The sequence below is a fragment of the Kribbella sp. NBC_01505 genome (assembly GCF_045040285.1).
GTDB lineage: Bacteria > Actinomycetota > Actinomycetes > Propionibacteriales > Kribbellaceae > Kribbella.
This window is the reverse complement of record NZ_CP109425.1, coordinates 8,195,996-8,310,412: the sequence shown is the minus strand read 5'-3', so window position 1 is coordinate 8,310,412 and position 114,417 is coordinate 8,195,996. Positions and strand designations below refer to the sequence as shown.

At 67.5% G+C, this 114,417-nt stretch carries 108 protein-coding genes, 1 tRNA gene and 1 pseudogene (2 of these 110 only partly in view); 53 read left to right on the top strand and 57 right to left on the bottom strand.

The genetic code is table 11. The features are described from left to right. Window positions 1–222, top strand: partial view of an HAD family hydrolase gene (locus OG474_RS39055; RefSeq protein WP_405058685.1) — the end only. 438 nt of this gene lie to the left of the window's left edge; the window shows 222 of its 660 coding nt (coding positions 439–660); the start codon falls outside the window, past its left edge; its stop codon occupies window positions 220–222. Here OG474_RS39055 and OG474_RS39050 read toward each other — a convergent pair. The 3 genes from OG474_RS39050 to OG474_RS39040 form a co-directional block, all read right to left on the bottom strand. Then, window positions 212–766, bottom strand: coding sequence for an isochorismatase family protein (locus OG474_RS39050; protein ID WP_405058684.1), 555 nt, complete (start codon window positions 764–766; stop codon window positions 212–214). The genes OG474_RS39055 and OG474_RS39050 overlap by 11 nt on opposite strands. Before the next feature lie 67 nt (window positions 767–833). Next, the gene (locus OG474_RS39045) at window positions 834–1,124 is read right to left on the bottom strand and encodes a DUF1905 domain-containing protein (RefSeq protein ID WP_405058683.1); all 291 of its coding nucleotides are present in this window, start codon (window positions 1,122–1,124) and stop codon (window positions 834–836) included. After that, on the bottom strand, window positions 1,117–2,067 hold the full coding sequence (locus tag OG474_RS39040) for a helix-turn-helix transcriptional regulator (protein ID WP_405058682.1): 951 nt from the start codon (window positions 2,065–2,067) through the stop codon (window positions 1,117–1,119). Before OG474_RS39040 ends, OG474_RS39045 begins: the two co-directional genes overlap by 8 nt. 122 nt (window positions 2,068–2,189) lie before the next feature. Between OG474_RS39040 and OG474_RS39035 the strand changes: the two genes are divergently transcribed. The 3 genes from OG474_RS39035 (at window position 2,190) to OG474_RS39025 (ending at window position 4,740) form a co-directional block, all read left to right on the top strand. Beyond that, a complete protein-coding gene (locus tag OG474_RS39035) occupies window positions 2,190–3,056 on the top strand; it encodes a toxin-antitoxin system, toxin component (protein WP_405058681.1) in 867 nt (288 codons plus the stop codon). A 62-nt stretch (window positions 3,057–3,118) separates the two neighbouring features. Then, window positions 3,119–3,958: a hypothetical protein gene (locus OG474_RS39030; RefSeq protein ID WP_405058680.1), complete on the top strand. Its 840-nt coding sequence runs from the start codon at window positions 3,119–3,121 to the stop codon at window positions 3,956–3,958. Continuing rightward, the gene (locus OG474_RS39025; protein ID WP_405058679.1) at window positions 3,955–4,740 is read left to right on the top strand and encodes an SDR family oxidoreductase; all 786 of its coding nucleotides are present in this window, start codon (window positions 3,955–3,957) and stop codon (window positions 4,738–4,740) included. The genes OG474_RS39030 and OG474_RS39025 overlap by 4 nt, the downstream gene beginning before the upstream one ends. Here the strand turns inward: OG474_RS39025 and OG474_RS39020 are convergent. Both OG474_RS39020 and OG474_RS39015 read right to left on the bottom strand, forming a co-directional pair. After that, window positions 4,721–5,149 (bottom strand): OsmC family protein, encoded by a 429-nt coding sequence (locus OG474_RS39020; protein ID WP_405058678.1) that lies wholly within the window; start codon window positions 5,147–5,149, stop codon window positions 4,721–4,723. The genes OG474_RS39025 and OG474_RS39020 overlap by 20 nt on opposite strands. Before the next feature lie 30 nt (window positions 5,150–5,179). Beyond that, entirely contained in the window at window positions 5,180–5,830 is a 651-nt protein-coding gene (locus OG474_RS39015; RefSeq protein WP_405058677.1) for an SDR family oxidoreductase, read from the bottom strand. A 105-nt stretch (window positions 5,831–5,935) separates the two neighbouring features. Here OG474_RS39015 and OG474_RS39010 point away from each other — a divergent pair, with 105 nt between their 5' ends. Next, window positions 5,936–6,709: an alpha/beta fold hydrolase gene (locus OG474_RS39010; protein WP_405058676.1), complete on the top strand. Its 774-nt coding sequence runs from the start codon at window positions 5,936–5,938 to the stop codon at window positions 6,707–6,709. 581 nt (window positions 6,710–7,290) lie between these two features. Here the strand turns inward: OG474_RS39010 and OG474_RS39005 are convergent. Beyond that, window positions 7,291–9,165 carry a propionyl-CoA synthetase gene (locus OG474_RS39005; protein ID WP_405058675.1) on the bottom strand — a complete coding sequence of 625 codons (1,875 nt, stop codon included), beginning with the start codon at window positions 9,163–9,165 and terminating at the stop codon, window positions 7,291–7,293. A 25-nt stretch (window positions 9,166–9,190) separates the two neighbouring features. Here OG474_RS39005 and OG474_RS39000 point away from each other — a divergent pair, with 25 nt between their 5' ends. Then, window positions 9,191–10,111, top strand: a complete 921-nt coding sequence (locus OG474_RS39000; RefSeq protein ID WP_405058674.1) for a threonine/serine dehydratase — start codon at window positions 9,191–9,193, stop codon at window positions 10,109–10,111. Here the strand turns inward: OG474_RS39000 and OG474_RS38995 are convergent. Further along, entirely contained in the window at window positions 10,104–10,718 is a 615-nt protein-coding gene (locus OG474_RS38995; RefSeq protein ID WP_405058673.1) for a rhomboid family intramembrane serine protease, read from the bottom strand. The two genes, OG474_RS39000 and OG474_RS38995, sit on opposite strands and share 8 nt — an antisense overlap. A gap of 114 nt (window positions 10,719–10,832) precedes the next feature. On the opposite strand from OG474_RS38995, the gene OG474_RS38990 reads away from it, so the two are divergent. Further along, complete coding sequence (locus OG474_RS38990; RefSeq protein WP_405058672.1) at window positions 10,833–12,032, top strand: Cmx/CmrA family chloramphenicol efflux MFS transporter; 1,200 nt, start codon at window positions 10,833–10,835, stop codon at window positions 12,030–12,032. Here the strand turns inward: OG474_RS38990 and OG474_RS38985 are convergent. Then, the gene (locus OG474_RS38985) at window positions 11,974–13,392 is read right to left on the bottom strand and encodes an APC family permease (RefSeq protein WP_405058671.1); all 1,419 of its coding nucleotides are present in this window, start codon (window positions 13,390–13,392) and stop codon (window positions 11,974–11,976) included. The genes OG474_RS38990 and OG474_RS38985 overlap by 59 nt on opposite strands. Before the next feature lie 118 nt (window positions 13,393–13,510). Here OG474_RS38985 and OG474_RS38980 point away from each other — a divergent pair, with 118 nt between their 5' ends. Beyond that, window positions 13,511–14,440: a DUF389 domain-containing protein gene (locus OG474_RS38980; protein ID WP_405064659.1), complete on the top strand. Its 930-nt coding sequence runs from the start codon at window positions 13,511–13,513 to the stop codon at window positions 14,438–14,440. Here OG474_RS38980 and OG474_RS38975 read toward each other — a convergent pair whose 3' ends face one another. Then, complete coding sequence (locus OG474_RS38975) at window positions 14,441–15,061, bottom strand: HNH endonuclease family protein (RefSeq protein WP_405058670.1); 621 nt, start codon at window positions 15,059–15,061, stop codon at window positions 14,441–14,443. A 144-nt stretch (window positions 15,062–15,205) separates the two neighbouring features. Between OG474_RS38975 and OG474_RS38970 the strand changes: the two genes are divergently transcribed. Further along, entirely contained in the window at window positions 15,206–15,904 is a 699-nt protein-coding gene (locus OG474_RS38970; RefSeq protein ID WP_405058669.1) for a tyrosine-protein phosphatase, read from the top strand. 854 nt (window positions 15,905–16,758) lie between these two features. Here OG474_RS38970 and OG474_RS38965 read toward each other — a convergent pair. From OG474_RS38965 to OG474_RS38935, 7 genes are all read right to left on the bottom strand, one after another. Continuing rightward, on the bottom strand, window positions 16,759–17,337 hold the full coding sequence (locus OG474_RS38965) for a hypothetical protein (RefSeq protein ID WP_405058668.1): 579 nt from the start codon (window positions 17,335–17,337) through the stop codon (window positions 16,759–16,761). 38 nt (window positions 17,338–17,375) lie between these two features. Further along, a complete protein-coding gene (locus OG474_RS38960; protein WP_405058667.1) occupies window positions 17,376–17,885 on the bottom strand; it encodes a hypothetical protein in 510 nt (169 codons plus the stop codon). A 62-nt stretch (window positions 17,886–17,947) separates the two neighbouring features. After that, complete coding sequence (locus OG474_RS38955) at window positions 17,948–18,547, bottom strand: hypothetical protein (protein WP_405058666.1); 600 nt, start codon at window positions 18,545–18,547, stop codon at window positions 17,948–17,950. Then, on the bottom strand, window positions 18,544–20,769 hold the full coding sequence (locus tag OG474_RS38950) for a hypothetical protein (protein ID WP_405058665.1): 2,226 nt from the start codon (window positions 20,767–20,769) through the stop codon (window positions 18,544–18,546). The genes OG474_RS38955 and OG474_RS38950 overlap by 4 nt, the downstream gene beginning before the upstream one ends. Beyond that, window positions 20,766–21,122: a hypothetical protein gene (locus OG474_RS38945; protein ID WP_405058664.1), complete on the bottom strand. Its 357-nt coding sequence runs from the start codon at window positions 21,120–21,122 to the stop codon at window positions 20,766–20,768. The genes OG474_RS38950 and OG474_RS38945 overlap by 4 nt, the downstream gene beginning before the upstream one ends. 12 nt (window positions 21,123–21,134) lie before the next feature. Next, window positions 21,135–21,896, bottom strand: a complete 762-nt coding sequence (locus OG474_RS38940) for a YaaA family protein (RefSeq protein ID WP_405058663.1) — start codon at window positions 21,894–21,896, stop codon at window positions 21,135–21,137. Continuing rightward, on the bottom strand, window positions 21,893–22,837 hold the full coding sequence (locus tag OG474_RS38935) for an aldo/keto reductase (RefSeq protein ID WP_405058662.1): 945 nt from the start codon (window positions 22,835–22,837) through the stop codon (window positions 21,893–21,895). The genes OG474_RS38940 and OG474_RS38935 overlap by 4 nt, the downstream gene beginning before the upstream one ends. Window positions 22,838–22,871: 34 nt before the next feature. Between OG474_RS38935 and pepN the strand changes: the two genes are divergently transcribed. The 5 genes from pepN to OG474_RS38910 all read left to right on the top strand — a co-directional run bounded on the left by pepN (window position 22,872) and on the right by OG474_RS38910 (window position 34,019). After that, window positions 22,872–25,328, top strand: a complete 2,457-nt coding sequence (gene pepN, locus OG474_RS38930) for an aminopeptidase N (protein WP_405058661.1) — start codon at window positions 22,872–22,874, stop codon at window positions 25,326–25,328. Between the two features lie 224 nt (window positions 25,329–25,552). Next, the gene (sepH, locus tag OG474_RS38925; protein WP_405058660.1) at window positions 25,553–27,052 is read left to right on the top strand and encodes a septation protein SepH; all 1,500 of its coding nucleotides are present in this window, start codon (window positions 25,553–25,555) and stop codon (window positions 27,050–27,052) included. A 253-nt stretch (window positions 27,053–27,305) separates the two neighbouring features. Next, a complete protein-coding gene (locus OG474_RS38920; protein ID WP_405058659.1) occupies window positions 27,306–27,719 on the top strand; it encodes a hypothetical protein in 414 nt (137 codons plus the stop codon). Window positions 27,720–29,050: 1,331 nt separating this feature from the next. Then, window positions 29,051–32,887: a discoidin domain-containing protein gene (locus OG474_RS38915; RefSeq protein ID WP_405058658.1), complete on the top strand. Its 3,837-nt coding sequence runs from the start codon at window positions 29,051–29,053 to the stop codon at window positions 32,885–32,887. Window positions 32,888–32,930: 43 nt separating this feature from the next. Next, window positions 32,931–34,019, top strand: coding sequence for a Gfo/Idh/MocA family protein (locus tag OG474_RS38910; protein ID WP_405058657.1), 1,089 nt, complete (start codon window positions 32,931–32,933; stop codon window positions 34,017–34,019). Here the strand turns inward: OG474_RS38910 and OG474_RS38905 are convergent. From OG474_RS38905 to OG474_RS38875, 7 genes are read right to left on the bottom strand one after another with little or no spacing between them, the layout of a single operon-like run. Further along, window positions 34,016–34,573 carry a GNAT family N-acetyltransferase gene (locus OG474_RS38905; RefSeq protein ID WP_405058656.1) on the bottom strand — a complete coding sequence of 186 codons (558 nt, stop codon included), beginning with the start codon at window positions 34,571–34,573 and terminating at the stop codon, window positions 34,016–34,018. The genes OG474_RS38910 and OG474_RS38905 overlap by 4 nt on opposite strands. Beyond that, entirely contained in the window at window positions 34,570–35,853 is a 1,284-nt protein-coding gene (locus OG474_RS38900; protein WP_405058655.1) for an ROK family transcriptional regulator, read from the bottom strand. The genes OG474_RS38905 and OG474_RS38900 overlap by 4 nt, the downstream gene beginning before the upstream one ends. A gap of 33 nt (window positions 35,854–35,886) precedes the next feature. Next, window positions 35,887–37,140: an enolase C-terminal domain-like protein gene (locus tag OG474_RS38895; protein ID WP_405058654.1), complete on the bottom strand. Its 1,254-nt coding sequence runs from the start codon at window positions 37,138–37,140 to the stop codon at window positions 35,887–35,889. After that, window positions 37,141–38,013: an NAD-dependent epimerase/dehydratase family protein gene (locus OG474_RS38890; protein ID WP_405058653.1), complete on the bottom strand. Its 873-nt coding sequence runs from the start codon at window positions 38,011–38,013 to the stop codon at window positions 37,141–37,143. It abuts the gene before it with no gap. Beyond that, window positions 38,010–38,891, bottom strand: coding sequence for a carbohydrate ABC transporter permease (locus OG474_RS38885; protein WP_405058652.1), 882 nt, complete (start codon window positions 38,889–38,891; stop codon window positions 38,010–38,012). The genes OG474_RS38890 and OG474_RS38885 overlap by 4 nt, the downstream gene beginning before the upstream one ends. Next, window positions 38,888–39,763 (bottom strand): carbohydrate ABC transporter permease, encoded by an 876-nt coding sequence (locus OG474_RS38880; protein WP_405058651.1) that lies wholly within the window; start codon window positions 39,761–39,763, stop codon window positions 38,888–38,890. Before OG474_RS38880 ends, OG474_RS38885 begins: the two co-directional genes overlap by 4 nt. Window positions 39,764–39,812: 49 nt before the next feature. Then, window positions 39,813–41,189, bottom strand: a complete 1,377-nt coding sequence (locus OG474_RS38875; protein ID WP_405058650.1) for an ABC transporter substrate-binding protein — start codon at window positions 41,187–41,189, stop codon at window positions 39,813–39,815. Between the two features lie 196 nt (window positions 41,190–41,385). Between OG474_RS38875 and OG474_RS38870 the strand changes: the two genes are divergently transcribed. Together OG474_RS38870 and OG474_RS38865 are read left to right on the top strand one after the other, a co-directional pair. Then, window positions 41,386–41,751: a VOC family protein gene (locus OG474_RS38870; protein ID WP_405058649.1), complete on the top strand. Its 366-nt coding sequence runs from the start codon at window positions 41,386–41,388 to the stop codon at window positions 41,749–41,751. A 38-nt stretch (window positions 41,752–41,789) separates the two neighbouring features. Then, window positions 41,790–42,257: a GNAT family N-acetyltransferase gene (locus tag OG474_RS38865; protein WP_405058648.1), complete on the top strand. Its 468-nt coding sequence runs from the start codon at window positions 41,790–41,792 to the stop codon at window positions 42,255–42,257. On the opposite strand, the gene OG474_RS38860 is transcribed toward OG474_RS38865, so the two are convergent. From OG474_RS38860 to OG474_RS38850, 3 genes are all read right to left on the bottom strand, one after another. After that, window positions 42,254–43,312, bottom strand: coding sequence for a DUF4185 domain-containing protein (locus OG474_RS38860; RefSeq protein WP_405058647.1), 1,059 nt, complete (start codon window positions 43,310–43,312; stop codon window positions 42,254–42,256). The two genes, OG474_RS38865 and OG474_RS38860, sit on opposite strands and share 4 nt — an antisense overlap. Before the next feature lie 862 nt (window positions 43,313–44,174). After that, entirely contained in the window at window positions 44,175–44,990 is an 816-nt protein-coding gene (locus OG474_RS38855; RefSeq protein WP_405058646.1) for a sulfurtransferase, read from the bottom strand. After that, window positions 44,987–45,640, bottom strand: a complete 654-nt coding sequence (locus OG474_RS38850; protein ID WP_405058645.1) for a thymidine kinase — start codon at window positions 45,638–45,640, stop codon at window positions 44,987–44,989. The genes OG474_RS38855 and OG474_RS38850 overlap by 4 nt, the downstream gene beginning before the upstream one ends. Before the next feature lie 196 nt (window positions 45,641–45,836). On the opposite strand from OG474_RS38850, the gene OG474_RS38845 reads away from it, so the two are divergent. Continuing rightward, on the top strand, window positions 45,837–47,474 hold the full coding sequence (locus OG474_RS38845; protein WP_405058644.1) for a S8 family peptidase: 1,638 nt from the start codon (window positions 45,837–45,839) through the stop codon (window positions 47,472–47,474). Here the strand turns inward: OG474_RS38845 and OG474_RS38840 are convergent. The 6 genes from OG474_RS38840 to OG474_RS38815 form a co-directional block, all read right to left on the bottom strand. Next, window positions 47,471–48,595: an alkaline phosphatase family protein gene (locus OG474_RS38840; protein WP_405058643.1), complete on the bottom strand. Its 1,125-nt coding sequence runs from the start codon at window positions 48,593–48,595 to the stop codon at window positions 47,471–47,473. The genes OG474_RS38845 and OG474_RS38840 overlap by 4 nt on opposite strands. 4 nt (window positions 48,596–48,599) lie before the next feature. Further along, window positions 48,600–49,211, bottom strand: a complete 612-nt coding sequence (locus tag OG474_RS38835) for a DUF5998 family protein (RefSeq protein WP_405058642.1) — start codon at window positions 49,209–49,211, stop codon at window positions 48,600–48,602. 80 nt (window positions 49,212–49,291) lie between these two features. Further along, window positions 49,292–50,929 (bottom strand): FtsX-like permease family protein, encoded by a 1,638-nt coding sequence (locus OG474_RS38830; protein ID WP_405058641.1) that lies wholly within the window; start codon window positions 50,927–50,929, stop codon window positions 49,292–49,294. 5 nt (window positions 50,930–50,934) lie between these two features. Further along, window positions 50,935–51,642 (bottom strand): ABC transporter ATP-binding protein, encoded by a 708-nt coding sequence (locus OG474_RS38825; RefSeq protein ID WP_405058640.1) that lies wholly within the window; start codon window positions 51,640–51,642, stop codon window positions 50,935–50,937. Between the two features lie 120 nt (window positions 51,643–51,762). Continuing rightward, window positions 51,763–52,794, bottom strand: a complete 1,032-nt coding sequence (locus OG474_RS38820) for a S66 peptidase family protein (protein ID WP_405058639.1) — start codon at window positions 52,792–52,794, stop codon at window positions 51,763–51,765. A gap of 38 nt (window positions 52,795–52,832) precedes the next feature. Then, the gene (locus OG474_RS38815) at window positions 52,833–53,882 is read right to left on the bottom strand and encodes a P1 family peptidase (protein WP_405058638.1); all 1,050 of its coding nucleotides are present in this window, start codon (window positions 53,880–53,882) and stop codon (window positions 52,833–52,835) included. A gap of 51 nt (window positions 53,883–53,933) precedes the next feature. On the opposite strand from OG474_RS38815, the gene OG474_RS38810 reads away from it, so the two are divergent. Both OG474_RS38810 and OG474_RS38805 read left to right on the top strand, forming a co-directional pair. After that, on the top strand, window positions 53,934–54,440 hold the full coding sequence (locus OG474_RS38810) for a DUF2087 domain-containing protein (RefSeq protein WP_405058637.1): 507 nt from the start codon (window positions 53,934–53,936) through the stop codon (window positions 54,438–54,440). Window positions 54,441–54,498: 58 nt separating this feature from the next. Continuing rightward, a complete protein-coding gene (locus tag OG474_RS38805) occupies window positions 54,499–54,996 on the top strand; it encodes a hypothetical protein (RefSeq protein WP_405058636.1) in 498 nt (165 codons plus the stop codon). Between the two features lie 12 nt (window positions 54,997–55,008). Here OG474_RS38805 and OG474_RS38800 read toward each other — a convergent pair whose 3' ends face one another. Genes OG474_RS38800 through OG474_RS38790 form a run of 3 tightly spaced genes read right to left on the bottom strand, consistent with a single transcriptional unit; the run spans window position 55,009 to window position 56,773 of the window. Continuing rightward, window positions 55,009–55,971 carry a phosphotransferase family protein gene (locus tag OG474_RS38800; protein ID WP_405058635.1) on the bottom strand — a complete coding sequence of 321 codons (963 nt, stop codon included), beginning with the start codon at window positions 55,969–55,971 and terminating at the stop codon, window positions 55,009–55,011. 27 nt (window positions 55,972–55,998) lie between these two features. Beyond that, window positions 55,999–56,403 (bottom strand): arsenate reductase ArsC, encoded by a 405-nt coding sequence (locus OG474_RS38795; RefSeq protein ID WP_405058634.1) that lies wholly within the window; start codon window positions 56,401–56,403, stop codon window positions 55,999–56,001. 19 nt (window positions 56,404–56,422) lie between these two features. After that, window positions 56,423–56,773 carry an ArsR/SmtB family transcription factor gene (locus OG474_RS38790; RefSeq protein WP_405058633.1) on the bottom strand — a complete coding sequence of 117 codons (351 nt, stop codon included), beginning with the start codon at window positions 56,771–56,773 and terminating at the stop codon, window positions 56,423–56,425. A gap of 80 nt (window positions 56,774–56,853) precedes the next feature. Between OG474_RS38790 and OG474_RS38785 the strand changes: the two genes are divergently transcribed. Further along, window positions 56,854–58,143 carry an FAD-dependent oxidoreductase gene (locus OG474_RS38785; protein WP_405058632.1) on the top strand — a complete coding sequence of 430 codons (1,290 nt, stop codon included), beginning with the start codon at window positions 56,854–56,856 and terminating at the stop codon, window positions 58,141–58,143. A gap of 16 nt (window positions 58,144–58,159) precedes the next feature. Here the strand turns inward: OG474_RS38785 and OG474_RS38780 are convergent, their stop codons facing one another. The 3 genes from OG474_RS38780 to OG474_RS38770 form a co-directional block, all read right to left on the bottom strand. Beyond that, window positions 58,160–59,017, bottom strand: coding sequence for an aminoglycoside phosphotransferase family protein (locus OG474_RS38780; RefSeq protein ID WP_405058631.1), 858 nt, complete (start codon window positions 59,015–59,017; stop codon window positions 58,160–58,162). After that, entirely contained in the window at window positions 59,004–59,558 is a 555-nt protein-coding gene (locus OG474_RS38775; RefSeq protein ID WP_405058630.1) for a hypothetical protein, read from the bottom strand. Before OG474_RS38775 ends, OG474_RS38780 begins: the two co-directional genes overlap by 14 nt. A 201-nt stretch (window positions 59,559–59,759) precedes the next feature. Then, window positions 59,760–60,323, bottom strand: a complete 564-nt coding sequence (locus OG474_RS38770) for a TetR/AcrR family transcriptional regulator (RefSeq protein WP_405058629.1) — start codon at window positions 60,321–60,323, stop codon at window positions 59,760–59,762. Window positions 60,324–60,414: 91 nt separating this feature from the next. On the opposite strand from OG474_RS38770, the gene OG474_RS38765 reads away from it, so the two are divergent. Both OG474_RS38765 and OG474_RS38760 read left to right on the top strand, forming a co-directional pair. Then, window positions 60,415–62,601, top strand: a complete 2,187-nt coding sequence (locus tag OG474_RS38765; RefSeq protein WP_405058628.1) for an MFS transporter — start codon at window positions 60,415–60,417, stop codon at window positions 62,599–62,601. A gap of 295 nt (window positions 62,602–62,896) precedes the next feature. After that, on the top strand, window positions 62,897–63,520 hold the full coding sequence (locus OG474_RS38760) for a phosphotransferase family protein (RefSeq protein ID WP_405058627.1): 624 nt from the start codon (window positions 62,897–62,899) through the stop codon (window positions 63,518–63,520). An 81-nt stretch (window positions 63,521–63,601) separates the two neighbouring features. On the opposite strand, the gene OG474_RS38755 is transcribed toward OG474_RS38760, so the two are convergent. The 3 genes from OG474_RS38755 to OG474_RS38745 all read right to left on the bottom strand — a co-directional run bounded on the left by OG474_RS38755 (window position 63,602) and on the right by OG474_RS38745 (window position 65,043). Then, window positions 63,602–64,066: a hypothetical protein gene (locus OG474_RS38755; protein ID WP_405058626.1), complete on the bottom strand. Its 465-nt coding sequence runs from the start codon at window positions 64,064–64,066 to the stop codon at window positions 63,602–63,604. 128 nt (window positions 64,067–64,194) lie between these two features. Next, window positions 64,195–64,611, bottom strand: coding sequence for a hypothetical protein (locus tag OG474_RS38750; protein ID WP_405058625.1), 417 nt, complete (start codon window positions 64,609–64,611; stop codon window positions 64,195–64,197). Between the two features lie 3 nt (window positions 64,612–64,614). Continuing rightward, window positions 64,615–65,043, bottom strand: a complete 429-nt coding sequence (locus OG474_RS38745; protein WP_405058624.1) for a hypothetical protein — start codon at window positions 65,041–65,043, stop codon at window positions 64,615–64,617. 353 nt (window positions 65,044–65,396) lie between these two features. On the opposite strand from OG474_RS38745, the pseudogene OG474_RS38740 reads away from it, so the two are divergent. After that, window positions 65,397–65,591: pseudogene (locus OG474_RS38740) on the top strand (hypothetical protein); the annotation flags it as partial. 31 nt (window positions 65,592–65,622) lie between these two features. Here OG474_RS38740 and OG474_RS38735 read toward each other — a convergent pair. After that, window positions 65,623–65,871, bottom strand: a complete 249-nt coding sequence (locus OG474_RS38735) for a hypothetical protein (RefSeq protein ID WP_405058623.1) — start codon at window positions 65,869–65,871, stop codon at window positions 65,623–65,625. Next, complete coding sequence (locus OG474_RS38730) at window positions 65,861–66,034, bottom strand: hypothetical protein (RefSeq protein WP_405058622.1); 174 nt, start codon at window positions 66,032–66,034, stop codon at window positions 65,861–65,863. Before OG474_RS38730 ends, OG474_RS38735 begins: the two co-directional genes overlap by 11 nt. 40 nt (window positions 66,035–66,074) lie before the next feature. Between OG474_RS38730 and OG474_RS38725 the strand changes: the two genes are divergently transcribed. After that, on the top strand, window positions 66,075–66,209 hold the full coding sequence (locus OG474_RS38725; protein WP_405058621.1) for a hypothetical protein: 135 nt from the start codon (window positions 66,075–66,077) through the stop codon (window positions 66,207–66,209). 296 nt (window positions 66,210–66,505) lie between these two features. Here the strand turns inward: OG474_RS38725 and OG474_RS38720 are convergent, their stop codons facing one another. Both OG474_RS38720 and OG474_RS38715 read right to left on the bottom strand, forming a co-directional pair. Beyond that, a complete protein-coding gene (locus OG474_RS38720; RefSeq protein ID WP_405058620.1) occupies window positions 66,506–67,432 on the bottom strand; it encodes an inositol monophosphatase family protein in 927 nt (308 codons plus the stop codon). A gap of 21 nt (window positions 67,433–67,453) precedes the next feature. Beyond that, complete coding sequence (locus OG474_RS38715; RefSeq protein WP_405058619.1) at window positions 67,454–68,596, bottom strand: hypothetical protein; 1,143 nt, start codon at window positions 68,594–68,596, stop codon at window positions 67,454–67,456. Window positions 68,597–68,782: 186 nt separating this feature from the next. Between OG474_RS38715 and OG474_RS38710 the strand changes: the two genes are divergently transcribed. From OG474_RS38710 to OG474_RS38680, 7 genes are all read left to right on the top strand, one after another. After that, the gene (locus tag OG474_RS38710; protein WP_405058618.1) at window positions 68,783–68,977 is read left to right on the top strand and encodes a hypothetical protein; all 195 of its coding nucleotides are present in this window, start codon (window positions 68,783–68,785) and stop codon (window positions 68,975–68,977) included. Window positions 68,978–69,029: 52 nt separating this feature from the next. After that, window positions 69,030–69,374: a hypothetical protein gene (locus OG474_RS38705; protein WP_405058617.1), complete on the top strand. Its 345-nt coding sequence runs from the start codon at window positions 69,030–69,032 to the stop codon at window positions 69,372–69,374. A 259-nt stretch (window positions 69,375–69,633) separates the two neighbouring features. Beyond that, entirely contained in the window at window positions 69,634–69,792 is a 159-nt protein-coding gene (locus OG474_RS38700) for a hypothetical protein (RefSeq protein WP_405058616.1), read from the top strand. Window positions 69,793–69,960: 168 nt separating this feature from the next. Further along, window positions 69,961–70,221 (top strand): hypothetical protein, encoded by a 261-nt coding sequence (locus tag OG474_RS38695; protein WP_405058615.1) that lies wholly within the window; start codon window positions 69,961–69,963, stop codon window positions 70,219–70,221. Between the two features lie 208 nt (window positions 70,222–70,429). Next, entirely contained in the window at window positions 70,430–71,101 is a 672-nt protein-coding gene (locus OG474_RS38690) for a DddA-like double-stranded DNA deaminase toxin (RefSeq protein WP_405058614.1), read from the top strand. After that, window positions 71,098–71,577 (top strand): Imm1 family immunity protein, encoded by a 480-nt coding sequence (locus OG474_RS38685; RefSeq protein WP_405058613.1) that lies wholly within the window; start codon window positions 71,098–71,100, stop codon window positions 71,575–71,577. Before OG474_RS38690 ends, OG474_RS38685 begins: the two co-directional genes overlap by 4 nt. A gap of 39 nt (window positions 71,578–71,616) precedes the next feature. Then, entirely contained in the window at window positions 71,617–72,339 is a 723-nt protein-coding gene (locus tag OG474_RS38680; RefSeq protein WP_405058612.1) for an ETEC_3214 domain-containing protein, read from the top strand. Between the two features lie 64 nt (window positions 72,340–72,403). Here the strand turns inward: OG474_RS38680 and OG474_RS38675 are convergent, their stop codons facing one another. The 3 genes from OG474_RS38675 to OG474_RS38665 form a co-directional block, all read right to left on the bottom strand. Continuing rightward, window positions 72,404–74,221 (bottom strand): hypothetical protein, encoded by a 1,818-nt coding sequence (locus tag OG474_RS38675; RefSeq protein ID WP_405058611.1) that lies wholly within the window; start codon window positions 74,219–74,221, stop codon window positions 72,404–72,406. A 273-nt stretch (window positions 74,222–74,494) separates the two neighbouring features. Then, window positions 74,495–75,061, bottom strand: a complete 567-nt coding sequence (locus tag OG474_RS38670; RefSeq protein ID WP_405058610.1) for a hypothetical protein — start codon at window positions 75,059–75,061, stop codon at window positions 74,495–74,497. Window positions 75,062–75,163: 102 nt separating this feature from the next. After that, window positions 75,164–75,979, bottom strand: a complete 816-nt coding sequence (locus tag OG474_RS38665) for a hypothetical protein (RefSeq protein ID WP_405058609.1) — start codon at window positions 75,977–75,979, stop codon at window positions 75,164–75,166. 234 nt (window positions 75,980–76,213) lie between these two features. Here OG474_RS38665 and OG474_RS38660 point away from each other — a divergent pair. Beyond that, window positions 76,214–76,304, top strand: a tRNA-Arg gene (locus tag OG474_RS38660). A 318-nt stretch (window positions 76,305–76,622) separates the two neighbouring features. Here the strand turns inward: OG474_RS38660 and OG474_RS38655 are convergent. Beyond that, complete coding sequence (locus tag OG474_RS38655) at window positions 76,623–79,349, bottom strand: GNAT family N-acetyltransferase (RefSeq protein WP_405058608.1); 2,727 nt, start codon at window positions 79,347–79,349, stop codon at window positions 76,623–76,625. Window positions 79,350–79,390: 41 nt separating this feature from the next. On the opposite strand from OG474_RS38655, the gene OG474_RS38650 reads away from it, so the two are divergent. After that, window positions 79,391–80,431, top strand: a complete 1,041-nt coding sequence (locus tag OG474_RS38650) for an SLC13 family permease (protein ID WP_405058607.1) — start codon at window positions 79,391–79,393, stop codon at window positions 80,429–80,431. Here the strand turns inward: OG474_RS38650 and OG474_RS38645 are convergent. Continuing rightward, complete coding sequence (locus tag OG474_RS38645; protein WP_405058606.1) at window positions 80,428–80,835, bottom strand: MmpS family transport accessory protein; 408 nt, start codon at window positions 80,833–80,835, stop codon at window positions 80,428–80,430. The two genes, OG474_RS38650 and OG474_RS38645, sit on opposite strands and share 4 nt — an antisense overlap. A 72-nt stretch (window positions 80,836–80,907) precedes the next feature. Between OG474_RS38645 and OG474_RS38640 the strand changes: the two genes are divergently transcribed. Then, entirely contained in the window at window positions 80,908–82,629 is a 1,722-nt protein-coding gene (locus tag OG474_RS38640; protein WP_405058605.1) for an AMP-binding protein, read from the top strand. 40 nt (window positions 82,630–82,669) lie between these two features. Here the strand turns inward: OG474_RS38640 and OG474_RS38635 are convergent, their stop codons facing one another. Then, the gene (locus tag OG474_RS38635) at window positions 82,670–85,921 is read right to left on the bottom strand and encodes a S8 family serine peptidase (RefSeq protein ID WP_405058604.1); all 3,252 of its coding nucleotides are present in this window, start codon (window positions 85,919–85,921) and stop codon (window positions 82,670–82,672) included. 124 nt (window positions 85,922–86,045) lie between these two features. On the opposite strand from OG474_RS38635, the gene OG474_RS38630 reads away from it, so the two are divergent. Both OG474_RS38630 and OG474_RS38625 read left to right on the top strand, forming a co-directional pair. Next, window positions 86,046–86,813 carry an ABC transporter permease gene (locus OG474_RS38630; protein WP_405058603.1) on the top strand — a complete coding sequence of 256 codons (768 nt, stop codon included), beginning with the start codon at window positions 86,046–86,048 and terminating at the stop codon, window positions 86,811–86,813. Continuing rightward, window positions 86,810–87,055 carry a DUF2630 family protein gene (locus OG474_RS38625; RefSeq protein ID WP_405058602.1) on the top strand — a complete coding sequence of 82 codons (246 nt, stop codon included), beginning with the start codon at window positions 86,810–86,812 and terminating at the stop codon, window positions 87,053–87,055. Before OG474_RS38630 ends, OG474_RS38625 begins: the two co-directional genes overlap by 4 nt. Before the next feature lie 1,292 nt (window positions 87,056–88,347). Here the strand turns inward: OG474_RS38625 and OG474_RS38620 are convergent. The 4 genes from OG474_RS38620 to OG474_RS38605 are packed head-to-tail and all read right to left on the bottom strand — an operon-like array spanning window position 88,348 to window position 91,134. Next, window positions 88,348–88,770 carry a TIGR03667 family PPOX class F420-dependent oxidoreductase gene (locus tag OG474_RS38620; RefSeq protein ID WP_405058601.1) on the bottom strand — a complete coding sequence of 141 codons (423 nt, stop codon included), beginning with the start codon at window positions 88,768–88,770 and terminating at the stop codon, window positions 88,348–88,350. Window positions 88,771–88,788: 18 nt separating this feature from the next. Next, window positions 88,789–89,190, bottom strand: coding sequence for a CoA-binding protein (locus OG474_RS38615; RefSeq protein WP_405058600.1), 402 nt, complete (start codon window positions 89,188–89,190; stop codon window positions 88,789–88,791). A gap of 46 nt (window positions 89,191–89,236) precedes the next feature. After that, complete coding sequence (locus OG474_RS38610; RefSeq protein WP_405058599.1) at window positions 89,237–89,890, bottom strand: response regulator; 654 nt, start codon at window positions 89,888–89,890, stop codon at window positions 89,237–89,239. Next, window positions 89,872–91,134 (bottom strand): sensor histidine kinase, encoded by a 1,263-nt coding sequence (locus tag OG474_RS38605; protein WP_405058598.1) that lies wholly within the window; start codon window positions 91,132–91,134, stop codon window positions 89,872–89,874. The genes OG474_RS38610 and OG474_RS38605 overlap by 19 nt, the downstream gene beginning before the upstream one ends. A 121-nt stretch (window positions 91,135–91,255) precedes the next feature. On the opposite strand from OG474_RS38605, the gene OG474_RS38600 reads away from it, so the two are divergent. From OG474_RS38600 to OG474_RS38555, 10 genes are all read left to right on the top strand, one after another. Beyond that, on the top strand, window positions 91,256–92,023 hold the full coding sequence (locus OG474_RS38600; RefSeq protein WP_405058597.1) for an ABC transporter ATP-binding protein: 768 nt from the start codon (window positions 91,256–91,258) through the stop codon (window positions 92,021–92,023). Continuing rightward, window positions 92,023–93,990 (top strand): FtsX-like permease family protein, encoded by a 1,968-nt coding sequence (locus OG474_RS38595; protein ID WP_405058596.1) that lies wholly within the window; start codon window positions 92,023–92,025, stop codon window positions 93,988–93,990. The genes OG474_RS38600 and OG474_RS38595 overlap by 1 nt, the downstream gene beginning before the upstream one ends. Before the next feature lie 34 nt (window positions 93,991–94,024). Continuing rightward, complete coding sequence (locus tag OG474_RS38590; RefSeq protein WP_405058595.1) at window positions 94,025–96,475, top strand: DNA topoisomerase (ATP-hydrolyzing) subunit A; 2,451 nt, start codon at window positions 94,025–94,027, stop codon at window positions 96,473–96,475. 5 nt (window positions 96,476–96,480) lie between these two features. Beyond that, the gene (locus OG474_RS38585; protein ID WP_405058594.1) at window positions 96,481–97,185 is read left to right on the top strand and encodes an LppX_LprAFG lipoprotein; all 705 of its coding nucleotides are present in this window, start codon (window positions 96,481–96,483) and stop codon (window positions 97,183–97,185) included. 10 nt (window positions 97,186–97,195) lie between these two features. After that, the gene (locus tag OG474_RS38580) at window positions 97,196–98,866 is read left to right on the top strand and encodes an MFS transporter (RefSeq protein ID WP_405058593.1); all 1,671 of its coding nucleotides are present in this window, start codon (window positions 97,196–97,198) and stop codon (window positions 98,864–98,866) included. A 56-nt stretch (window positions 98,867–98,922) separates the two neighbouring features. Next, window positions 98,923–99,870, top strand: a complete 948-nt coding sequence (locus OG474_RS38575) for a sucrase ferredoxin (RefSeq protein WP_405058592.1) — start codon at window positions 98,923–98,925, stop codon at window positions 99,868–99,870. Beyond that, window positions 99,867–100,367, top strand: a complete 501-nt coding sequence (locus OG474_RS38570) for a beta-class carbonic anhydrase (RefSeq protein ID WP_405058591.1) — start codon at window positions 99,867–99,869, stop codon at window positions 100,365–100,367. Before OG474_RS38575 ends, OG474_RS38570 begins: the two co-directional genes overlap by 4 nt. 79 nt (window positions 100,368–100,446) lie before the next feature. Then, window positions 100,447–101,046 carry a TetR/AcrR family transcriptional regulator gene (locus OG474_RS38565; protein WP_405058590.1) on the top strand — a complete coding sequence of 200 codons (600 nt, stop codon included), beginning with the start codon at window positions 100,447–100,449 and terminating at the stop codon, window positions 101,044–101,046. Continuing rightward, on the top strand, window positions 101,046–101,684 hold the full coding sequence (locus tag OG474_RS38560; RefSeq protein ID WP_405058589.1) for a VC0807 family protein: 639 nt from the start codon (window positions 101,046–101,048) through the stop codon (window positions 101,682–101,684). Before OG474_RS38565 ends, OG474_RS38560 begins: the two co-directional genes overlap by 1 nt. Next, on the top strand, window positions 101,681–102,994 hold the full coding sequence (locus OG474_RS38555) for an FAD-dependent monooxygenase (RefSeq protein WP_405058588.1): 1,314 nt from the start codon (window positions 101,681–101,683) through the stop codon (window positions 102,992–102,994). Before OG474_RS38560 ends, OG474_RS38555 begins: the two co-directional genes overlap by 4 nt. Before the next feature lie 549 nt (window positions 102,995–103,543). Here the strand turns inward: OG474_RS38555 and OG474_RS38550 are convergent. Continuing rightward, window positions 103,544–104,308: a carbonic anhydrase gene (locus tag OG474_RS38550; RefSeq protein WP_405058587.1), complete on the bottom strand. Its 765-nt coding sequence runs from the start codon at window positions 104,306–104,308 to the stop codon at window positions 103,544–103,546. 132 nt (window positions 104,309–104,440) lie between these two features. Here OG474_RS38550 and OG474_RS38545 point away from each other — a divergent pair, with 132 nt between their 5' ends. Further along, a complete protein-coding gene (locus tag OG474_RS38545) occupies window positions 104,441–105,733 on the top strand; it encodes a hypothetical protein (RefSeq protein ID WP_405058586.1) in 1,293 nt (430 codons plus the stop codon). 12 nt (window positions 105,734–105,745) lie between these two features. Here the strand turns inward: OG474_RS38545 and OG474_RS38540 are convergent, their stop codons facing one another. After that, window positions 105,746–106,363, bottom strand: coding sequence for an HAD family hydrolase (locus OG474_RS38540; protein WP_405058585.1), 618 nt, complete (start codon window positions 106,361–106,363; stop codon window positions 105,746–105,748). 388 nt (window positions 106,364–106,751) lie between these two features. On the opposite strand from OG474_RS38540, the gene OG474_RS38535 reads away from it, so the two are divergent. The 6 genes in view from OG474_RS38535 to OG474_RS38510 are tightly spaced (at most 22 nt apart) and all read left to right on the top strand, a layout consistent with a single transcriptional unit that may run on beyond the window. Beyond that, complete coding sequence (locus OG474_RS38535; RefSeq protein WP_405058584.1) at window positions 106,752–108,848, top strand: HAMP domain-containing protein; 2,097 nt, start codon at window positions 106,752–106,754, stop codon at window positions 108,846–108,848. 1 nt (window position 108,849) lies between these two features. After that, complete coding sequence (gene pgsB, locus OG474_RS38530) at window positions 108,850–110,043, top strand: poly-gamma-glutamate synthase PgsB (protein WP_405058583.1); 1,194 nt, start codon at window positions 108,850–108,852, stop codon at window positions 110,041–110,043. Beyond that, a complete protein-coding gene (locus OG474_RS38525; RefSeq protein WP_405058582.1) occupies window positions 110,040–110,522 on the top strand; it encodes a poly-gamma-glutamate biosynthesis protein PgsC/CapC in 483 nt (160 codons plus the stop codon). Before pgsB ends, OG474_RS38525 begins: the two co-directional genes overlap by 4 nt. Window positions 110,523–110,533: 11 nt before the next feature. Next, window positions 110,534–111,418 (top strand): hypothetical protein, encoded by an 885-nt coding sequence (locus OG474_RS38520; RefSeq protein ID WP_405058581.1) that lies wholly within the window; start codon window positions 110,534–110,536, stop codon window positions 111,416–111,418. Then, the gene (locus OG474_RS38515; RefSeq protein WP_405058580.1) at window positions 111,415–112,245 is read left to right on the top strand and encodes a hypothetical protein; all 831 of its coding nucleotides are present in this window, start codon (window positions 111,415–111,417) and stop codon (window positions 112,243–112,245) included. Before OG474_RS38520 ends, OG474_RS38515 begins: the two co-directional genes overlap by 4 nt. A 22-nt stretch (window positions 112,246–112,267) precedes the next feature. Continuing rightward, window positions 112,268–114,417, top strand: the 5' portion of a protein-coding gene (locus OG474_RS38510; protein WP_405058579.1) for a CapA family protein. 175 nt of this gene lie beyond the right edge of the window; only the first 2,150 of its 2,325 coding nucleotides appear in the window; its start codon is at window positions 112,268–112,270; its stop codon lies off the right edge, out of view.

The window sequence follows — 114,417 nt, the reverse complement described above, 5'->3', positions numbered from 1 at the left end:
GAACAGCTACCCGCGGGCAAGCCCGACCCCCGCGCCTTCCGTGAGGCCCTGGCCCTGACCGGGGTGGAATCCGATCAGGCACTCATGGTCGGCGACTCGCTCACCAACGACATCCACGGTGCGCTCGCCGTCGGCATGGGAGCCGTGCTGCTGGCCAGAGACGGCCAGCACGCAGACGTCGGCGTACGACGGATTGCCAGCCTGGACGAACTCAGCTGGTGAAGGTCAGCTCGGCCGCGGGTTGGACCGCCGCCGTCCGGCCCGGAGCCCGGTGATAATGCCAGTACAGGTTGGTGTGAGCGATCACCTTGTCCGGCGTCGGAGCGCCCCACTCGGACAGATCCTCAGTCGTGTGGCCGTCGGCGACGAGGGTGACGTCGTAGCCACGCGTGATCGCGCCGTGCAGCGTGCCGCGGACGCACTCGTCGGTCTGCGCGCCGGTGATGAAGACCCGGCCGATGCCACCGTCGGCAAGCACGGCCTCGAGCTCGGTGTCGTCGAAGGAGTCCGGGTAGGTCTTCCGGACGATCCGGTCGGAGGGGTCGCGTTCGAGCTCGGCGACGATCTGCCACTCCTCGCTGTCGATCACGAGGTTGTCGTTGGAGTGCTGGACGAAGATCACCGGAACCGCCGCCGCGCGGGCGGCACCGATCGCCGTGTTGATGTTCGCGATGATCTGGTCGCGCTCGTGAGCACCGGAGACGACGCCGTTCTGGACGTCGATCACCAGCAGAGCCGTGTTGGGCCGGTCAGGCAGCGTAGTCACGTGAGTCCTCCTTCGGGAACAACCGTGCTGCGAACCTAGCGGGCGCCTCAGACAGTTTCTGTGAGGCTCACGTGCGGAGGCGGAGCCGGACGGTGGGAGTGTCGCCGTCGTCGAGGTCCTCGGTGCGGCGGACGGCGGCCTTGATCGGGACGATGTAGTTGCCGTCCTTGGGGAAGAGCGAGGTCTCCCAGGCGCTGGTGCCGATCTCGGCGTGCACGGGGATCATGCCCCAGCCGTAGCTGACGAAGGCCGACTCGGCCTCGAGGTAGGCGCACTCCTCGTCCGGGACGGTGATGAAGTACCACGGCGCGGGGCCGCGCCAGAACCAGATCTCGCCGGTGAACTCCAGCTCACGCACCGTTGCTCGCCTCCAACAGCTTCCGCCCCAGCTCCCGGGCCGCGTCCTGCATCTCCGGGGAGCCGAGGATCCGGTACGGCGCCTGCAGCTCGGCCAGCTTGCCGATGTACCAGAGTGGTTCGCTGGTGCTGGCCACCAGCCGGGTCTGATCCTCGGACAGCACCTCCAGCCGGCCCATGCTGCTCGAGATACACCGCCGGACCTGGTCGACCGGCGCGTCGATGATGATCTCGACCGGATACTTCCAGCCCATCGCGAGATGCTCCTCGACCACCGCGAGCGGATCGAGATCGGCGGGTGCGCAGAACTCGGCACCCGTCTCCTCGACACCTTTCACCCGGTCGGCCCGGAGCACCCGCTGCGCTTCCTTGGCGTGCGACCAGCACAGCAGATACCACCGCCCGCGCCGTACGACGACCGCCCAGGGGTCGACCTCCATCGCCCGGACCCGGTCCGGGGCGAGGCCGTAGTCGATGACGATCCGGCGGCGCTCGGTGCTGGCCGACACCAGGGCGGCGGTGATCGCCGGCTCCGGAGTGCGGATCCCGGGATCGGCCGCGCGGGCGCTGACCTTGCGGACGGCGTCGGTGGAGCGGGCGATCGGCTCGGGGAGAACACGGATGATCTTGCCGAGCGCGCTCTCCACCGGGTCGTCGGCGCCACGGGGTCCCTCGAGCACGGCCATCACCAGGCCGAGCGCCTCGGTGGTGCTGAACATCAGCGGGGGCAGCCGGAGACCGCGGCCGACGCGGTAGCCGCCGTACGGGCCGCGGACGGACTCGATCGGGATCTCCGCCTCGCGCAGGATCGCGACGTACCGGCGGGCGGCGCGCTCGGAGACGCCGAGCTTGTCACCCAGCTGCTCGGCGGTGATACCGGGCCGGTTCTGGATCAGCTCGAGCACCGTCAGCGTCCGCGCGGTGGGGCTCACGTCGTGTGCCATCAGCATCCTGTTCCGGAAGGAGGTCGTCCGGTACAAAAGGCTAACCGAGAGCGGTCGTTGACTCCGAAGGTGAGTAAGGTTCGGGAGTTCGTCTTTCAGGCTTCTAGTCCCAGGAAGTTCCCGTGACCACAACACCACCGCAGCCGCCCCAGAACCCGTACGGCGGCCAGCCCGGCAACTACGGTCCCCCGCCGGAGCAGTTCCCGCAGTACACCCAGCCGCAGCAGCCGCAGTACGGGCAGCCTCAGGACCAGGGTCAGTACGGACAGCCACAGGCGCCGTACGGACAGCAACAGCCGGGTCCTTACGAGCAGCAGTACGCCCAGCCGGGTGGACAGGTCCCGCAGCAGGGGCAGTTCCCGCAGCAGGCGCAGTACCAGCCGGGCACCTGCCGGTTCTGTGGTGGCTACCCGGCGGTCGACGCGACCGTGCGCGGCCACCAGGGCATGGTCATCGTGATGCGCTGGCTGAAGCTGACCGGCCCGTTCTGCAAGACCTGCGGTACGGCGTCCGTCCGCGACATGACCGCGAAGACCATGGTGCAGGGCTGGTGGGGTATCGGCTCGGCCATCGTCACACCGTTCGTCATGCTGTCGAACATCGGTCCGGCCCAGAAGTTCAAGCAGCTGCCGGAGCCGCAGCCCGGTCAGCGCCAGCCGATGGATCCGGGCAAGCCTCTGTTCAAGCGTCCGCAGGTCTTCGTGCTGCTCGTCCCGATCGCGATCATCGCGGCGATCGTGATCGGCAACATCACCACCACGTCGACCAACGAGGCCGCTGTCGGCCAGTGTGTGGTCAACGGTGGCTCCGACTCCAACCCCGACGTGGATGTCGTCGACTGCAGCAGCTCCAAGGCGCAGTACCGGATCGTCGGCAAGCTGGACAACACCACCGACGACAGCCGGTGTGAGCAGTTCCCCGGGTACGAGGCGTCGTACACGGTGCAGGAGCGTTACACCCGCTACACGCTCTGTCTCGGCGCGAAGTGACCTGACGGGGCCCGGCCGAAAATGCCGGGCCCCGCAGGCCGTCGCTGTGGCAGGGTGACCGCGTGACTCTGACCGTCCTCGGAATCGACGTCCCGCCGGCATTGCTCGACAAGTGGGTCGATTGGCTCGCTCCTGACGAGCAGCCCTTCTTCCTCACCCCGCAACAGGCTGCCGACTGGGGTTTCGAGGACAACGGCCGCGAACCGAACCCCGAGGACCGCGACACCTTCCACACGTACGCCGTCGACTCGACCGCGACCGTGATCGTCTGGCTGACCGAGGCGCAGTTCGCCGCGCTCGACAAGCCGCTCCGCGCTCAGCTCGTCCGGGCGCAGGTCCGTCACGACCGCGGCTCGGTGCCGACGGTTCGCAAGTGGCAGGGGTTGCTCGGCCCTGAGCTCAGAGCGCAGGCCGACGGACATCGGTTCGTCTGGTGGAAATCTCTGCTCGTGGAGCACGCGGCCGAGATTCTGCCGGTGATCGTCAGCGAGGACCTCGGCGCGAGCCGGCACGCTGAGGTGACTCATTGGCCCGCAGCACTCCCCCGGGTCCAGGAGCTGGCCGGCACCTTCCCTGACGGCAGCGGCCCGAACTGCTTCGGCACCGTGATGGCAGCCTGCGGCGTCGAAGGCGCGGACACCGTCTGGATGATGTGTGAGCCCTTCGAGGAGTGGCTCGCCGAACACACCGTTCCAGGCGGCCGCGACGACGAGCCCGGCACCGTGTTCGTCTGGCGGAACGAACGCGTGCAGCACGCCGCGATCACCATCGGCAATGGCTTGATGCTCCACAAGCCCGGGCAGTCGTGGAAGCTCCCGCGCAAGATCCGGACGGTCGCGGAGGTACGGCGGGCCTCGCGGACCGCAGGCTGGCGGCTGTCCCGCCATAGGGTGACCGGATGAGGCTGATGATCACCGGCGCGGCCGGGCTGCTCGGGAGCGAGCTCGTCCGCCTGGCCGACCACGACGTCGTACCGACCTATCACTCGGCGCCGGTCGACGGTGGGGTGCGCCTCGATGTCCGTGGTCGCGCCGAGGTCGACGCGGTGATCCAGCGGGTGCGCCCGGATGCGATCATCCACACCGCGTTCAAGCAGAGCGACTGGGTCACCACGGCCGATGGTCCGGCCAACCTCGCGATCGCCGCGCGCGATACCCGGTTCGTGTTCGTGTCGACCGACGCGCTGTTCGATGGCGGGCCAACGCCGTACGACGAGGATGCGCCGCCGAGCCCGATCACGCCGTACGGCGCGGCGAAGGCGGCTGCGGAGACTGCGGTGCGGGCGTTTCATCCGAACGCGGTGATCGCCCGGACCTCGCTGATCGTCGGGAGCGCGGGGATCTCGGAGTCAGAGCAACTGACGCATGACCTGGCCGGTGGCGCGCCGGGAGCATTGTTCACGGAGAACATTCGTTGTCCCGTCGATGTCACCGATCTGGCGCTGGCGCTGCTCGAACTGACCACCTCGGATCACCGCGGTGTCGCACACGTCGGCGGGCCCGAAGCCGTGAGCAGGCTGGAGCTCGGGCAGCTCATCGCGATCCGGGACGGGCTCGATCCGGAGTCCCTGCCGTCGAGCCCGGGACCGGTCTCGCACATCCGGCTCGACAGCACGCGGACGCAGCTGATGCTGAAGACCAGGCTGCGTCCGGTGCGGGAATTCCTCAGACCGCCTCGGTCGTGACCGGCGTACCGAGCTCGACGGTGCGGCTGACCGTGCAGAGCCGGTCGTGCGACATCTTCACCGCGCGCGGCAGCGCCTCGCGGGCCTTGTCGCCGTCCTCGCCCTCGGGGAACCGGATCGTGAACTCGACCGCGAGGTTCTCCATCCGGTTGCCCTCCTCGGCGTCGCGGACCTTGTCACCACGCACCACCGCGCGGAACTCGGTCGGCTCGGCCCGCCGGCTGACCACGATGTCGACGTCGATCGCCGAACACGTCCCGATCGCGGCCAGCAGCAGCTCGACCGGCGTGAAGTCGGTGTCGTCGGTGCCACCCGAGCCGACGGTGATGCTGCCGCCGCGCGCGTTGGTCACCCGGTAGCTGCTGTTCGCCAGGCGTTCGAAATCGACCTGACGCAGAGAGTCGCCCATAACCGTCACAATCTGTTGCCCGCGGCAACGTCAGAGGTTCGCGAGTGCCTTCTTGACCGGCGTGTCCCCGGAGATCAGCTCCAGGATGCGGCCGATCGAAGCCGTCGTGGTGCACAGCCCGGCGAGCACCAGCGCGACGTCGTCCCGGCTGATGCTGCCGTTGCCGGTCTTGTCGGCGATCAGGATCTCACCGGTCCCGGCGTCGTTGGTCAGGTGCCCGGGCCGCAGGATCGTCCAGTCCAGGTCGCGGCTGCGCAGGTCGTCCTCGGCCGCCTTCTTCGCGCGCAGGTAGATCGTGAACGACTCGTCGTCGGTCAGCGTCTCGGCCCGGTCCGCGCCCATCGAGCTGACCTGGATGTGCCGCCGTACGCCGGCTTGCACGGAGGCGTCCGCGAACAACGCCGCCGCACCCCGGTCCACGGTGTCCTTGCGATCGTTCCCGCTGCCTGCTCCGGCGCCGGCCGCGAAGATCGCCACATCCGCCTGCGCCAGCACCTCGGCGACCGCGTCGGCGTCGGCCTGCTCCAGATCCAGTACGGCGACCTGGCCGCCCGCCGCGGCGACATCCGTCTCGTGATCGGGGTTGCGTACCAGCCCGACCACCTCGTGCCCGTCATCGCTCAGCAGCTTGGTCAGCCGGAGAGCGATCTGCCCGTGTCCACCCGCAATCACGACTCGCATGCACCCAGGCTACGCCCCACGTCGGAGGTTGTTTGAGCGATTGCGCCGCAAGCGCCAAAGAACCTCCGATGTGGGGCGTGCGCTCGCATCGGGCAGACTGGGTGGGTGCCGTATGCAACAGCACTTGATGGTGTCCGGATCGGATACCAGGTCAGTGGCGAAGGGCAACCGCTGCTCCTGCTCGCCGGTCAATCCAACAATCACACCTGGTGGGACCCGGTCCGCGCCGACTTCGAGGCGGCGTACCGGACGATCACGCTCGACTGGCGCGGTACCGGGATCAGCGACAAACCGGACGAGGTCTACAGCACGCCCGGCTTCGCCGACGACGTCGTCGCGGTCCTCGACGCGCTGGGCCTCGCCTCGGCGCACATCTACGGCACCTCGATGGGCGGGCGTGTCGCGCAGTGGGTCGCGATCAACCACCCGGACCGCGTCGACAAACTGGTGCTCGGCTGTACGTCGCCCGGCCCGGCGCACGGGTATGAGCGCAGCCAGGAGCTCCGCCGGGCCCTCGCCGACCCCGTTCGTGGTGGCCGGGTGCTGGTCGACCTCATGTACACGCCGCAGTGGCGCGCCACGAACCCCGGTCCGTACCCGGTCCTCGGTGACCGCGACATGCCGCCGTACGCGAAGGGCCGGCATTTGGTCGCGAGCAACAAGCACGAGGCCTGGGACCGGCTGCCCGACATCACCGCCCGCACGCTGATCCTGCACGGCTCCGAGGACGTCTTCAGCCCGGTCGCCAATGCCAAGATCCTCGCCGACCGCATCCCCGACTCCCGCGCCGAGATCATCCAAGGCGCCCGCCACGCCTACTTCCACGAGTTCCAGGCAGTCGCGAGCCCGCTCGTCCTGTCCTTCCTCACCCACCCATAGCCCTCCTCCGCACGAACAACTGCAGGTCCGGAGGGGCCCACCGGTCGCGCCGCATCCCCACAGGCTGGCCGGAGCCGACCACCACATGTCCTTCGTGTCGAGTGACACGCGCGCAGCTCCGGCGATCTGCCCCGGTGGGCGTCGACTTGTGCAGCACGAAGGACTGCAAGTGGTGCGGATTCGGGCGAGCAGGGGCTTGGGCCAGCGGTGGGACGGGCCGGGCGGGGCCGAGTACGTGCAGTCGTTCGTGCCGAGCCGCGCGCGTTCGCGCCGGTGCGGGGTTGCGGCGGCCTGCCTCGGTGGGGCGGCCCCGCCGCGCTGCACGAAGGACTGCAGGTAGGGGCGGATCGGGCGGATGAGGCTTCGGTCAGCGGTGGGGCGGGCCGGGCGGGGCCGAGTACGTGCAGTCGTTCGTGCCGAGCCGCGCGCGTTCGCGCCGGTGCGGGGTTGCGGCGGCCTGCCTCGGTGGAGCGGCCCCGCCGCGCTGCACGAAGGACTGCAGGTGGTGCGGATTCGGGCGAGCAGGGGCTTGGGCCAGCGGTGGGACGGGGTGTGTATGTGCAGTCGTTCGTGCGCGGGGGCTAGGGCTGGCGTCGGAGGATGGGGCGGAGGGCTTCTAGGACGGCGGGGTCCTCGATCGTCGAGGGGACGGGTTCGGTGCGGCCGTCGGCGATGCCTCGCATGGTTTTGCGGAGGATCTTGCCGGAACGGGTCTTGGGGAGGCCTTCGACGACGGAGACGTCGCGGAAGGCGGCGACCGGGCCGATCTCGCGGCGGACGGCGGCGACCAGTTCGGCCTGCAGTACGTCAGGGTCGATGTCGGCTCCCGCTTTGAGGACAACGAGACCGCGTGGCAGTTGGCCTTTCAGGGCGTCGTGGACGCCGATGACCGCGCACTCGGCGACGGCGGGGTGGGCGGCGAGGACGGCTTCCATGGCGCCGGTGGAGAGGCGGTGGCCGGCGACGTTGATGACGTCGTCGGTGCGGCCCATCACGAAGACGTAGCCGTCCGCGTCGACGTAGCCGGAGTCGCCGGTCAGGTAGTAGCCGTCGTACCGGCTGAGGTAATTGTCGACATAACGCTGATCATCACCCCAGAGCGTCGGCAGTGCGCCGGGTGGCAGCGGGAGCTTGATGGCGATCGCGCCTTCGTCCCCCGCGGGAACGCGCTCGCCGGCGGCGTCGAGGATCTGGATGTCCCAGCCGGGAACCGAAACGGTCGCCGACCCCGGTTTGGTCGGCAGCGGCTCCAGACCGCGCAGGTTCGCGGCGATCGGCCAGCCGGTCTCGGTCTGCCACCAGTGGTCGACGACCGGTACGCCGAGATGCTCGTGCGCCCAGTGGTAGGTCTCGGGGTCGAGGCGTTCACCAGCGAGGAAGAGTGTTCGCAGGCTGCTCAGGTCGTGGCCGGCGGTCAGCTTCGCCTCGGGGTCGACCTTCTTGATCGCCCGGATCGCGGTCGGAGCGGTGAAGAGAGCGCTCACTCCGTGCTCGGCGATGACCCGCCAGAACGCGCCTGCGTCCGGCGTACCGACCGGCTTTCCTTCGTAGAGGACGGTGGTCGCGCCGACCAGGAGCGGCGCGTAGACGATGTACGAGTGGCCGACCACCCAGCCGACATCGGACGCGGTCCACCACACGTCGCCCGGGCCGATGTCGTAGATCGCGCGCATCGACCACGCCAGCGCGACCGCGTGCCCACCGTTGTCGCGGACGACGCCCTTCGGCTTCCCGGTCGTGCCTGACGTGTAGAGGATGTAGAGCGGATCGGTCGCCGCGACCGGGACCGGCGCCGCGGGCTCAGCAGTGAGCGTGGCCCAGTCGAGATCGCGCTCTCCAAGCTCAGCCTGTACGGCGGGACGCTGCAGCACGATCGTGTGTTCGGGCTGATGCGTGCTGAGTGTCAGGGCCTCGTCGATGATCGGCTTGTACTCGACCACCCGGGCAGGCTCGATCCCGCAGGAGGCGGACACGATCACCCGCGGGGTCGCGTCGTCGATCCGGGCGGCGAGCTCCTTGGGGGCAAAGCCGCCGAACACCACCGAATGGATCGCCCCCAGCCGTGCGCACGCCAGCATCGCAATGACCGCCTCGGGGATCATCGGCATGTAGACGATCACCCGATCGCCCTTGCCAACGCCCAGCCCGGCGAGCGCCCCGGCGAAGCGGGCCACCTCGTCACGCAACTCGGCGTACGTGAAGGACCGCGAACTGCTGGTCACCGGCGAGTCGTGGATCAGCGCGACCCGGTCGCCGTGGCCGGCCTCGATGTGCCGGTCCAGACAGTTGTACGACGTGTTGAGCTCCGCGCCGGGGAACCAGCGATAGAGCGGTGCCGCCGAGTCGTCGAGCGCACGGGTCGGTGGCGTCGTCCACGAGATCGCCCTGGCGGCCTCCAGCCAGAACCCTTCCGGGTCGTCCAGGCTCTGCCGGTAACTGTCCTCATACGCACCCATGCCAGCATCGTGGCAGGGTTGACGCATGACGGTAAATGTCGAAGACGTGCGGGCCGCGGCAGAACGAATCTCCGGACGGGTACGGCGGACCCCGGTGATCGAGGTCTCCCCCGGGCTCACATTCAAGCTCGAACTGCTGCAACACACCGGCTCGTTCAAACCGCGCGGGGCGTTCAACCGCCTGCTGCTCGCGAAGGAGACCGGCGAACTGACCGGTCAGGGTGTCGTCGCGGCCTCCGGCGGTAACGCGGGCCTGGCTGCGGCCTACGCTGCTCGCGAGCTCGGCGTACCGGCGCGGATCTTCGTCCCGGTCAACGCACCGGCACCGAAGGTCGCGAAACTGCGGACGCTCGGGGCAGACGTCGTACAGGTCGGGAACGAGTACGCCGAAGCCTTCGCCGCGGCCGTGATCGCGCGCGACGAGACCGACGCGCTGCTCGTCCATGCGTTCGACCAGCCGGAGATCGTGGCCGGCCAGGGCACGATCGGGCTCGAGCTGCTCGAGCAGGTCGGCGCCTTCGACACCGTGCTGGTCGCAGTCGGCGGTGGCGGGCTTGTCGCGGGGATCGCCACCGCCATCGGCAACCAGGCCAAGGTCATCGGCGTCGAGCCGATCCAGGCCCCGGACCTGCACCGCGCGCTGGAGGCCGGTCAGCCGGTCGACGGTCCGGTCGGCGGGGTCGCGGCCGACTCACTCGGCTCGCGCCGGCTCGGCGACATCGCGTTCGCCGTCGCTCAGAAGGAGGGCATCGGCTCGCTCCTGGTCGAGGAGGAAGCGATCATCGGCGCGCGCCACAAGCTCTGGCACGACTACCACCTCGCCGTCGAACACGGTGCCGCCACCGCCTACGCGGCCTTGGACTCGGGCGTCTACCAGCCTGCCGAGGGCGAGCACGTCGTCGTACTGGTCTGCGGAGCCAACACCGACCCCGCGAGCCTCAGGTAGAGCGGGGTTGTTTGGGCTTGTCGTCGGCCAGGAGCCAGGCCGCGATGATGCCGGCGATGGCGCCGAAGAGGTGACCCTGCCAGGAGATGCCGTCTTGGGGCAGCAGGCCGCCTAGCAGGGCGCTGCCCCAGACGACGATGACGAGGATGCCGACCAGGACCTGGGTGAGGCGGCGGTTGAAGATGCCGCGGGCGACCAGGTAGGCGGCGTAGCCGAACACGACGCCGCTGGCGCCGATGGTGATCGTGTTCGGCGGGGAGATGAGCCAGGTGCCGAAGCCGCCGATCACTGCGACGACCGCGGTGACCGAGGCCAGCCGGGCGGCGCCGCCGAGCGCGATCAGCGCGCCGAGGGTGACCAGGGGCAGCGTGTTCGAGATCAGGTGACCGAAGCCGAGGTGCAGGAACGGCGACGTGACGATGCCGACCAGGCCCTCCGGGTCACGGGCGATGATCCCGTACTGGTCGAGGCGGCCGTTGAGGGCCGTGTCGACGATCTCGCTGAGCCACATCAGCCCGATCAGCGCGGCGAGCAGCTTCAGCCCACTCCCGATCCGGGACGTGTCCACCGCCCGTCCGGTCCGCTTAGCCGGTGTCTGGAAACTCATGCCACAACAATGCCGTACTGGACCAAGTCTCAGGACGCGGCGAGCGCGGCGACAGCGCTGCGTGATCTCTGGGATACTCAAGGTTGCTGTCGAGTGGGGCTTGGGGGCTACACGATGCCGATCGCTGTCTACGTGCTCGGGCTGAGCATCTTCGCGCAAGGAACGTCCGAGCTGATGCTCGCCGGACTGCTCCCTGAGATGTCCGAGGACCTCGGCGTGTCGATCCCGGCCGCCGGTCTGCTGATCTCGGCCTTCGCCCTCGGCATGCTCCTCGGAGCCCCGATCCTCGCCGTACTGACCCTGAAGTGGTCCAGGCGGACGGCGCTGCTGCTGTTCCTCGGCATCTTCACCCTGACCCACATCGCGGGCGCGCTGACTCCGAACTACACGGTCCTGCTCGCGACCCGCGTCGTCGGCGCTTTCGTGTACGCCGGGTTCTGGTCGGTCGCCGCTGTCACAGTCGTGGCGCTCGTCCCGACCAATCGCCGGGCGCGCGCGATGAGCATCGTCACCGGCGGTCTCACGATCGCCACGATCGTCGGGCTGCCGATCGGGACCGTGCTCGGTCAGCACCTCGGCTGGCGGGCCGCGTTCTGGACGGTCGCCGGGTTGTGCGTGCTCGCGATGATCGGCGTCGTACGGACCATTCCAGGGGGCAAGCCGGATCCGGCGGCCGCACCGCGGCTGCGCGAGGAGCTGAGGGCTCTCCGGAGCCCCCGGCTGTGGCTCGCGTTCGCGACGACCGCGCTCGTGACGGCGTCGATCCTGGTCGTGTTCAGCTACCTCGCGCCGCTGCTCATCCAGACCACTGGGCTGCCCGCCGGCGCGGTGCCGGGGGTGCTGGCCCTCTACGGGCTGGGGTCGTTCATCGGGATCGCGATCGGCGGCCGGACCGCGGACGCGCTGCCGTTCCACACCCTGTTCACCGGGATCAGCGGCCTGATCGTGCTGTCGGCCGTGCTCGCGCTGACCGCGGGCAGCCCGATCGTGACGGTCGCGGCGATCTTCCTGCTCGGCGGCTTCGGCTTCGCCGTCAACCCGGCGCTGAACGCGCGGGTCTTCAGCCTGGCCGGCAACGCGCCGACCCTGGCGACCGCGACGAACTTCTCGTCGTTCAACATCGGCATCACGCTCGGGCCGTGGCTCGGTGGGATCGCGATCACCGCGGGAGCGGGGTACAGCTCCCTCGGCTGGATCGCGGTCGGCACCGGGCTCACGGCCCTCGCGACGGTCGTGGTGGCCGCCTACCTGCCGGTCAGTTCACCGGACCACTCGGGTCGAGGTGCGACGGATCGAAGTCTGCCTTCCGCTTGAACACGTACTTGTTCAGGACCCAGGTCAGCGCCCACAGCGCGACACCGACGACCATCAGGTAGCCCGCGATCTTGTAGTCCTTCGTCGCCCGGCCGGACAGCGGGCTGGCCAGGTAGACACACAGGACGGCACCGATCACCGGCAACGCGGTCGGCGCGTGGAAGTGCTTGTGCTCGACCTTGTCCCGGCGCAGCACCAGTACGGCGACGTTCACGATCGCGAACACGCACAGCAGCAGGAACGCCGTCGTACCGCCGAGTGCCGTCAGGTCGGCGTACCCGATCAGGACGAAGGCCAGCGCGGTGGTGAAGAAGATCGCGATGTACGGCGTCCGGCGCTTGTGCAGGACGCGGCCGAGCGGACCCGGCAGCACCTTCTCGTGCGACATGCCGTAGAGCAGGCGGCTGGCCATCAGCATGTTGATCAGCGCCGAGTTGGCGACCGCGAACATGGTGATCCAGGCGAAGATCTCGAGCGGGAAGCCAGGCGCACCGGCCTTGATCACCTCGAGCAGCGGCGCGTCGCCCTCGCTCAGCTTGTCCGGCGGCACCAGCGCGATCGCGGAGATGGCGACGGCCACGTAGATGACACCGGTGATACTCAGGCCGAGCAGCATCATCTTCGGGAAGATCTTGACCGGGTCCTTGGTCTCCTCGGCCATGTTCACCGAGTCCTCGAAACCGACCATCGCGAAGAACGCCAGCGCGGTCGCCGCGGTGACCGCGCTGAACGGCGACTCGCCGTCCGGCACGTTGAACTGGGTCAGCCGCGAGGTGTCACCCTCGCCGCCGATCAGCGCCCAGGCGCCGACCCCGATCACGATCAGCAGACCGGTCAGCTCGATGATCGTCAGCACGACGTTCGCCTTCACGCTCTCACCGACACCGCGCAGGTTCACGATCGCGATCAGCGCCATGAACGCGAGCGCGGTGATCATCAGCACCGAGCCGTGACCCTTGTCGATCCCGACCGCGGTGAAGAAGTTCGCCGCGAACGCCTTCGAGGCGCTGGAGGCCGAGGTGAGCCCGGAACACATCACCGCGAAGGTGAGCAGGAAGGTCAGGAAATGGATGCCGAACGCCTTGTGCGTGTAGACCGCGGCGCCACCGGCCTTCGGGTACTTCGTGACGAGCTCGAGGTAGGCGGTCGCGGTCAGCAACGCGACCACGAACGCGCACAGGAACGGCAGCCAGACCGCGCCCCCGACCTGCCCGGCCACCTTCCCGGTCAGCGCGTACACGCCGGTCCCGAGAATGTCGCCGACCACGAACAGCAGCAACAGACCCGGGCCCATCACCCGTTTCAGCTCGGGCCGGTCACCGGTCGCCGGCGCGACGGTGGCGCCTGAGGTGTCGCTCATTGTGCCTCCCTGGATTCGGTGCGTCAGTGGACCATATCCAAGGGTGCAATCGCCACGGCCCACGCTGCGGTGTGTGGCCGGAAGGTGACCGGCTCCGACTGCGAGCATGTGGCCTGTGATGCACCTTCGTCTCATCGTCCCACCGGATCGCAGCGGCCGCGTCCGGGACACACTCGTCGACGATCCCCGCGTGACCAGCGTGGTGTGCCTGCCGGGAGCAGCACAGCGGCCGGCCGGTGACGTCATCGAGTGCGATGTCACCAGGGAGGCGACCTCGGACATCCTCGACTACCTGAAGGATCAGGGACTGTACGACGACGGCTCGGTAGCGGTCGCCGTTGTCGAGTCGGCGCCGTCGCGGAACGCCCGCGCCACCGAGAAGGCGGCACCTGGCGCACCAGATGACGCGGTGATCTGGGACGCGGTGGTCGACCAGGCCTACAACGAGACAAGCGGCTCGTGGAGCTACTACACGTTCCTCACGCTCGCCACGATGATCGCCGCGGTCGCAGTGGTCACCGACTCGTCCATTCTCGTGGTGGGCGCGATGGTCGTCGGACCCGAGTTCGGTGTGGTCGCAGCTCTCGCGGTCGGGCTGGCTCTGCGCAACCGCGGTCTGACCTGGCGATCGATCCTGCTCCTCGTCCGCGGTTTCGCACTCGCGATCGTGCTGACCGCTCTCGCCGCCCTGGTCGCCCGGGCCGTGGGCTGGGTCGACACCGAGTCGATCACCGCGGCGCGCCCTCTGACGGGATTCATCTGGCGACCGGACAAGTGGTCGGCGGTGGTCGCCGTACTGGCTGGATGTGCCGGAGTCCTCTCCCAGACCGCCGGGCGCTCGAACGCCCTGGTCGGCGTCTTCATCTCAGTCACCACCGTGCCCGCCGCCGGCGACCTCGCCCTGTCGCTCGCGCTCTGGGCTCCCGGCCACATCGGCGGCGCGGCCGCGCAGCTAGGCATAAACCTGGCCGGCATGACAGTCGCCGGCGTGCTCACGCTCCTCGTCCAACGACTGGTCTGGCGTACGTCGGAACAAGTCAAGCGCTGATCAGCAGGTTGCGAGCATGGTTTGGAGGGCGGTCTTCTCGGCGGCCTGCAGCGACAAGCCGTAGGTGTGCTTCACCCAGATCCACTCGCGCGCGTAAACGCAGTGCACCGCCGAGTTGGTCGGCTTCCATTCCGACGGGTCCGAGTCGCCCTTGGACCGGTTGCTGGAGGCGGTGACTGCGATCAGCTGCGCGATGCTCAAATTGTTCGCGAACTCCTCGCGCTTCGCGGTCGTCCATCCACTCGCGCCGGACTTCCACGCCTCCGCGAGCGGCACGATGTGGTCGATGTCGATCGCCGAATCATCAGTCACCCACGTCGCGTCGTACGAGCTGTACCAGCGCCCGGCAGTCGGCTCGCACTGACTGTCCACAGTCACGCCGGTCCCATCCCGCTTGAGGACCTGGTCCCGGGTGTCGCACGTGCCCGACACCGTGTGCCAATGCGGGAACTTGTCCCGCGAATACCCACTCGTCGATCCCTCGGCCTTCACCGTCAGGGCGTTCAGGTAGGTGGTCGACGTACTAGCTGCAGGTGGCGTCGGCGGAGCTGCCAGCGCCGGGCTCGAAGTGAGCACCCACACCGCGGTCGCCGAGATCATGAGGGCGGTCAAACGTCGCATCAGTCAGGCCTTCCGAAGGGCGGATCCCCCCTGACGTGCTGCCCTCAAGCCTTCCCCGACCGCCTCACCCCGGAAACCACTCAGTGGTGAAAGGCCGATGAACGCTCGGCCGAACCTGCATTACTCGTACGGCGTCACACGGCCATGAGAGATCTCCAGTGGGACGGCAGCATCAACGCCCGGGACCTAGGCGGCCTCGGAAGCATGCGAACGGGCGCGATCGTGCGGATGGAGGCGCCGACGCGCCTCAGTGCGGACGGCTGGGCTGCCGCCTGGGCGTACGGGATCCGCACGATCGTCGACCTGCGCCACGTGAACGAAGGCCCTCCGGATCAGGTGCCGCGGCCGGCGGGAATGACCGTCGTACAGGTACCACAGGACCCGGCGACCGACACCCCGTTCTACAAGCACTGGTCGCAGCTGGACAGCTTGGCTTCGCCGCTCTACTTCCCCGCACTGCTGGCGGAGTACCCGGAGGTCGTCGTCGCCGCGGCTCGGGCGATCGCGAACGCCGCTCCGGGCGGAGTGGTGATCCACTGCGCCAGCGGCAAGGACCGCACCGGTCTCCTTTCACTGGCGCTCCTCACCTTGGCGGGCGCCGACGCGCAGGAGATCATCGCGGACTACCTCCTCACCTACGAGCGCATGAAGCCCCGGTTCGACGAGCTGGGCGTTCGTGATCAGCTCACCGCGGTGACCGAGATCGTCGCCGCCCACGGCACCACCGTGCAAGCATCGCTCGCCTCAACCATCGACTTGTTGGCAATGCCCGCCTTCCTCCTCAACAACGGCCTGTGCGAGAAGGAGCTCCACGCTCTCCGCGCCCGCCTGCTGACTGCCTAGTCCCCCTCCACAACCTGACTTCGGTCAGCCTCGCCGGACTGGATGCACCGCATGGCGCTGGCCTGCGACGATGCCTGTCCGAACGGGCTATTTCAGGCACTAAGGAGATCGGATACCGCTGTTGTGCCGGCAGATGTAGGTTCGGTCCCGGGGAGACGGCGAGCAGGGTGTCCTCACGCCCGAACGCCCGGAGGGCGTGTCTGGTGTGGGGAGGGTAGTGAACCGGAATCGGTTGGTTGCGCTCCCCAAAACGGTTTAGGGAGCGTCCGGGTCGGCCCCGATCGCTGTCCCTAAACCGGTTCGGGGAGCCCTGCCCCTCTGAACCGGGCGGTTTTGCTCCCCAGTACCCGCGACCGCGCCCAGCGGAGACCCCCGTCCTACGCCCGGCCCCCTCTACCTATCGTCCGGTCAGACTGGCGGCGATGGTCGGCGTTCTTTTCGGACGTTGTGATCAATCTGCGCGGGCACAACGCATGCTGGGCGGGGGTGGGGTGGACCTGGGCCACCGTCTAAACCGGACTCGAGCCGTCCGGGCAGGCCACGCTGAGCGTGAACCGGGCGCGCCGCACGGAGTTGGTGGGTGATGGCGGTCCGCCTGCCACCGCGTCGGATCACCCATCGGCACGGTGGCTTCACTCGATGCGCCACCAACAGGAAGCCCCGCCTCGACTGTGGGGAGATTGCCGCCGGTAAACGATGTACAACAGCACGCTGGCCACACTCGACCGTCACATCTCACACTCACCGAGCGTGTACGCCCGAGCCAACAGGTCGGTTCTTGTGGCCCATTGGCCGCGCGACACACCGAACCAGCGCCATCGGTACAGCCACGATTGCCACCCCGCGAGCCAGCATCATTTGGTAGGCGTCGCCGTTGGCCGCGGCAGTTTGCCCACCTTTGGCAGATTGAGCGTAGCCACGACCTGCCGGGTCAGCGCGACCACATCGTCGACCGCGTTGCGACCCTTCAACGACTTGTCGATCATCACGCCGTAGGTCCAGTCACCAACGATCAGATTCGAGACCGCGTCGCCAGTCGCAAACGTCTTACCCGAGGCCGCGTAGCCCATACCTTCGGTGTCTGGAAAGACATATTCCGACCGCCCCGATGCAAGTGTGCTCGGGACTATCGCATCGTCGACCGGACTGACGCCAAGTGGCTCAACGACGACAGTGACGTCGCCAACTCCGCTGGCCTTAACAGTAGAGATCCGACATTGAGCTTCTTGCAGGGACGGCTCGCCGGGGTCCTGGCCGGATCCCGGCGAGCCCACCTTCGATCCGGCTCCCCGCAAATCCGTAGTACCCAGGACGATCGCAAGACTGTCCTTCGACACGAAGCCGCACAGCAACTCGCCTGACGCAGCAACTGTCGGCAGCGGCCGCAGGTCCGCATCCTTGGAAGAGTCGGAACACCCGGCCATGCTGAACATCAAAGGCAGGACCAGTAACACAAGCCCTCTGACCGGGATCACCTGCTCGGCGTCACGGTCGGCCGCGGCAACTTGCCCAGCTTCGGCAGATTCAGCGTGGCCACCAGTTGCCGCGTGATGGCGACCGCGTCATCGACCGCATTTCGACCGCTGGCCACCTTCTGGATAGCCACCGTGTAGTGCCAATCTCCACGAAGCAGATGTGAAACGCCGGCACCGCTGTAGACGACCTGGTCGGACGTGGCGAAACCTTGCCCGCCCGACGCAGGAAAGACATACCGAGCGTCGCGAGCAGCAAGAATCCTTGGAACGATTGCGTCGGCCCTCGCCGCAGACCCGATCGGCTGAACCGCGACAACGAGTGCTCGGTCGCCCTTGACAGCATCTGAGTACACGTCGCAGATGGCCTGCGCCAGACTCGATCCATCCGGATTGCCCCCCACATCGACCTTCGATCCCGTCGCAGTGAAGTCGGTGGTGCCCAGCGCGATCGAAACGCTCTCCTGCGACACGAACCCACACACCGGCCGGCCCCGATCCTCAGGCACAGACGGACCAGAACGGCCCGTCAACACCGCGAGACCGACAGCCACTCTCCAACTCAGCTCACTCACCTACTCGGCGACGCCGTCGGTCGCGGCAAAACGCCGGTCTTTGGTAGATCTAGTTGAGCCACAACCTGCCGCGTGATGGCCGCGACATCCGAAACCGAGTCCCGCCCTGGCGTGTGATTCTTCACGTACACGCGGTACCGCCAATCGCCCCGAATGAGGTGTGCGACGCCGGCGATCTCGTTCGAGACGTCTTCCTCCGCGTAGCCCTGCCCGTCAGAAGGCGAAAAGACGAAGGACGGCTTCCGACGTGCGAGCTCGGTCACCACAGCCTGGTCCTGAACCGGAAAAATTCCCAACCGCTGTACGTCCACCCGCAATGCGTAGGTAGTCCGATCGTCATTAATTGTGCAGTCAGCCAGATTCAGTCGGGACCCATCCGGATTCCGAGTACCACTCAACTCCGGCATGCTGCCGACCGCCTCGAATTCAGTTGTCCCCAACGCCTCAGCGACACTGTCAGCCGAAACGAAGCCGCACAAGACTTTGCTGGCAGGAGCGGACGGCAGCGGTGTCGAGTCTTCTTTGTCACCGCATCCGGCCAGCAACGTCAAGGCCAAGGACACCGTCACCAGCCACCCGGACGACCTCGTCGTCATTGTGCACCTCCATGGGCACTGAGCAGTGTCAGCACAGTGCCGTACGGATCGACAACGCTGTTCTGCACCCAGTCACTGGGACCCATTCCACTGCGGGTATACCAGTCGTGAAAGCCGGCGCTCGCGAAGTCGAACGCGGGTGGACTGACCGGTTTACCGTCCGGGCCCAGCACAAAAGCGTTCGAAGGAGGCGGCAGTCGCCTGCCTGGCCTCGGCCCGTTGGCCAGGTCGTAGTATTTCTGATCGAAGTACCCAGCCCGCAGCATGTTGCTCACCGCGAGTTCTTTCAGATTCTCCAGGATCGCCGACTTCTCGGATTCGTAGTCGGCAGTCGGCTGATTGCTCGGCGCGTTGGCTATTGCGGCGAGACTCGCATCCGTCACCTGGTCGAGGATCAGGCCGGTCCACTTTCCGGTCGGCATCGGAATGAACGGCAGCTTCAGCGCCAGACCAATGGCGTTCGAAACGTTCTGAGCGCGCACCTTGTCAAAGTCTTCGTCGCTCTTCTTGCCCTTGATGCCATTCATGATGAGGAAGCCCATCGTGGAGCTCAACTGAGTCGCCACGCCAAAGACTGCCGGCGACTTGCCCACCCCGTTGATCATGTCCACAGGCACGTGAGGATCACCCTTCAGATCCTTCGCGAACGCATAGCTGTACATCAACTGTCCGGCTGCTCCAACGCCGGCCGCGACGACCTTGAGGTGGTTCGGGTCTTCAGCCAAGATGCCGATGATATGCCCCAGCGCAGCGGGACTGACCGCAGCGCCGAACGGGCCTCCCGGCGGGAAGCCTGTCGGCGCCTCGGCCAGCCAGCCTGCACTTTGCTTGTCCTTGACACCATTCCCAAGGCCCGCGACCCGGATCAGGTCCGGACTGTAGCTTGCGAGCATGCGAGCCAGGCTGTCCCGCATGGCTGTACCGGGCTTCCATCCTTGGTGATCGTTGTAGCCCTTATAAGACCCAACAACTTTGCCTTGACCGATGTGATCGCCGATGAGGGCGAACGTCTGGCTGGCTATGGTGGCTGAGGTTCGGCCTTCGGGGGTGCGGTCTCGCCAGGTGGTGGTGGCGGATTGGAGGGCGTTGCCGAGGGCGTCGCCGGCGTCGCCGGGCCAGGTACCGGGGAGGTCGGGGTATTTGTCGGGGAAGTCCGGCCAGGCGCGGTCTTGGATGAGGTATTTGAGGCGGGAGTTGACGGCGACCTTCTGGCCGTTGACCTCGATGTCCGTGGTGGCGGCGTGGGGGTTGGAGACGTCGAAGAAGTTTTGGGCTGCCTCGGGGTTGCGGGACAGGGACTCCAAGACGTTGGCCATCACGTCCGGCATGATTCGGCCGTCAGGTTGGTAGGCGCCGGCGAAGACGCGGTTCGGCTCCCAGAAGCTGCGCGGTGCCCAGACGGGGTTGTCCTTGTGGGCGTATTCGTAGTCGTAGACCTTGCTGCTGACCGTGTCCAGGAATCTGGTGGAGAAGCGGCCGTAGCGGAGGAGCATCGAGAGGGACTGGCCCTGCCCGTACATGACTTCGGAGGGAGTCGAGCTTTGGCTCTTGCCTTCGGTGATCGCGTCGGCGTATTTCTCTGCGAAACCGGCTGGCAGGCCTACGCCCTCGACGTCTCGGGTCGCGGTGGCGAGCGTGGTACCCAGAGCTGAGACGAGGGTGGTGTATTGCCTCGTCCAGGCTGCCAGTTCCGGGGACTTCTTGCCGTGCTCGGTGAGGATGCTTTCGCGCTCGCGGGAAGCGAATCGGAGCGCCCAGGAGAGTTGCTTCAGGTCCGTGGTGCCGGCGAAGCCGAGAGCGAAGTACGGGTCGCTCTGGTTCTTGGCGAGTACGGCGACCAGTTCGGGGCTCAGATGGCCTGGATCCGCGTTGATCTTTGTGGCGATGTCCTTGCCGAGGGCGCGAGCCTGGTCCGGCGTGAGGGTGGAGAGCAGAGACTCGTCAATCCGGACGCTCCCCCTGTTTCCCTGATAGTGGCGGCCGAGGTTGATGGATTGGTTCTCGATCTGTTGCGCCAGGGAGAGGCGACGGCGTAGGCCTGGAAGTTGTTGCGTGGCCCAGTCGGCCGTCTGGGTGATGACGGCGGCTTCTTGGGCGGAGGCGAGGATTCCGCTGCTGGTGCTTTTGATGCGGCGGCCTGTGGCTTCCAGCGCTCCGGCGGCGTCTGTCATGCGTCGGATGAGGTCGGCCATGGCGACCAGGTCGATGGTTGCGAGGGTCACTGGATGCGTCCTCGCTGCCGCCAGTGCAGTTGCCAGGCCGTTGGCTCGACCTTGTCGGGTTCGGCGCGGTGGATGGCTTCGACCTCGGTGAGGCAGGCTTGGGCCGCGTTCTTGACGGATTTGTCGCGGCCTTGCAGGTCGGTGCCGAAGGCGGCTGAGGTGCCGCCGGTCCAGGCGCCGGAGGCGAAGGCTGCCTTGGCTGCATTCAAGGCTATGGTCGCGCCGTGGACGTCCTGGCGCACTTTGGGCAAGGCCTCGCTGACCGCGTGTTTGTACGGATTCGGAATGTCCCCAGTCATCGTCTCCCCCAGATTCGACTTACCGGAGGAGATCGTAGCCTGCAGCCGATCCACTACTGGGTGTGGTCAGTCGCGCTCGACCACGGTGAGGGTCCAGCCGGAGGCGGCGGGCTGTAGCTCGGCGTTCCAGCGGTCGGTTACTAGTTTGTGGAGGGCTTTGGGGGTGCCGGGGTCTTTGCCTGACTCGAGGAGGTGGCGGGCTACTAGGCCGCGGGTGTGTTTGGCCATGTGGGAGACGACGGTTCGTATGCCGTTGCGCTCGCGGACGACGTTGACCGAGACCCACTTGGTGGCTCGGTGGGCGGTTGGGCGCCAGGCGGCTACGTAGGTGGAGGAGCGGCAGTCGACGATTACGCCGTCGGCCTCGGCTAGGGCTGCGGCCAGGGGCTCGCGCCAGACGCCGGCTAGCGGGCCGTGGCCGGGGAGCGTCGTACCCATGGAGAGCCGGTACGGCGGTACGCGGTCGGCTGGGCGTAGTGCGCCCCAGGCGGCGGAGACGACCAGGAGGCGGTTCGCTGCACGGCGTTTGGTGCCGGCGGAGAACGTGGAGTAGCCGAGAGCGTCGTACAGGACACCGGAGTAGAGCTCGGAGACCGGTACGGCGGGTTCGGTGCGCCAGCGTGTGTTGCGATCGACCTCGGCTTGCAGGGAAGCGCCGACCCCGAGCACGCCGTACGCGTCTTCCGAGGCGGACACCTTGGCCAGCGTCTCCAGGACCTGCTCGCGAACGGGGTTGAGCTCGGGGAACGACAGGGAGCCGAAGTCGACGGCGCGACCGCGGGACCGGCCAGTCTTGCCCTCGGACGGGGGCAGCAGGATCAGAGTCACGTGAGGTCGTCCAGGACGGCGAGGTCGTCGAGGGTCGGCTCCCAGGTGCCGGCCGCGACGTTCTGCGCGATCTGCTCCGGAGTCGTCGCGCCGGCGATCACCGAGGCGACCGCAGGCTGTGCGGCCAGTCCGCCGATCGCGACGTCGATCATGGTCAGGTCGCGCTCGGCGGCGAAGGTCTCGAGCGCCTCGATCTTGTCGAAGTCGGCGCGGGCCAGGCGCTGCGGCTGCCCGGCCAGCCGGGTGCCCTCGGGTGCCTCCTCGCCGCGCTTGTACTTGCCCGTGAGCAGACCGGCCGCCAGCGGGAAATAGGGCAGGATGCCGATCCCGAGATGCTCGCAGGCGGGAACGAGCTCGTCCTCGACGTCACGCTCGAGCAGGGAGTACTGGTTCTGGGCGCTGATGAAGTGCTCGTGACCGCCGGTCCGGGCGGCCCAGTCGGCGTCCACCACCTGCCAGCCGGCGAACTGCGAGCTGCCCAGGTACCGAACCTTGCCCTCGGCAACTAGCTCGCTGAGCGCAGCGAGGGTCTCCTCGATCGGGGTGACCGGGTCCGGCACGTGCAGCTGGTAGAGGTCGATCCAGTCCGTCCCGAGCCGGCGCAGACTCGACTCGACCGCGCGGCGGATGTAGCGGCGCGAACCGCGCACGCCCCAGTCCGGCCCGTTCTCGCCGTGCATGTCGCCGCCGAACTTCGTCGCGATGACCACCTCGTCGCGGCGCGCACCGAGCGCCTTGCCCAGCAGCTCCTCGCTGAAACCGAGCTCACCGCGGTAAACGTCGGCAGTGTCGAACAGGGTGATCCCCGCGTCGACAGCGGCGTTGACCACCGCGTCGGCCCGGGCCCCGTCGAGGCGTCCGCCGAAGTTGTTACAGCCCAGCCCGACCACACTCACCGTGAGGCCGGAGTCACCCAGTTGCCGGTACGCCATCGTGCTCATGCCTAGAGACTAGCTACCGCATAGAGTTGCGGTCATGCCGAGTCTCTCCGTCGACGGCGCCCGTACCCGGGCCGCCGCACTCTCCGTCCAGTCGTACGACGTCGATCTCGACCTTACTCAGGGCGAGCGAACGTTCGGATCCACCACCGTGATCAGGTTCAGCGCGTCTGAGCCGGGCAGCTGGCTGGATGTGAAGCCCGACGAACTGTTGTCGGTGACGCTGAACGGGGAGCCGGTCGACGTGACCGGGCTGACCGACGGGCGGCTCGAGCTGACCGGGCTGCAGGCGGAGAACGAGCTCGTCGCGGTCGCCACGATGGCGTACACACACGACGGCGAGGGCATCCACCGCGCGGTCGACGCCGCCGACGGTCTGACCTACACGTACGCGATGTCGTTCCTGGACGCGGCGCCGCGGATCTTCGCCTGTTTCGACCAGCCGGACCTCAAAGCGCCGTACCGGGTGAAGGTGACCGCGCCGACCGAGTGGCTGGTGCTGGGCAACGGCGCGGCGACGCAGGTCTCCCCCGGTCGCTGGGAGCTGGCCGAGACGAAGCCGCTCTCGACGTACTTCGTCACGATCGTGGCCGGGCCCTACTACCAGATCACCGACGAGCACGACGGGATCCCGCTCAGCGTGGTCGCGCGGCAGGCGCTGAAGGAGGCGCTGGACCGCGAGGCCGCGGACATCTTCCGCGTCACCAAGCAGTCCTTCGACGCCTACCACCAGATGTTCGGCTACCGGTACCCGTTCGGTGAGTACCACCAGGCGTTCGTGCCGGAGTTCAACGCCGGCGCGATGGAGAACCCGGGCTGCGTGACGTTCCGCGACCCGATGGTGTTCCGGTCCACCGCGACCGACCAGCAGCGCGGCGTCCGCGCCAACACGATCGTCCACGAGATGGCCCACCAGTGGTTCGGTGACACGGTCACGATGAAGTGGTGGAACGACCTGTGGCTGAACGAGTCGTTCGCCGAGTACATGGCGCACCGGGTCTCCTCCACGTCGACCGACTACACGGACAACTGGGTCGAGTTCTCCTACGTCCGCAAGTGGTGGGGCCTGCAGGCCGACCAGCGCTCCTCGACGCACCCGGTCGCGGCCGACCCGGTCAAGGACGCGATCTCGTCGCTGGACGACTTCGACGGCATCTCCTACGCCAAGGGCGCGGCGGTGCTCAAGCAGCTGGCCAACTACCTCGGTGACGACATCTTCCTGGCCGGGGTGAACGCGCACATCCGCGCCAACGAGTTCGGCAACGCGACCTTCGGCGACCTGCTCGCCAAGTGGACCGAGGCCGGCGCGGAAGACATCGACAGCTGGGCACAGAACTGGCTCCGTACGCCGGGTGTCGACACCATCACCGCGGTCCGGACCGCGGACGGGATCAAGCTCCGCCGGACCGCGCCCGCCGAGTTCCCGGCGCAACGGCCGCACAAGCTGACCGTCGGCGGGTACGACGCCGACGGCACCGCCACGATCGTCGACGTGGTCATCGACGGCGACGAGGTCGACGTACCGCTGGACCCGGCGACCCTGGTCGTCATCCCGGACACCGGCGACGACACCTGGGCGAAGATCCGGCTCGACGCCGACAGCCTGGCGAACCTGACCGTGGTGCTGCCGAAGATCACCGACGGCGTGACGCGGGCCGTCGTACTGAACAGCGTGCGCGACTCCGCGGCCGACGCCGAGCTCGACCCGCGGCTGGGGTTCGACATCCTGCTCGGCATGCTGGCCTCCGAGACCACCGACGTCGGTGTCAGCACGATGGTCCACTGGGCCTCCACCCATCTCCTCGGCGTCTACCTGCCCTACGAGGAGAACCGGGTCCGGCTCCACCAGGTGCTCGCCGAGCGGCTGTCCAGTCTTCCGGCCGGCAGCAGCTTGCAGCTCGCCGTCGTCCGCGCGTGCGGGCGGTTCAGTGCCGACACCGCCCAGCTGCAGGGCTGGCTCGCCGGCGACGGCGTTCCGGAAGGCGTCACGATGGACGCCGACCTGCGCTGGGTCATCATGCTGCGGCTCGCCCAGATCGGGGCGATCGGCGAGGCGGAGATCGACGCCGAGTTCGAGCGCGACTCGTCGTCCGAGGGCAAGGTGCACGCCACCCGCTGCCGCGCGGCACTCCCGCTGGCGGAGGCCAAGGAGCGTGCGTGGGCGACCATCATGACCGACGCCGACGTGCCGAACTACGAGCTGGACGCCGCGTCCGAGGGGTTCTGGCACCCGATGCAGGCCGAGCTGACCGCGCCGTACCTGGACCGGTTCTTCGCCGAGATTCCCAGCACCGAGAAGCTGCGCTCCGGATGGATCGTGGCCGCAACGGCCCTGCTGGCCTTCCCGCGCTTCGCGGTCGATGAGCGGGTCGTGGCGCGTGCCACCGATCTGATCGCGGACGAATCCGTCGCGGGCGGTATCCGCCGTTCGGTGGGCGACCGCACCGACGATCTGAAGCGTGCGCTCGCTGTTCGGGCGGCGTACAAGGTCTGACTTGTGCCAATTTGAATTTGTGACGGTCAGCAGGGCCCTTTCGTCTCGCAGTCACGGCGGGTTGTGACTACTGTGACTGGTGTGACGTGAAGGGCCTTGGTGAGCAGCGTGAACGTGATTTCGTGACGTAACCTCCACAATGACCGGCCGGTACGGCGTGCCGGTCTTGGTCAGGCCCCCGTCCCGGGAGAGACTGTCGAGAACCGCACAGGAGAACAAAGGCAATGCGCGAGGCGAGGCTCGTCGGTCTGAGTCAGGATGGCACCAAGCTGATCCTGGCGATGTCCGAGACGGGTGAGGAGTTCGCCGTCCCGGTCGACGACCGGTTGCGTGCGGCCCTGCGCGGCGACCGTGCCCGACTCGGCCAGCTGGAGATTCAAATGGAGAGCGCGCTGCGCCCACGAGACATCCAGGCTCGGATTCGTGCCGGGGAGAGTCCCGAGGCGGTCGCGGCCGTTGCCCAGATGCCGATGGAGCGCGTGATGGCGTTCGCCGGGCCGGTCCTGGCCGAGCGCGACCACATCGCGAACCTCGCCCAGCGTGCCTCAGTACGGCGTCGCGGTGGTGCCGACGCGCCGACCCGCAATCTCGGTGCGTGGGTGACCGAGCGGCTCCGGACCAGGCACGTCGATCCGGCCTCGGCCGACTGGGACGCCTGGCGCCGCGACGACGGCCGCTGGCAGGTCCGGGTCTCGTACTTCGTCGAGGCCGAGGACGTCTCCGACCCGGAGCGCAAGGAAGAGAAGATCGCCCTCTTCGCGTACGACGCTCCCGGGCGTTACGCGGTCCCGGACGACGACGAAGCGCGCTGGCTGGTCGGCGAGCAGGCGCAGGTGCTGCCTCCCCCGGCGCAGCCGATCCACCAGCCCGGTGAGCGGCGATTGACCGCCGTCGCCGATATCGATCTTTCGGTCGCGCCCGATCACGGCGCCGACTCGTACGAGGCCGGCTTCGAGGACACGATCAGCCTGCCGCGCCGCAACAACCCCGGAAACCAGCCGGTTTCCCGGGATGCGGAGCGCGGTCCGCGGCGCGTGCACTCGGTGCCGAATCCGGATGAAGAGCCGACGCTGATCGACGTACCGATCGAGCAGCCGCCGGCGTTGCACCCGACGGTTCGCGCGGTCGAGCGTCCGTCCCAGCCGCCGGCCGAGACCGCAGCATTCGCGCCGCCGGAAGAGCGTGCGGCACCGCCTTCGAACCCGTTCACCGAGCGGCGCGATCCGGCTCCGTTCCAGGAGTCGCGGAACGCGCCGGAGCGGCCAGCTGGTCCGCCGCCGGGGTCGGTCGAGCGCGGACGCCCAGAGGCCGAGCCGACGCGTCCGCCCGCGCAGCCGCCGTACGAGCGTCCTGCCGCGACAACTCCTGCGGCCCCCGTCCGCCCGGTCGAGCAGCGCCAGAACGAATCACGCCCGGCTGACCCCCGCCAGGCCGAGCCCCGGCCGGCTGAATCGCGCCCAGCCGACCCGCGTCCGACTGAATCACGTCCGGTGACGCCGCAGCCGACTGCGCCCCGGCCGACCGAGCTTCGGCCGCAGCAGCCGGTCGCGCCGACGCGTCCCGTCGAGGAGACCCGGGCGCCCGCGCAGGAGCAGCTGCCCGAGGAGCCGGCCGCCGAGGCCGCCCCCACGGAGGAGCCGAAGAAGAAGCCGGCCAAGCGCGGCTCGAAGCGTGCCAGTGTGCCGAGCTGGGACGAGATCATGTTCGGCAAGAAGGCCGACTGAACTGACGGCATCAGCGGACCCGCATCGATTCTTCGGTGCGGGTTTTGTCGTATCTACGGACAGTTGTCCCAGATCGCGGACAGCGTCGTGGGTGGTGTTGTCGATGCGCGCGGGCTCTGCCATGATCATCGGCATGCAGAACCTGCTGTGTTGTTGCTGTTGTTGTCGCTGACGCGCGCCGTCTCCGGCGCACGAGGCCCTGCCCTTTCCCAGGCCCGCCCGCCGACACCAGCACCCACAGGATCTTGCACCCATGAATCTTCCGGCCTTTGCCGATCTTCTCGCGTCCCGCGGCCTCCGCCTGCTGCCCGGCTCCCACGCCGTGCCGGTCGAGCTGCTCGTCCAGCTGCCTGACGCCACGATCGCCCGCTTCACCGCCCGCGGCACCACGCTGCAGCTCCAGCACTACCCCGCCGACGCGCTGACCGCCGTCACCATCGCCGCCGAGTGCGGCTGCGGCGACCACCACCCGCAGACCGGCCCGGCCCGCGTCACCCTCAGCCGGTACGCCGTACCGACCGACGAGCGCACCATCGACGGCGAACTCCTCTTCGGCTGGCAGCACCACGAAGCAGGCCTCCTCCGCCTCACCGACGCCGCCACCCACTTCTTCACCCTCCTCGAAGACCTCCACACCCCCGCCCGCGAACTCGTCGGCGTAGCCTGACCCGCTGCCTCGGCCCGGGACGAACGCGGTGGTTGCTCGCCGCTGCGGTCGATTGGTAGATGACGGGTGGCTGAGCACTTTGCTTGACCAGTAGCCCCTCCTTCCCGAATGTGCTCGTCCCATCCCGCCGCTCGGATTCGGCCGGCTGGATCGGCGGTGGCTGGTCGCCGCTGCGGCCGGTTTTACGGAGACGGGTGGCTGGGGCGGTCTACGGCTGGGCCGGATGGTGCGGTCGGTGACCGCGGTTGCCGGTGCCTGTGGCTAACGGGCCGTGGTTGCCGCCGACGATCAGGAGGCTTGGTAAGTGACCCGCCGCGGTGGTTGCTGCCGGCAAAACCAGTTGGCCGGGCGATGCCGTCGGCGAGTGAACCCTCTGTGCTGCCCGCGAGTGAAGCCACCGTGCGGTCGGCGAGTGACTCCTCTGTGCTGCCCGACCGAAGCCACCGTGCCGGCCGCGAGTGAAGCCACGTGCGAGTGTGAGAAGTGGGCGCCGAGTGTGAGGAGAATCTCGCCGGAAATCGATATCCGGCGGCACGGTCCCCCCACTCGGTCGCTGATCGCACGGTGGCCCCACTGGCCGGGGGCAGTGACGGCGGACTGGGGAACCTAACCTCCCGAAAACGACCAGTAACGCTCCCCAGTCCCGATGCCCCGCGCCACCACCAGCGGCCGGAGACAACACGTTGGGGCCGGAGACAACAAGTCGTAGCCGGAGACCTATGGCAACAGGTCTCCAGCCGTCACAAGGTGTCTCACGCCACCACTGGTGGCGCGAGACCGCCCGTCCGCTTTGCTGGCCGGTACTTTTTTCTGGGGATGGCGACCAGAACTTACCGACTACCGTCACCCCGCCGACCTCAGCCGTAGCCCGGAAGCTCAAGCAACCGCAACCGTGGTCACCGGCCCCGCCATCCCCCTCAGCCACAGAACCGCTCAGCCACCCGCCTCAGTAATACCGGCCGCAGCGGCGACCAACCACCGCCCACCTCGCCGGCCGAATCCGAGCGGTCGGATGGGACGAGCACATTCAGGAAGGCGGGGTTACTGGCCAGACCGAGCGCTCAGCCACCGCACGACGCCCCGGCCGCCCCGGCCGACCGCCTCGACCGGTCCCGTTGCTAGCGCCACCTCGTGGGTTCCCCCACCAGCTTGTCGGTTTTGGACCCGCATGCGAGTCCAAAGCCCACAACCGGATGGGTCGACCCAGCAGATGCGGCGGGGGTCGGGAGGTTTGGGTGACCGGATGGTGGGCTCTTGAATTAGTAACACGCTTGGTTTAACTTATCGGCGCCTGACCTCGTGAGCTTCCGGACCGCCACCTGGAGACCTGCATGACCAGACGTCTGTTTGCCCGGTTCCTACCCGCCCTACTTCTCGCCGGTGCGATAGCTGTGCCGCAGCAGGCGCACGCGGCGAGCATGTATCCCAGTGGGGTCGGTGCCGATCTCGGGCCGGCGCCGACCACGCTCGGCGTGAAACCGGCGGCCGGTGACGACCCGGCTGGGTTGCGTACCGGGACCGAGCAGGGGCGTGGCTATTGGGAGACCAACCAGGCGGCCGGCACCGGCTATCTGGAGTTCGACGTCGACCGGGACTACGTAGACGAGATCGGCACCGACGGTGTCCTGGTGACGGTGACCTATCTCGACCGTGGGACCGGCAGCCTCGAGCTCCAGTACGACGCCGCCGCCAACCCGCAGGCCGATGCGACCGACGTCCAGCTGACCGACAGCGGCCAGTGGAAGACCGGGATCTTCGAGCTGACCGGGATCGGTTTCACGAACCGCCTCGGGGACGCCGACATCCGGCTGTTCGGCAGCGCCGACATCACCGTCGCCGGGCTGCGGATCAGTACGGCGGGTGCGTCGGTCCAGCTCGGGGCATCGCCGATCCAGTCCGGCATCAGCCCGCGCGCAGGTGACCGCGCCGAGGGCCTGGTGACCGGCGTACAGGATGGGCGTCCGTACTGGCAGACCGACCGGACTGCTCCGGCGCCGGGCACGAACTTCTTCTACATGAACGTCTCGGACACCTACCTGTACAACAACCGCAACCTGGTGCTCGTGAGCATCGACTACTTCGATGCGGGCAACGGCCAGTTCGGTCTGCACTACGACTCCCCCGGGTCGACGATCCCGGAGATGTTCAAGAACTCCGAGGTCATTCGCTACGGCGACTCCAAGACCTGGAAGACCTACACGTTCGCACTCCCGGACGCCGTCCTGACGAACCGCTCGAACGGCGGCGACTTCCGCATCCACAACGGTGACGGTGCGGTCGATCTGAAGGTCGCGGCGGTACGCGTGGCCAAGGTCGCGACCACGCTGAACGTCACCGAGGGCCTGCTCGATCTCATCGGTACGGCGGCGCGCGTCGAGAAGGCAGCCCGTGAAGGCACCCGCGACGGCCAGTATCCCGCCGGAAGCCGCGCCACCCTGCGCCAGGCAATCGACGATGCGCGCACAGTGGCGAGCACTCCGGGTGCGACCGACGTACAGGTGAAGCAGGCGCTCCGGGCACTGCAGGCCAGGCTCGACGCCTTCAAGCCGGTCGACACCAACTTCGCCAATACCGGTCCGGCGTCCGCCAGCGGCGGCACCGGGGCTGCGAATGTCAACGACGGTGATCACCAGAGCGCGTGGACGAGTGGACCGGGCGACTCCTGGTTGCAGCTCGACCTCGGCAAGACCCGGCCGGTCAACGACGTACGGGTCGAGTGGGCGCAGTCCTACTCCCCCGACTACACCGTCCAGGTCTCGAAGGACGGCCAGAAGTTCACCACGGTCGGCCGGACCGGCTCGCCGGGTGCCAACCAGTTCAGCCGCACGCGGTTCGCGACGACCAGCGCCCGGTACGTCCGGGTCGTGATGACCGGCTCCGAGTCGTACATCGTCCGCGAACTGCAACTGCGGGTCTCACCGGTCGCCACCCCGAAACCCCGGCTGGTGAGCACGGTGAACCCGACCGAGGACGGCGTGATCGCCGACTTCGATGCCACCGCGTACGGCGCCGATCGCAGCGGACGGAAGGATTCGACCAAGGCGATCCAGGCCGCGATCTACGCCTGCCAGGACGCAGGCGGTGGCACCGTCTGGCTGCCGGCCGGCCGCTACCAGGTGACCGACACGATCGAGGTGCACGCGTTCTGCACGCTGCGCGGTGACCGTCGCGATCCCGACAAGGGCCGCGGCGACTACGGAACACTCGTGATCGCCGATCTGAAGTCCGGTGACGACGGGCCCAGCCTGTTCCGGATCGGTGGCAGCGCCGGGGTCCTCGGCGTCACGACCTACTACCCGAACCAGAACGCGACCGCCCCGGTCCCGTACAACTACACCTTCGAGGTCCCGGGCGGCGCCTGGATCGGCAACGAGAATTACATGATGTCGACGGTCGCCGACATCACCATGCTGAACTCGTACCGCGGGATCGGGATCAGCACGATGCCGAACGACCGCGGCAACGCGCCGAGCTCCGGCCAGGTGCACGAGTCCACGACGATCCGGAACATCCGGGGAACCGCTCTCTTCGAGGGTGCCCGCGCCTACAACGGCGCCGACGTCGGCACCTGGGAGAACGTTGCCTTCAGCAACTCTTACTGGGCGACCGCGCCCGCGGCCTACCGGCCACCGACGAGAGCTGCCCTGGACGCCTGGACCCGGGCGAACGGAACGGGTCTCGCGCTCGGCGACCTCGAGTGGGATCAGTTCAACCGGATCTCGCTCGCCGACTACAAGACCGGGATCCACGTGGTCACCGGTCAGCGCGCCCAGTTCACCGGCAGCTTCCTGGGGCTGGACATCCGCCGTACCGACACCGGGGTGCTGGTCGACGAGATGGACAGCCGTTGGGGCTGGCAGATCGCCGGCGGACGCATCGAGGGCAGCGTCAAGGCGATCGAGAACAACTCGCAGGGCTACGTGAAACTCACCGATGTCGCGGTGACCGGGCCCGTCGAGGGCGTCGTGCACCGAATGAGTGGCAAGGCGCCGAGCTACACCCAGAGAGCGCTCCCCAAACCCACCCAACGCCTGTACGTCGTGGACGCGCCGCACGGGATCGGGTATCTGCCCGCCGCCGACGCGACCAGCGCCGTACAGAAGGTCCTCGACTCCGCCGGGCGGCACGGCGGCGGCATCGTCTACCTGCCGGCAGGCTGGTACCGGATCAGCACGCACCTCCGCGTCCCGGCCAAGGTCGAGCTGCGCGGCGCATCCGCCGTACCGAACCGGGACCAGGGTGGTGCCAGCTACGGAACCGTCCTGCACGCCTTCGAGGGTCGCAACACCCCCGATGGCACTCCGCTCGTCACGCTCGGCAAGGACGCCGGACTCCGCGGGCTGCGCGTCTTCTATCCGGAGAACAACCCGGGCAGTGCCGACGGCGTCGTCCCCTACCCGTACGCCGTCCGCGGCTACGCAGGCGGGAACTACGTCATCAACGCCGGCTTCCCGAACACCTGGAACGGCATCGACCTGCGCGGCGACCACACCGTCGTCCGGAAGGTCGCCGGGGCGTTCTTCGACCACGCCATCCACCTCGGCGCCGGTCGGGACGCCCGGATCGAGGGCGTGCTCTCGAACGGGAACGCGGTCACCCGGACGGGCTACCAGCAGCCGTACTGGATGGACGAGGGCCGGATCTTCGAGCTCGTCATCGACAAGTACATGCGCAAGACCGCCAAGATCGTCACCGTCGACGGCACCACCGGCGTCACCCTGCTCAATGTGTTCGCCTACGGATTCCACGACGGCCTGGTCGTGAACAGCGGCCAGGTGGACGCGATCAACCTCGGCACCGACAACCTGGGCGACGGCGGCTTCACCGTGAAGGTCGCGGAGGGCGACGTCGCGGTCACGAACATCGCCCGCTACAACGGCGCGACGCTCCAGGGCCCGGCGGTTTTGCGCAACGTGATGGCGATCAACATGGTCCAGCGGAGTGTGAGCGTCGCGGCGAGCGGGAACGGTTCGGTCCGGATCGCCGGAAACGAGTCCGAGCCCGGGAAGTACGAACCGGGCGCGCAGGTGACCGTGACGGCGACGCCAACATCGGATAGCGTTTTCCAGAACTGGACCGTGGCCGGGATCCCCGTCTCGACCGACCCGTCGTACACGTTCACCGTGACCGCGGACCAGGTGCTGGCCGCGACCTTTACCCCTAAGTAGCACAGCACCCCCAAGTAGAACCCCACCGGCAAGTAGGAGCGAGATGGCTGACACAGACCAGCGCGTCGCGATCGTGGGATGCGGCATCATCGGCCGCACCCACGCGGACACCATCGCAGCACGACCGGACGCGACCGTCACGGCGCTCGTCGACAACGACGCCGACGCCCGTGCCGCGCTGGCTGCCCGGCTGAAGGAGGCCGGACAGCCGGAGCCTCAGGTGTACGACGACCTGGCCGGAGCGCTGGCCGGGTCCGAGGTGACGCTGGTGGCGATCTGTACGCCGAGTGGCACGCACGCCGCGCTGGCCGAGCAGGCGCTGGACGAGAAGAAGCATGTGGTGATCGAGAAGCCGCTCGACGTCGAGCTGAGCCGGGCCCGCCGGCTCGGCGCAGCGGCGAACCGGGCGGCCAACCACGGCGTGGTCGCGTCCGTGATCAGCCAGCACCGGTTCGATGCCGGTAGTGCGCAGGTGAAGCAGGCGATCAACGCCGGCCGGTTCGGTCAGCTCACGTCAGCCGTCGCGACGGTCGCCTGGTGGCGGAGCGACGAGTACTACGCGTCCGCCGGCTGGCGCGGGACGTGGGCGCAGGACGGTGGTGGTGCGCTGATGAACCAGGGCGTGCACACCGTCGACCTGCTGCTGTGGTTCATGGGCCGGCCGGTCAGCATCTACGCCCAGGCGATCCGCGCGGCGCACCAGGCGATCGAGGTCGAAGACACCGTCGTCGCCACGATCACCTTCGAGAACGGTTCCGTCGGCACGCTGCACGCGACCACCGCGGCCTTCCCCGGCGGCCGGACGCGGGTCGCCGTCCACGGCACGGAGGGCGGCGCCGAGCTCGAGGACGATCTGCTTGCCCGGTTCAACGCCGACGGCATCAAGGAGGACCAGCCCGTCGACGCCGGTCCGCCCGGTGGCCACAAGGCGCAGTACGACGACATCCTGGCCGCGATCGCGAACGGCGAGCAGCCCGGCATCACCGTCCACCACGCGATCGACGCCCTGGCCACGGTCAAGGCCGTCTACATCGCCTCCACCCTGCAGCGCCCGGTGAAGTTCATCGACGTGCTCGAGGGCCGCTACGACGACGTAGACGTCTCCCGCGGCATTGGCCTGCCCCCGGCCTAGGCGCCGGGTGGGCGGTCGTTCAGGATGCGCTGGAAGAGGTTGGAGTCCTGCCAGCGGCCGCCGATATAGAGGTAGTTCGGAGCGAAGCCGATCTGGGTGAAGCCAGTGCGTTCGAGTACGGCGTGCGATGCCGCGTTGTGCACGAACACACTGGCTTGGAGCCGGTGCAGCTTCAACTCGGTATCCGCGAGCTCAGCGGTGGCGTCCACCGCCATCGTCATCAACCCGCGGCCGACCGCTTCGGCGGCGAGCCAGTAGCCGAGGTGGGCGTTGCGGAACGGGCCCGGCACGATGTCGCTCAAGGTGACCGCGCCAACGATCCGGTCGTCCTCGGCGAGCAACAACGGCACCGCCGTACCGCGGTTGAAGCCCTCCAGTATTGACGTCAGCCGTGCCCGCTGGCCTTCCGCAGTGAACCAGTCCGCGGGGCGAGCCGGCTCCCAGCGCTGCAGGTGATCCCAGCTGCGGGTGTAGGCATCGGCCAGCGCGGCGGCATCGTCGAGAGCGGCCAGACGGAGTTCGACAGCCGGTGTGAGTTGGCGGGGCTTGATCACTTCGGAAGCCTACGAGCCTGACTCGAGCCGCTGACCCGCGGGGTGAAGGCGTCGTGGAAGATCGTCGAGGCCGCACCGACCGCGGCCGCGTCGGTCTGCAGCATCGACTCCTCGACGACCACCGGCCGGATCTCGCGCGCGACCGGATGCAGGTTCACCGCCCGGCCGATCTCGGTCAGCAGGATGGCCGAGATCTCCGGCGCGTACGCCGGTCCTCCGACCACCACGAGGTCGATGTCGAGCAGGTCAACCAGCCCGACCGCGCCTTGCCCGATCACCTGACCGATCCGGGTCGCCGCCCGCCGCGCAGCCTCATCGCCTGCGGCCGCGGCCCGGCAGACCGCCTTGTACCGCTTGGCCTCGTCGGTCGCGTCGAGATCCGTCTCGACATACCCGTACGACGCGGCGATCACCGGCAGCGAGGCGGTCGGGTTGCACTCGGGCACCATCTGCGGGCCGGACTCGACGTCCCACTCCCCCATCCGCAGCGCGGCGACCTGCCCGAACTCGCCGGCATTCGCCGTACCGCCGCGGTAGATCGACCCGTTCAGGATCAGTCCGCTCCCCACCCCGGTCCCGAGATAGAGGTAGGCGAAGTCGCGCGCCCGCGCCGAGCGGCCGATCCAGCGCTCGCCGATCGCGGCCGCCGTGCCGTCCTTCTCAACAAGCACCGGGTGATTCAGCTTCTCCTGCAGCAACTGGCGGATCTTCAACCCCCGCCAGGCCGGCTGCAACGGCAGCGCCAGCAACGACCCGTCGGCGTCGATCGGCCCCGGTACGGCGACGCCCACGCCCAGCATGGACTTCGGGTCGACCTGGCTGATGCTGAGCGCCGCGGTCACGGTCGCCGCGGTCAGGTCGATGAGCCTGTCGGTCGGTAGATCGTCGGCCAGGTCGACGGTCTCGCGGCGCACGATCGTGCCGTCCAGGTCGACCACCGCAACCGTCAGCAGCTCCGGATCGAGATGGATGCCGACCGCGTGCGCGGCGTTCGAGCGCAGCCGGACCGGCGTGCGCGGCTTACCAAGCCGCTCCGCGCGCTCCTGAGCTTCCTCGACCAGCAGTCCCTGCTGCAACAGGATCCGCAGGATCCGCGAGACCGACTGCTGCGTGAGCCCTGTCCGCCGGGAGATCTCGGTCCGGCTGATGATGCCGGACAGCCGGATCGTCTCGATGATCACAGCCTCGTTGAAGGACCCCAGGTCGTACTGGTTCGCCCCTGCGCGTCCTGGTTCCTCGAACCCGTCGTCGGCCGTGCCCATCGTCCACCTCCCCGTCATGTCAGCCGTGATCGTACTGCGAGAACACCGAGGTCACGGTGCTTCGAGAGCACCGTCGATCCGGCGCACACCCGCCGCCCACTCGTCGTGCCCGGACAACTGCGCCGGATAACGGGCCGCGGCCTCGGGATCGAGGTCGATCCCCCAGCCCGGCGCGTCGTTCGGGGTCAGCCAGCCGTCCTCGATCCGGAGCGTGCCGGGGAAGACCTCGTGCACGGCGTCGTCGTACAGATGGCCCTCTTGGATGCCGAAGGCAACAGAACTGACGTCGAGCGCCACGTTCGCGGCGGCGCCGATCGGTGAGGTGTCGCCCGGGCCGTGCCAAGCAGTCCGTACGCCGCACAGCTCGGCAAGGTCGGCGAGTTTGCGGGCCGGAGTGAGCCCGCCGATGTCGGAGACGTGCGAGCGGATGAAGTCGACGCCACCGTCCCGGACCAGGCGAACGGCGTCGCCCATCGAGGTCGTCAGCTCACCCACCGCCAGCGGCACCGGCGAAGCGGCCCGCACCTCGGGCAACCGATCCCAGTGCTCCGGCGGCAGCACGTCCTCGAGGAAGAACAGCCCGTACTCCTCCAGCGACCGCGCCAGCAGCACGGCCTCCTTCGGCGTCAGCCGCGAGTGCACGTCATGCAACAGCTCGATGTTGTCCGGCAGCACATGCCGCGCCTCCGCGAACAGCTCCGGCGTCGCCCGCAGGTAGTCACGTGCCGACCAACCGTTGCGGTACGGCGCGTCCGGGTAGAGCGTCGGTACGGCGGGAGCGCCGTACCCGCCGCCGCCAGGAGTCGAAATCTGCAGGCGAATGTGGCGCTGCCCCTGCGATACCAGCTTCTGCGCGTGGTCGAGCGCGTCCTCGATCGTTCGCCCGCTGGCATGCAGATACGTGTCAGCGGCTGCTCGCACCTTGCCGCCGAGCAGCTCGTAGACCGGCATGCCGGCGCGCTTGCCGGCGATGTCCCACAGCGCCTGATCGATCCCGGAGATGGCGTTGTTGGTCACCGGGCCGCCGCGCCAGTAGCCGCTGAAACCGGCCAGCCGGGTCAGGTCGCCGATGTCACCGGGGTAGCGGCCGATGATCAGCCGGGCCAGGTGCTCGTCGACGAACGTCTGCACGGCCTTCCAGCGCTGGGTGAACGTCGCGCAACCGAGCCCGTACAGCCCGGGCTCGGTGGTGTCGATCTTCACCACCACCAGCGGGATGCCCTGTGGCGCGGTGACGATCGCCTGGACCGACCGGATCCGGACGTCGTCCCGGACCGGCCACGGCTGGTCGAAGTTCGAGGGCATTCACAGCTCCAGGGTCGGAAGGTCGAGTTCGTGCTGGGCCTGGAAGCCGAGCACGGTACGCACCGCGTTCAGGTCGATCGGCACCTCACGCCCGACGAACCGCCGCAGCCGCGGCACCTCCGGCGCGAGCACATCCAGCAGGGACTCGGTCGGGTACGGCGCGTTCGTCGTACCGGCCGCGACGAAGAAGGTGTGGGCACCTGACAGCGACGCGGTCAGGCCCAGCTCGATCGCGTACGCCGCGTCCCGGCTGTCGAGATAGCTCCAGACCTCGCGCAGTCCGCCGGACGGATCGGCCCGCATCCCCTCGGCCTGGGACAGCAGGACCTCGGCCGAGTTGGTGTGCGGGAAGCGCAGCGAGACCACGTCGATCCCCCACCGCCGCCATGCCATCCGCGCGGTGTTCTCGTCGTTCTGCTTGGACAACGAGTAGGGGTCCGCGATGTCGGTCGGGATCCGCTCATCCAGCGGGTAGTACGCCGGGCTCACCTCGTGCGGGTTGAACACCAGCCCGGTCGCGTTGATGCTGCTCGCCACCACCGCGCGTTCGATGCCGCGGGCACCGGCCTGCGCCAGCACGTTGAACGTCGACACGACATTGATGCTGTACACGTCGTACGGCGTACCGGCGGCCGGATGGGCCAACGCGGCGAGATGCACCACGAACTCGGCACCCTCGAGCGCGTCGGCGACATCGGCCTCCGAGCGCGTGTCACCCACGAGCACCCGATCCGCCTTCAGATCGGGATGCACGTTGTTCGACAAGGTCGTCACCAGTGCGCCGAGGTCGTTCAGCCGTTGCACAGCGACCAGACCGATCCGGCCGCTGGCACCGGTCACCAGCACCCGTCGGCCGTTGAGTGCAGACGTCACTCCTTGATCCCCCCGCTCATACCGACACCTCTGAGGAACTGCTTCTGGAAGACCAAGAACAGCACGACCGGGATCAGCACCGCCAGGAACAACGCGCTCATCTGCAGGGAGATCTCAGTGGTCTTCGCCACCCGCGGGAGGGCGACCGAGATCGGCTGCAGCTTCGGGTCCGGCAGGACGAGCAGCGGCCAGAGGTAGTCCTTCCAGGAACCGATCACGGTCAGCAGCGCGACCACACCGACGATCGGCTTGGACAGCGGCAGGATCAGCGAGGTGAACATCCGCAGGTTGCTCGCGCCGTCGATCCGGGCGGCCTCGATCAGCTCGCGCGGGATCGAGTCGAAGTACCGCTTCATCACCAGCACGTTGAACGCCCCGGCCGCCGACGGCAGCCAGACCGCCCAGAACGTGTTCTGCAGGCTGATCCCGAGCACGGGCATCTTCAGGATGGTCATGTAGAGCGGGACCAGCGAGATGACACCGGGCAGGAAGAGCGTGGCCAGTACGGCGCCCGTAACGATCGGGCCCCACTTCGGCCGCAGCACGCTCAGGACGAAGGCTCCCGTCGTACAGACGAACAAGGTCGAGATCATCGAGCCGATCGCGATGAACGCCGTGTTGCCGAGGTAGGCGCCGATCTGGACGCGGTTCCAGGCATCGGGGATGTTCTTCCACTGGATGCCGGACGGCCACAACTGCATCGGTCCGCTGACGATGTCCTGACTGGTGGACAGGCCGGACTTGAGCAGCCACAGCAGCGGTCCGACGCCGGCGACCAGTACGCCGATGAACAGCAGGACCTGGATCGTCGGCAGGCCGTAGCGGACCGCCGTACGGCGCCGGTCCTTCGGTGAGATGATTCCGCGCTCGTGGCTCATGGTGTGCTCCAGCGACGAGTGACGAAGTGGTAGACGATCGAGAGCAGGCACAGGACCGCGGCGAGCAGCACGCTGAGCGCGGTCGCGGCGCCGAAGTCGCCGTTGACGAACGCGTACCGGTAGATCAGCAGCAGGATCGTCGTGGTGGCGTTGTTCGGGCCGCCGCCGGTGAACAGGAACGGTTCGGTGAAGACCTGGAACGTCCCGATCAGCTGCAGCAGCATCATGATGAAGATGATTCCGCGGATCTGCGGCAGCGTGACGTGCCAGATCCGGCTCCAGATCCCGGCGCCGTCGAGCTCGGCCGCCTCGTACAGCTCCGTGCGGACACCGGTCAGCGCCGCCAGGTAGATGATCGACGTGGCTCCCGCGCCGGCCCAGGTCGCCTCGAGGACGATCGCCGGCATCGCCAGGTCCTGCGAGTTCAGCCACGCGAACGGCCCGATCCCGAACCAGCCGAGGACCGTGTTGAACACACCCGAGGTGCTCGGGTCGTAGAAGAACGTCCAGAGCAGGATCGCGACCACCGGCGGGACGACGGCCGGCAGGTACGACAGCAGGTTGTAGAGCCAGCCGGTCTTGCGCAGCTCGCTGACGAACACGGCCAGGAACAACGGCACCGGGAATCCGAAGACCAGTGCCAGCGCGGCGAAGTACAGGGTGTTCAACGCGGCCTGCGGGAGTTGCGGGTCGGACAGCACGTAGCTGAAGTTGCCCATCCCGACCCACTCCGGGGGCGTGACCAGGTTGTTCTTCTGGAAGCTGAGCACCAGACCGCGGACGATCGGGCCCCAGGAGAAGTAGAGGAAGGTCAGCACCAAGGGGATCGCGAACAGGATGGCGCTGACGCCGCCGGAGCGGTACCAGGTCACGATCGACCTGGTACCACCCTGGCTCTGCTTAGTCGATTGGAACATGGGCTTACCGCGCGAGGCGGGCGTCGATCTTCGTGGCGGTGTCGCTCAGCAGCTTGTCGATGTCCGCGTCCTGCTTGGTGAGAACCTGCTGGACGACCGGGTCGAGCAGCGAGTAGACCTCCTGGCCCTTGTTGCCCGGCTCGGGCAGCAGCTTCAGCGAGGTGGTCGAGTCGATGTAGCTCTGGAACTGCTTGATCGGCACGTTCACGTACGGCTCACGCCACTTGTTGTACTGGTCGAACGTCTGCTGGCTCAGCGGGGTGATGGCCGGCCGGCCGACGAACCCCTTGTCGGCGATCGAGTTCTTGGCGTCGGCGACCGCGACGGCCTCCGACGTGTACTTCTCGAACTGGTCGAACTTGATCCACTTCAGACCCGCGACGATCTCGTTCTTGGTCGCCTTCGGGCTGATCATCTTCAGCGAGCCACCGGTCAGCGTGCCGAACGGGCCACCGGCCTGCGGGAGCGCGCCCTCGCCGAAGTCGGCGGGCTTCATCGCGAACTGCTTCACGCTCATGTCGTAGGCGTCCGGCGCCTGCATGACCATGCCGATCTTGCCGGCCGCGAAGTCCTGGCGGACCTCCTCCTGGTTGTAGAGGAACCGGCTGCCCATCGAGTTGTCGGTCCAGCGCATGTCCTTGAGCAGCTGCAGCGCCTTCTTGGTCGGCGCGTCGTTGAAGGTGCTCTTCTTGCCGTCCTGGCTCTGGACGGTGCCGCCCATGCTGTAGGTCATCGTGGTCAGCATCCAGCCACCGGTGTTGTTTGTGGTGAGCTGCGCGTAGCCGGCCTTACCGGTCTTGTCCGCGATCTGCTTGGAGTACTGCCGGACCTCGTCCCAGGTCGTCGGCGGCTTGTCCGGGTCGAGCCCGGCCTGCTTGAACAGTGCCCGGTTGTAGGCCAGGCCGACCGAGAACACGTCGGTCGGTACGCCGTAGATGCGGCCCTTGTCGTCCTGGACGATCTTCAGCACGTTCGGGTTCAGGTCCTTGGTCAGATCGACCAGCTTCAGCTCGTCGGTGATGTCCGGGAGCTGCTTGTTCGGGATCATGTTGGCCGGCTCGGTGAAGCTGATCGCCATCACCGTCGGCAGCGTGCCGCCGGCCACCTGGGCCTGGAAGGTCTGTGCCTGCCAGCTGGTCTCGGTCGTCTTCACGGTGATGTTGGGGTACTTCGCCGTGAAGTCCTTGACCTTCTGCTCGAACGTCTTCAAGTCGTTCGGCTTGTCGGGGGTGGGGCGGTCCCCGACCGTGATCGTGACCGGCGCGTTCTGGTCGATCGCACCGGCGCTGTCCGCGGGCGTGGTTCCGTCGGCACACGCCGCCAGGCCGAACACCAGTCCCGCCACGCCCAGCCCGGCGCCCAACCTGTTCACTCTCGTCATCGGAACTCCTCAGGTTTCCGGATGCACCGATGTGCTCTGAGCCACACCGGCGAAATTCTTGAGTAAGTTAAACCAAGCGTGTTACTAATTCAAGACCTGCCCACCCACTGGTCCGAATCGTTGCCAACCACCCCCGATGTCGAGCGCGTCCGGCGGTCTCCGACGTACCGGCTGAACACTCACCTCAGGAGGACCCATGGCAGACCACGTTGTGCACTTCGAGATCATCGGGACCGACCCAGTCGCGCTCCGCCGCTACTACAGCGACCTGTTCGGTTGGTCGTACGACGTCGGGGACGCGTCCTCCCCCGCCGTCTCGGAGCCGGGGCAGTACGGCTTCGCGACCAACGCCGGCCTGAACGGCGGCGTCGCCGGTGGACCGACCCTCGCCCCTAAGGTCGTGTTCTACGTCGGCGTCGACGATGTCGCCGCCGCGCTGAGCCGGGCCGAGGAGCTGGGCGGACACCGGACCTTCGGGCCCGACGGGACACCGGGCGTCTTCGTGGTCGCTCAGTTCACCGACCCCGAAGGGAACCTGATTGGGCTGGCCGGCCCGAAATAGATTCGCCGGATGGTCCGGCGGTCGCCGAGGATGGCGGGATGCTGCTCCGACCGGCGACCGCCGACGACTTCGACTTCCTGGCCGCGATGATGCTGGAGGCCTGCAACTGGACCGGAGAGGCATGGTTCACCCTGGAGAAGGCGCGCGCCGACGACAAGGTCTGGCGGTACGTCGAGGGCTGGCCGCTGGCCGGTGATTTCGGGGTGGTCGCGGAGATCGACGGCGTACCGGCCGGGGCTTGCTGGGCGAGGTTGGTGGCAGGCGGATACGGGTACGTCGCGGACGACGTGCCCGAGCTGACCCTCGGGGTCTCGCCGTCGTTTCGGCGGCGCGGAATCGCGCGGGCGTTGCTGACCGCGCTGGCCGACACCGCGCGAGCGGCGTCGTACCAGCGGCTGTCGTTGAGCGTCGACCCGAACAATCCGGCGGCTGGGCTCTACGCGACCGTCGGGTTCCGGAAGGTGGGCGTTGTGCAGACGTCGGACACGATGGTGCTGGAGCTCTAGCCGAAGCCGCGGACCCGGAACTGCATGGCTCGGTAGGGCCAGCCCGCGTCGGTCTTCCACTGGCTGACCGACAGGTGCAGGTCGCTCAGGGTGGAGCCGGGGATGATGTAGCCGCCGTACAACTGGGCGACGTGGTTGTCGTTCTCCTGACCCCACGCGCCGCCGTAGATCAGGGTCTGGCGGTAGGCCGTGTAGAGGTTCGAGGTCGGGGTATCCATGATCAGGCCGTCGATGCGGTAGTCGCCGGCGTTGAACCAGGTCAGGACCCACTTGCCGCCGAGCGGCCGCAGGCACAGTTCGCCGAAGCTGCCGTTCAGGATCGGGGTGGCCGGCTTGCCCCAGCCCCAGGCGTTGTCGCGGAAGCCCCACGGCTCGTAGGCGGCCGGGTTCGCGATCTGGTTGCTGCGGACGCGCTTGAGGATGATCGGCTTGTCGCGCTGGAAGCCGGTCGAGTACACGTACACGTAGCCGTCGTTGCCCTCACCCCAGGTGATGCACTGGAACAGACCACCGTCGATGTTCGGATCGAACTTCGCGCCGGTGTGGTACCAGTTCGCGCCCGAGTTGTCGCTGCGCCAGATCTCGGTCCACACCACGTTCCCGAGACCCTTGTTCACCATCACGTGCAAGTACATCGACCCGCCGATCGTGATCACGTCCGACGGCAACACGGTCGAGAACGTCGGATTGTCGTGCGGGTAGTCCCACAACTGCTGAGCCGCCGCCCCACCCACGGCCCCCGACCACGTCACTCCCCCGGCGAGGTCCGTCGTACCCGACCACAACGCCACCGGCGACCGCCACCACCCACCGCCGACCCGAGCCTCCTCGAACGTGTCCCCGAACACGAACACCATCCGCCCATCCGGCGCCCGCGCCGGAATCCCCAGATCAGTAGCCGCCATCCGGAACCGGTCGGTCAGCCCCGGCCCAGTCAAATCCTTCACCTTGCTGGTGCTGATCGCCTGCACCCCAGCCAACGCCGTACCAGGCAGCGCGCTCGCGACACCAACACCTGCCACTGCACTCAGCAATGTTCTCCGAGAAAGCTCCATCGACTGACTCCCAGGTCATGAGGGCGGACGGGCAATCGATTTCTCCCGCCACCCTCCAAGACGCACCCCCCGAAGTCAACCCTCAAGTCCTTCCGGCGCGGATTCACGGATGATTGCTGCCGGTATGTGCCTGTTGCGATTTGGCGGCTCCTGTTCCCCGAACCGGTTTGGGGAGCGATGGCGCGGCAGGTGATCGGTCGCGGGGGCTGGGCACCTCGGTTGGCCAGTAGCCCCGCCTCCCCGAAGGTGCTCGGCCCGTCCGGCCGCTCGGATTCGGCCGGCGGCGGACGCGGTGGCTGGTTGTCTGCCGGCCTGCGGAATTTGGCTGGTTATCCGTTGAGATTGGCCCTTCTCTGCTCATATTTTGAGGGGAGAACCGGCAACTTGCGGGGAGATCCCCTCGTTTTCTGCACCGCAACCGAAGCCCGGAAGTCAAGCAGCGGACGCGTCCTGCTGCCACCCAGAACCTCTTGCGGAATCGGCGCGGCTGCTCATCGCGTCTTTGCGGGGATCTGCTGCCGCTGGGTGGCAGTAGATCACCGCAAAGCCCACATTCGGCCCGCTGAAAGGCCCCCAACCCGAACCACAGTGATCAACCGCGGCGGCGGGTCACCTGGCAGGCCTCCTGATCGTCGAGAGCAACCGCAACCCGTCAGCCACAAGCAACGGGGAACCGCGGTCACCCACCGCACCATCCGGCCCAGCCACAGACCACCCAAGCCACCCGCTTCAGTAAGACCAGCCGCAGCGACGACCAGCCACCGCCTACCTCACCGGCCGAATCCGAGCGCTCGGACGGGACGAGCACATCCGGGAAGGTGGAGTTCCTGGCCAACCAAAGCCCTCAGCCACCGCGATACCGCTAGTCGCTGCCGGTGGCGATGGGGCGGGTGGGGTCGGTGATCCAGTCTGACCAGGAGCCGATGTAGACGGGGGTTTGGATGCCGACTGCTTCCAGGGCCAGGGCGGTGTGGGTGGCGGTCACGCCGGAGCCGCAGTAGGTGGCCAGGTCGGTGGTGGGGGTTACGCCGTGGTCGGCGAAGTAGGTGGCCAGGTCTTCGGTGGGTTTGAAGTGGCCGTCGGGGGTGAGGAGGGCGGCCATGGGGGTGTTGACGGCGCCGGGGATGTGGCCGGCGACCTTGTCCATCGGCTCGACCTCGCCGGCGAAGCGCTCGGGGGCGCGGGCGTCGAGAAGGACGCCGGACTCGGCGACCTTGGCGGCGCCTTCGGCGTCGACGAGTGGCAGGTGGCCGAGGGTCGCGGTGAAGTCGCTGTCGCCGTCGGCCGGGACGTCGGTGCTGAGCTGTCCCCCGGCGGCCCGCCACGCGGCGAGACCGCCGTCGAGCACGCGGACGTCGGAGACGCCGAAGTAGCGCAGGATCCACCAGGCACGTGCCGCGGCCAGTGAGTTCGCCGCGTCGTACACGACGACCGGCGTCTCCGCCGACACCCCGGTACGGCGTACCAGCGCGGTGACTGTGGTTGCGTCCGGCAACGGGTGCCGGCCGGGCCCGGGCGGTCCGGCGAGCTCGGTGTCGAGATCCACGAAGTACGCGCCGGGGAGGTGACCGGCGTCGTACGCAGCCCGACCGGGCGGACCGGCCAGGTTCCAGGTGACGTCGAGGAGCACGGGCTCCAGCGTGCGCAGTTCGTCGACGGTGATCAAAGGGCTGGTCACAGCGGGGCTCCTCCGAACGGTAGGACTTCGGGTGACAGGGTGGCGCGGGCTCGGGCCTGAGTGAGCCGACGGCGGTGGTGGCGACGGCAGAGCACCTCGTACGCCATCTGGGCCGCGTTACTCTCGATGTCGCCTACTGCCAGTTGCTCGCCCTCGGTCACCATCTCGCCACCGATCGTACGGGCGTTGTGGGTGGCCCTCTCGCCGCACCAGCACAGCGCCTCGACCTGGAGCAGTTCCATCCGGTCCGCGAGCTCGACCAGCCGCGCGGACCCGGGGAACAGCGTCGCCCGGAAGTCGGTCAGGATGCCGAAGCAGAACACGTCGATCTGCAACTCGTCGACCAACCGCGCGAGCTGCTCGATCTGCAGCGCGCTGTAGAACTGCGCCTCGTCGCACACCGCGTAGTCGATCCGGCCACCCTGCGTGAGCTCGTTGACCACGTGGTCCCAGAAGTCGAACTCGGGGCGCACCTCGATCGCGTCGGCGACAAGCCCGAGCCGCGACGACAGCACCGACTCCCCCGCCCGGTCGTTGCTGGTGAAGATCCGCCCCCGGCGCCCACGCGCCTTGTGGTTGTGATCCATCTGCAGCGCCAGCGTGGACTTACCGCAGTCCATGGTCCCGGTGAAGTAGAGCAGTTCAGCCACGGGCGATCATCCTGCCAAGTCAACCGCTCACCCCGCACGCCGGGGGTGTGTCGACCTAGCTCCGGGTCCGCTTGTGGAGCTTGGAGGTCCCTGCCACGGAGCTCAGGCAAACCATATGGGCGGGGCTGATCTCACGGAGTGGCCAGAAGTTGCCTACCCGGCTTGGGGAATGGGGGCTGGGACGCTTGAATGGACTGTGCGCAAAGGTCTGCTGGTTCTGCTTGCGATCGTTCTGACGGTCGTGTCCTCCGCCGTGACACCGGCGATGGCGGCGCCGGCCGCCGGGCTTCGGGCGTACTTCGTGATCACCGAACCGTCCAAGACCACGCAGGCCGCTGCGGCCATCACGCAGAACGGCGGCACGGTTTATGCGGCGTACGACGCGATCGGGGTGGTCGTCGCGCACTCGAGCAACGCCGATTTCGCGTCGAAGGTCCGGGGTACCGCCGGGGTGCAGAAGGTCGGCGCGACGCGTACCGGGGATCTGCCCGCCGATGTCGCCAGTCCCCCGATGCCGCCGGACATTACCGAGACGGCCAGTACGACGCCTGAGACCGACCGCGGCGACATGACGCAGATCGGTGCGGACCAGGCCTGGATCAAGACGCTCGGCGCGAAGACCGTGACGGTCGGGGTGCTCGACACCGGCGTCGACGACCAGCACGCGGATCTGAAGGCGAACTTCGACGCGGCCAAGTCGGCGTCGTGTGCCTATGGGAAGGCCGACACCCGGCCCGGTGCGTGGCGGCCGGTCGCCGATCACGGGACGCATGTGGCCGGCACGATCGCGGCCGCCAAGAACGGCGTTGGCATGATCGGCGTCGCGCCGGGCGTGAAGGTCTCGTCGATCCGGGTCGCCGAGGGTGGCAGCGATCTGTTCTTCCCGGAGAACACGGTGTGCGCGTTCATGTTCGCCGCCGACAAGGGTGTCTCGGTCACCAACAACAGCTACTACGTCGACCCGTGGCTGTTCCTCTGCCCGTCGAACCAGGACCAGGACGCGATCGCCGAAGCGGTCCGCCGCTCGGTCGCCTACGCCGATTCCAAGGGCGTGGTGAACGTCGCCGCGGCCGGCAACGACAACTACGACCTGGCCAACAAGTCCGACGACGACTCGAGCCCCAACGACACCACCCCGGCACCGCGCACGGTCACCAACGACTGCCTGAGCCTGCCGACCGAGCTGCCGAACGTCGTGGTCGTGTCCTCCGTCGACACCTCCGGCGGGAAGTCGCGGTTCTCGAACTTCGGCGAGAACAAGATCAACGTCGCGGCCCCCGGCGAGAACGTGTACTCGACCGTTCCCGGTGGTGGCTATGCAGCCATGAGCGGTACGTCGATGGCCTCGCCGCATGTGGCCGGAGTCGTCGCGTTGCTGCGCAGTGCGAACCCGAAGCTGACGCCCGAGCAGGTTCGCGCCAAGCTCGATCAGCAGGCCAACGACCTCGCATGCCCGACCGGATCCTCAGCCGGCTGCATCGGCAGCGCGACCAAGAACTCCTACTTCGGTGAAGGTCTCGTCGACGCCGCCGAAGCGGTCGGAGCGGCGGCGGCCCAGCCGAAGGGTGCGATCTCGGTGACCAAGCCGGGCGAGCAGCTCGGCTTCGGTGGCATCCCGGCGCTGCCGCTGCTGATCAAGGGCATGGGCGGTTCCGGCGACATCAGCTACTCCGCGACCGGCCTGCCGCCGGGCCTGGAGATCGACCCCGTGCGGGGCTGGATCACCGGCGTGCTGACTCCGGGCGCGGGCCGCTACAAGGTCACTGTCATCGCCCGCGACGGGGACGCGAAGACGGCGACCACGAGCTTCTTCTGGGACGTTTGGAGTTTCTAGTAGCCGGGGTCGACGAGTAGCGGGATCTCCATCTCGTCGGCCGTGAGCGAGCCGTGCAGCCCGATCAGCCCGGCCTCCTGCGGGAAGCGGCGGCTCGCGACCACCGACAGCGATCCGAGCGCGGCGACCACGACATCACCCAGCCGCGGCGCGACCCGATCCTCGACCGCACCGAACCACCCGCGCGCGACCGCATCCTCGCGGCTGAGCACCAGCGCCCGATCCCCGAGCCGCGCCCGGTACGTCGCCAGTACGTCGTCCTGCGCGCCATCGACGCAGTACAGGTGCCGGAAGCGGGACTCGCCACCGACCAGCCGCACCCCGTCGGTGAGCTCCGGCTCGTTGTCCAGATCGACCCGGTCCTGCGGCGGCACGTCGATCATCCCGTGATCGGCCACGACGACCAGTACGGCGTCGCGTGGCAACGCAGAGCGGATCTGGGCAGCGAACGCGTCCGCGGCCACCAGCTCCTTGCGCCACTGCCACGAGTCGCAGCCCTGCCCGTGGCCGGTGTAGTCCAGCTGGGAGTCGTAGACGTAGGTCAGCGACGACTTGCCCTCGCGGCTCGCGAACCGGGTCGCGTCCAGCCGGTCCTCGATGGTGTCCGCACCCCGATGGATGCTCCCCCGGAACGCCGCCCGAGTCAGCCCGGACTTCTCGAAGCGGGCCTTGCTCACGTTGCGCGTCACGATCCCAGCCGCAGCCACCCGATCGAAGATCGTCGTGTGCGGCTGCCACTTCCACGGGTCGACCGGTGCGTCCCACTGCAGCGCGTTCAGCAGTGCGCCGGTCTCCGGCACGATCGACGTGTAGCCGACCATCCCGTGCGCACCCGGCGGCAGTCCGGTCCCGAGGCTCGTCAGACTCACCGCAGTCGTCGATGGCACTCCAGCCGTCAGACTCCGGCCAGTGGCCAGCAGCGACGACAGGTACGGCGCGGACTCCGCGTAGCGCTGGAGCAGATTCCACCCGAGGCCGTCGAACAGCAGAACGGCGTACCGGGCGGCTGGTGGCAGGTGGAGCGTGTTGGTGAAGTCAGGGACGGACAGCGCGCCGGCCACCGACGGCAGCACGTCGGCGAGTGCGCCACCGCCGTACTGCGGGCTGACCGGCGTGATCACGGCACTACTTGGTCGTCGCGAACGACAGTGCGCGGGCGAAGTCGAGCACCTGCTGGATGCCGGCCGGACCGTCGGCAGCGGCACTGATCCGCAGTGAGATGTCGTCGGCCGCGACCGAACCGGTGTAGCCGTGGTCGGCCTCGCAGTTCGGGTCGGCGCAGACGGCGGGCTCGAGGTCGATCCGGTTCACCATGCCCCAGCCGATCGTCAGCACGACCTCGCCGCCGCCGGACACCGCCGGGTCGGACTTGCCCGAGGCATAGCCGGCCGGATTCGGTACGACGCGGTTCACCACCACCGCGTTCACCCGCGACAGCGGGATCGCCTCGGTGGAGGTGGACGCGTACGGCGCGCGGATCAGGTCGTCGGCCGCGTGCTCGTCGGTGTGCCCGACGATCAGCCGGGTCGGGGTGAGCGCCAGGATCGTGATGTGCCGCCGGACCTCGTCGCGGTCGAACGTCGGTTCGTGCTGCAGGACGAAGGCCCGGATCGGCTCGTCCGCGATCGCGATCGCGAGCGAGTCCGTCACCACGTCGGGGTAGTAGCCACAGTGGTCGATCGCCGCGCGCAGCTCCGGGGAGGCGTCCACGAGCTCCGGTGTATTCAGGTCACGCATACCCTCATCCTTGCACGACCGCCGCCGCCTCCGGATGGCGCTTGTGGACAACTGTGGTCGCGCCTTGTGGACAACCGCGATCAGTTCGCACTTGCCTTCCGCAGTACCGGTGCGCCCGCCATCCCGGCCGCCGCGACCAGCACAAGGCCGACCACGAGCTGCCCGATCAGCAGCAGGACCCCGGAATTCCCCTGGGTGAAGATCTGTCCGCCACTCAGCGCCAGACCGCACAGGGCTCCGAATCCGACCACTGGCAGACCGACTCCGACGACCGGTGTGAGGGCTGCGAGCCGGGCCGAGCGCTCGATCACCGTCAGCGGCACGCCCGACCGGCGCAGCGCCTTGGCCGGTCCGGCCTGGTCCAGCGCCGTACCGACCGCACCGGCTGCGGTGGAGGCGGCCGCGGTCAGGAAGACCAGGCCCATCAGCAGCGCGACGCCGATCCGCATGTCCTGCCAGGTCGGGTCATCGTCGCCGCCCGGCATGAACACCGAGATGAAGCCGGTGACGAAACCACTCAGCACCAGCGCCGCGACCGGCCGGAAGGCTGCCTTCGGGTCATCCGCGAGCCGGCGTCCGGCAAGCAGGGCGACCGGTCCGTTGGCGAGGTTCGCCATGGTCTTACCGATCACCTGGACCGCGAAGGGCCCGATGATCCGTACGGCGAGCGCACCGAACCCAACTGCAATCAGCAGCGGCACGATCGCGGCCCCCATGCCCAGCGTGGCCAGCATGATCGGACCGATGGCCAGGAACCCCAGCCGCAGCCAGCTGGTCGCCTTACGCGTCTGCCCCCGTACGACGCCCAGCGGCGTGATGCTGACCCGGCCGAGCCCGATCAGCGCGCTGATGACCGACAGCACCGGTACGGCGGCCAGCACGATCAGCACGGTCCACCAGTTCGGTGCGATGTCTGCGACGTACCAGCGTCCGCCACCGAGCGGGATCCGCGCGATGAGTGGGGTCAGAATGGCGTACCCGACCAGTCCGGCCACTGCGCCGGCTAGACCGAGCACTGCTTGTTCGACTGCGCTCAGCCAGAGCACCTGGCTCCGAGTGGCACCTGCAAGCCGCAGTGCGGCCAGTCGGTGCTCACGACGCTTCGCTGCCACACCTGCGGCTTGGCCGACCAGACTGAGGAGTGGGAACAGCACCAGCACGATGCCGAACGCGACTGCGATGAGCAGGCCGAACAGGCGGCTGTCCATCTGCTTGGTCTGCCAGCTGTCGACGTAGTTGGGGTATTTGGTGTCCAGCTTGTCCACACCGTGAATGACGACCAGTTCCTCGGGTGAGGACAGGCCCTTGTCGGTGATGATGCCGGTCGGCTTCTCGAGGCCGAACTTCGCGCTGAGGCCCGACCACTGCTTCGCGACCTCCGGCGAGACGAACACCTCGCCCGGCTTGGGCGTGTGGTCGAGTCCCGGCGGCGGTGCAGCGTTGTTCGGCTTCAGAGTGGTCAGGTCGATCTGCAGCAGGTGCTGCCCGTTGAGCTTCTGCTCACGGACCTCGTGCGTCGCGCCGATCGCCGTACTGGCCTCGGCCTGGTCGGCACCCCGCCAGCCGATCCGGTCCGAGCGGTGCGAGATGCCGAGTGAGCCGGCGATCAGGAAGGTGACCAGCAGCGCCACGATCGCGGTCGCGCCGACCGCGGCAAGGTTGGCGGACCGGCCGCCCGGTCCAGGGCGCCGTACAAAGCGGAGACCCAAATCGCTCATCGGATTCATCGGGTGGCTCCCAGCGACTCGTGGACGCGGCCGTCGACGATCGTCAGGGTGCGGTGGCAGCGAGCGGCGACCGAGTTGTCGTGAGTCACCACGACGACCGCGGCACCACGGTAGGTTGCCGCACCGATCAGCAGGTCGATGACCTGGGAACCAGTGGTCGCGTCGAGCGCACCGGTCGGCTCATCGGCGAACACCACCTGAGGCTCGCCGACCAGCGCGCGCGCAATCGCGACCCGCTGCGCCTGACCACCCGACAGTTCACCGGGCCGACGACCGGCCTCGCTGACCAGGCCGACCTGCGCCAGCATGTTCCGCGCCCGGCCGATCGCGTCGCGGCGACTGACGCCGTCGACCATCAGCGGCAGCGCGACATTCTCGTCGGCCGGCAGCTCGGCGAGCAGCTGGTTGTCCTGGAACACGAACCCGAGGCGGCGGCGCCGCAGCACGGTCCGAGCGGCGTCGTTCAGCTGGTCGACGCGCTCGCCGCCCAGCCACACCTCCCCCTGGTCCGGCGTCAGAATGCCGGCCAGCACATGCAGCAGCGTCGTCTTGCCGTTGCCGCTCGGGCCCATCACGGCCAGCGCCTCACCGGACCGGACGCCGACATCGACTCCCGCCAGGCCGACGACATCTCCGTAGTACTTGACCAGGCCATGTCCACTCAGGACGACCTGCGGTGCGGGTTGGGGACTCTGGAAGCTCATACTGACGACCTTCCCGCGAACCGACCCCGGATTCGTCGGCCCACAGACCGGTCTTCAGATCACCTTCCGGCCCCCTTCGGCCCACCGGCGTAGTACTAGAGTCGTACGTCGCCGTTGTACCTAAGCGTCGAGCGTCTGGGTCAGCTCGCTGCGGTCCGCGGTGTGCACGACCCGGCCGAGCGCGCCGTTCACGATCGGCATGAACGGCGGAACGTGCCCGCACTCGACATCAGCGATGATCGGGACGTTCAACGAGCCCAGCGCGTCGAGCACCGCCTCGTGCTGAGTGAGTGAGCCGGCGTCGCGGGCCGACGTCCGGCCGACCAGAATCGCGTTGGCCGCGTCGAAGAAGCCCGCCAGCCGCATCCCGTGCAAGTTCCGGCAGATGGTGAACGCCTCGTCGCCGGCCGCCTCAACGTAGACGAGCAGACCGTTCGGAGCCTCGGCGCGCGCGAAGGCAGTGGTGTCGAGGTACGCCGTACCCGCCAGGTTGCAGAGGGTCTCGATACAGCCGCCGATCAGGCGGCCCTCGATGTCCACGTCTCCGTCGGCGTCCAGCCTGACCCAACTGCCGGTCGCATCGAGCCGGTACTCGCTGACCTCGGGCTCGGCGGCGAAGTCGTCCCAGGTGCCGACGCGGTGCCGGTCCGACGGCGTCTGGCTGAACCGGTGGCCCAGAGGCGCGGCCGCGATGTCGAGCCAGGACAGCAGCCCGTCAGGCACCCGGTACGGCGTGTCCATCAGGTTGTTGCCGTGAATCGTCGCCGTCCCCGTCAGGAGGGTCAGCGGCGTCATGATCGTCGCCAGGTCGGAGAACCCGACCAGCCAGGTCGGCTCGGCCGCCCGCAGCCGGTCCCAGTCGAGCAGCGGGAGCAGGTCGATCGCCGTCTCGCCACCCCACGGCGGCACCACGGCGCGGATGCCGGGATCGGTCAGCATCGACATCAGCTCGGCGGCGCGGTCGGCGGCCGGAGCACTCACGTGGCCTGCGCCGTCCATGCACTTGCCGACAACCACCTCGTAGCCGCGGGCTTCTACAGCGCGAACAGCGACCGCAAGACGCGCCTTCAGCTCCTCCGGTACGCCGCTTGACGGCGAGGTGACGCCGACGCGGTCACCGGGCTGGAGCGGGCGTGGATAGCGGATGGTCATGCGCTGGATGATGGCACGTCTGCCTGGCTGAGCGCCTACTAGTTTCGGAAGGCCGATGGGTAGGCGTCGCGGTAGCTCGGCATCGTGCCGGTCGGGGTTTCCACTGTCTCGGCGTTGAGCATGCCGTGGACTACCGCGCGGGTGAGAGTGCGTGCGGCCGCTGTGTAGACCGTCTCGAGTTGGGCCAGGGCGGTCGGGTCGGTGACGGACAGGCGAGCGGCCGCTTCGTCGGTGCGGGTGGACAGAGCAAAGATGCTGTCGCCGTCGACCAGGGTGTGGATCGGGTCGACCGCGCGGGCCAGGCCGTCGTGGGCGATCATCGCCATCCGCTTGGTCGCGGCCTTGTCCAGCGGTACGTCGGTGGCGACGACCGCGATCACCGTATTCATCGCGGGACCGGGGATGAGGTTGCGGCCGGGCGCGGCTGGTGGTGGCGGCTCGGTCGGGGTCTTCAGCTGGGCGAACTCGTCGCCGAGGCCGTACCGCGCTCCGTGCAGGACACCGTCCGCGTCAACGGCTGAACCGGCCGCGTTCACGATCACCAGTGCGCCGACGGTGCTGCCGTCGTCCAGCCGGACGCTCGCCGAACCGACGCCGCCCTTCAGCGACCGAGCCCGGGCACCGGCCCCGGCGCCATGGTTGCCCAAGGCAACCGGTCCGTCGGAGGCGGCCGCGATCGCCTCGCTCCCCCACGACGCATCGGGCCGGGCCTGGAACCCACCACCGCGGCCGAGGTCGAAGATCACCGCCGCGGAGACGATCGGTACGACGTCGTTGGCACCGAGCCCGACGCGGACCCCTTCGCCCCGGTCCTCGAGCCAGCGCATCACGCCGCCGGCCGTATCCAGGCCGTAGGCGCTGCCGCCGGTGAGGACGATCGCATTGACGCCCGGGTTCGAGTTCACCGGGTCGAGCAGGTCGGTCTCGCGAGTGCCCGGGGCACCTCCGCGCACATCCACACCGGCCACGGCAGTCGCCGGTACGTAGACGACCGTCGTACCGGTCAGGTAGGGAGCGTCGACGCGTTCGACCTGTCCGACCAGCACCCCAGGAACGTCGGTGATCGCGTTGTGCGGACCCGGCTGCATCCTCGCTCCTCACGCAGAAAATCTGTTGCTCCCGACATTAGCTTGGTAGGCATGAACACCGATCAGCTCTGTGGTCTGCTGGCCGAGCCCTCCCGACTGCGCACCTACTCCGCCGTCGTCCTCGGCGCCACCACCCCCGACCAGGTCGCCACCACCGCCGGCCTCCCCAGCGCCACCGTCGGCAAGGCCCTGCAGAAGCTGATCAAAGCCGGACTCGTCACCGCCTCCCCCGCCCTGCGCGCCGACGAGGAAGCCTTCAAGAACGCCGTCCGCGACCAGCGCCCCACCTGGACGCCACTCGATCCGGATCCGGAACGGGACGCCGTACTCAGGGCCTTCATCCGCGACGGCCGGCTCACCCACTTCCCGACGTACCCGGAGAAGATGCAGGTGGTCCTGGAGCACATCGTCACGTCGTTCGAGCCCGGCCGCGACTACCCCGAGCCCGAGACCAACGAGCTCCTCAACCACTGGCACCCCGACCACGCCGCCCTCCGTCGCCAGCTGGTCGACGCCCGCCTTCTCACCCGCACCAACAGCATCTACCGCCGCCCGTAACCCGCACCCTGAGAAACCCGATGGATCGCCGGCCGGCACCGGTGGCATCATCGGCAGGGTGAGCAGAACGAAATCAGTGGGGTTGCGCGATGTCTGGATGTGGGCGTACGACGCGAGTTTGTCGCTCGTCCTCGCCCAGACCGTGCGCCTGGCCGAGGAGAGTTCGCCCGATCGGCGTCCAGCTTGGTGGACGCGCGTCGAGCGGAAGCTCCGCGAGCAGACCGTGGTTCCCGACGTCTATTTCGACCTCGATCTCGGGCTGAACGACATCGAGCGCGAACAGCTGGCACAGCTGTTCGACCAGGCTGCCGAAGTTGTGCGAGCGCGTGGGGTCTTCACTGCCGACGAGGCCGCCGGGTGGCCCGTTCTCGACGGCATCCCGGTCATCTTCCGAGGCGAAGAACCACAGCAGACGGCACCTGCCGCCGAGCTGGGCCACGCGCTGGCTCAGCTCATCCGAGGCGTCCTGCCGCCCCCGCCAGCAGGAACCGTCTGGTACTACGGCCCCGCCTCCGGCCGAACCACCCTCGATCTCGCCCAACCACGAACCCAGTAGCCGAGCGGCCGGCTACTTGAGCTGTGCCTGCAGGCTGTCTTGGGCTGCGGCGCGGCGGGCGGCTTGCCATTCGGGGCTTTTCTGCCAGTAGTAGTGGGTCTCGGTCTCCGGGGCGAGGGCGGCAATGTCGAACGTGGTCAGCGCGAGGTGGACCTGCTCCCAGCTCGGCAGCGGCACGGAACGACATTCGGCGTACGTCGTCCAGAGGTGCCGCCGGAGATCGCCGTACGAGCGTTCGGCGGCCCAGCTCGTGCTGTCCCACTGGCTGCAGGTGAAGTCGACGAGCGGGGACAGCACACCTCCGAAACCCCAGTCGAGAATGCCGGTCAGGGTCCCGGATTCGTTGAGCAGCAGGTGGCTCTCATAAAGGTCGCCGTGGGCAAGGACCGGGTCCATCGCGTCGACAGCTTGGAGGGCTTCAAGCAGCCTCGCTCGCGCCGCCGGACCGATGAGCGATGCGACCTCGTCGGCCAGGTGTTCTGCACCGCCCAGCTCACGAAGCGGGGTGTAGCAGTCAGCCGCCGTCGGGGGCGCCGGCGGCGGTTCCGACCACGGGTTCGCCCAGAGGGACGGTGGGACAGTCGCAGGACTGATGTGATGGCACGCGGCCAGCGCGGTGCCGAGCTGCTCCGCCAACAGTTGCAGACGCTCGGGCGACAGGTCGGCAGGCTCGGTCCCCCGGAGCCGAGTCACGGCAAAGAATGGGTACGGCGAGATCCCCGGCTCGTCCCAGCGGCCGAGCAGCCTCGGCACCAGCGGCTGGTCGACTGTTGCGTAGACGTCGCATTCGCGCGTGAGCTGCCCGACGATCGTGTGGTTACGAGGAAACAGAAAGGCGCGATCATCAGCCAGCAGCACATGCTTCGTGGCTCCGGTGAACCGCGGTTCGATCGGCCCGTCGACCTCGCACAGGTCCCGAAACCGCTTCAGCTGAGTCGCGACCAGCACAGCACCAACAGCTGCTTCGTCATCCACGGTCGTCTCCTGTCGACTGCTGCGAGACTATCCGCCAGCGAGTTCAGCGAGGAGCGCCCGGACCCGCTGGTCGATCTCATCGCGGATCGGCCGTACGGCGTCCAGACCCTGCCCGGCGGGGTCCTCGAGTTGCCAGTCGAGGTAGCGCTTACCCGGGAAGTACGGGCACTCGTCACCACAGCCCATGGTGATGACGACATCGGAAGCTTTGACGGCATCCTCGGTCAGCGGCTTGGGGAACTCCTTGGAGATATCCAGGCCAACCTCAGCCATGGCTTCAACCACAGCCGGGTTCAGCTGGCTCGCCGGCTGAGAACCAGCGGAGCGTACGACGACGCGGCCGGCGCCATGGTGGTCGAGGAGTGCTGCCGCCATCTGCGAGCGACCGGCGTTGTGGACGCAGACGAACAAGACCTCGGGGATGTCGGGCATGACGAAATCTCCTGTAGAGCTAGTTGCTCAGGGACGCTTCCGGGACGGACAGCAGCCGCGAGATCCATTCCAGCCGGGCGGGGATGGGCCAGTAGTAGACCCAGGTGCCGCGGCGTTCGCAGTCGACGAGCCCGGCTTCGCGCAGGACGCGGAGGTGATGGGAGATCGTCGGGCCGGAGACGTTGAAGTGCGGCGTGATGTCGCAGACGCAGACTTCCTGACCCGCCGAGGCGATGATCGACATCAGTCTCAACCGGATCGGATCGGCCAGCGCCTTGAAGGCCGCGGCCCCCTCGGTCGCTGCCGTCTCGTCCAGCGGAGCCACCGAGATCGGCGTGCAGCACCCATGGCCGGACGCTTGTTTCGACATGCGTCTATCTTGACTTCTGTCTAATCAACTTGCAAGGTGGACTCGCTGATTAGATGAACTTCTAGATAGGGATAGCGATCATGAGCGAGCAGAACCTGGCAGGCCCGGTTGTTGTCATCGGCGCGGGACCGGTCGGCCTGGCCGCCGCTGCACACCTGGCCGAACGCGGGATCGACTTCCTGGTGCTGGAATCGGGATCTGGAGTCGCGGCGGCGATCCAGGAATGGCGGCACGTGAAGCTGTTCAGCCCATGGCGCTACGACCTTGACTCCGCGGCGCGGCGACTGCTGGAACAAGCCGGCGGCTGGACCGAACCCGAGCTAGGCACCCTGCCGACCGGCGGCGAGCTGATCGACAGCTATCTCGAACCGCTCACCAAGACCCCTGCGCTATCAGGACGGATCCGGTACGGCGCCGAGGTCGTAGCGATCACGCGGGTCGGATTCGACCGGATCCGCACCGACGGCCGCGAGCGCGCGCCGTTCCTGATCCGCCTTGCCGATGGCACCGAACTGCTCGCCTCCGCGGTGATCGACGCAGCCGGAACCTGGCGCCACCCGAACGTGCTGGGCGGCTCCGGCATCCCCGCCCGGGGCGAAGCGGTTGCCGCGGGCAACATTGCCCACGCGCTGCCCGACGTACTGGGTCGAGACCGCGAGCGCTTCGCCGGACGCCGTACGGCGGTGCTCGGGGCTGGGCACTCGGCGTCGACGACCTTGCTGGAGCTGGGTGAGCTGGCCGGCGACGTACCCGGGACTGAGGTGTTGTGGGTTGTACGTGGTGCTGATCAGGCACGCACCTACGGCGGCGGCGAGGCCGACGAACTTCCCGCCCGGGGTGCTCTGGGTACGCGCCTGAAGAAGCTGGTGCGGTCGGGTCAGGTGACGCTGGTGAGCGGCTTCCGGACAGAGGAGTTGGCGCCGACCGCCGACGGCCAGGTGGAGCTCATCGCCGGCGATCAGCGCATCGTCGTGGACACGGTCGTGAACTCGACCGGCTTCCGCCCCGACCACGACATGGTCAGCGAACTACGCCTCGACCTCGATCCGATCCTTGGCTCGACCCGCGCCCTCGCACCGCTCATCGACCCGAACGAGCACTCGTGCGGCACCGTGCCCCCGCACGGCGTCGACGAACTCACCCACCCCGAGCCCGGCTACTACGCGATCGGCGCAAAGTCCTACGGCCGAGCTCCCACCTTCCTCCTCGCCACCGGCTACGAGCAGGCCCGCTCAGTCGTCGCCGCTCTGGCCGGTGACTGGACGGCTGCCCGCGACGTACAGCTCGATCTCCCCGAGACCGGCGTCTGCTCATCGAACCTCACCGTGATCGGCAGCGCCGCCACCAAGCAATCGAGCTGCTGTAGTTGATGGCGGCCTGCGAGCCCTACCAGGTGACGTCGTCGAGTGCCGGCCAGGGCGGGCCTTGCCGGAGAACGTGAAGGAACGCCACTCCTGATTGTCTGCCGCTGGGGTGTTGGTCGTTGAGGCTCCAGCGGTGCGCTGCAACGATCGCGAGGACGAGACCGCGGCAGTCGCCGACCAAGACTTGGTCGGCGTCGGGGTAGTGCTGGCTGACCTCGTTGGGCACCCAGGCCAGGTCGTACTCGACTGGCCCGCGGGCGGTGTTCTCGAAGTCGATGAAGAGCGGCCCGTTCTTCGTGGTGAGGATGTTCATCGGGTGCGGCTCGCCGTGCAGCAGTTGTACGGCGCCGTGCCGGTTGACGATTGATCGCCCCAAGTCGTGCAGCGTGTTGGCGAGGAGCGCCCGGTCCGCATCCGCGAGATCGGGAGTGACGTCACGGCTGGCCACGTCTCGTTGAATCTCAGCCACTCGATCCATGAAGTGTGGCGTCGTGACCTCGATCTCCCGCAGGCCGGCGTGAAGATCTGCGAGCGCCTGCGCATACTCCTCCGGCGGAAGCATCGGAGACTGCACAGCTTCGAAGGAAGCCCACAGAGTGACCTTGAAGCCGTCATGCACGAACACGCGCGATTCGACCCGAGACTCGAGCGGGGCAACCGGGCTGTCCGTCTGCGCTAGCTGTCTGACGAGCTCAACTTCTTGCTCCGCACTCGCGAAATGCGTCATCGGCGCGACCCGAGCGACGGTGTCGCACGGCATCAACCGGACGACGAGTCGATTGGAGTCGCTCAGAACGATCGCATCATCAACAGCCAAGTCGAGCTCTGAGGCGACCGACATCGCCGCGGCCACCGCACGCCGTACCTCAGTGGTTTCCATCTCCATACCCCCTCTCCGCAGCGTCGAGGAATTCCCCGATCGCCCGTTTGGACTTGAGCACGTGCTGGGTCGCGTGTTGCCCGTGCCGCGCGATGATCGCCAGTTCGCGTTCGAGTTCCGTGCGCCGGCCCCGCCAGATGCGTGGGACGAGGCGCCATTCATCGCGCAACCGTTGCCAGGCCGAGTATTCACATCCTTCAGGCAGCGCGTCCGGCATTCGGCAGCCGCGCAGCAACGCGCGTCCCGCACACCGCCACCATGGCGTGGCGAGGACCACCACGGTGTCGGCGCGTTCCAGCCGGAGATCGAGCGTTTCGGTGTAGTTGCCATCGGCAATCCACGCGTCGCCGGCAAGGACGGCACGTTGTTTCTCGCGCCACTCGTCCTCGGACGGCTCGACCCAGCCCGCTTTCCAGAAGTGGAGGTCCAGATGAATGAGCGGCAGGCCGGACTTGCCGGCAAGTGCGCGGGAGAACGTGGACTTCCCGGATCCAGCCATCCCGGTCACGACAATGCGGCACTTCGGTTCGTTGGGGTACATGACACCTTCGTTGGTCGCAGCTAGCAATGGGCTTCTGCGACACGGCAGGTCAAGGATGCCCCCGAGGGGCAGTGTCAGTGCCTACCGTGTCAGCGGTAGGCACGCCGGCCGGGCAGGTGGCGATGCACCCGACCCCAGACGCCATCTGTCATGAGCAGCCTCTCCAACGAAAATTCAAGACGACTCTAACCGGTCGCAGGCTCAGCGGGCCATGGCCAGTACGTCGCGCACCAGGCGGCGGGGGTACTCGTCGTCGACCTCCAAGGCGAAGACGACGTGGTGGTAGAGCGGGGCGATGACGTGGTCGAGGATCTGCTCCACGGTCGGGGTTGTCTCACCACGGCCGCGAGCACGGTCCACCATCTCCGACGCCTGCTCACACCGGGTCTGGGTGATCGGGCAGTTCGCGACCAAGGCGACGCGGGCCGCGACCATCGCGCGGAGGTAGCGGACTCGCTGGGGGCGGGTGATGTCGCGCGCGATGATGTCCGCCCACTCAGTCAGGTCCTGCTCGATCGATCCGGTGTCGGGCAGCGATTCGCCGTCCTGCGTCAGGGCCGCGACCGCGACTTCCTCGAGAAGCGCTGCGACGTCGTCCCAGCGCCGATAGAGCGTGGTCGGGTTCACGCCCGCCCGCTCGGCGATGACGGGAAAGGTGATCTTGTCGGATCCCTCCCCCACGAGTTCGCCGACGGCGGTGTGGATGGCGGTCAGCACCCGGCTACTGCGCCCGCCGCGCCGGATACCGGCCTTGTTCTCAGACACCTCCCCAGGCTACGCAAAGATATTTGCTTTTAGCAAGGCAGCTCCCTACTGTCGTTAGAGCAAAGATTCTTGCTTTTAGTGGAGGTGTTCCATGCTTGGCCGCCGTGCCTCATTCGTCATCGCAGGGGCTGCAGGTGCCGCGACGCTGACGGCAGCCTCGGCGCCGTCGCCGCTCTACCCCGTCTACCAGCACCTGTGGGGGTTCTCGGCGTTCGTTCTGACCCTCATCTTCGCGGTCTATGTCTTCGCACTGCTCGCCGCGTTGCTCACCGTCGGATCACTGTCCGATCGGGTCGGGCGGCGGCCGGTCGCCTCGGTGGCGCTGGTGGTGCTCGCGCTTGGCATGGTGCTGTTCGCGCTCGCCGATGGCACCGAGGGGCTGATCATTGCGCGCATCGTGCAGGGTCTTGCCGTCGGCGCCGCAACCAGCACCACCACGGCCATGATCACGGACTCCGCGCCGAACCCGCGCCTCGGCTCGATCGTCAGCAGCGCAGTTCCAGCACTGGGAATCACGATCGGCGCGGTCCTGGCCGGCGTACTCGTGGAGTTCGCGCCTCTGCCCCGCCAACTCGTCTTCTGGATCCTCACTCTGGTGTTCTTGCTCCTGGCCGGACTCGTGTGGCTCGTCCCCGAGCGCGTTCACGCCCCCTCGACGCCGCGGGAATCGATCTGGCGGTCGCTGCTGCCGCGTGTCGGGCTTCCCGCCGCCGTTCGGCCGGTGTTCTTCGGCCTACTGCCTTCGATCTGCGCGACCTGGGCGCTCGCCGGTCTGTACCTGTCGCTCGGCTCATCCGTGCTCACCACCGTTGTCGATCTGCACAGTCACTTCGTCGTCGGCCTCGTCCTCGGGGCGTTCTTCCTCGCTGGAGCAGCAGGCAGCGTCGTTTCCACCACCCTGGCTCCGAAGCATCGCGAATGGTTCGGCTACGGAGCACTCGTCGTCGGCGTACTGGTCACCATCGTCGCGACGGCGCTAGGCGCCTCGCTGCCGTACCTCGTCGGGTCGGTGATCGCGGGGCTCGGCTTCGGCGCTGCGTTCCGCTTCGCCGTCCATGCCCTCGGCGACGTGGCGCCGGACGCCGAACGCGGGCAGGTGTTCTCGACCATGTACATCGCCAGCTACCTCGCGTTCAGCGTGCCGGCGCTGGTGGCAGGCCTTGCCGTCGAACAGTTCGGACTCAAGCCCACCGCACTCGCGTACGGCGGCCTCGAAATCGTGCTCGTGCTAATCGCGATGCTCGCAGCGAAGCGCCGAGCGACGCCGACCCCGGCGCCGACCTCACAGCGTTTCGACTCGCCTCGGCAGTCGACGCACTACCTCGAATGCGGACCGGCCGACGGACCGCTGATGTTCTTCCTTCACGGCTGGCCGGCGATCGGTCTGTTCTGGCACGCCCAGCTGGAGACCTTCGCAGCCGACGGCTGGCGCTGCATCGCACCTGATCTGCGCGGGTACGGCGGATCTTCGGCCCCAGCCACCACCACGGCGTACGGCATCGAAGAGGTCGTAGCGGACCTGATCGAGCTCCACGACCACCTGGGCGGCGCGAGCGCGATCTGGGTCGGCCACGACTGGGGCAGCGCCGTGGTCGGAGCATTGGCAGCGCACGAGCCCGATCGCTGCCGGGGCGCCGTACTGACCTCCTGGGCCTACTTTCCCGAGGCGAACAGTCTCGCGACGCTCGTTCCACTGGTCGATCGGGCGATTTACCCGGTCGACGACTATCCGGACGGCCAGTGGGACTACTACCGCTACTACACAACCCATTTCGAGGAAGCCGTCGACGACCTCGACGCCGATCCCGCCGCGACCCTCGCCTCGATCTACCAGCCCGGCAACCCCGACGTCATGAACGACGTTGCCCCGGCCGCTCTGGTCACCCGCAACGGCGGACGCTTCGGCGACGCGCACCACGCCCCGCCGACCGAGCCCGACCCGGCCCTGTGGCCGCCGGCCGACTTCGACCAGTTGGTGCGCGCTTTCAAGACCCAGGGCTTCCGTCCCACCTGCGCCTGGTACACCAACGACGACGCCAACATCGCCTACGCCCGTACGGCGCCCAACGACGGCTGCCTCTCCCAGCCCGTACTGTTCATCAACGGTGACTGGGACGTCATCTGCACCATCACCGGAAACCGCCAAGGCGACCCGATGCGCGCCAGCTGCACCGATCTCACCGAGACCTCTCTACCGGCCGGCCACTGGCTTCCGCTGGAACGCAAAGCCGAACACATCCAAGCCATCCGCACCTGGCTGCAGACCAATAACCTGTAACGGACCCACGCGAGAGGAGCGTCTGGATGGTCGACGCGCCTGTTCACATCCGACAGCTCGTCTCCCATCGCGGCTTCACCGGATTGCGGCCCGCCGGCGACGGCGTGGAGTTTCAGGTGTTCGCAGCCGAAGCCTCGGACGGGACCACGGTCGTGCTCCGCACTCCGGTCCAGGGCCGGTTCCAGTTCGACCTCAACGACGGACACGTCGACACCAGGTCACTGCTGCGCTGGGAGTACGCCGTCACCCGACACCTGGGGCAACTCGGCTTCCCGGTCGCCACGCCGCACGAGCTGTGCCTCGGCGAGGCCGACGTACTCGTGTCCGAGTTTCTTCCGACGACGGCCGCGGCGCCGATCAGATCGCACTCGGCGCGCTGCTCCGCAAACTGCACCACGCACCGCTCCCACCGATGGCTCCCGTCGCCGCGCAGGGTCTCCCACCCGCTCACTTGCTGGCCCAGCGGATGACCGAGCGCCTCACCGCCTTGGCCCAGTACGGCGTGACCGTGCCGCCCGGACCACCGCTCGAGCAGGTGATCGACGTCCTGGCGGCGCAGCCGAGCGGGCGGCTCCTGCACCTGGACGTGCGCGCGTCGAACCTACGGTCCGCCGACGGCCACATCCTCGGCGTACTCGACTGGTCGAACGCCCTGGTCGGCGACCCCGCCATGGAGCTGGCCCGTCTGGCCGAGTACGCCCTCGTGCCCGACAACGGAGTCGACTACGACCAAGTGCTGACCGGCTACGGAGAAGCGATCGACCTCGACTCCCCCGCGTTCTGGCTCTACCGCCTCGACACCGCCGTCATGCTCGCCCTGCTCTTCACCTCAAACGCAGCCCACACCGCCCTCGCCCCACCAGCCGTCGACCGCCTACTGACGGTCCACGACCAGGTGCGCCGAGCATTGCCCAACTGAACCGAGCGCGCCTGCCGGGATGGCGACGTCGCGGAGCGGTGCGAGCGGCGATTCGCTACCGGGAGGCTTGCCGCCGGTCCGTTAGACGCTGAGCCCGCAGGGGGCCTCGAAGTGACCGGGGCCCTCGCTCACCGACGACGGCGTCCAGGTGCCCGAGTAGATCGTGGCGGAGAAGTTGCGACCTGGCGCGAAGGTCAAGTTGTTCTTGAGTCCGCGAACACTGTGCTGGAGGCTCGTGCAGGCGTCCCGGCCATAGTTGATCTGCACGTTGAAGTTGCCGTCGTCCCCCGCTCCCATCGCTCCGGGCATGAGATCAACGCGTTTGGCGCTGCTGACGTAGAGGGAGTTCTGGCGGAAGCACCGGGAGTTTCCGTTGGAGTAGGTGACCAGGTAGAAACTCTTGTTGTCACAGTTCACCCGAGTCTTGGCGGCACTCGCGGTGCCGGCGGCCGCCACGGTCGAGCCAAGGACGACGGCCATCACGGCGGCGCCGGTGACAACTCGCTTGCCGATTCGGGTGCTTGCTCGTTTGCTCCGGAATTGCATGTTTCCTCTTCCTTCTTTGGTGCGCACGGCAAATACCGGCGCTCTGATAGGTACCGGGCAGGACAGCGGGCCGGGGAAGATTCACCCGCCTGCCGCGAGCCTGGAGACGACTGCGTCGGAGTCCGGATTTATCTGCGGTTGACGCAGTCGACGGAGAGCTCACCGGGGACGCCGGTCCATTCCGAGCGCATCCAGGTGCCCACGTAGATCCTGGCCGCGAACCTGTGACCTGGCTTGTAGGAAATGATGTCGTTCAGTCCCTGAATACCCTGCTGGAGGCTTGTGCAGCCGCCGGTGGGTATGACGATTTGCACGTTGTACTTGCCGGCCGCACCTCGCGCGAGATCGATTCGCACGGCACTGCCGACGTAGTGGAAGTTCTGGGCGTAGCACCGCGAACTTCCGGTGGAGAAGGTCACCAGGTAGGAACTGTTGGCGTCACAGTTCACGAGGTACCTGGCAGCGTCAGCAGTGCTGGTTCCCATGACGGCCGACCCCAGACCGACCACCAACGCGGTCGCGCCGGCAACAATTCGCCTACGCATGGGTCAGCAGTCCACGGTCAGGTGACCGGGGCCGGTGCTCCACGACGCGGGTTCCCAAGTGCCTACATAGATGTTGGCGGCAAAGGTGTGACCCGGCGCGTAGAACTGCTTCTCCTTGAGACCCCTGATACCGGTCTGAAGGCTCGTGCAGCCTCCACCGGGGAGGACGATCTGAACGTTGTAGTTGCCAGCGGCACCAAGCATCAGATCGACCCGCTTCGCCTTGCCGACGTAGAGGAAGTTCTGCGCGTAGCAACGGGAATTTCCGTCGGAGTACGTGACCATGTAGGAACTGTTGTTGTCACAGTTCACCCGCGTCTTCGCCGCGCTCGCAGTGCCGGTGGCAGCCACCGCCGAACCAAGCACTACGGCCACAACAGCGGCGCCGGCGACAACTCGCCTGTTCATCCGGCTGGTTGCTTGATTGCCCATGAATTGCATGGTTTCCCCGATGTCTCGGTGCGCCTGGTTATTCCCGGCGCCGTCGAGGTAACCCTAAGTGATCTGTTGTTGAACGCGCAACTGCTGATTAATAGGAAAGGTCGTTAACGGTTCGTCTCAAGTTCGCGCTGTTGCCGGAGGCAAGCGTCGGAAGCTGTCGTCATTCACCCCTCGTTCACACCGACGCAGTCTGCTCGACCGGAGGGTCGTCGTTTGTACGGCGGGACTGGTCTTTCACGGAGATCATTGCCTGGAGCAACTCGATCCGAGTGACCTCCGACACAGAAATCTCGCCGACTAATATTTATTAAGGCTCGACTGAATCGTTCACTCCACATCGTGGAATCAACAGGAAAGTTGCCTATCAACCCGACGATTGCGCCTTCAACCACCCCTCACCTAGAGTCACGGCGGACCGTTCGGCGCGGTCGGCGGCGCGGCATGGTCTGCGATTCGTCACTCACAGCCGACCGGGCTACAGCGACAGCACCTCCCAGCCGGGCCGACGGGTGGCCGACGTCGCGGACGATGTCACCGCGCTGCTCGACGCACTCGGAGCGGACGATTTCGTCACCCTTGGATGGTCGGGTGGCGGACCGCACTTGCCTGCGCCGCCTTGCTGCCGGACCGGTGCCGGGCCGCGGCGGTCATCGCGGGCGTTGCACCGTACGACGCCGAAGGGCTGGGCTGGCTGGCGGGAATGGGCGACGAGAACGTCACCGAGTTCGGAGCCGCGACCGGCAAGGACGCGCTCGAGGCTTCCTTGCCGAGCCGAGCGCCGAGTTCAAGGACATCCTGCCTCGCGACATCATCGCCCACCTTCGGTGATCTGCTGTCCGCGGTCGATCAGGCTGCCCTGCGCGGCGGCATGGCCGACTACTTGGCCGCTTCGTTCCGGGCCGCCGTGTCCCGCGGGTCCGACGGCTGGCGCGACGACGACCTCGCGTTCCTCGTCGACTGGGGGCTTCGACCTGGCGAGCATCCGGGTCCCCGTCTCGATCTGGCAGGGCGATCAGGACCGGATGGTGCCCCGCGACCACGGCCGCTGGCTCGACGAACACGTCCCCGGAGCCACCACCCAACTCGTACCGGGCGAGGGTCACCTGTCGCTGCTCAGCAACATCGACTCCATCGTCGCCGGCCTCGCCTCAGCCTGACCGCTGGGCCAGTACGACTGCTCAGTCGTACCGGCCCCTCCAGGGTTTGGAGTACCAGACCTGGAAGTCGGAGATCTTGGCCCGCGGCTTCCATCACACCCCAAGGGACCTCGCAACCTCGGATCTCGTCCGCCTCTACACGGGCGTCGGCAAGATCGTTGCCCACCTCAACGGCGGTGAGTCGTCGATCTCTCGTGGCAAGAGATGACGCCTGCGGCCTGCCTGGGGTGCGGGCACTTCTTGCGTTGTAGGACCGAGGACCAGTACCGCTTGGTCGCGATGAACGCCATGACGATCTAGAAGCTGAAGGTGTTGCGAATCTCTTCGGCGAGGGCAGGGTCGCTCGTCGCAACGAACTTTTGCTTGCCCTCCATGGCTTGGCTGATATCGCCAAGACTGTTGAACCCGTAGTCCAGGGAGATCGGCTCGCCCTCAAGATCGATGGCTGTTCCGCCCGCGGCATGCAGGACGTAGTGCCCTGGCAGGAAGTCCCACGCCGCGAACCCCTTCTGAATTTCGATCGTGGCATCGGTGAAACCTGCGGCAACGTGGCAGAGGCAGACAGAACCGTGGCCAACGCCGATCCGGCCCTTACGCTTGCCGTCCGGGCCTTCTTCGCCGAGTGCCTTGAGGAAGCCGTCTTGTCGAGCAAGCGGCAGAAACCTCTCCTCGGGACGCATCAGGTAGTTGGTCACCAGCGCCTCTGACAAGGGGACCCGCGGGCGACGCGTCAGTGCGTGCCACTCGTCATCCCTGGTGACCGCGAAGGCGCGATCGACTCCATCTTCCCCGAGAGCAGCTACATACAACTGGACGTGGTGGAAGATGTCACCAATGACAGAGATGACGGGCCGCTTCAAGGATATCGAGTAGACCATGATGTGCGTATAGCCTTGCAGCGCGCGAACCGCTAGCTCGCTGGTATCCAGAGGATCCACAAGGACGCACAGATCCGGCTCCTCGTCCGAGCCAATTACCTGCGGGTCCGACTCCTCGGAGGCGTAGATGAACGACGGTTCAAATTCGGCGAATCGCTGCTTGTAGAGGTCATGCATCAGAAGGTCGTAGTCGGACAGGAAGTTGTCCTCGTGGCGACGATTCTCATTCTCGGCACGACGACCCGTGAGGGCCGCATTCAAGAGCTTAGGACGCAGATCATCGAGCATAGAGCGAACCATGCTGACCACATTCTGCGCCAGCTCAGGAATTTCACTCACAGACACTTTTGCCCACCTTCATCTTGATTATCTCAACTCTAGCGGAGGCTCTATTCCTGGCGGACTCATCGTTGCAGCAATGAACACTGCTTCGAAGTCCGCGGCCCGCATGATCTGGGCGCCGGTCAGGTCATCGAAACTCTCGACCTCCAGAGTCGCGCCCTTCGTCATCGCCCCAAACACTGCGAAGTAGAGCTCCGCCTTCGGGTAGCGGGTGCGCAACTCGCGCGCGAGGTAGCCAATCACATCGGCATGCTTGACCTCAAAGTCACAGATGACGATGGTCGGCGCCTCTTTGGTGTCCGGGAAGTGGGACGCAGCATCCAACTCGATCCCATCGCGAACCTTGTTGCACCTGAGGTACCCGATAGGGCATCGCGAAAACCTCGACGATGAGAGAAACGTAGCCATGACGAGCCCGGCCTCGTTGATTCCAAAGCAGGCGTCAACATCTAGTCGATTGCCGAGGTTCTTGATCTGCCGCGACAGTCGTTCGACTCCGTACCCGAAGGTTGCCCACGTCAGATCGAGCAGGCGTCCAGGATTTGGGTTTGGGAGCGTGAGGACGTCGAGCTCCGAGTTCCCGTACTCGATGGTTGGAGCCGACAGGATAAATTCACTGCCAATCTGGTCATATTTCGAGCTCGGCGCAGGAGAGCTTACTTTCCGGCCGTTTTCGAAGGAACCGGTGGAGGATGAACTGATTGATTCAGCCGTCTTCTTGTAAGACTTCAGCGCGAGCTGATCCTCGATTGGAAGGCGTTCGTAAGACTCGGCGATAAGGTCTGCCGGCGTGATGTCTTCATCCGCTACGCCCATCGGACCTCTGCCGTACGCCGAACACAGGATTAACAGGCTGGAGATCGAAGGTGGTGACCCGCTTCCACGCTGTCGCGCCCAGGACTCCCAGGCATTGATGGAAGTACCGCCAAGACTGGTTTGACTCCCGGCGACCTCGTTGTAGCGCGCCGCCGCTTGATCCTGTGACAGTCCGGCGGCGTATCGGTAGGCCTGCAGGCTGGGAACCTCGGGGTATTGCGCCATGAGCTCCAGCGCCGCGCCCTTGACCGATCCTTTCTCAGCCCACAGCTTTTTGCCTTGAGACGCAAGCTCCCGACCGCGCTTCTGCGGGCTCTGCGCGGACGCTTGTGACGACCTCGACGGACTCATAGAACTGACTGACCCTTCAACCTCAGGCGGCTCTGTGCACCAACTCTACCCATTCAGATGGGCAAGCGGGCGGGAACATGCCCAGGAATCCGTCTGTGATCGCTCCGCCAATCAGGTGCCAGCAGGCTACTCCGGGTGTGACGGTGGTTGCATCGAGTGAGCGGTTGTATCGCAGGGAGGAAGCCCGTGACACCGGATGTACTGCCCCAGAGGCGTCGAGTGAAGGTCTGGTTCGGTGAGCACGCGATTGCCGAGTTCATCAACGAACAGGCAGTCGCTGACCGCTACGCAGATGCTATGCGCCGTCGCTTCCAGAGCCTGCGGGTCACGAACGAGTCGATCCCAGACGACTCCACTGTCAGTGATTCCTCGCCGCGCTAGCAGCGTCTACTCATCCAAGCTCAAAGACTCAGACCATCCAGACGGGGACGCAATGGGAACACGTACTGCTAGCGGGTACATCAGAAAGGGGTTTCTGACGACGGTTACGGAACTCGCGATACTTCGTCGGCAGATCGTGGCGTGCGCCGAGTCCAACGGCGTCGAGGTGGACGCAATCTACGAAGAAGAACTCGATCGAAACTCGGTCGAGCTCGTGGCCTGCATTGACGCTCTGCTCGACGCAGATGAGGCCTACCTGATTGTTCCGAGCCTCCTGCACTTCGCCGGGTTCAACAATCCGCTGGAAGTGCGTCGCGATCTAGAGAGCCGCGGGATCAGAGTACTGACTGTACGAGACAACTCCCAGCGCCCAGAGAACCGGACCGGCGAGGAGTGAACGACCCGCCAGGTTGGTTGGTGCGCGATGCGCGAGGACGGCTTGCTGTTGCCCGACCATCCTGGCGCGGCGGAGCGGAGCGCGGCGTGACCATCCCACACCTCACCGCGGGAAAGAGAACCGCGCCCGCTCCGCCGATTCCAAGCCACACCAAAGTGTTTGTGTCGGGGCCTCCCCTGTCTCGGACACAACCAGAGGCGGCCCCCGAGGTGACCTCACCTTTGGGGCCGCCAACTTCAATCAACAACCGAGAGAAACCATGCAAACCAACCCAACGACGGTCGACGAACGCATCACCCTCGAAACCCCAGAAGCGATCGACAAGGACCGCGCCTACTGGTACGGCTGCGGCTACCTGCGCGGCAACCCAGCCGTCGCCCGCGTTCTTGTAGGTATAGCCGCGCCAGCCCTTCCCTAGAAGACAAGCGAGAGGACGACGACGACCTGACAGCCGACGTTCTCGGCACCATGTTCAGCACCTTCTTCCTGAAGGCAGACGAGGGAGACATGGACAAGGTGTTCATGCAGTGGATGCACACCCTGTTGAGCCGAAGCTCACCAACCGCCCCGAAGTGAGGAACCCGTCATGTCTGACGTGCAGCGCTTGAAAGAGCAACTGTTCCAAGTGTCGATGGAAGCCAAGCAGGCGGCAGGTGGGCTGGCCGGGTTCAAGCTGCGCTTCACCCAGCACAGTCAACAGGTCGAGAGCCTGATCTCCGGCACGGCGACCGGCGTTGACCGAGACATCTCCGAGATCCTGGACGCGGCCGGCAAAGCCGTCGAGCAGGCGACCCAGGCCCTGGAGATCGCCTCGGCCGGATGCAAGAGCTACGCCGACCAGATCTAGGGCCGGCGTGCCTTCCGATCTTCAGCGGGTAGCGCAGGGGCTGGTCGATTGCCTCGACGAGGTTCCTCGGGTTCTCGAGCGTTTGCACCGGACCGCGGGGCGGTGCCGAGAGAACGCCGCAATAGCTGCTCAGCTCGGGGCGTCTACGGCGGCGCAACAACTCGACGCGGCCGCCCGGGCTTGTGAGGCCGCTGCGCACTATCTGGGGATGGCTCCGCCCAAAGCCAGGGGCTGGGCGGAGCGCCTGACTGGTGCGCCGCCTGGCGAGACAGGGCGACCTGACATCGGGTTGGGCGAGCGCAACCCACTGATCTCGAATGGACCTGGTCCGAGCAAGAGGGACCTGGACGGGCGTGGCGGTAATAGGAGGCCGGACCCTGCTGGGGACAAGGGCCGCCCCCGAGGGCCGGGAGCCAGCGACGGCGGTGGCCAACCGCCGGCCTTTGCGGTTGAGGTACCAGACCGTCCAGCCCCAGCGCCCTTCATCAACGAGATCTTTCGCAGGCTTCCTGATCGTCCGAACAACTCGGGGCCGACGCGCGGCATCCTGACTCGGACGGATGGACGTGGACCAATCCATCTGGTGAGCGGTTCCAAGGGGCCGGGCGGCCAGAGCCCCGGTCTTACTGGCTGGCTTGCCCGGCTGGGTGTCGCGAGGGACCACGTCGAGGGTCATGCGGCGGCGTTAATGCGTCGCGCGGGAGCACCGCGAGAGGCGACCCTTTACCTGAACAACAAGCCGTGCGGCCTGGACGACGAAGACCAGCCACTAGGCTGCGATGGGACTCTCAAGTATCAGCTTCCACCTGGATCCAAGCTGACCGTCTACTGGCCCGGTGGCCACAAGATCTACATCGGAGAAGAGGACGAGCCCGAGTGAACGAGTTTGTGAAAGCGAACTATCAGTTTGGCGACGCGGATGTACGCGAGACAGTCGAGTCACACGGGCAGCTAGACGCGCTGGTGGACAGGGCTGCCGCCCACGGCCGACCTATCTGGCTGGAGCTGGTGATTCGAGGCGAATCCGACGCACCGTTCGCATCGACCGTGATGTGGATCGGTCTCGGAGCATCCTTCAGCTCCTTGGTCTTTCACGAACCGGGCAACGACGGCGAGCGGTACGACTCAGCAGGGACGCTCGATCATCCCCAGGACGCCGAGTTCGACTACGGCACCGTACCCACCTCGATGTCAAGTGGCAGCGCCATCGAGGTCGAGCCAGCCAGGGAGGCAGCCAGGGAGTTCCTGGCGACCGGTCGGCGTCCGACCTGCGTGTCTTGGAGGGTGTTCGAGATACCGATCAATGGCGAGCCAGAACCGATCGAGGGCTGGGACGCTTTCGCCGACCCGAGCTGAGCCGGAGCACCCGTGAGACTGTTGATAGATGTGCCCTGGATGCAGGTCAAGGACATCCTCGAGGGAACGGCGGCGCTGATCGTCATTCTTGGTGTGCCGCCGATCGCGGCGAAAAATGTCGCAAGGATGTGGCGGCGAAGTACCTTCGGACGACGCCGTGCCCAGGCGCGCCTACTCGACCAGTTGGCTTGCGGTGAGCCGATAACACGAGTCGAGACTTGGCTCGGATTTGCGGTCGTAGCCGAGGGCGATACGCGCACATACGAGCTACCCGGCGCATGGGTGCAAGTGACCGAGGCAAACGAGGTAGTGGCCTCATTCTCAGTGACGATTCGGTCATCGAGGATGTGGTACGACGCTTCGCGGTTGACTGTCGGCAACCTGCCCATTCGGCTTGGCCGGTCCACTTTCTCCGACATCGATCCTCGCGGCACAGCACCGGACTCGGCTTACGCCGAGGGCAACCGTCGAGTTGGGTATGTCCAGTCGTACTACTTCGGTAACCCGGGCCACTACCAGGCATATGTTGTGGGCTACAACATCATCGGTGCGGGCGGCGTAAGCGCCGGATACTCGGATGCGAGAGAAGCCGATGCGGCTGCGCAGGCGGTGGCCATGGCGGGAACCACCGTCAACACCCTGGTCGTCTATGGCCCGCAGACTGCCCCGCCAGCTCCGCTGGACGCTTTTGTCGGCGTGGAAGGCGATCACATCCGGCTACGCCTAGGTCGTGGAACGAATCTGCGAATCGCCGACCTATGAGTTCGGTCGTGGCGGTGATCAAGGAGGCAGGGCGCTTCCTGGCAAGTCAGTGCGAGATGATCGGTCACGACCGTGCCTCGGTCTCGCGGTCCTTCTCAACCGGGATGCCAAGGCGGTAACGGCGCGGGACGCCCTCCCAGGTGACTGGTTTCGGGCCCCACTCGATGCCTACGCGATCTACCTTCGCGCGACCTTTCCGACGCCGGCGGAGTAGCAGCAGTGTGATCATTGCAGCGATCAAGAAGATTGCCACGATGCAGAGATAGGTCACGAGGACTGCGTTCGGCCCTCGGGCTGCCCATTGCTGGACGGGGGTGAGAATCTGCCCCGTGCGACCAGTGAATTTTGCCTGCGAAATAACCCCGAGAGAGTCGCGAACGGCTGGGATTCCGAAGACGATGGCAGCCACAGCGCCGAGCGTCGCGGCTAGAATATTTCGCCGGTCACTCGATCTTGAACTGTTGGACTCCGCCAATTGGCGGAGTAGGGAGAGCTTCTCAGTGACGCGCGCATAGATTTCTGAGGTGTGTAGCTGGCGGAGAATATCTGCTGATATATCCTGCGCGGTCCCATGGGACAGCGTTGTTCTCCCCACCTCGGTTAAGCCACTGATCAGCTCGCGCTCGATTGCAGGGATGGACTTCCTGTCTTCGCTACTGGAATCAACCATCTCTTGGAGGCTATGCAATTGCCAATGTTGAAGCACCGCGTTTTCTATGACCGCGATTGCCATGTAGTTCTGCGTCAGGCCTGGGGAGAAATCGTCGCGATCGAACTTCCACTCAACGAGGAGTGAGTTCCCGCCAAAATGAAATCTCGACTCGTCGGCGTGTAGCGCACGGGCAGAGTCGATGACGCCTTCAATGGTGGCCTTGTCGAGGCGGCCGTACGCCTCATGCCGCAACGCTAGGCCCGCTAGTTCGGCAGCGTGGTTGGTCATCCATCGCTTGCGTGAGCGGCAGCAACCCAAGCCTCCGACAAAGACCGTGGTATAGCAGAAGTATCCGAGATTCTGCCGCTGCTTCCGTACGAAACTGCGGATGGCGTCCGAATAGGCAGAGTACACATCGACGATGTCGATCGGACTACTGAGATTTAAGGTTGTGTAACCGGCGCGGCCCTCTTCGTTGCGGGAATAGCTATCGAGAACCTTCTCGACGCCTTCGCTGCTCTCATTGAAAAGTCCTCCGAAGCTTGTAATTGTGTCGAACTCGGGGCCGTGAGGATTAGATATGTCCAAGAGATCATCAGTGGTTTTATTGTCGCCGGGGAGCGTCGCGAAGCTCAGTAGAGCAGTTCCTGATCTGTGCAACAATAGGAACGCCAGAATCTCGGCATCCTCAAACCCGTGGTAGGTCGTATAGAACGGCTTCAGGTCGAGTCTGATGAATGGTTCACCCCGAAGATAAAGCGGAGAGAATAGGGAACGGTCGACAGCGCCCATTCCGCCGACTATCTCAGTGATGTCAAGCACTTCTAGATCGAGAGTGTTCGTCATTGCTCGCATTTCCTCGACATCAATATTCTCGAGGAGCTCTGCGCGATCACGCTTTACGAGCGCTCTGAAGAATAGCCGCCTGAGATGAAAGGCTGATCGAGGGTGGGTTCTTATCCACGGTCGCAGTGAGGACTTTGCATTGCATGCCTCATGGAGAGCAATGATGTCTTCCATGAGTTTGCGCGCCTTCACCACCTTTGAGTAGTTCCTGCCGAGGAGTGGCGTATCGGAGCCTGCGATACCGGCTGCGGTGGCTATCCCAGAAGACAGGAGCCGGTCGGCAAGTTTGTGAATGTTGGTGCCGAGCGGCAGTGAGAATGAGAACGTGTAGAAGACGCCGCCTCCGTAGTAACTGGCCGCGTGTGCCTTCCGGCGGTGGAACATGCTCTCCCCTTACTGCTCAACGTCGAACTGAACGATGGTCGCCGTACGACAACCAGTTCCCATCCGGGCAACGCCGAGGGTCGCCGTCACTTATCTTGGCGCGGTCTGTCTGATCGGCCACCTCGTGAACCCACAGGCCAACGTCGAGCCTAGGACGGGGCGACTGCCAGATCAGTTCCCCCTGCTTGTAGAGCACTCCCCGCCGACGCAACAGAGCCTGATTGCCAGAGCCGCTACGCCCGGCGGCCCAGGGTCAATCCGGTAAGCCAGACCTTACGTTAGTCGGCCCAGCCAGCCCGATGGATGGCCGGACACTCGCATGCTGGCGATCTGGAAGTTCCATCGTTGTGCGACGTGACTGGCATCCGCAAGCCGACGTTCTATCGCAACCAGCTCTTCAAGCAGGTAGGGCTCGCCCAACTCCAAACTATCGTTCGCCTGTCGCCGCCAACCGTCGAATGCGCGAGCTTCGCGCTCCCATTGTTCGATGTATGCCCGGCGCTGCTCCTCACTCAAGGCAAGGAACTCGTCGGCTGGACGCATCGCGTCGGAGTCTCGGAGCAACCATTGCGAATGCATCACCGCGTTGCGATCCTTCTGGATCGCCTCTACCACGCCCGCAAACGCGACGACCTCATTGCGATATGCCGTCTCCAGACGGTTGGCGGCGAATTCCTTGATCTTCTCGCGAACTTGCCCCGCCGACGCCTTGCGGGCCTTCAGCTGGTCGACGTCATCGCGAGCAAGTTGCCACCAGCGCATTCCCAAATCCGCATCCAGGCGACCGGCCGCGACTGCGATCCGCCCGACCTCCATCAGAATCTGCTCGTCGGGATACATTCCGCTACCTCTGCACGATGTCGAGGTTTGTGGTCCCTGCTCCGCGATGCACTGTCGCCATGATGGTCATGGTAGGCGCGCCCAGCAGACCATCGCACCGCGTTATGTGTTCCGGCTACCCGTCGCCGGTTCCGCACCGAGAGGCATCCAAGTCCACGGGCCGTCAACCCCCTCCCGAAGGTAGAGGCGGTCTGGCTCATCCATCTCAGGTGGGTAGCGCTGCATAACGGCGTCGACAAAGCTGCGTGCGTCGTCAGAACTCGCAAGGTCTGAGGCCATCGTCAGCACCTCGAAGTACGGACCGGGCAGACCTGCGACCACCAAATGCCCGCAGTCTAGAAGGTCAGATAGTCTCTGATCTCTCCCGGTTGTGCGCTTCCGATCTAGGTGCGCACCCCCGAGCTTGTTCGTGACGTAGTGGAGCAAATCGCCTCGGTTGATCTTGTTCGCCGCGATCTGGATACACGTCGAGCGCAGATAAGCAGTGAGCTTGTACGTTCGCCTGACACTGTGCCTCTGGCCGAAATCGCCCTGGATAGCAGCGCCGAATGCCTCGCGCCCTTTATGCTCGGCGCCTGGAACGACGACCATCGCAAGCCCCGCATAACGCGCTCTGCTTGGGCTAGACCCGCCGGCATAGGCATAGTGGATCCACATCGGATTTGGTACGTCGCTGACCGAGGGCTCAGGGTCCATTGCCCGCAGGCTGGGCTCGCCGAGGTTTCCCATCAGCCTCCATGCCCGACCGTAATCGCCGTGCAGGAGCAGTCTCCTGAGAACCGTTGCAATCAACCGCACATCGGTGCGAGTCACTTGCTCGTGCGCCGGCCGGGCGATGTACCGGAGATCCTCGGCAACAACGGTCACAAGATCGATATCGTGCTCGGTGAGTTCAACCTCACGCGGCGGAGTGCCCATGGAGACGTACTACACGATGTCAGAGGATCTTGGCGAATGAATTCCGTAGGTAGCATCCTGGGCAGGGCGCGATACTCTGCTTGCCACCGTCCCGCATGTCACGGTGACTGCACAACCCTGAATGATTATGCGGATGACTGCACACCCGGGAGTTACCGGTGATGGGGCTTATTGGTGGTGAATCGGCCTGATGGGCGACGAAGCCGAGGGTGGTTGAGACGGCGCGAAGGCCCAGGTCAGGTGACAGTTGCTGTCCTCAGATGACCAGGGCCGACGGTCGCGACTTCTAATCCGTTGGTCGCAGGTCCGAGTCCTGTCCAGACCTCCGCTCGGATTCCCTTCGCGCCTGCATTTATCCCGCCGGGGAGAATGACACGGGAATAGCGCGCCCCAGAGGGGCGCCACCACGTCCTGCTCGCGGGCGGACTACATTCGCCCGCCGACCACAGGCACGGGCGGGGAATCGACCTGCCGTCGAACCACGTCCACGGGTGGGGCCTATACATCCGCCCCAACCTCTCGCCCTGGGCCACGTTCTTCCTGTGGCGTCCCGAGCACCCAGACCACCAACTACGGGCACGGGTGGGGGAAGGACACCGGTCTCCCAACCACGGCCACGGGTGGGGTTGAGACGCTGGGCTGGTCAGGTGAGGCGGCGTACTGGGGTGTCTTGGCGGGGTTTTTCGTTGGGGGCTATGCGGATGGCGGCGTCCAGGACTGTGGCGCCTTGGATGGCGACGAGGACTGAGCGGAGGTCGAGTTTGACGACTTCCTCGAGGTCGAGGGTGAGGCGGGAGACTCGGTGCAGGAGGTTTTCGATGGCGGCGATGTCGGCCGGGTCGGTGCCTCGGTAGCCGTAGAGGAGGGGTGCGGCGCGGACCTCGCGGACCATTTCGGCGGCGTCGCGGGTGGTCAGGGGTGGCATCCGGTAGGAGCGGTCGCCGAGTAGGTCGGTGGCGACGCCGGACAGGCCGAAGGTGACGACCGGGCCGAAGGAGACGTCCTCCAGCGCGGAGATCACCACCGGTACGCCGGGCGGCGCCATCTTCTGTACGACGAATTGCGCGCGCGCCGGGTCCGCGGCCACCCCGAACGTGTGGGTCATCTCGGCCCACGCCGCCCGCATGTCTTCCTCGTCGTGGATGTGCCGCCAGATGTCTGCGAGGTCGGGCCGCATCCGCCACTGCTCGGCGGTCGCCTTCAGGATCACCTCGAAGCCCAGGTCGGCCGCGCGCGCGACCGCCTCATCCGCGCTCAGCACCGGGAACGCAGGCAGCACCGAGATCCCGTAGAAGCTCAACAACAGCTGCCGATCCGAGTCGTCCAGATCAGCACCCTTCGGATGCCGCTGCAGATACTCCGCGACGAAGTCCTCGGCACCCGCGGTGTTCACCTCAGGCAACTCCGGTACGCCGCTGTCCGACCGCCGCCGCCATTCGGCGTACTGGGTCGCCTTGGCCAGCGCGCCCACGGCGTACTGCGGATTGAGGAACGACGGAATCGACCCGCGCGCCGCGCCACCGTCCTCGTCGGGGACCTGCAGCTCCTTCGGCACGCTCCGGGAAGCCAGGAACGTCGAGACCACTGGCTTGTCCGAGCCCGCCGCGGCAGCAGCCAGTACGGCGGCCACCTCGGCTCCGCTCGACTGGACCGGCGGCGTGTAGATCACCACGACCGAGTGCACCCGATCGTCCGCGAACACCTCGCTCAGCGCCTCGCCGAAGTCCGCCGCCGACGCGTCCGCACTCAGATTGCGGGGATCACCGGCCACCTTCAGCCCGACCCCGGCCATCGTGTCCAGCGCGAGCAGCGTGAGCGCGTCGGAGTTGCTGACGATCGCGACCCGACGGCCCTTCGGCAGCGGCTGGTGCGCGAGCAGCTGGGCGACGTCGAAGAGCTCGCCCGTGGTGTCGACCCCGATCAGGCCGCTCTGCCGGAACATCGACTCGATCGTTGCAGGCGGCAACTTGCTCTTCCGGACCAGCTGCCCGACCGGCACACCCTGCGTGGCGCGGCCGGACTTCAGCGCGACCACCGGCTTGCGCCCGGCGAGCCGGCGCGCGACCCGGCTGAACTTGCGCGGGTTGCCCAGCGACTCCAGGTAGAGCAGCACGACCTCGGTCGCCTCGTCGGAGTACCAGTACTGCATCAGGTCGTTGCCGGAGACATCGGCCCGGTTGCCGGCCGAGACGAAACTGGACAGCCCGACACCACGCGTGGCCATGTCGGCGAGGATCGAGACGCCGAGCGCACCGGACTGGCAGAAGAACGCGACCCGCCCGCGGCTCGGCATCGCCGGTGACAGCGTCGCGTTGAGCGAGACACCGGCCGCGGTATTGATCAACCCGAGTGCGTTCGGTCCGATCACGCGCATCCCGTACGAGCGCGCGAGCCCGACCAGCTGCCGTTGCCGCCGCCGCCCCTCGTCACCGATCTCCGCGAACCCGCTCGACACCACGACCAGCCCGCGCACGCCCTTGGCGGCGCAGTCCAGCACGACGTCCGACACCATCTCAGCCTTGACCGCGACGATGACCAGATCGACCGTGTCCGGCACATCACGAATCGTCGCGTACGCCGGCACACCCTCGATCTCAACGGCCGATGTGTCCGCGTTGACGGCGTACATCCGACCAGGAAAACCGCTGTCCCGCAGGTTGCGCATCAGCGCGTTGCCGATCGTGCCCTCGCGGCGGCTCGCCCCGATCACCGCGACGCTCGACGGGGTCAGCAGCCGGGCGATCGACAGCGCCTCGGAGCGCTGCTCCCGCGCCTGCATCACCCCGAACGACGTGTCGGTCGGCGCGATGTCGAACTCGACCATGATCACGCCGTCCTCGAACTCCCGGGCGACCTTGTAGCCGGCCTCGGTGAAGACGGTGATCATCTTGCGGTTGTCCGGCAGCACCTCGGCGACGAACCGGGTGATGCCGTTCTCCCGGGCCGCCTGCGCCAGGTGCTCCAGCAGCAGTTGCCCGAGGCCCCGGCCCTGGTGCGCGTCCTCGATCAGGAACGCGACCTCCGCCGTACGGCGGCCTGTCCGTTCGTACCGGCCGACGCCGATCATCTCGTTGGCGACGGTAACGATCAGCGCGAGCCGGTCGTGGTAGTCCACCTGCGTGAAACGCGCCACATCCCGATCGGACAGCTGCGGGTAGGGCGCGAAGAACCGGTAGTACTTCGACTGCTCGGACACCCGTGCGTAGAACTCGACCAGCAGCTCGGCGTCGCTCGGCGTGATCGGCCGCAGGCGCGCTGTCGCCCCGTCGCGGAGGACGACGTCCGCCTCGAAGTCCACCGGGTAATCGGCCGGGGCCTGCACGTCATACTGTGCAAGCTGTCCAGCTGACGTGTCGTCCGGCGAGGTCACCCAGCCAGCGTACTCAACACATCTGACAGGAGGCGGCGATTTTGGTCGAGCGGATCGCACCAGTACTGGTGTTTCTGATCGCAGTGACCGTCATCGCCGAACTGGCCGACAAGGCCAAGGTGTTCGACGTGGCGGCCCGCGAGGCCGCGCACCTGGCCCGTGGGCGCGTCTGGCGGCTCTGGCTGCTGGTGGTCGTGCTCGCGACCGGCCTCACGATCGTGCTCTCGCTCGACACCTGCGCGGTGCTGCTGACCCCGGTCGTCCTCGCGATGGCCCGGCAGCTCGACATCCCGCCGAAGCTGTTCGCGTTCACCACGGTCTGGCTGGCCGGTACGGCGTCCCTGCTGCTGCCGGTGTCGAACCTGACGAACCTGCTCGCGCTCCACCAGTTCCGGCTGCTGGACGCGTCGTACCTGTCGGTGAGCTGGCGACCGGCGATCGCGGCGATCGTGATCACGGTGGTCGTGCTCGCGGTCCTGTTCCACAAAGACCTCGGCCGTTCGTACGACGTACCGGCGGCGCCCGCGGTTGAGGACAAGGTGCTGTTCTGGACGTCGACCGGGGTCTGCGTAGCGCTCGGACCGGCGTTCGTCTCCGGTATCGAGGTCGCGTGGCCGGCCAGCATCGGTGCGCTGATCCTGGTCGTGCTGTTCGCCGTCCGCCGCCGCAGTGAGCTGCACTGGCGGCTCGTCCCGGCGAAGCTGGTGGTCGGCGTCGTGATCCTGTTCGCGGTCGTTGCCTTCCTCACCGATCACGGTCTGGAGGAGATCCTGCGCCAGGTCGCCGGGACCAGCTCCGACCTGCGGCTCAGTGCCACCGCGGCGCTCGGCGCCAACCTGTTCGACAACCTCCCGGCCTACCTGGCCATGGAGCCGGTCGCGGCGGCCGACCCGCACCGGATGGGCGCGCTGCTGATCGGTGTGAACACCGGCTGTCTGCTCACGCTGTGGGGCTCGTTGGCCACCCTGCTGTGGCGGGCGCGCTGCAAGTCCGCCGGCGTGACCATCACCTGGTGGTCGTTCCTGTGGCGCGGCCTGATCCTCACCCCGCTGGTGATCACGGGAGCGGTGCTGGCGCTCTAGCGTCCGGGCTCCAGGCAGACGACGACCTCGTCATCGGTCTGCGTCGCCACGACCTCGCCGTCGATCCGCACGGTGCAGGTGACCGTGCCCTTCTCCCCCTCCACGACGACCGCCGAGACTCGCGCCGACCGCGTCATCCAGGTGTGGAAACTGGTCGACCACGGGACGGCGACGGGACCTTGCTTTCCCCACCCCGGGTTGTCCTCGGTCGTGTAGACCAGTCCTGCCTGCTTGACCGTGCCGGTGACCTCGTAGGTGACATCGCGCTCGAGGTTGTTCTTCGCCCAGATGTACACCCCGACGAACCCGCCGACGATCAGGAGTCCGAAGACGCCGACGAGGATCAGGACGACGAACGGGAGCCGTGACCGGCGACGGGGCGGCACGGGTGCTGCAGCGCTCATGCAGGCGTTCTACCGGTCGGGAAGGTCACACCGGCGTTTACCGATCGGTAGTGGGTGGGCAATCATGCGGACATGAGCGATGTCGAGAGCACCGAGCAGAGCACGGCGGATGTGACACGCGAGTTCCGGACCGCGCGGGACTTCCTGGTCGCGCACCGGGAGGACTACGAGACGGCGTACCGGGACTTCAGGTGGCCGGAGTTCGAGCGGTTCAACTGGGCGCGGGACTGGTTCGACGCGCTCGCGGTCGAGCAGGCCGAGGTGGCGGCGCTGACGATCGTCGAGGAGGACGGCGAGGTCAACTCACGCACGTACGCCGAGATCGCCGAGCACTCGCGGAAGATCGCCGGCTGGCTCACCGAGGCCGGGCTGAAGCCGGGCGACCGGGTGCTGATCGTGCTCGGCAACGTCGTACCGCTGTGGGAGATCATGCTCGCCTGCATCCGCGCGGGCGCCGTGATGATCCCGGCCACCACTCTGCTCACCGATGCCGACCTGGCCGACCGGATTGCCCGAGGCAACGTTCGCGCGGTCGTCACCGCGAGTGCCGAGACCAGCCGGTACGCCGGGATCGCGGACGACTGCCTCCGGGTCGCGGTCGGTGAGCCGGTCGACGGCTGGCTGCACTACGACGACCATGAGCAGTACGACGGACCCGTGCCCGAGGTGGACACCGCTGCCGACGACTCGCTGCTGCTGTACTTCACCTCCGGCACGACCAGCCAGCCGAAGCTGGTCGAGCACACGCAGGTCAGCTACCCGGTCGGCCACCTCTCGACCATGTACTGGATCGGCCTCCAGCCCGGCGACGTGCACCTGAACGTCTCCTCCCCCGGCTGGGCCAAGCATTCGTGGAGCAACGTCTTCGCCCCCTGGAATGCCGGTGCGACCGTCTTCCTCTACAACTACGCACGTTTCGACGCCGAGAAGATGCTGCGGGTTCTTCAGACGTACGGCGTGACCACGTTCTGCGCGCCGCCGACGGTCTGGCGGATGCTCATCCAGGCTGACCTGTCCGCGGTCGAGGTCGCGATCCGCGAGTGCATCTCGGCCGGGGAGCCGCTCAACCCCGAGGTGATCGAGCAGGTCCGCAACGCGTGGGGCATCACGATCCGCGACGGCTACGGGCAGACCGAGACGACCGCGCAGATCGGCAACCCGCCCGGTCAGCCGGTGAAGCTCGGTTCGATGGGCCGGCCGCTGCCCGGCTACGCGATCGCACTGATCGACCCGAGCACCGACGAGATCGGCGACGACGGCGAGATCTGCATCGAGCTCGCTCCCCCGCCGGTCCCGCTGATGCGCGGCTACCGCGACGCCGAGGAACTGACAGCCGAGGCCACCCGTGGCGGTTTCTACCACACCGGCGACGTCGCGAGCCGGGATGAGGACGGCTACATCACGTACGTCGGCCGCTCGGACGACGTGTTCAAGGCGAGCGACTACCGGATCTCACCGTTCGAGCTGGAGTCGGTGCTGATCGAGCACCCGGCCGTCGCCGAAGCCGCGGTCGTCCCGTCGCCGGATCCGGTCCGGTTGGCGGTGCCGAAGGCGTACGTCGTACTGGCTGCCGGGCACGAGCCGACGCGCGAACTGGCCGCAGAGATCCTGCAGTTCTGCCGCGACCACCTCGCGCCGTACAAGCGGATCCGGCGGATCGAGTTCGCCGACCTGCCGAAGACGATCTCCGGCAAGATCCGCCGGGTCGAACTCCGCACCGACGAGGCGACGAAGGTCTCGGCCGGCGAAAGCAATGAGCACTCGTACGACGAGGCCGATTTCCGCGAGGTCTGACCTCGGGTGTGGCTGCGGGCGGCAGCCACACCCGGGCGTTTCACTGCAGCAGGTAGGCGTTGATCACTGTCAGGTCAGTGGTCGTGCCCGCGTTGTCCACGACGTTCGTCTTGAGCGAGATGCCCTTGGCATCTTTCGGGGTCTCGAAGATCGCCAGATAGCGACCGTCGCCAGTTCGAACGACCTTTGCGGGATGCCAGGTGGTGCCGTCGTCACCGGATACCTGCAGGCCGACGGTCCGCAGGTTCGGGAGTGCCGCGCCCGGCTGCGGATCGACCACGATGGGCAGCGCTGTGACCGGAGTGCGTCGTACGGCGTTGGTCGCGTCCACCTCAGGCTTGAAGCGGACACCGACCAGTGGGAGTTTCGCGGTACCGGCTGCTGAGGTGAACGTCCAGCTCAGGTCGGTCCGCGTGCTCATCGGGTAGAACGCGGACCGGGTCTGCGTCGCGTCGATCCGGTACGTCGTCTTCTCCGCGGGCAGGTTGACGATGGTCAGCTCGCCGAAGCCGGTGGTGTCGACCACCTGCCGCCCGTTCGCGAACAGTCTGGTCCGGGTCGACGACGTCACGCTGACGCCTTGGCTGCCTTCGGCATCGGAGACCGGGGCGACCGCGATGGACAGTTTGTCCCCTTCCCGCGTCGCAGCGGTTGGTTGCGGGGTGAAGACCGCCGTACTGAGTTGTTCGCGGTAGGTCCGGCCGGCCCGGTACGGCTTCGGCGCCGAGATCAGCTGGCCGTACAGGGTCGGGATCGGGATGCCGGTGCCGACGGAGAAGTCGATCGCGAACCGCTTCCAGGTTGCCGGCGTCGCGTCGAGATAGCCGTGGACGACCGTCGGCAGCGTGTACGGGATGCCGCCGCCCAGCGGGTTCGGTACGTTCGGCGCCGCGCCCGTGAAGCCGACGAACGAGCGACGGTCGCTGGTCGCATTGACCGCGGTCTCGACCTTCGCCAGCGAGTCATCGCGAACAGTCCGCTGAAAGCCGTCCGGCAGCTTGCCGGGGAACACATCCAACAGCCCATACAGGTACGGCGAGTCCGTGTACGAGCCGTCCGCGTTCTCGCGCGCCCACTGCGTACTGAGATGCGCGGTGAACTGGTCAGCCAGGAGCGACTCTCCGAGCCCGGCCGTGAACAGGTGTTCCGTATCGCTGATACGCATCACCGCACCCGTGTAACCGCCGCCGGTCGTGTGCCGGTCATAGCCGATCCCGCCGACAGTCAGCGCTGCGTCGGCCCGCGGTACGGCGATCTGCACCGGCTTGGTCTGCCGGGCATCCATCACGATCGTCGTGTCCGCGGTCAGGTCGAGCTTCGGCTGGACGAAGTACCGGGTGTCGATCGCGTAGCTGCCGGGGACCTCCTTGAACTGGTCGCCCTCGACCAGGTACTCACCCCGCGGAAGCCGCAGGGTCGCCGTACCGGACGACTGCATCCACGAGGAGTCGGCGAAGCCGACGATGTAGGTCAGACCGTCGAAGGGATCGCCTGCCGCGTCGAAGTGCTTGACCGTGAGGTTGTAGCTCTCGCGCTCCTTGTCGACCGCGAGCGGGGTGTCGAGCGAAAGGCCCGGAGCCGTCGCGGTGACGCGACCGGAGTAGCTGCCCTCGGGACCGGAGTGGTTCGTCGCGGAGGTGACCTCGACCGAGGCGGTCCCACCCGCGGGCACGGTCAGTTCGCCGCTGCTGAGGCGAAGTGCGCCGGCCGGTGCCGATGAGCCGTTGCTCGCCGTCATCGTCCCAGTCAGGCGCAGCGTCACCGGCTGGTCGCCGAGGTTGCGGTAGGTCAGCGTCTTGGTCACCGGAGTGTCGTCGGTGTGCGGCCAAGTGGCCAGGCCGAACGACAGGCTGCCCGGCTCCGCGATCACCTGCTGCGTGATCGCCTTCGCGACGTCGATCCGGCCTGCTCCCTGCTGGAACACGGTCTGATCGGCCGCGACCTTGGCCGAGCCCATCAGCACCGCCTTCAGCTCAGCTGCCGACCACGTGGGGTGTTCCTGGGAAAGCAACGCGGCGGCTCCGGCGACATGCGGCGTCGCCATCGACGTACCGCTGAGCCGCGTGTAGTTGTCGTCGATCGGCGTACCGACGTTCGTGCCGTGCGCTCGGGCCGCAACGATCCCGACGCCCGGCGCGGTCACGTCCGGCTTGATCGCGTGGTCGCCGACCCGCGGGCCGCGACTGGAGAAGTCGGCCAGCTTGTCCTGCTTGTCGACCGCTCCCACCGTCAGTGCGGCATCGGCGCTCCCGGGTGAGCCGACCGTGCTCTCGCCCGATCCCTCGTTCCCTGCTGCGATCACGAACAGCGTCCCGGTCTCGGCGGTCAGCCGGTTCACGGCCTCCTCGAGCGGGTCGATCCCCGGCTGGTCGGTGCCGCCGAGGCTCATGTTGATGACCTTGGCCTTCACCTCGGTCGCGGCCCACTCCATCCCGGCCAGGATGTCGGAGTCGTAGCAGCCGCTCAGTTCGCAGATCTTGCCGTCGTACAGGCGAGCGTCCGGGGCGACGCCCTTGTACTTTCCGTTCGAGGCGGCGGCCGTACCGGCGATGGTCGAGGCGACGTGCGTGCCATGACCAACGAGGTCGTCCGGCGTTTCGGTGGTGAAGTTCTTCGCGCCGGCAATCTGCGCGGCGAGGTCGGCGTGCGTCGCGTCGATGCCGGAGTCCAGTACGGCGACCGCGACGCCCTTCCCGGTGTAGCCCGCCGCCCACGCAGCCGGGGCGCCGATCTGCGGGACCGAGACGTCGAGCGAGAGCTTCCGCTTGCCGTCCAGCCAGACCTTGCCCGACGGGATCGCCGGCAGGAAGCGGCTCGCATTGGTCTTCGCGACCTTCAGAGCGGTCGCGTGGGACAGCTCCCGAGTCACCGTCGCACCAGACGTGGCGAATCGGGAGCTGCCGGTCGACTCGACGAGCAGCGGGATCTGCGGGGTCGACGCATCGTCGTAGCCCGCGTCGATCAGACCGGTCACGTCGAACAGCCGCCGGTCCAGCGACTCATCGGCCACGCGCTGCGCGACATCGGACGGTACGACGTACAGGTGGTTGCCGATCGTGCGGCTGCTGAAGCTGAACCGGTCGCGGCCGGGGCCGGGATCGATCAGCGGCTGCTGCTGGCCGGGCAGCACGGTGATGCGATCGCCGGTGATCAGGGTGACCTGCTTCCCGATCCCGGTCTTCGGGACGGGGTCGGGTGCGGCCTGGCTGGAGATCGGCTGGATGAGCGCGGCAAGCGTCAGGGACGCCAGTACGACGGCGCCTGAACGCCGGAAGGTGCGGGGCGGTTGCACGGTGAAGCCTCCACATCGGTGAGCGGACCGAATTGGCTGCGTTATTTTTCTGGCGGTCAGCCTAGATGTCTTGAGAGCGCTCCCATAGACCTTCGAACAGATCCTGTGGTGGTCAAATAGGCAGATGTCATTCCATACCGGGCTCGGCCTCACGGCGGTCGCGGTGTTGCCGCTGCTGATCGTGATCGGCGTCGCCGGTTCCCGGTACGCCGGACTCCGGCACGACAAGGGGATCGTCACGGCGGCGCTGCGGGCGGTCGTGCAGCTGGCCGCGGTCGGTCTGGTGGTCGGGTTCGCGCTGCAGCACACGCTCGGGGCGATCGCGTTCGTCGTACTGATGTTCGGTGTCGCGACCTTCACCAGCACCCGGCGGCTGCATCAGACCGCGGTCGTCCCGCATCAGTGGCTCTACTGTGGTGCCGCGATCGGAGCCGGCGCCTTGGGCGTGCTGCTGATCCTCATCCTGCCCGGCGTCGTCCCCAGGAACCCGGCCACCATCCTGCCGATGGGCGGCATCATCGTCGGCGGCGCGATGACCGCGACCACCCTCGCCGGCCGCCGCGTGCTGAGCGAGTACGGCACCCGCTTCGGCGAGTTCGAGGCGGGCCTGTCGATCGGTCTGCTCCCCCGTGACGCATTCAAGCTCGTCGTCGGCCCGGTCGCCGGCGACGCTCTGCTTCCCGCCCTCGATCAGACCCGCACGGTCGGCCTGGTCTCGCTGCCCGGCGCCTTCGTCGGCATGGTCCTCGGCGGCGCTTCCCCCGCAGCGGCGGCAGCACTCCAACTCGTCGTACTGATCGGGCTCATGGCCGCCGAAACCATCGCCATCCTCACCATCACGGAGTTGCTCTCCCGCTCACAGCTTCCCGACGGGCGTACCGTTTCCTCATGACCGACAACAACATCTTCACCAAGATCGACGCCCTGGTGGCCGAGGAGCACGACCTCCGCACCAAGCACGCGGCCGGCGAGATCGGGGACGGCGAGGAGCACGACCGACTGAAGGCCCTCGAGGTCGAGCTCGACCAGTGCTGGGACCTGCTCCGCCAGCGCCGCGCCAAGCGCGAGTTCGGCGACGACCCCGAGACCGCCGAGGCCCGCCCCGCCTCCACCGTCGAGGGCTACCTCAACTAACCCCGGCAGCGGGCTGTTTCAACAGCTAACGTCCGAAGACCCGCAGTACGTGGTCGGCCGTACGTGGTCGGCGCGTTTTCGGACGTTGTTGGGTCGCGGCGTGATCCAGCCGAGGCGTGTGGCCGCCACAGGCGGGCGAGTCGCCTCACCGATACGGGTGTGCGGGGAACTGCTGCCGCTCAGAGCCTGTTGCGATTTGGCGGCTGCTGCTCCCCAAACTGGTTTGGGGAGCGAGATCGCGGCAGGTGATCGGCCGCGGTGGCTGAGCACTTTGTCTGGGCAGGAACCCCGCCGTCCCGGATGTGCTCGTCCCGTCCGTCCGCTCGGATTCGGCCGGTGGGGTGGTCGCCGCTGCGGCCGGTTTTACTGAGACGGGTGGCTGGGCGGGTCTGTGGCTGGGCCGGATGGTTCGGCCGGTGACCGCGGTTGCGGTTGCTTGAGCTTCCGGGCTGTGGTTGCTCCCGACGATCAGGAGGCCTGTCAGCTGACCCGCCGCCGTGGTTGACCACTGCGGTTCGGGTCGCCTGCCTCGGCTGCCTCGGCTGCGGAAATTTGGCTGGATATCCGTTCAAGTTGACCCTTCTCTGCTCAAAATTTGAGGGGAGAACCAGCAACTTGCGGGGAGATCCCCTCGTTTTCCGGGACCGCAACCCAAGCCCGGAAGCTCAGGCAACCGCAACTGTGGTCACCGGCCTCGCCATCCCCCTCAACCACAGACCACGCCCACCTAGCACTTCAGTAAATCGGCCGCCGCGGCGGCCAACCACCGTCGACGTGTCCGGCCTGTCCGGTACGGCGCGAATCGGGGCACACCAACACCCCGCGAACACGCACTAACCGCGACCGGCCGCCTCGTTGCATCTTTGTGGAGTGCTACTGCCGCTGGGTGGCAGTAGCACTCCACAAAGGCGAGCTTCCGCCCGGTTCGGACGCGGTCAGCGAGTTGAGGTCGTCTGGAAGGTGCCGGTTGCGAGATTCACGGATGCCTACTGCCGCTCCCTGACAGTAGAACTCCGTGAACCGACAGACACGCCCGCACATCACGCCTCTGCGGGGAACTGCTGCCGCTCAGAGACAGTAGATCCCCGCAAACCGGCAATAACCACCGCAGACAACGGTCACGCGATCGCCGACCGCACCATCCCCTCAGCCGTAGACCACACCAGCCACCCGTCTCAGTAGATCCGGCCGCAGCGGCGACCAGCCACCGCGTACGCCGCCGGCCGAATCCGAGCGGACGGACGGGACGAGCACCTTCGGGACGGCGGGGTTCCTGCCCAGCCGAAGCAGGGTTAGAAGCCTCGGAGCTTTTCCGGGGTGATGCGGATGACCACCGAGTACTCCGCGTGGAATTGCTCGGTGGTCATGCCCAGGCCGACGATGGGGTCGCCGTACTTGGCGTTGTAGAGGGCTGCGACCTCCGCGGCCAGCGGCTCGGTGTCGATGCTCGCCGTGCCGGAGATGACGCCGACGTCACCGCCGGAGTGGGTCGCGTTGAAGTTGACCGCGACCTGCGGGTGGGCGGTGATGTTGTGCAGCTTGGCCTTGTGGCGCTGGCTGGCGATCAGGACGGCGCCGTCGTGCCAGAGGAACCAGACCGGGTTCGGCGCCGGGGTGCCCGACTTGCCGACCGTGGTCAGCCAGATCACCAGCTCGTCGTCCAGCTGCCGCGCGATGCGCTTGCCGAAGTCCGTGGACGTGTCGATCGAGAACAAGAGCTACCCCTCAGGTCGTCACGAAGGACCGAGATGCGGCCACTCGATCATCGGGCAGTGGTCCATCACCATGGTGAGTCCAGCGGCCGTCGTACGGGTGTAGGCGTCCTGGTCCGTTACACCCAGCTGAAACCACACCGCCCGCGCATTGATTCCCACTGCCTGGTCCGCGATCTCACCCGACAGGTCGGACCGCACGAACACGTCCACGCAGTCCACCGGGAACGGAATCTCGGCCAGACTCGCGTACCCCTGCTCGCCGTGCACGGTCTCGGCGGACGGGTGCACCGGCACGATCCGCTTGCCTCGCGCCTGCAGGAAGCGAGCCACGCCGTACGCCGCTCGGTCGGTGTTGTTCGACAACCCGACCACGGCCCAGGTGTCGCAGTCCGCCAGGATCTTCCGAATATCCGCGTCCATACTCAATTCCTTCCCCACCCCACCGCCCCGGTCAGGCCAATGATCCTTACCCACGCAAATACGTCAGTACGGCGGAGACTCGGCGGTCGAGGCCGTCGTCCAGCTGGAGCTTGGCGAAGATGTTGCCGACATGCTTCCGTACGGCGGCCTCGCTCACCACAAGCTGTTCAGCGATCGCCCCGTTGACCCGGCCCTCGGCCATCAACGCCAGCACTTCCAGCTCCCGCGGAGTCAACGCGGCCAGCGGTCCATCGTTGCGGCGCCGAGCGAGCAGCTGCCGGACCACTTCCGGATCAACCACCGTGCCGCCCGAGGCGACTCGGTCGAGTGACTCGAGGAACTCGGCGACATGACCGACCCGGTCCTTCAGCAGATACCCGATACCGCCGGTCGTTGATTCGAGCAACGACGACAGATACGCGTCGGCGACGTACTGCGAGAGCACCAGGATCCCGATCGCCGGGAACTCGGCCCGGATCGCGGCGGCCGCGCGCAGTCCCTCGTCGCTGTGTCCGGGCGGCATCCGGACGTCGGTGATGACGAGGTCCGGCGGCGCCTTGCGGACCACGGCGAGCAGCGTGTCCCCGTCGCCCACACTGTCGCGGACCTCGTGCCCGGCGCGATCCAGAATGCTGGCCAGTCCCTCGCGCAGCAGCAACGAGTCTTCGGCCAGCACAATGCTCAGTCGCCGAGTTGGCACGGGCACTCCATTCGCAGTCGGGTCGGCCCACCGGGTGGGCTGTCGACGACGAGTGTGCCGCCCAAGGCGTCCAACCTGGTCACCAGGCCGGTCAGTCCGCTGCCCGCACCGACCGTCGCACCGCCGATCCCGTCGTCGGTGATGGTGATGACGAGCTGTCGACCCTCCCGCCAGCCCGCCACGTCACAGGTGTTCGCCTGCGCGTGCTTGGCGACGTTCGACAGGGCTTCACTGACCACGAAGTACGCCGCGGCCTCGATCGGCGGCGGCAGCCGGGACTCCAACACCACCGAGACTGTGACCGGCATCGGGCTGCGGTCGGCCACCTCGCGGATCGCGGCCTCGAGTCCGAGGTCGATCAGCACCCGCGGATGAATACCGCGGACGGCCTCCCGCAGATCGGCGAGCGCAGCCTCAGCCTCCGAGTGCGCCTTGACGACCAGCCGCTTGCCCTCTCCTTCGGGCAGGTCCAGCTCAGCCAGGCCAAGCGTCATGGTCAGCCCCACGAGCCGCTGCTGTACGCCGTCGTGCAGATGCCGCTCGATCCGCGCCCGCTCGGTCTCGAACGCGTCGACCAGGTCCAGCCGGGAGCGGCGCAGCTCGGCCACGTTCCGCTGCAGCTCCTCCTGCCGAGGCCCCAGCATCACCTTGGCCAGCGACGCCTCCGCGGCAGCCAGTACGCCGAGCAGGTAGGAGCTCACCACGTAGAACACCGGCCCGAACGTGACCGCGAAGAGCAGACCCTCGCCCGCGGTGTCGAGCGTCCAAGGGCCCATGCCCATCTCGTCGCCGTCGGCAATGATCGGCGCCAGGATCGTCACCCCGAGCACGGTGGCGCTGATCCCGGCCAGGAGCGCACTGAACGGCCAGACGAACACGCCGAGCACGAAGCCGTAGCCCAGCTCCCGCATCGACGCCTGCTCACGCCGGCGGAACTTGAGCTTGTCCCGCAGCGACAGCGACAGTGGCATTGCGGCGTGCGGGCTCTTGATGCCGCCGAGCAGCATGAGTCCCGCGCGCCACCGCTCGGCCCAGCCGATCGCCACGCCCAGCATCGGGAACAACGGCAGTAACAGGATGCCGATCACGATCGGACTGAGCACCGCGCTGGTCGCCGCCGCACCGATCAGTACGCAGATCGTCACCGACCCGACCGGCACCGACGTGAACAGGTAGACGTACGCACGCCACGGCCACGACGAGATCAGGAAGCGCGGGTTCGCCAGCGCTTGCCAGCCCGTCATTGGTCTCTCCACCCCGCCAACCCTAGGTCCGGGGCAGGCCGGAACGCGGTAGCTTGCGCGCTACTCCGGTCCTACACCGTAGGCCAGCGTGCCCGGGACTATTCACCTGTTGGCTGGTTCCATGACCGCAACTGCTCCCTCGCACCACAGCGTCGTACCGGAGTCCGCACCTGCGCTGGTGCTCGACGGGATCACCAAGACGTACCGCTCCAAGGCCGGTGGGGTCGACGCCCTGCGCGGCGTCACCTACCACTTCCCGCGTGCCTCGTTCACTGCGGTGATGGGAGCCTCTGGCTCCGGTAAGTCGACGCTGTTGCAGTGCGCGGCCGGACTCGACCAGCCGACGACCGGCACGGTGATCCTCGGCGGCGTCCCGCTGAACGGGCTGAACGAGGTAGCGCTGACGAAGCTGCGACGCGAGGAGATGGGGTTCGTCTTCCAGGCGTACAACCTGCTGCCGTCTCTCACCGTCTATGACAACGTCGCCCTGCCACTCCGGCTGACCGGGAAGCGCCCGCAGCGTGCCGAGATTCACGCCGTACTGGAGCAGGTCGGGCTCGGCGACAAGGTCAAGCGCCGGCCGGCCGAGCTGTCCGGCGGCCAGCAGCAGCGGGTCGCGATCGCGCGTGCCCTGATCACCCGGCCGTCGGTCTTCTTCGCCGACGAACCGACCGGGGCCCTCGACAGCAACAGCAGCCGGCAGGTGCTCGCCTTGTTGCGCGAGGCAACTGATCGTGCCGGGCAGACGGTGGTCATGGTCACCCACGACCCGGTGGCCGCGGCGTACGCCGAGCGCGTGGTCTTCCTCTCCGACGGCCTGATCGCCGGTCACCTCGACCGCGGCACACCGGGCCAGATCGCCGCTGCCATGAGTGACCTGGAGCGCTGATGTTCTTCCTCAGCAGGCAGACGGTAGGACGCCACCGACACCTGTACGCCGGTTCGTTCGTGGCGCTCGCGGTCGGCGTGTTCCTGCTCGGCCTGGCAGCGACTGCGACAGCCGCGACCGTCGCCCACGGCACAGGCAACCTCGCGAGCATCACCGTCACGACGCTCGGCGACGCAGATGCGACCCCGCGGCCGGTGAAGGTGCCCCTTCCTGGTGCGGACGTGTCCGGGCTGCAGGTCGTGCTCAGCCTGGTCGGCACGATCAGCGGGTTCATCACGATCTTCGTCATCGCCAGCACCTTCGCGTTCGCCGTCGCCTCGCGGCGGCGGGAGATCGGGTTGCTGCGGTTGATCGGTGCGACGCCGCGGCAGGTTCGCCGGATGATCCTCGGTGAGGCGCTCGTCGTCGCGCTTGCGGCCTCGCTGACCGGTGCGGTCCTGGCTCAGCTCGCTACTCCCCTGCTGCTGAGCCAGGCGTCGTACACGGAGCTTGCACCGGTCAAGCTGGAGCCGGCGTCGCCGTGGGTGCCGCTGGCGATCGCGGTCGGCATCGGGCTGGTGGTCGCGATGCTCGGCGCGCGATCCGCGGCTCGGCGCGCCGGTCGGGTCGGTCCGATCGATGCGCTGCGGGAGGCGTCACTGGAGTCAGCGCGGATCGGGCCGGTCCGAGTGCTCTTCGGGCTGCTGTTCCTCGGCGGGGCGATCACCATGCTGACGCTGATCCGGCCGTCGACCGGGGAGGGCGTCGTACCGCTGGCGATGTTCACCCCGATGGTGCTGGTGATCGCGTTGACGCTGCTGGCACCGCTCGTCGTACCGCTGCTCGGGCGGTTGTGGGCGATCCCGCTGGTCGCCTGGACCAGCGTGAGCGGCCGACTCGCCCGCAGCAACGTGACCGCGACGCCGCGGCGAAGCGCGTCCCTGGCCGCACCGATCCTCGCGATCTCCGCGATCGCGGGCTCGATGGTGCTCAGCCTCAGCTTCGCCGCCGACAGCGCGGTCGCCACGATCCGCGACACACTGCACGCGACGATCGTGGTGACCGCTCCGAGCATGCCTGCGGTTCCAGGTGTCGGCGTGGTGGATGCTGGCCTTCCGGTGCAGTTCGTTCGGGCGGGCGCCGAGGACGCTCAGCTGGAGGATGCCGAGGGAATCGATCCCGCGATCGCGTCTCAGACCCGGAACCTCACACCGCTGTCCGGCGACCTCAGTCAGCTCATCGGGAACACCGTCGCGGTCAGCAAGGAGACGGCCGGCCTCGAGCACTACAAGGTCGGCGACGACGTCCCGGCGACCTTCCTGGACAAGGTCGCCGTCAAACTGCGGGTCGTCGCGATCCTCCCGAACGGGCAAGGGGTGAACCCGAACTTCCTGCTTCCGCTCGACCTCGTCCGGCAGCACGCGCCGACCGCCGAGCCCGCTCAGCTGTTCGTGCAACCCGCGCCAGGCGTCGATCCGGCGGAGCTCGTGACCCGCATCGACCACGCCGTACTGGCCACCGCTTGGGAGGCTGATCAGGGCGCGGGTGTTCGCAAGGGCAACCAGCTCGGACTGATCCTGCTGCTCGGGCCGGCGGCCTTCTACAGCGCGATCGCGATCGCCAACACGCTGCTGATGGGCAGTCTGCAACGGCGCCAGGAGTTCGTCACCTCACGGCTCCTCGGCGCCACCCCGAACCAGATCCGCCGGATGGTCCTGTGGGAGTCCTCGCTGGTCGGGATGGTCGCGCTGAGCCTCGGTACGGCGATCACCGGCACGGTCGGCATCCTGATCCGGCACGCCATGACGGCCGGTGTTCCCGACGTACCGGTGACTGTCCCGTGGGGCATCCTGCTGGGGATCGGCGGACTCTGTCTGACCCTCGCGGTAGGGTCCGCCTTGGCTCCGACCGCATACATCCTGCGGGTCGTGGGCCGCCGCGCGGAGCGTGGCAATATGCACAGAACTGTCGTTCACCAGCGACAATGAGGGCCACCGTTCGACCGAGGAGCAGTTCACCCGTATGGCACGCCGTTCCAGTACCACCGCCGAGCCCGAGGACTTCGAGGAGCGCATCCTCGACGTCGATGTCTCCGACGAGATGCGCACCAGCTTCCTGGAGTACGCCTACTCGGTGATCTACTCCCGGGCGCTGCCGGACGCGCGGGACGGGCTCAAACCGGTCCAGCGGCGGATCCTGTTCTCGATGGCGGAGAACAACATCCGCCCCGACCGCGGCCATGTGAAGTCGGCCCGCGTCGTCGGTGAGGTCATGGGTAAGTACCACCCGCACGGCGACGGCGCGATCTACGACGCCCTGGTCCGGACCGCGCAGCCGTGGTCGATGCGGCTGCCGCTGATCGACGGCCACGGAAACTTCGGATCTCTGGACGATGGTCCGGCGGCGATGCGTTACACCGAGTGCCGGATGGCGCCGTCCGCGGTCGCGATGACGAACGGCCTGGACGAGAACGTCGTCGAGTTCCGGGCGAACTACGACGGCCGCGAGGAAGAGCCGTCGGTGCTGCCCGCGGCGTTCCCGAACCTGCTGGTCAACGGCGCAGCCGGCATCGCGGTCGGTATGGCCACCAACATGGCCCCGCACAACCTGGTCGAGGTCATCCAGGCGCTGCGGCACCTGATCAAGTCCCCGAACGCCGACCTCGACGACCTGATGCGGTTCGTGCCCGGCCCGGACCTGCCGACCGGCGGCAAGATCGTCGGCCTGGAAGGCATCAAGGACGCCTACGCGGCGGGCCGCGGCAGCTTCAAGATGCGTGCCACCGCCCGGATCGAGAACGTCACCCCGCGCCGCAAGGGCATCGTGGTCACCGAGCTGCCGTACACGGTCGGCCCGGAGAAGGTGATCGAGAAGATCAAGACGCTGGTCCAGGCCAAGAAGCTGCAGGGCATCGCGGACGTCAAGGACCTGACCGACCGCACGCACGGCACGCAGCTGGTGATCGAGGTCAAGAACGGCTTCGTCCCCGAGGCGCTGCTGGAGCAGCTCTACAAGATGACCCCGCTCGAGGACTCGTTCTCGATCAACGCGGTCTGCCTGGTCGACGGCCAGCCCCGCACGCTCGGGCTGAAGACGCTGCTCGAGGTCTACCTGCAGCACCGGTACGACGTCGTCCGGCGGCGCAGCGAGTTCCGCCGTAAGAAGGCGCAGGACCGGCTGCACATCGTCGACGGTCTGCTGATCGCGATCCTCGACATCGACGAGGTCATCCAGATCATCCGCAGCAGCGACGACGCGGCCGCGGCCCGGAGCCGGCTGATCGACATCTACGACCTGTCCGAGATCCAGGCCAACTACATCCTGGACATGCCGCTGCGCCGCCTGACGAAGTTCTCCAAGCTCGAGCTGGACACCGAGAAGGCCGAGCTGGAGCGCGAGATCGAGCGGCTGACCGCGATCCTCGAGGACGAGGCGCTGCTGAAGAAGACGGTCGGCGACGAGCTGGCCGAGGTTGCCAAGACCTACGGAACCCCGCGCCGGACGGTGCTGCTGGAGTCGTCGGGGGCGACCAAGACCGCGGCCGTGCCGCTCGAGGTCACCGACGACCCGTGCTGGATCCTGATGAGCTCGACCGGCCTGCTCGCCCGCACCAACGGGGTCGAGCCGTTCGGTGCGACGGACGGCCGGGCCAAGCACGACGCGATCGTCTCCGTGATCAAGAGCACCGCACGCGGCCAGTACGGATTGATCACCAGCGCAGGCAGGCTGATCCGATTGGACTCGCTGGACCTCCCCGCCGTACCGACGACGGCCGCCGCGCCGAATCTGCAAGGTGGCGCACCGATCGCCGAGTTCGTCTCGCTGGAGCCGGGTGAGAAGGCGCTCGCGCTGACCACCATGGATCCCGAGTCGATCGGTGTCGCGCTCGGTACGGCGACCGGCGTGGTCAAGCGCGTCGTGCCGGACCACCTGAGCAACCGCGACGCGTGGGAGATCGTCCGGCTCAACGACGGCGACGAGGTGGTCGGCGCGGTCGAGCTCACCACGGGCGAAGAGGAGCTGTGCTTCGTCACCTCGGATGCGCAGCTGCTGCACTTCCCAGCCTCCGCGGTCCGTCCGCAGGGACGCACGGCCGGCGGTATGGCCGGGGTCCGGCTCACCAGCGGCGCGAAGGTGGTCTTCTTCGGCGCCATCGAGCCTGGCCGCGAAGCGCAGGTCGTCACGATCGCCGGCTCGAACTCGGCCCTGCCGGGGACAGAGGTCGGCGCGGTCAAGGTGACGCCGTTCAGCGAGTATCCGGGCAAGGGCCGCGGCACCGGCGGCGTCCGTTGCCAGCGGCTGCTCAAGGGTGAGGACGGGCTGCTGCTCGCCTTCATCGGAGTGGCCCCCGTCAAGGCCAGTGCGAACAGCGGCGCACCGGTGGACCTGCCGCCGATCGACCCGCGCCGCGACGGCTCCGGCGTGCCGGTTGCCCAACCGATCGCAGCTTTGGCTGCCGACCTGGCAGGCTGACCCCCATGAAGAGACTCGTCGCGCTGGGCGCGGTGCTTGTGGTGGCACTGGCCGGCTGCAGTGACAAGAAGGATTCCGGCGGTGGCGCCGGGCAGTCGAACGACGCCGTCACCCAGCTCACGGCCGCGAAGAAGGCGATCGACGATGCTTCCAGCGTCCACATCGTGCTGACCGGCCGCGACCTGCCGGACAGCGCGCAGACGCTGGCCAGCGGCGACGGCGTGGCCACCCACGCACCGGCGTTCAAAGGCAAGCTCACGATCCGCACCGGTGGTGCGCCGATCGACTCCGAGGTCGTCGCGGTCGACAAGAAGGTCTACGCGAAGCTGCCGTTCACCGGGAAGTTCGTCGAGCTCACGCCCGACCAACTGACCGGTTTCGGCGCGCCGGACCCGGCCGTCCTGCTGGACCCGGCCAAGGGCCTCACCTCGGTGCTGCCCGCGCTGAAGAACCCGGTGGTCAAGGGTGACACCCGCGACGGCGCCAAGGTGCTGACCGAGATCACCGGTTCGGTCGACGGCACGACGCTGCAGGGGATCTTCCCGAAGGCTCCGGCCGGCCAGGAGTTCCAGAGCAGCTTCAAGCTCGACAAGGACTCCAAGCAGCTGGTCTCGGCGACGATCTCCGGCCCGTTCTACGACGGCGCCACCAGCAGCTACGACGTCACCTTCGACAAGTACGGCGAGCAAGTCTCGATCACCAAGCCGTAGTGAGCCCACAGTGAGCACAGCGGTGGCCGCCCGGCCGAGAGCCCAGCTCACGCTCGCGTCGATCGCGGTCGCCTTCGCGGCCGCCGACACGTATGTCGTCGTCCTCGCGCTGCCCGACCTGATGTCCGGGGTCGGGCTGTCCGCGGACGAGCTCCAGCGGGCCGCTCCGATCATCTCCGGGTTCCTGCTCGGCTACATCGCGGTGCTGCCGCTGATCGGCCGGATCGCGGATGTCGCCGGCCGCACGCCGGTACTGGTCGGCGCGCTGATGCTGTTCGCTGTCGGCTCGCTGATCACGGCGGCGGCGTACGACCTGCCGTCAGCGGTAACCGGTCGGTTTCTTCAGGGCGTAGGAGGTGGCGGGCTCGTCCCGGCGACGCTCGCGTTGGTCGCAGACCTGTGGCCGGCTGAGCGACGCGGTCTCCCTCTCGGAGTGGTCGGCGCGGTCCAGGAGCTTGGCTCGGTCCTCGGTCCGCTGCTGGGCGCCGCCGTACTGGCTGTGGCCGACTGGCGGTACATCTTCTGGCTCAACCTCGTGGTCGCAGTCGTGCTCGCCGTGCTCCTGCGCGGAGTCCGACGACCACCTCTGTCAGCAGCCGTCGGACTGCTTGCTGCGGTCGCACTCGGCCTCACCCTGACCGCACCACGACGTCTCGCGACCGATGTGACGCTGGGACTGCCATTCGTGCCCTTCACCGGTACGTCGAGACTTCTGACTCCGATCGGGGTCGCGGCTCTCGTACTGGGGTTGCTCTGGGCGGTCCTTGCCCTCCGCCGGACCCAGGTGGTCGATCTCCTCAAACAGGTCGACCTACCAGGGGCGCTGCTACTCGCGCTCGCGCTGTCCGGCGTCGTGCTGGCCTTCGCCACCGCCGACCCGGAGCGCGAGCTGATGTCTCCGGCCGGTCCCTGGCTCCTGGCCGGCGCCGCGGTCTTCGCGGTCGCCTTCATCGCTTGGCAGCGTCGGGCTCCGCGGGCGATCGTCCCGGCCGGTCTGCTCGCAGCGCGCCCCGCGTGGGGTTCGCTGGTGGTCAGCTTCCTGGTCGGGTGCGCGCTGATTGCCGCACTGGTCGACGTACCGGTGTTTGCTCGGACCACGCAGGGCGGCGGGCAACTCGCTGCGGCGCTGGTGCTCGTGCGGTTCCTGATCGCGTTGCCGGTGGGCGCTGTGGTCGGTGGATGGCTCACCAGGCGCTACGGGCTCGGGCTGATCACCGGCGCCGGGCTCGCGCTGGCCGGTGCCATGTTCGTGCTGATGGCGTTCTGGAGTCGCCACGCACTCGACAGCTTCTGGGCGAGCGTCGTACTGCTGCTGTGTGGCTTCGGCTTCGGGCTGGCGCTGTCACCGGTGAACACGGCGATTCTCGGCGCGACTCCCCCACCGCACCACGGCCTGGTCAGCGCGCTCGTGGTCGTCGCGCGGATGGTCGGCATGCTCGTCGGCGTGTCTGCGCTGACCGCGATCGGGCTCCGCCGGTACTTCGCCATCGTCGACGACGTACCGTCACCGAACGAGCTCTGCCCGACCGCGCCCGCCTCGTGCCGCCCCTTCATCGACGCGCTCCGGGACGCGGCGATCTCCCAAACGCACGCGATCTTCGCCGGGGCCGCGGTGTGCGCCTTCCTGGCCGCGATCCTGGCGGTCGCGCTGCTCGGCCGACGTGGCTTAATACACACTTAATGGTCAGGTGATGGTCCTAGTGCGGAACTGAGGGCAACCTAACCTACAGTGGTGCCGTGAGAGTTCCACCCGACGCGACCGGTCGGCCAGGTCTGTGCTCGACCTTCTGCCGTCAGTTCCTCGAGCCGCTCGAGGGATCCGCCATTGTGGCGAGTGGCTGGGTCGTTCTGGAGCAGCCGGGCCCCTGGGGTGCCGATGCCGTCGTCAACAGTCATCTGGACCCGGTGTTCGGTGGCCGGTTCGATGCCGAGTGCAAGAAAGCCGACGTTCGCTTCGGCCTGATCCGGACGCCGGGGCGGCATTCGTTCCCCGCCGGCCACGCCCAGCAGGTGTACATCGCCTCCACCGCGCCCGGCAAGACCTTCCTGCTCAGCGCGCACCTGGAAGACCCGGAGCAGCTCAGCAGCCTCGACCTCAGCGCGATCGCCCGGGGCGACCGCGAAGCCGTCGACGCCTCCCTGCCCGGTCTGGTGCCGGTCGAGGAGTCGGTCATGCTGGTCTGCACCAACGGCAAGCGCGACGAGTGCTGCGCGATCCTCGGCCGCCCGCTGGTGAACGCCCTCGCCACGGCCGCACCGGGCCGGGTCTGGGAGGCCAGCCACCTCGGCGGCCATCGCTTCTCCCCCACCGCCGTGCTGCTGCCGGAGGGCACGATGCACGGCCACCTCAACGCCAAGACCGCCCTCGACGTCCTGGCAGCATCAGACCGCGGCGAAACCCTCCTGACCGGGCTGCGTGGCCGCACCACGTGGACGAAACGCGGTCAGGCCGCGGAAATCGCCGTACGCCACCAGACTGGTGAGCTCTCGCTGGACGCCCTCACTGTCGCGGGCGAAGATCTCGAATCCGTGACAGTGTGGCATCGCGACGGGCGGTCCTGGACCGTGCCGGTGACCAGTGCACCCGCCGATCCGCCTCGTCCGGAGTCCTGTGGAAAGGAGCCGTTCGCGATGTCGATCCTGAAGGCCGGAACCCCGGTCGCCGTAGTAGGTGCCGCCCGATGAGCACCCCCGGTTTCGAAGACCTGCTTGCCGCCAACGCCGAGTACGCCGCCGACTTCCACTACGGCGGTTTCGACGGAATCGCCCATGCCGGGGTCGGCGTGGTCACCTGCATGGATTCGCGGATCCCGCCGCTGGAGCTGCTCGGCCTCAAGCCGGGTGACGCCAAGGTGCTGCGCAGCGCCGGTGGCCGGGTCACCGAGATCACGCTCACCGGGCTCGTGCTCGGCGTCAACCTGCTCGGCATCCGCCGGATCATGGTCATCCCGCACACCCGCTGCGCGATGGCCGCGATGTCCGAGGACGAGCTGCGCGGCAAGGTCGAGAAGGCCGCCGGCAAGCCCGCGGGCTACCTGCCGATCAACGTCATCCCCGACCAGCTCGAAGCCCTCCGCCACGACGTCGCGGCGGTCCGCGAGCACCCGCTGATCGGCGAGGAGATCCTCGTCGGTGGCTTCATGTACGACGTGGACACCGGACTGCTCACCCAGCACGTCTAGCTCCCCTGCGACAAGCGCCGGCCAAGTTGCCGGCGCTTTTTACTTGACATCGTTTTACCCAGTCGGATAAGTTTTATCCATGGGGATAAAACATGACGATGCGCTCGACCGCGCCGGAAGCACGGCGGCACGCCGCGACCAGATCGTCGCCGCGACCATCGCCGTACTGGCTGACCGCGGTTTCGCGGCGACGACGTACGACGCGATCTGCGCCGAGGCCGGACTGAGCAGCAAGCGGCTGATCTCGTACCACTTCAAGACCAAGGACGAACTGCTCGCCGAGGTCCTGCACCGGGTGACCGCCGACGCGACCGTGCTGATGCGGCCCGCGATCGACAACGCCGACGGGCCGGGCGGGAAGCTGGCCGCCTACATCCGGTCGAACGTCGCGTTCGTCGCCGCGAGGCCGAACCACGTCCGGGCCGTGCAGCAGATCGTGGTCGGCGCCGCCGAGGTGCCGAGCGAGGAGGCCGACGGCGCGGTGACGCGACTGGTGGCACTGTTCGACGACGGTCAGCGGACGGGTGCCTTCCGGAAGTTCGACACCCTGCTGATGGCAGTCACACTGCGCGCCGCGCTCGACGCTGCCGCCGGCCGAGTCATCGCGGGAGCCGACCCGGCGACCTGCGCCCAAGAACTAGCCGAAATCTTCGACCGCGCAACACGAAAGGACTCTTGATGTCTGCCGCAACTGAGAGCAAGCCGAAGGCCCGCTGGGGCGCGGTTCTCGCACCGGTGATCGTCGATCTGGTGATCCCGCTGCTGATTTTCTACGGCTTCCGCCAAGCGGGCGTCGGCGTGGTCGGTGCCACCATCGCCGGTTCGGTGATCCCGGTCGTGCGAGTCGCGTACGGCGTGATCCGGCGGAAGGTCGACTGGATGGCCGTGTTCATGATCGTCGCCCTGGTCATCGGCACGATCGCCGCACTGGCCATGCACAGTCCGCGGATGCTGCTCGCCAAGGACGGTGTGATCACTGCGATGTGTGGGTTGTGGCTGCTGGCAACGGTTCTGCTCGGCAAGCCGCTACTGCTCTCCATCGGGCGTGGCATCGCGGAAGCCAAGCGTGGCAAGGGCGGTGGCGAGGTGTGGGCCCGGCGCTGGGACTCCGAGCCGCGGTTCCGGCACGGGCTTCGGCTGATCACCACGGTGTGGGGCGTCGGCTTGGTGCTGGACGCGGTGGTGCGAGTCGTAATCGCCTTCGCGCTGCCACTGGACGCCGTACCAGGGGTGACGACAGTGCAGTGGTTCGTGGTGTTCGTGCTGCTCTACGCGTTCATGTTCGGGTACTCGCGCAAGAACGACCTGCTCGCATGACCGACGTACTGGTGGTCGGCGCAGGCCCCACGGGGATGCTGCTGGCGTCGGAGCTCCTGCTGGCGGGAGCATCCGTCGTACTGGTGGACAAGCGGCTCGAACGGTCGGGTCAGTCGAAGGCCCTGTCGTTGCAGCCTCGGTCTGTTGAGGTGCTGCATTCGCGCGGTCTGCTCGAGCCGCTGCTGGCCGAGGCTCGTGAACTGCCGGGTGGTCACTTCGCTGGCCTGCCGTTGGACTACAGCACCCTGGACACACGATTCCCGTACCAGCTCGGGATCCCGCAGCTGCGGATCGAGCAGCACCTCGAAGATCACCTCGTCAAACACAACCTCGTCGTACGGCGTGGTCTGGAACTGAGCGCACTCGTGCAGGACTCCACCGGTGTGACGGCCACGTTTGCGGACGGTACGTCGATCCGCGCGGACTGGGTGGTCGGGTGCGACGGTGCTCGGAGCGCGGTGCGACAGCTGAGCGGTATCGAGTTCCCCGGACGGGACGGCAGGTTCAGCGCGGTCGTCGCCGATGTCGTGGTCGACGGTATCCAGGAGGACTGGCTGCTGCCGACACTGGAGACACGCGAAGGCGCAGTGCTGACCATGCTCCCGTTGAGCGGACGGGTTCAGCGGGTCCTGTTCAGCGGACCTGCCCAGCAGGGCCTGCCGAAGGATCATCCGGTCACCCACGAGGAGGTCGCTGCAGCGTTGACCGGCTGGTACGGCGAGGGCGTCGTACTGCAGGAGCTTCGCTACGGCTCTCGTTTCACCGATGCGGTGCGACAGGCGGACAGGTACCGCGAGGGCCGAGTCTTCGTGGCCGGCGACGCAGCGCACATCCACTCACCCACCGGCGGCCAAGGCATGAACCTGGGACTCCAGGACGCCTTCAACCTCGGCTGGAAACTCGGAGCCGTCATCCGCGGCGATGCCCCCGAACCCCTCCTCGACAGCTACCACACCGAGCGCCACCCAGTCGGTGCCGCCGTCCTGGCCAACACCCGCGCCCAAGGCGTCCTCACCGTCCCCGACGACGACGTCGCCTGCCTCCGCGACACCTTCGCCGACCTCCTCCACCTCCCCGAAGCCAACCACCACCTAGCCGGCCTGATCTCCGGCCTAGGCATCGCCTACGCCCCCGGCGACCACCCCCTAGTAGGCCACCGCATGCCCGACCTAGACCTCCCCAACGGCACCACCGTCCTACAAGCCCTACGCCCCGGCCGCCCCCTAACCATCACACCCCCCACCGACCCCACCACCCAACTAACCATCCGCCCCGACGGCTACATCCAAACAGCCACCCCAACCCCCTGACCCAGCACGCGCCCCCCATTGGCTAAGCCCCCAGTTCCACACTCCAGGGGAGGATCCGCTGCGAGTGTTCCTGAGGTTTGCGTGGACCTGCTGCCGCTGGGTGACTGTAGATCCCCGCAGACCGGTATTCGCGCAGTAGTCGGGCCAGGAGGATTTCGCCGGCCTCCGGCGGCCACTGGACCTTCGGGTGCGGCGGGGTCTGCCAGCCTGCGGAACTTCGCTGGATATCCGTTCAAACTGCCCCTTCTCTGCTCAAATATCGAGGGGAGAACCAGCAACTTGCGGGGAGGTCCCCTCGTTTCTTGCACCGCAACCAAAGCCCGGAACCTCAGACCGCGGGCACGCGAACAGCAGACCGCCAGGCCATCACAAAGTGGTCCAGCTCGCCGACGTCGACAGTGCCGCGGTGCTGCTTGGCGGGCGGTTGTGATGGACTGGGCGTCCGGATCTGCGCCACTGATCAACGCCGGCCGGACTGCTCGTCCCACGCTCGGCCGGGCGTGGCGATGACCGCGAGCTTGGGGTTGGACAGTGGGGGCGGTCCGGCGGCTAGGTGATTACTACGCGGCCGGTGTCGAGTTCGTAGTAGGCGGCAACTAGTTTGAGTTTGCCGGACTGTTCCAGCGGGGCGATGACTGGGGACTGGCGGAGTTTGGCGAGGACGAGGTCGACGTTGGCGTGGATGGCGTTGGTGAGGCGGTCGCCGGGCTGGTTGGCCACCTTGCGTACGGCGGGGGCCAGGGTTTCGACCAGGTAGCCGATCTGACCCGCCTCGGAGGTGCGCTGGTTAGCATCGAGCGCCTTGATCGTGGCATCGAGCGCACCACAGCGCTGGTGCCCCAGAACCATCAGCAGCGGAGTGTGCAGTTCTGCGACCCCGAACTCCAGGCTGCCGGTCACCGAGTGGTCGAGCGCCTCACCGGCACTACGCACGACCACCAGATCACCGAGGCCCTGGTCGAAGACGAGCTCGATTGGCACCCGCGAGTCCACGCACCCGAGCACAGTCGCGAACGGATGCTGCCCCTGACTCACGGCCACTCGCCGCGCCAGGCCCTCGTCCAGACGCTCATCCCGGTCGGCGACGAAGCGGGCGTTCCCGGCGATCAGGCGGTCGAGTGCCTCCTGCCCGTTCCCGACCGGAGCTCCGGTCGGCGGGTTCGAACCGCCGGGTGCCGGAGCTCCCACAACCGGCGTACCGGTCGGCGTAGCGTCCGAACAGGCGGTCAGTACGGCGCTTCCCGCGCCCACGGCGAGCCCGGTGGTCAGGGCGGTGGTCAGAAAACGGCGGCGGCTGCTGGTGGTGGTGCTCACGGGGCGCTCCTCAGGAAAGTGGCGGCGGGGCGGACGCCGCGTTCCGAAGGTAGCGCATTGCATACTGTCTGCAATACCCGGTCTTTGTGCAGATCTCTCGGCTTCCTCGCCGAGATCTGATAGATACCCCTTATGAGACTCCGCCCAAGCTCATTTCCCCGGACCCTCCTCGTCGGCGCACTGGCCCTGACGAGCGTGCTGTCCGGCGCCCCGATCGTCCACGCGGCCCCGGTCACCACCGGCTGTCTCGATGCCTCGGTCACCGGGACGGTCGAGGAGCAGCGGCTCGGTCGCGGCATCGCCGGCGGTCCTTCGGTTCCGGCCGAGATCCTGCGCCGGACCGGATTCGACAAGCAGGTGGCGCTGTTCAACCGGCTGCTCTGCGCGATGCCGAGCCGCGAGGCTGCCAAGCTGCTCGTCCGAGCCCAGGGCGAGGCCCTCTGGCGGACCGCGGTGCACCGCGCCCAGCACCCAGTCACCGGCACCGACGCCCTGCCGTCCACCGACGACCGCGGTCTGTACTGGGCACGCATCTCGATGGCGCTCGCCGTTCGCCAATGGCAACCGCGCTTCACAGTCGGTACGACGGAACGCGCCGAACTGATGAAGTCCCTCGAGTATGCGTCCCGCGGAATCACCAGCACCCGGTTCTCCCCCGGCGTCAAGAAGATCCTGGTGACCGGATTCGACCCGTTCACGCTCGATGCGGATATCCGCATCGGCAACCCGTCCGGCGCGAACGCACTCACCCTCGACGGACAGCGCTGGACGGTCAACGGGACGACGTACGAGATCCAGACGGTGGTCTTCCCGGTCCGGTACACCGACTTCGACCAGAACATGGTCGAGGACGCGCTCGCACCGCACTACCGCGGTGGACCGCAGCACGCCGACCTCGTGATGACCGCCAGCCAGGGGCGGGTGGGCATCTTCGATCTGGAGGTCTTCAACGGCCGCAGGCGCTCAACCAGCTCCATCGGCGACAACAACAACCTCTGGGGCGGCGGTAGTGCTACGGCGCCAGTCGTCTCGCCCAGCATGCCGATCGGCCCGGAGTTCATCACCTCCAGCCTCCCGCTGGCCCGCATGTCCCAGGCCGACGTGACGCCGTTCCGCACTCGTGTGAACACGTCGATCCTGGAGATCCCAGCCGGCCAGACCGCCCCGGTCCGCCAACTGCTCGGCCCGACCGCCGGATCCATCGCCTCCGAAGGCGCAGGCGGCGGCTACCTGTCCAACGAGGTTGCCTATCGCAACACTCTCCAGCGCGACCTGAAGGATCCGTCGATGCCTGCCGGCCACCTGCACGTCCCCGTGCTGTCCTTCGACGCCGTCAACAAGACGACCATCACCGATCCCACCTACGAGGCCAACCGCGAAGCCATCATCCGCGGCGCCCACGCCGTCCTCCGCCAAGCACTCTGATCACTTTTCTGATCAGCCGGCAATAATTCTGAACGCATCCAGCACCGACTGAACAGAATATTCGGCTGCCGGCTCACCGCTACGATCCCCGACCAGGATCGTGCGCAGGCCGGCATTCCGTCCGCCCGCGATGTCGTACGCCGGATGATCGCCCACCATCCATCCCTCCAACGCGGCGCCCGCACCCTCCGCCGCGATCGCGAAGATCCGCGCATCCGGCTTGCGCACACCAACAGCCTCGGAGATGCAGCAGAAGTCGACGGCCGCCGCGATCCCCGTGTGCTCAAGCTTCAAGCTCTGCTGCACAATCGTCCCGTTGGTCACCACCGCGACCCGCCACCCGGCCGCTCGCAGGTCAGAAACGCCTTCCAGTACGGCGTCCTCGGCCGCCGTGAACAACGGATGCTCGCGGTCATAGCTGTGCACCGATGGCGCCGTACCGAATTCCGCCTTCAACCGATCGAACAACTCGCCCCGCGGCGTGAAGCCACCGTTGTCATGGGCAACTAACCAGTCGACGGCATCCACCCCGGCCGCGGCGCACCACCAGCGCGCCCACGCGAGGAACGCCGCATCGCGGTCGATCAGGGTGTTGTCCAGGTCGAAACAGACCAGCCGCGGTATCGCCACCTGCCCGAGTTTATCCGGGTCACGTGGTCCCGCCGACGGGACGTGCGACCGGCGAACGCATCGCGGTAACGGCCAGAAATAAGGGCTTCTATGTTTCAGGGCAGAAGTATTGGCGTTTCGGAAGACATCGGAACAGTGACTACCGAGAGGGTTGACATGCTCACCGGGACGGGACCATCCTGGGGCCAACAGTAAAGAAAGTTTCCAATTAAGACCGGTGTCTGACCGTCGGCTCCCGGCCCACAACGCCAGGGCCTGGCCAGCCGTGCTTTCTGTCTCCTCCCCCGCCCCGTGGACGGCCGACAGGCCGCCCGCTCTAGGAGCCTGCATGCCCACCTGCGCCGAACCGTCTTCCCCGTGGCCCACTTCCGGTGTGGGCAGGTCCGGTGTGGACAGATCCATGGCCAGGTCCGGCGGCCGGACCGAACGGCTCCGGCCCCAACTGCCTGAGTCCGGCTTTCCCGGCGGCGCAGGTGTCGCCTCGGCGGCCGGGCTCGTCCTGCTGATCCTGATAGCCGTCTTCTGCGTGCTCGGCCTCACGGCCAGCCCGGTCGCCGCATTGTTCAGTGGCCCCGCACCTGCCGTGCCGTCCGGAGTCACCGCGGCGCAACGCCGGGACGCGGAGGCGTTCGCCAAGTCCATCGGCGTCTCCGCCGCTTCCGCCGCGCACAGCCTGCAGGTCGTCGCGGACTCGCAGGCGTTCGACAACCCCGACATCGGCCACGCACTGAGCAAACTAGGCGCCGGTCACCACTCATGGCGCGGCATCGTGCTGCTCGACGCCGCCTCCCGCACGCTGATCGCCGCCCACGGCGAACCGGTCCAGGTCGACGCGCTCGCCGGGGCCGACCTCGGCCGCCCCACCGTGCGCCCGTACATGCCGCCCGGCGGTGTGCCACTGCTGCTTAGCACGGTCCCGCTGCCCGACGGACGGGTCCTGGTGGCGTCGACCGCGCTGCGGATCGCGCTGCCACCGCCGGGCGGAGCACTGCGTCAGCACCTTCGCCTCGTCGCCGACGACGGCACCGTTCTCGGCAGTGTCGGAGCCGACGCCGACCCGGCAACACGCGACATGCTCGGCATCGCGGCGAGCGCGGCCCGCGCCGGTTCCGGCGTTCTCACCGGCGCAGTGAGCCCGGGACCGGCCCCGCTCGCGCCCGTAGTCGCCTATGCCCCGGTCACCACCGACGCCGGCACACTCGGACTCGCTGTCGTCACCGCAACCTGGTTGCCCGCCGACACCGCGCCGGCGCGCTGGCCGGGACTCGTCCCTGCGGTGGCGCTCTTGGCGATCGCCATCGGCGGCACCATGCTGGTACGCCGCGGCCTGGTCACACCGATCCGTCGGCTGCGGGACGACGCACTCAAAGTGGTCTCCGGTACGGCGAACAGTCCGGTACGCCGGGCGTGGACGGTCGAGGTGTTCCGGATCGCCGCAGCGCTGGAACGATGTCGGCCGGGCGGTCGCAAACCCCGATCAACTCGGGGCGTGCCCGCGCGGCTGGTGGTCGGCGTCATGACAGTGTCCATGCTGGCCTGGTCCGCGGCGATGTTCTGGACGCTGGGTCAGCACTCGGCGCAGGTCTCGCCATCACTGGTGACAGCACAGGAACTGCGGCTGGCCCGCTCCGCGGACGCGCTCCGCTCCGCCGTCACCAGCGGCCTCGGCGAACTGCGCGCAGTCGCTCGACTGAACACCGGCAAGCTCACCGTCGACGACCCGGCGTTCCGCAGTGTGTACGTCGTCGACCAGACGGGTGCGGTATCGCAGCGCAGTGGCAAGGCGCCCCTGCGCGAGGGCCCGCTGCCCGCCGGTACGTCGGCCGAAGGCCTGCAGCAGCACAACACCAGCGGCCGCCTGCCCGTGGTGTACGCCCACGTCCGGCTCAGCGACGGACGGACACTCGTCGGCGAGTTCGACGTCACCCGGCTCCCCCAGCCACTCCTGCCGGCGGGCGCACGAGTACGCGTGGTCGATGACGCCGACCGCACAATCATCGACACCCACGGCTACCTCGCCTTCGCCCAGCTGGCCGAGCCGGCACTCCGGAAGGCGACCGCCGCCGCGCGCACCGGCCACTCATCGGCGCAGGTGACCGGCGACACCGTCCTCGCCGCCCGCTGGATCGCGTCCCGTGGCCCCGCGTCCACCCTGCACTGGGTCGTGGTGGCGGAACAGCCCATCGGCGCGCTCGGCGTCGCCGACGGCTCCCTTCGCGACCGCGCCAGGGCCGCTGCCCTGTTCACGGCGGTGCTCGCAGTCGTCCTGGCCGGCTGGCACGAGCTCGTGGTGATCCGCCCGCTGCGCCGGGTCGCCGCGGCGGCCGAACGGGTCGCGGCCGGCGACCTCACCGAAACCGTCTATCCCCAACGTCAGGACGAGATCGGCACCGTCGCGTCCTGCCTGGACATCTGTCGCCAGGAACTCGGCGTCCGCCGGCACGAGCCAGTGCCTGAAGAGCTGCTCACCGGAAGCAGGTCCTGAGATGCTCTTCCTCTACGGCCTGCTCATGGTGGGCGCGGGTGGCCTGCTCGCCGGCGGGATCCTCGAACAGCGTCGGCACTACGCCCGGCTGCATGCCATCCCGATCCGCGTGCTGGTCAACGGCATTCGCGGCAAGTCGTCGATCACCCGACTCTGCGCGGGCGCGCTGCGCGGGGGCGGACTCGTCACCACCGCGAAGACCACCGGCACCGCCGCCCGGTTCATCCACCCCGACGCCCATGAGGAACCGGTCTACCGCAAGTTCGGCATCGCCAACATCGTCGAGCAGATCGGCGTGGTCCGCCGCGCCGCCGCCTACCGTCCGGACGCGCTGGTGATGGAGTGCATGGCCGTGCTGCCGGACCTGCAGGAGATCAACCAGAGCAAGCTCATCCACTCGACCATCGGCGTGCTGTGCAACGTCCGTGAGGACCATCTCACCGAGATGGGCCCGACGCTCGACGACGTCGCGCGGTCGCTGTCCCGTTCGATGCCCGAGGGCGGAATCTGCGTCACTGCCGAGCGGGAGCGACTGGACATCCTGCAGGCGGAAGCGGTCAAGCGTGACTGCCGGCTGATCGCCGTCGACCCCGAGTCCGTCACCGACGAGGAGATGCGCGGCTTCGGCTGGATCACCTTCAAGGAGAACGTCGCGATCGCGCTCGCCGTCGCCGACCTGCTCAACGTCAACCGGCAGCTCGCGCTCGAGGGCATGTGGCAGGCACCACCGGACCCCGGTGTCCTGCAGGTCCACCGCTATCAGGCCGGGCGCACCCGGCTGCGGTTCGCGAACGTCTTCGCCGCCAACGACCCGGAGTCGACACTGATGAATATCGACCAGCTGCGCGGCCAGGGCGCGATCGGCGACCCACTGCACATGGTGATCAACTGCAGGCCGGACCGGATCGAGCGCAACGGCCAGATGGGTGCGCTCGTCCCCCGGATCGCACCGGACCGGGTGGTGCTCATCGGCGAGCCGACCCGCAGCGCCCGCACCGCCGTCCCCGCCGAGTGGCAGGACCGCATCCTCGACCTCGGCGGCAGGCGTCCCGCCGCGGACCTGGTTCGCGACCTGCTCGACGGCCAGTACGACGAGTTGTCGGTGGTTGCCGTCGGCAACATCCATGGCCAGGGCGAACTGCTGATCGAGGAGCTCGCCAAGCTTCCGGCCGCGTCAGCCGAGCAGCGCCGGTGAACGCCTCCGAGCTCGCCCCGGAGGTCGCGACCATCGGCCTGGCCATCGGGCTGCTGCTCTCCCTCGTCTGTTATCTGACCACCAACCTGTCCCCCGGCGGCATGATCACGCCCGGCTGGATCGCGCTCACCCTCTTCGAGGACTACCGCCGCGCGGCGATCATCGTGTTCATGACGGCGCTGACCTACGCCGGTACCAAACTGTTGCAGCGCCTGGTGATCCTCTACGGCAAGCGCCTCTTCGCCGCGGTCGTCCTGCTCGGCGTCGTACTGCAGACGACCTTGCTGATCTTCCTCCAGGCCGACCTGCCGCTGCTGTTCCTGCACCAGACGCTCGGATTCGTCGTGCCGGGCCTCATCGCCTATCAGCTGGTCCGCCAGCCACCGGGCGCGACGCTGCTGGCGACCGGCGCCGTCAGCCTCATCACCTACGCCACGCTCATCAGCGGTGTCCTCGTCGGACTCGTCCCATCACTGTGAAAGGGAATCCCATGCGTGCCAAAGTGCTCGTGCTCGTGACGGTACTGGCGGTGTCCGGCGCGGCTGCGGTGCACTACGCGAGCCAGGGCCCGGACGGCATCAAGCTCGCGTCGGCCACCGCAGCGCCGGCACCGCGCGTCGGCGAGCGGTTCACCCGGCTTACCGACCCGGCGCGGACGGTCGTCACCAGTGCGGGCGGCGCGGTGGTGGCGACGCTGACCGACGGCTCCCGCACGGTCACGCTGAACGGACCGGCGCGGACCTTCGCGGAACCAGGGTCCACCCAGGCCACGTTGACGACCACGGCCTGGGTCCGGCTCGCGCCGCACCCCTGGTCGGCGGACGCCGAGCGAGCGCCATGGTTCAAGCCGTGGCTGGCGGCCGCTACACGCGACGCCACTCCCGACCTGCTCGCGATCGGGACGCAGTACCTCAAGGGCGCTCCGACGGTGCGCGCCCGAACTGGCACGCGCATCGCGGGCCAGGCGACGTTCGGCCGAGACGCGGACTACGACGAGTACCTCCGCACAGGCGCGATCGACAGCGCCGGGTTCGTCCGGCTGGTGTACGGCTACCGCGCCGGATATCCGTTACAGGGCGACGCATCCGTGCTGCCGCGAACGGCGGCCGCGATGGCGGGAGCCGGTCCTGGCACCCCCATCGTGCCGGACACCGGCCAGCAGGCCACCGACTACTCGCGCCTGCAGCCGGGAGACCTGATGTTCTTCACCAAGGCACCCGGCACCGACGGCGTGACCCGAGTCGGCATCTACTTCGGCCTGGACGGCACCGGTCGCCCCCGCGTGCTGGGCGACTCTCCCGACAACGGAGGCCCGTCGCTGCTGGACAGAGGCAACGACTACGCCCAGACGTTCCGGTCGGCGAAGCGCCTGTGACCAGCAAGGTGCTCCGGGTGCTGGCAGTCGTCGTTGTGATCACCGTGCTGCTCGTCGCCGAGCGCGCGACGCCCGGGACCGACCTGGGCACAGTGGTCACCGACTTCACCGCAGGCTTGTCCGCGAACCAGGAGTACCAGCAGCCGAACCCCGGCGAACTCGCCGCGACCGCGGCCGGCTTCAGCGCGGCGCTCGACCACCGGAAGGCGGCGGAGTTCACCGACCTCGGCTTCACGGTGCGCGACGGCGTCGACTCCGCGACCGGGCGGGCCTACACGATCGCGGTGAGCGAGCGGGCCTGGGGAATGTATGTCATCGATCGCTCGGCGGCGCTGTCGGTCGCCGTCGAGGTCCCGCATCCAGTCTCAGACCTGCACACCGAACTCGTCGGCGTCGACCTGTTCCGGCACGAACCCGGCGCGGTGCTGCTGGTCGCGGGCGCGCATCGGAGGGCGGCGGACGTCGCCCACGAACCCGCCTCGGTATTCCACACCGTCGCGACCGTCCTGGCACGACGGGGGCTGGCCCAGGTGCAGTTGCACGGGTTCGACGACCGGAACCTGCCCGCGACGGACGTCGTACTTTCGTCCGGGGCGGCCCTCGCGGGCGACTTGGCGCGGCAGACGGCCGACCGACTCACAGCAGGGGGATTCGCCGTGTGTCACGCCTGGACCGAGCGTTGCGACGGACTAGAGGGCAGGACCAATGTGCAGGGCGAGCTGGCCGCGGCGGCCGGGACAGAGTTCCTGCACGTCGAGATGAGCCGAACAGTGCGGGACTCACCCGGGCGGCGGGCGGACCTCGTCCGGGCGCTGATCCACGCGTAGCGCCTAGCAGGAGGCGAAGTTCATGAAGAAACGGTACGCACTGACGCTCGGCGCGCTGGCTGTCGTCACGGTCACCGTGACCGCTGTCGTGGCACGGCCGGTTCCCCACAGCGATGTCACGGCTACCCTCGGCGCGCCCGTGGTGTCGGTGTCGGTCGTTGACGAGGCCGGCGCTCCGGTGGCGGCCACAGTGGACACCGGTGCCGGTCCGAAACCGGTGTCCACCCAGGGAATCGCCCAGGTGCAGTTGCGCTCAGGCCCTGTGCTCGCGACCGTGTCCGCACCGGGCTACCTCGCCGAACCGGTGCCGCTCGGCCTGGAGGACGCGGGCCGGACCGTCCCAGTGCGCCTGCTGTCCGACCACGGCGGAAAGCGTTATGTCGTGCACTCCGCGGGCGACGTCATGTTCGGCCGCCGGTATCAGACCGCCTCGCAGCCCCTGATTCCCCGCGCCGACGCGGCCAGTGGCGCCGAAGCGGTCGTCGACGCGGTCGCACCCGCGTTCCGCCTGGCCGACCTGAGCACGGTCAACCTTGAAACCGTGCTCAGCACCGCGCCCCCGAAAACCGCCTACGCCAGCAAGCGGTTCATCCTGCAGTCGCCGCCGGCCACGATCCAGGGTCTCAAGAAACTCGGTGTCGACGTACCTTCGCTGGCCAACAACCACACGCGTGACTTCCAGGATGCCGGGCTGGCCGACACGACGAAGGCCCTGTCCGCGGCCGGGTTCCCGATCGTCGGGTTGTCCGCCAGCGACCAGCCACAACCGGCGTACCACACGAACATCCGCGGCAACGCGGTCACGATGCTGGCCTACACCAGCGTCGACGGCGATTTCGTCAACGACAGCTACGCGCTCTCGCACGGAGGCGAAGCGTGGCAGAACGAACCACGCCGCTGGCACTTCGGCTCCCGGGTACGCGACGCGGCCAGGACCATCGGCAAGGCCTGGCAGGTCTTCAACCGGCTCGAACCGAAGCTCTCCCCGCCCGAGTCCGCCGCGATGTGGACCTCGATCACGCAGGTCTACCCGGAACTCCAGGACTGGGTCGCCCGCCGGGGGCACAGCGGCGCGGCCCGGTGGAACCCCAGGACCTCGCCGGCCGAGATCTCCGCCGCGAAAGGCGGCACATCTCGGCGGAAGGGCGGCCTCACGATCGTCCAGCTGCATTCCGGCTTCCAGTTCCAGACTGCCTCCGCCAAGAGCACCCGCGCGATGGCACGGGCCGCGATCGACGCGGGCGCCGACATCGTCATCGCCCATCATCCCCACGTCCTGCAGGGCATGGAGTGGTACAAGGGCCATCTGATCGCCTACAGCATGGGCAACTTCGTGTTCGACCAGAACTTCCTGGCCAGCTTCGCCAGCGCGTTCCTGCGCACGGTCTGGGAGGGCCGGCAGCTCGTCGAAGCGCGGCTCGTGCCGGTCGAGATCGACGGCTACCGCCCGGCGGTCGCCACCGGCGCCGCGGCGCGACGCACGCTGAACGGCATGTGGGCCAACAGCCTTCGCGATGCCCAGGCCCAGCGGGAGCCCGACCAGAGCGTCTCGACGATCTCGTTGGTCCGCGACCGGGACTCACGTCCGGCCCAGTTCCTCTTCGAACACGGCACGGCCCGTGTCGTCGCCAACGCCCCGCTGGAACACCCCGCGCCGGTCACCGTCGCGCCACACAGCGACGCCGCCGTCCCGCCCGGTGGCCTGACCCGGCTCGACGCTCGATCAGGCCGGTCCAGTCTGTCTCTGGGCAGCGAGCTGTTCGGTTGGGGTCGTTTCGAGGACGACACCGCCGACAACCACCCGGACGCGGCAACGCACTGGCCACCGAACACCGGACCGCTCATCGGCGGCGGCGCCCTCGGCGACGCCGGCTACCTGCAGCTCAGCGGCAACGGCAGCGGGAAACTCGTGCGCCCGGTCGCCCGCATCGCACTGCCCCGCCATCCGGACCCGGTCACCTACACCGTTCGTGCCAAGGTTCGCGCGTCCACCGGCGCGACGCCCCTGCTGCGGGTCACGTCGTACCACTTCGACGACAGCGACCCGACCGAGGACCCGGACTCGCGGCTCCTGCTCGACGTCGACCACACCGCGTCGGTCCCGTCCGACGGCGCCTGGCACGAGATCTCCTTCGACATCTCACCGGCCGACCTCGGCAAGGGCGCCAACAT

Bases quoted from the DNA above. Each gene is read 5' to 3' on its own strand.
- OG474_RS38825 (WP_405058640.1), bottom strand. From the start codon at position 51,642: ATGAGCTTCCAGAGTCCCCAACCCGCACCGCAGGTCGTCCTGAGTGGA.
- OG474_RS38730 (WP_405058622.1), bottom strand. From the start codon at position 66,034: ATGCTCGCCAGGTCGAAGCCCCCAGTCGACGAGGAACGCGAGGTCGTC.
- OG474_RS38935 (WP_405058662.1), bottom strand. From the start codon at position 22,837: ATGAGCACGATGGCGTACCGGCAACTGGGTGACTCCGGCCTCACGGTG.
- OG474_RS38605 (WP_405058598.1), bottom strand. From the start codon at position 91,134: ATGACGGGCTGGCAAGCGCTGGCGAACCCGCGCTTCCTGATCTCGTCG.
- OG474_RS38600 (WP_405058597.1), top strand. From the start codon at position 91,256: ATGACCGCAACTGCTCCCTCGCACCACAGCGTCGTACCGGAGTCCGCA.
- OG474_RS38920 (WP_405058659.1), top strand. From the start codon at position 27,306: ATGAATCTTCCGGCCTTTGCCGATCTTCTCGCGTCCCGCGGCCTCCGC.
- OG474_RS38765 (WP_405058628.1), top strand. From the start codon at position 60,415: ATGCTTGGCCGCCGTGCCTCATTCGTCATCGCAGGGGCTGCAGGTGCC.
- OG474_RS38885 (WP_405058652.1), bottom strand. From the start codon at position 38,891: ATGAGCCACGAGCGCGGAATCATCTCACCGAAGGACCGGCGCCGTACG.
- OG474_RS38590 (WP_405058595.1), top strand. From the start codon at position 94,025: ATGGCACGCCGTTCCAGTACCACCGCCGAGCCCGAGGACTTCGAGGAG.
- sepH (WP_405058660.1), top strand. From the start codon at position 25,553: ATGCGCGAGGCGAGGCTCGTCGGTCTGAGTCAGGATGGCACCAAGCTG.
- OG474_RS38745 (WP_405058624.1), bottom strand. From the start codon at position 65,043: ATGGGCAATCAAGCAACCAGCCGGATGAACAGGCGAGTTGTCGCCGGC.
- OG474_RS38980 (WP_405064659.1), top strand. From the start codon at position 13,511: ATGCACCTTCGTCTCATCGTCCCACCGGATCGCAGCGGCCGCGTCCGG.
- OG474_RS38955 (WP_405058666.1), bottom strand. From the start codon at position 18,547: ATGACGACGAGGTCGTCCGGGTGGCTGGTGACGGTGTCCTTGGCCTTG.
- OG474_RS38700 (WP_405058616.1), top strand. From the start codon at position 69,634: ATGCAAACCAACCCAACGACGGTCGACGAACGCATCACCCTCGAAACC.
- pepN (WP_405058661.1), top strand. From the start codon at position 22,872: ATGCCGAGTCTCTCCGTCGACGGCGCCCGTACCCGGGCCGCCGCACTC.
- OG474_RS38755 (WP_405058626.1), bottom strand. From the start codon at position 64,066: ATGCAATTCCGGAGCAAACGAGCAAGCACCCGAATCGGCAAGCGAGTT.
- OG474_RS38625 (WP_405058602.1), top strand. From the start codon at position 86,810: ATGACCGACAACAACATCTTCACCAAGATCGACGCCCTGGTGGCCGAG.
- OG474_RS39040 (WP_405058682.1), bottom strand. From the start codon at position 2,067: ATGGCACACGACGTGAGCCCCACCGCGCGGACGCTGACGGTGCTCGAG.
- OG474_RS38675 (WP_405058611.1), bottom strand. From the start codon at position 74,221: ATGTTCCACCGCCGGAAGGCACACGCGGCCAGTTACTACGGAGGCGGC.
- OG474_RS38715 (WP_405058619.1), bottom strand. From the start codon at position 68,596: ATGAGTCCGTCGAGGTCGTCACAAGCGTCCGCGCAGAGCCCGCAGAAG.
- OG474_RS38995 (WP_405058673.1), bottom strand. From the start codon at position 10,718: ATGAGTTTCCAGACACCGGCTAAGCGGACCGGACGGGCGGTGGACACG.
- OG474_RS38895 (WP_405058654.1), bottom strand. From the start codon at position 37,140: ATGCCCTCGAACTTCGACCAGCCGTGGCCGGTCCGGGACGACGTCCGG.
- OG474_RS38870 (WP_405058649.1), top strand. From the start codon at position 41,386: ATGGCAGACCACGTTGTGCACTTCGAGATCATCGGGACCGACCCAGTC.
- OG474_RS38680 (WP_405058612.1), top strand. From the start codon at position 71,617: ATGCAGGTCAAGGACATCCTCGAGGGAACGGCGGCGCTGATCGTCATT.
- OG474_RS38990 (WP_405058672.1), top strand. From the start codon at position 10,833: ATGCCGATCGCTGTCTACGTGCTCGGGCTGAGCATCTTCGCGCAAGGA.
- OG474_RS38820 (WP_405058639.1), bottom strand. From the start codon at position 52,794: ATGACCATCCGCTATCCACGCCCGCTCCAGCCCGGTGACCGCGTCGGC.
- OG474_RS38900 (WP_405058655.1), bottom strand. From the start codon at position 35,853: ATGACGGGGAGGTGGACGATGGGCACGGCCGACGACGGGTTCGAGGAA.
- OG474_RS38615 (WP_405058600.1), bottom strand. From the start codon at position 89,190: ATGGACGCGGATATTCGGAAGATCCTGGCGGACTGCGACACCTGGGCC.
- OG474_RS38775 (WP_405058630.1), bottom strand. From the start codon at position 59,558: ATGTACCCCAACGAACCGAAGTGCCGCATTGTCGTGACCGGGATGGCT.
- OG474_RS38695 (WP_405058615.1), top strand. From the start codon at position 69,961: ATGTCTGACGTGCAGCGCTTGAAAGAGCAACTGTTCCAAGTGTCGATG.
- OG474_RS39025 (WP_405058679.1), top strand. From the start codon at position 3,955: ATGAGGCTGATGATCACCGGCGCGGCCGGGCTGCTCGGGAGCGAGCTC.
- OG474_RS38790 (WP_405058633.1), bottom strand. From the start codon at position 56,773: ATGTCGAAACAAGCGTCCGGCCATGGGTGCTGCACGCCGATCTCGGTG.
- OG474_RS38725 (WP_405058621.1), top strand. From the start codon at position 66,075: ATGGTGCCCCGCGACCACGGCCGCTGGCTCGACGAACACGTCCCCGGA.
- OG474_RS39015 (WP_405058677.1), bottom strand. From the start codon at position 5,830: ATGCGAGTCGTGATTGCGGGTGGACACGGGCAGATCGCTCTCCGGCTG.
- OG474_RS38785 (WP_405058632.1), top strand. From the start codon at position 56,854: ATGAGCGAGCAGAACCTGGCAGGCCCGGTTGTTGTCATCGGCGCGGGA.
- OG474_RS38970 (WP_405058669.1), top strand. From the start codon at position 15,206: ATGAGAGATCTCCAGTGGGACGGCAGCATCAACGCCCGGGACCTAGGC.
- OG474_RS38750 (WP_405058625.1), bottom strand. From the start codon at position 64,611: ATGCGTAGGCGAATTGTTGCCGGCGCGACCGCGTTGGTGGTCGGTCTG.
- OG474_RS38915 (WP_405058658.1), top strand. From the start codon at position 29,051: ATGACCAGACGTCTGTTTGCCCGGTTCCTACCCGCCCTACTTCTCGCC.
- OG474_RS38835 (WP_405058642.1), bottom strand. From the start codon at position 49,211: ATGCGTGACCTGAATACACCGGAGCTCGTGGACGCCTCCCCGGAGCTG.
- OG474_RS39005 (WP_405058675.1), bottom strand. From the start codon at position 9,165: ATGGGTGCGTATGAGGACAGTTACCGGCAGAGCCTGGACGACCCGGAA.
- OG474_RS38595 (WP_405058596.1), top strand. From the start codon at position 92,023: ATGTTCTTCCTCAGCAGGCAGACGGTAGGACGCCACCGACACCTGTAC.
- OG474_RS38645 (WP_405058606.1), bottom strand. From the start codon at position 80,835: ATGAGCGCTGCAGCACCCGTGCCGCCCCGTCGCCGGTCACGGCTCCCG.
- OG474_RS38520 (WP_405058581.1), top strand. From the start codon at position 110,534: ATGCGTGCCAAAGTGCTCGTGCTCGTGACGGTACTGGCGGTGTCCGGC.
- OG474_RS38585 (WP_405058594.1), top strand. From the start codon at position 96,481: ATGAAGAGACTCGTCGCGCTGGGCGCGGTGCTTGTGGTGGCACTGGCC.
- pgsB (WP_405058583.1), top strand. From the start codon at position 108,850: ATGCTCTTCCTCTACGGCCTGCTCATGGTGGGCGCGGGTGGCCTGCTC.
- OG474_RS38795 (WP_405058634.1), bottom strand. From the start codon at position 56,403: ATGCCCGACATCCCCGAGGTCTTGTTCGTCTGCGTCCACAACGCCGGT.
- OG474_RS38860 (WP_405058647.1), bottom strand. From the start codon at position 43,312: ATGGAGCTTTCTCGGAGAACATTGCTGAGTGCAGTGGCAGGTGTTGGT.
- OG474_RS38815 (WP_405058638.1), bottom strand. From the start codon at position 53,882: ATGCAGCCGGGTCCGCACAACGCGATCACCGACGTTCCTGGGGTGCTG.
- OG474_RS38975 (WP_405058670.1), bottom strand. From the start codon at position 15,061: ATGCGACGTTTGACCGCCCTCATGATCTCGGCGACCGCGGTGTGGGTG.
- OG474_RS38985 (WP_405058671.1), bottom strand. From the start codon at position 13,392: ATGAGCGACACCTCAGGCGCCACCGTCGCGCCGGCGACCGGTGACCGG.
- OG474_RS38780 (WP_405058631.1), bottom strand. From the start codon at position 59,017: ATGGAAACCACTGAGGTACGGCGTGCGGTGGCCGCGGCGATGTCGGTC.
- OG474_RS38875 (WP_405058650.1), bottom strand. From the start codon at position 41,189: ATGACGAGAGTGAACAGGTTGGGCGCCGGGCTGGGCGTGGCGGGACTG.
- OG474_RS38630 (WP_405058603.1), top strand. From the start codon at position 86,046: ATGTCATTCCATACCGGGCTCGGCCTCACGGCGGTCGCGGTGTTGCCG.
- OG474_RS38705 (WP_405058617.1), top strand. From the start codon at position 69,030: ATGGGAACACGTACTGCTAGCGGGTACATCAGAAAGGGGTTTCTGACG.
- OG474_RS39020 (WP_405058678.1), bottom strand. From the start codon at position 5,149: ATGGGCGACTCTCTGCGTCAGGTCGATTTCGAACGCCTGGCGAACAGC.
- OG474_RS38830 (WP_405058641.1), bottom strand. From the start codon at position 50,929: ATGAGCGATTTGGGTCTCCGCTTTGTACGGCGCCCTGGACCGGGCGGC.
- OG474_RS38865 (WP_405058648.1), top strand. From the start codon at position 41,790: ATGCTGCTCCGACCGGCGACCGCCGACGACTTCGACTTCCTGGCCGCG.
- OG474_RS38965 (WP_405058668.1), bottom strand. From the start codon at position 17,337: ATGTTCAGCATGGCCGGGTGTTCCGACTCTTCCAAGGATGCGGACCTG.
- OG474_RS38670 (WP_405058610.1), bottom strand. From the start codon at position 75,061: ATGTATCCCGACGAGCAGATTCTGATGGAGGTCGGGCGGATCGCAGTC.
- OG474_RS38665 (WP_405058609.1), bottom strand. From the start codon at position 75,979: ATGGGCACTCCGCCGCGTGAGGTTGAACTCACCGAGCACGATATCGAT.
- OG474_RS38555 (WP_405058588.1), top strand. From the start codon at position 101,681: ATGACCGACGTACTGGTGGTCGGCGCAGGCCCCACGGGGATGCTGCTG.
- OG474_RS38810 (WP_405058637.1), top strand. From the start codon at position 53,934: ATGAACACCGATCAGCTCTGTGGTCTGCTGGCCGAGCCCTCCCGACTG.
- OG474_RS38545 (WP_405058586.1), top strand. From the start codon at position 104,441: ATGAGACTCCGCCCAAGCTCATTTCCCCGGACCCTCCTCGTCGGCGCA.
- OG474_RS38565 (WP_405058590.1), top strand. From the start codon at position 100,447: ATGGGGATAAAACATGACGATGCGCTCGACCGCGCCGGAAGCACGGCG.
- OG474_RS38560 (WP_405058589.1), top strand. From the start codon at position 101,046: ATGTCTGCCGCAACTGAGAGCAAGCCGAAGGCCCGCTGGGGCGCGGTT.
- OG474_RS38570 (WP_405058591.1), top strand. From the start codon at position 99,867: ATGAGCACCCCCGGTTTCGAAGACCTGCTTGCCGCCAACGCCGAGTAC.
- OG474_RS39000 (WP_405058674.1), top strand. From the start codon at position 9,191: ATGACGGTAAATGTCGAAGACGTGCGGGCCGCGGCAGAACGAATCTCC.
- OG474_RS38690 (WP_405058614.1), top strand. From the start codon at position 70,430: ATGGCTCCGCCCAAAGCCAGGGGCTGGGCGGAGCGCCTGACTGGTGCG.
- OG474_RS38910 (WP_405058657.1), top strand. From the start codon at position 32,931: ATGGCTGACACAGACCAGCGCGTCGCGATCGTGGGATGCGGCATCATC.
- OG474_RS38640 (WP_405058605.1), top strand. From the start codon at position 80,908: ATGAGCGATGTCGAGAGCACCGAGCAGAGCACGGCGGATGTGACACGC.